The organism is Onishia taeanensis (assembly GCF_900100755.1).
Lineage (GTDB): Bacteria > Pseudomonadota > Gammaproteobacteria > Pseudomonadales > Halomonadaceae > Onishia > Onishia taeanensis.
The window spans coordinates 1-115,343 of the sequence record NZ_FNCI01000005.1 but is presented as its reverse complement, the minus strand read 5'-3'; the positions used below and the strand labels follow the sequence as shown (position 1 = coordinate 115,343).

The 115,343-nt window shown below is 61.7% G+C and carries 100 protein-coding genes and 3 pseudogenes (1 of these 103 running past the window's edge); 57 read left to right on the top strand and 46 right to left on the bottom strand.

From position 1 onward, the window contains the following. Positions 1-359 carry the start of an ADP-glyceromanno-heptose 6-epimerase gene (gene rfaD, locus BLR71_RS09100; protein WP_092525294.1) on the bottom strand. The gene continues 598 nt to the left of window position 1, outside the view, so only the first 359 of its 957 coding nucleotides appear in the window; it begins with the start codon at positions 357-359; its stop codon lies beyond the left edge, outside the window. A 116-nt stretch (positions 360-475) separates the two neighbouring features. Here rfaD and glyQ point away from each other — a divergent pair, with 116 nt between their 5' ends. From glyQ to gmhB, 3 genes and pseudogenes are all read left to right on the top strand, one after another. Further along, positions 476-1,423, top strand: a complete 948-nt coding sequence (gene glyQ / locus BLR71_RS09095; protein ID WP_092525292.1) for a glycine--tRNA ligase subunit alpha — start codon at positions 476-478, stop codon at positions 1,421-1,423. Between the two features lie 3 nt (positions 1,424-1,426). Next, complete coding sequence (gene glyS / locus BLR71_RS09090; protein WP_092525290.1) at positions 1,427-3,493, top strand: glycine--tRNA ligase subunit beta; 2,067 nt, start codon at positions 1,427-1,429, stop codon at positions 3,491-3,493. 203 nt (positions 3,494-3,696) lie between these two features. Beyond that, positions 3,697-4,239, top strand: a pseudogene (gene gmhB / locus BLR71_RS09085) (D-glycero-beta-D-manno-heptose 1,7-bisphosphate 7-phosphatase); the annotation flags it as partial. 310 nt (positions 4,240-4,549) lie between these two features. On the opposite strand, the gene gyrB reads toward gmhB, so the two are convergent. From gyrB to dnaA, 4 genes are all read right to left on the bottom strand, one after another. Then, a complete protein-coding gene (gene gyrB, locus BLR71_RS09080; protein ID WP_092525286.1) occupies positions 4,550-6,970 on the bottom strand; it encodes a DNA topoisomerase (ATP-hydrolyzing) subunit B in 2,421 nt (806 codons plus the stop codon). A 3-nt stretch (positions 6,971-6,973) separates the two neighbouring features. Beyond that, positions 6,974-8,083: a DNA replication/repair protein RecF gene (gene recF / locus BLR71_RS09075; protein ID WP_092525284.1), complete on the bottom strand. Its 1,110-nt coding sequence runs from the start codon at positions 8,081-8,083 to the stop codon at positions 6,974-6,976. Between the two features lie 64 nt (positions 8,084-8,147). Further along, positions 8,148-9,251, bottom strand: a complete 1,104-nt coding sequence (dnaN, locus tag BLR71_RS09070; RefSeq protein WP_092525282.1) for a DNA polymerase III subunit beta — start codon at positions 9,249-9,251, stop codon at positions 8,148-8,150. A gap of 61 nt (positions 9,252-9,312) precedes the next feature. Beyond that, positions 9,313-10,782, bottom strand: coding sequence for a chromosomal replication initiator protein DnaA (gene dnaA / locus BLR71_RS09065; protein ID WP_092525280.1), 1,470 nt, complete (start codon positions 10,780-10,782; stop codon positions 9,313-9,315). 568 nt (positions 10,783-11,350) lie between these two features. Between dnaA and rpmH the strand changes: the two genes are divergently transcribed. The 4 genes from rpmH to mnmE all read left to right on the top strand — a co-directional run bounded on the left by rpmH (position 11,351) and on the right by mnmE (position 15,162). Beyond that, complete coding sequence (rpmH, locus tag BLR71_RS09060; protein ID WP_092388829.1) at positions 11,351-11,485, top strand: 50S ribosomal protein L34; 135 nt, start codon at positions 11,351-11,353, stop codon at positions 11,483-11,485. 13 nt (positions 11,486-11,498) lie between these two features. After that, positions 11,499-11,876, top strand: a complete 378-nt coding sequence (gene rnpA, locus BLR71_RS09055) for a ribonuclease P protein component (protein ID WP_092525433.1) — start codon at positions 11,499-11,501, stop codon at positions 11,874-11,876. Positions 11,877-11,984: 108 nt separating this feature from the next. Continuing rightward, on the top strand, positions 11,985-13,688 hold the full coding sequence (gene yidC, locus BLR71_RS09050; RefSeq protein ID WP_092525278.1) for a membrane protein insertase YidC: 1,704 nt from the start codon (positions 11,985-11,987) through the stop codon (positions 13,686-13,688). Between the two features lie 100 nt (positions 13,689-13,788). Beyond that, positions 13,789-15,162, top strand: a complete 1,374-nt coding sequence (gene mnmE, locus BLR71_RS09045; RefSeq protein WP_092525276.1) for a tRNA uridine-5-carboxymethylaminomethyl(34) synthesis GTPase MnmE — start codon at positions 13,789-13,791, stop codon at positions 15,160-15,162. 149 nt (positions 15,163-15,311) lie between these two features. On the opposite strand, the gene BLR71_RS09040 is transcribed toward mnmE, so the two are convergent. From BLR71_RS09040 to rdgB, 4 genes are all read right to left on the bottom strand, one after another. Beyond that, positions 15,312-16,178, bottom strand: coding sequence for a 23S rRNA (adenine(2030)-N(6))-methyltransferase RlmJ (locus BLR71_RS09040; RefSeq protein WP_092525274.1), 867 nt, complete (start codon positions 16,176-16,178; stop codon positions 15,312-15,314). Between the two features lie 87 nt (positions 16,179-16,265). Then, positions 16,266-16,937, bottom strand: a complete 672-nt coding sequence (locus tag BLR71_RS09035; RefSeq protein ID WP_092525272.1) for a YiaD family glycine zipper/OmpA-like lipoprotein — start codon at positions 16,935-16,937, stop codon at positions 16,266-16,268. A gap of 41 nt (positions 16,938-16,978) precedes the next feature. Then, positions 16,979-18,145: a radical SAM family heme chaperone HemW gene (hemW, locus tag BLR71_RS09030; protein ID WP_092525270.1), complete on the bottom strand. Its 1,167-nt coding sequence runs from the start codon at positions 18,143-18,145 to the stop codon at positions 16,979-16,981. Further along, entirely contained in the window at positions 18,142-18,741 is a 600-nt protein-coding gene (gene rdgB, locus BLR71_RS09025; protein ID WP_092525268.1) for an RdgB/HAM1 family non-canonical purine NTP pyrophosphatase, read from the bottom strand. The genes hemW and rdgB overlap by 4 nt, the downstream gene beginning before the upstream one ends. 410 nt (positions 18,742-19,151) lie before the next feature. On the opposite strand from rdgB, the gene BLR71_RS09020 reads away from it, so the two are divergent. The 3 genes from BLR71_RS09020 to BLR71_RS09010 all read left to right on the top strand — a co-directional run bounded on the left by BLR71_RS09020 (position 19,152) and on the right by BLR71_RS09010 (position 22,608). Continuing rightward, positions 19,152-19,826: a LuxR C-terminal-related transcriptional regulator gene (locus BLR71_RS09020; RefSeq protein WP_092525266.1), complete on the top strand. Its 675-nt coding sequence runs from the start codon at positions 19,152-19,154 to the stop codon at positions 19,824-19,826. Positions 19,827-19,882: 56 nt separating this feature from the next. Beyond that, positions 19,883-21,319 (top strand): sigma-54 interaction domain-containing protein, encoded by a 1,437-nt coding sequence (locus BLR71_RS09015; protein ID WP_245696391.1) that lies wholly within the window; start codon positions 19,883-19,885, stop codon positions 21,317-21,319. Positions 21,320-21,531: 212 nt separating this feature from the next. Then, positions 21,532-22,608: a hypothetical protein gene (locus tag BLR71_RS09010; protein WP_092525264.1), complete on the top strand. Its 1,077-nt coding sequence runs from the start codon at positions 21,532-21,534 to the stop codon at positions 22,606-22,608. A gap of 89 nt (positions 22,609-22,697) precedes the next feature. Here BLR71_RS09010 and BLR71_RS09005 read toward each other — a convergent pair whose 3' ends face one another. From BLR71_RS09005 to BLR71_RS08960, 10 genes are all read right to left on the bottom strand, one after another. Further along, on the bottom strand, positions 22,698-23,351 hold the full coding sequence (locus BLR71_RS09005) for a hypothetical protein (protein ID WP_092525263.1): 654 nt from the start codon (positions 23,349-23,351) through the stop codon (positions 22,698-22,700). Positions 23,352-23,429: 78 nt separating this feature from the next. Next, on the bottom strand, positions 23,430-24,131 hold the full coding sequence (locus BLR71_RS09000; protein ID WP_245696390.1) for a C39 family peptidase: 702 nt from the start codon (positions 24,129-24,131) through the stop codon (positions 23,430-23,432). 46 nt (positions 24,132-24,177) lie between these two features. Then, on the bottom strand, positions 24,178-24,582 hold the full coding sequence (locus tag BLR71_RS08995) for a hypothetical protein (protein ID WP_092525260.1): 405 nt from the start codon (positions 24,580-24,582) through the stop codon (positions 24,178-24,180). Between the two features lie 126 nt (positions 24,583-24,708). Continuing rightward, positions 24,709-25,803, bottom strand: a complete 1,095-nt coding sequence (locus BLR71_RS08990) for a hypothetical protein (RefSeq protein WP_139172584.1) — start codon at positions 25,801-25,803, stop codon at positions 24,709-24,711. A 479-nt stretch (positions 25,804-26,282) separates the two neighbouring features. Next, complete coding sequence (locus BLR71_RS08985; protein ID WP_092525256.1) at positions 26,283-27,851, bottom strand: bifunctional aminoglycoside phosphotransferase/ATP-binding protein; 1,569 nt, start codon at positions 27,849-27,851, stop codon at positions 26,283-26,285. 12 nt (positions 27,852-27,863) lie between these two features. Beyond that, a complete protein-coding gene (hemL, locus tag BLR71_RS08980; protein WP_092525254.1) occupies positions 27,864-29,153 on the bottom strand; it encodes a glutamate-1-semialdehyde 2,1-aminomutase in 1,290 nt (429 codons plus the stop codon). Positions 29,154-29,234: 81 nt separating this feature from the next. Beyond that, entirely contained in the window at positions 29,235-29,897 is a 663-nt protein-coding gene (thiE, locus tag BLR71_RS08975) for a thiamine phosphate synthase (protein ID WP_092525252.1), read from the bottom strand. A 2-nt stretch (positions 29,898-29,899) separates the two neighbouring features. Continuing rightward, positions 29,900-30,751: a bifunctional hydroxymethylpyrimidine kinase/phosphomethylpyrimidine kinase gene (gene thiD, locus BLR71_RS08970; protein ID WP_092525250.1), complete on the bottom strand. Its 852-nt coding sequence runs from the start codon at positions 30,749-30,751 to the stop codon at positions 29,900-29,902. After that, entirely contained in the window at positions 30,751-31,182 is a 432-nt protein-coding gene (hemJ, locus tag BLR71_RS08965; protein ID WP_092525248.1) for a protoporphyrinogen oxidase HemJ, read from the bottom strand. The genes thiD and hemJ overlap by 1 nt, the downstream gene beginning before the upstream one ends. 52 nt (positions 31,183-31,234) lie before the next feature. Further along, positions 31,235-32,986, bottom strand: a complete 1,752-nt coding sequence (locus BLR71_RS08960) for a chloride channel protein (RefSeq protein WP_092525246.1) — start codon at positions 32,984-32,986, stop codon at positions 31,235-31,237. Positions 32,987-33,123: 137 nt separating this feature from the next. Between BLR71_RS08960 and argC the strand changes: the two genes are divergently transcribed. The 23 genes from argC (at position 33,124) to glmS (ending at position 56,686) form a co-directional block, all read left to right on the top strand. Beyond that, complete coding sequence (gene argC, locus BLR71_RS08955) at positions 33,124-34,158, top strand: N-acetyl-gamma-glutamyl-phosphate reductase (protein ID WP_092525244.1); 1,035 nt, start codon at positions 33,124-33,126, stop codon at positions 34,156-34,158. Between the two features lie 211 nt (positions 34,159-34,369). Continuing rightward, a complete protein-coding gene (erpA, locus tag BLR71_RS08950) occupies positions 34,370-34,732 on the top strand; it encodes an iron-sulfur cluster insertion protein ErpA (protein ID WP_092525242.1) in 363 nt (120 codons plus the stop codon). Positions 34,733-34,836: 104 nt separating this feature from the next. After that, positions 34,837-35,601, top strand: a complete 765-nt coding sequence (locus BLR71_RS08945) for a transporter substrate-binding domain-containing protein (RefSeq protein WP_092525240.1) — start codon at positions 34,837-34,839, stop codon at positions 35,599-35,601. 158 nt (positions 35,602-35,759) lie between these two features. Then, positions 35,760-36,431, top strand: coding sequence for an amino acid ABC transporter permease (locus BLR71_RS08940; protein WP_092525238.1), 672 nt, complete (start codon positions 35,760-35,762; stop codon positions 36,429-36,431). Positions 36,432-36,470: 39 nt separating this feature from the next. Then, the gene (locus BLR71_RS08935; protein ID WP_092525236.1) at positions 36,471-37,244 is read left to right on the top strand and encodes an amino acid ABC transporter ATP-binding protein; all 774 of its coding nucleotides are present in this window, start codon (positions 36,471-36,473) and stop codon (positions 37,242-37,244) included. A 615-nt stretch (positions 37,245-37,859) separates the two neighbouring features. Next, a complete protein-coding gene (mnmG, locus tag BLR71_RS08930) occupies positions 37,860-39,764 on the top strand; it encodes a tRNA uridine-5-carboxymethylaminomethyl(34) synthesis enzyme MnmG (protein ID WP_092525234.1) in 1,905 nt (634 codons plus the stop codon). Beyond that, positions 39,761-40,417, top strand: a complete 657-nt coding sequence (gene rsmG, locus BLR71_RS08925; RefSeq protein ID WP_092525232.1) for a 16S rRNA (guanine(527)-N(7))-methyltransferase RsmG — start codon at positions 39,761-39,763, stop codon at positions 40,415-40,417. The genes mnmG and rsmG overlap by 4 nt, the downstream gene beginning before the upstream one ends. 71 nt (positions 40,418-40,488) lie before the next feature. Then, positions 40,489-41,259 carry a ParA family protein gene (locus tag BLR71_RS08920; protein WP_092525429.1) on the top strand — a complete coding sequence of 257 codons (771 nt, stop codon included), beginning with the start codon at positions 40,489-40,491 and terminating at the stop codon, positions 41,257-41,259. A 128-nt stretch (positions 41,260-41,387) separates the two neighbouring features. After that, the gene (locus BLR71_RS08915) at positions 41,388-42,317 is read left to right on the top strand and encodes a ParB/RepB/Spo0J family partition protein (protein WP_092525230.1); all 930 of its coding nucleotides are present in this window, start codon (positions 41,388-41,390) and stop codon (positions 42,315-42,317) included. A 226-nt stretch (positions 42,318-42,543) separates the two neighbouring features. Continuing rightward, the gene (locus BLR71_RS08910) at positions 42,544-42,930 is read left to right on the top strand and encodes an ATP synthase subunit I (protein ID WP_092525228.1); all 387 of its coding nucleotides are present in this window, start codon (positions 42,544-42,546) and stop codon (positions 42,928-42,930) included. Between the two features lie 14 nt (positions 42,931-42,944). Next, positions 42,945-43,808 carry a F0F1 ATP synthase subunit A gene (atpB, locus tag BLR71_RS08905; RefSeq protein ID WP_092525226.1) on the top strand — a complete coding sequence of 288 codons (864 nt, stop codon included), beginning with the start codon at positions 42,945-42,947 and terminating at the stop codon, positions 43,806-43,808. Positions 43,809-43,873: 65 nt separating this feature from the next. Beyond that, a complete protein-coding gene (gene atpE, locus BLR71_RS08900) occupies positions 43,874-44,122 on the top strand; it encodes a F0F1 ATP synthase subunit C (RefSeq protein WP_013334203.1) in 249 nt (82 codons plus the stop codon). 64 nt (positions 44,123-44,186) lie between these two features. Then, positions 44,187-44,657 carry a F0F1 ATP synthase subunit B gene (locus tag BLR71_RS08895; protein ID WP_092525225.1) on the top strand — a complete coding sequence of 157 codons (471 nt, stop codon included), beginning with the start codon at positions 44,187-44,189 and terminating at the stop codon, positions 44,655-44,657. An 11-nt stretch (positions 44,658-44,668) separates the two neighbouring features. Next, positions 44,669-45,208, top strand: a complete 540-nt coding sequence (locus BLR71_RS08890) for a F0F1 ATP synthase subunit delta (RefSeq protein WP_092525223.1) — start codon at positions 44,669-44,671, stop codon at positions 45,206-45,208. A gap of 16 nt (positions 45,209-45,224) precedes the next feature. Continuing rightward, positions 45,225-46,769 carry a F0F1 ATP synthase subunit alpha gene (atpA, locus tag BLR71_RS08885; protein WP_092525222.1) on the top strand — a complete coding sequence of 515 codons (1,545 nt, stop codon included), beginning with the start codon at positions 45,225-45,227 and terminating at the stop codon, positions 46,767-46,769. 76 nt (positions 46,770-46,845) lie between these two features. Then, positions 46,846-47,730 carry a F0F1 ATP synthase subunit gamma gene (atpG, locus tag BLR71_RS08880; RefSeq protein ID WP_092525220.1) on the top strand — a complete coding sequence of 295 codons (885 nt, stop codon included), beginning with the start codon at positions 46,846-46,848 and terminating at the stop codon, positions 47,728-47,730. A gap of 81 nt (positions 47,731-47,811) precedes the next feature. Beyond that, a complete protein-coding gene (gene atpD, locus BLR71_RS08875) occupies positions 47,812-49,188 on the top strand; it encodes a F0F1 ATP synthase subunit beta (protein WP_092525218.1) in 1,377 nt (458 codons plus the stop codon). A gap of 39 nt (positions 49,189-49,227) precedes the next feature. Further along, positions 49,228-49,656 carry a F0F1 ATP synthase subunit epsilon gene (locus BLR71_RS08870; RefSeq protein ID WP_092525216.1) on the top strand — a complete coding sequence of 143 codons (429 nt, stop codon included), beginning with the start codon at positions 49,228-49,230 and terminating at the stop codon, positions 49,654-49,656. Positions 49,657-49,795: 139 nt separating this feature from the next. Beyond that, positions 49,796-51,169, top strand: a complete 1,374-nt coding sequence (gene mgtE / locus BLR71_RS08865; protein ID WP_092525215.1) for a magnesium transporter — start codon at positions 49,796-49,798, stop codon at positions 51,167-51,169. Positions 51,170-51,355: 186 nt separating this feature from the next. Next, positions 51,356-52,153 (top strand): undecaprenyl-diphosphate phosphatase, encoded by a 798-nt coding sequence (locus BLR71_RS08860; protein WP_092525213.1) that lies wholly within the window; start codon positions 51,356-51,358, stop codon positions 52,151-52,153. 10 nt (positions 52,154-52,163) lie between these two features. Continuing rightward, a complete protein-coding gene (locus BLR71_RS08855) occupies positions 52,164-53,345 on the top strand; it encodes an FAD:protein FMN transferase (RefSeq protein WP_092525212.1) in 1,182 nt (393 codons plus the stop codon). Next, positions 53,342-54,712 carry a bifunctional UDP-N-acetylglucosamine diphosphorylase/glucosamine-1-phosphate N-acetyltransferase GlmU gene (gene glmU, locus BLR71_RS08850; RefSeq protein ID WP_092525210.1) on the top strand — a complete coding sequence of 457 codons (1,371 nt, stop codon included), beginning with the start codon at positions 53,342-53,344 and terminating at the stop codon, positions 54,710-54,712. The genes BLR71_RS08855 and glmU overlap by 4 nt, the downstream gene beginning before the upstream one ends. 138 nt (positions 54,713-54,850) lie before the next feature. Then, a complete protein-coding gene (gene glmS / locus BLR71_RS08845) occupies positions 54,851-56,686 on the top strand; it encodes a glutamine--fructose-6-phosphate transaminase (isomerizing) (RefSeq protein ID WP_092525208.1) in 1,836 nt (611 codons plus the stop codon). 239 nt (positions 56,687-56,925) lie between these two features. Here the strand turns inward: glmS and BLR71_RS08840 are convergent, their stop codons facing one another. Together BLR71_RS08840 and zigA are read right to left on the bottom strand one after the other, a co-directional pair. Beyond that, complete coding sequence (locus BLR71_RS08840) at positions 56,926-57,120, bottom strand: hypothetical protein (RefSeq protein WP_092525206.1); 195 nt, start codon at positions 57,118-57,120, stop codon at positions 56,926-56,928. 3 nt (positions 57,121-57,123) lie between these two features. Then, positions 57,124-58,365: a zinc metallochaperone GTPase ZigA gene (gene zigA / locus BLR71_RS08835; protein WP_245696389.1), complete on the bottom strand. Its 1,242-nt coding sequence runs from the start codon at positions 58,363-58,365 to the stop codon at positions 57,124-57,126. A 133-nt stretch (positions 58,366-58,498) separates the two neighbouring features. Here zigA and BLR71_RS08830 point away from each other — a divergent pair, with 133 nt between their 5' ends. Next, a complete protein-coding gene (locus BLR71_RS08830) occupies positions 58,499-59,158 on the top strand; it encodes a DUF1826 domain-containing protein (RefSeq protein ID WP_092525425.1) in 660 nt (219 codons plus the stop codon). Between the two features lie 83 nt (positions 59,159-59,241). Here BLR71_RS08830 and BLR71_RS08825 read toward each other — a convergent pair whose 3' ends face one another. Then, positions 59,242-60,468, bottom strand: a complete 1,227-nt coding sequence (locus BLR71_RS08825) for an NADH:flavin oxidoreductase/NADH oxidase family protein (protein WP_092525204.1) — start codon at positions 60,466-60,468, stop codon at positions 59,242-59,244. Here BLR71_RS08825 and BLR71_RS18075 point away from each other — a divergent pair. After that, positions 60,365-61,492: pseudogene (locus tag BLR71_RS18075) on the top strand (LysR family transcriptional regulator). The gene BLR71_RS08825 and the pseudogene BLR71_RS18075 overlap by 104 nt on opposite strands. A 242-nt stretch (positions 61,493-61,734) precedes the next feature. Here BLR71_RS18075 and hglS read toward each other — a convergent pair. Then, positions 61,735-63,108, bottom strand: coding sequence for a 2-oxoadipate dioxygenase/decarboxylase HglS (gene hglS, locus BLR71_RS08815; protein ID WP_092525202.1), 1,374 nt, complete (start codon positions 63,106-63,108; stop codon positions 61,735-61,737). 120 nt (positions 63,109-63,228) lie between these two features. Beyond that, complete coding sequence (locus tag BLR71_RS08810) at positions 63,229-64,476, bottom strand: 2-aminoadipate transaminase (protein ID WP_092525200.1); 1,248 nt, start codon at positions 64,474-64,476, stop codon at positions 63,229-63,231. Positions 64,477-64,717: 241 nt separating this feature from the next. Between BLR71_RS08810 and BLR71_RS08805 the strand changes: the two genes are divergently transcribed. Then, on the top strand, positions 64,718-65,623 hold the full coding sequence (locus BLR71_RS08805; RefSeq protein ID WP_092525198.1) for a LysR family transcriptional regulator: 906 nt from the start codon (positions 64,718-64,720) through the stop codon (positions 65,621-65,623). 151 nt (positions 65,624-65,774) lie between these two features. Next, a complete protein-coding gene (locus BLR71_RS08800; protein ID WP_092525196.1) occupies positions 65,775-66,317 on the top strand; it encodes an HdeD family acid-resistance protein in 543 nt (180 codons plus the stop codon). Positions 66,318-66,403: 86 nt separating this feature from the next. On the opposite strand, the gene BLR71_RS08795 is transcribed toward BLR71_RS08800, so the two are convergent. After that, complete coding sequence (locus BLR71_RS08795; RefSeq protein WP_092525194.1) at positions 66,404-67,327, bottom strand: LysR family transcriptional regulator; 924 nt, start codon at positions 67,325-67,327, stop codon at positions 66,404-66,406. Positions 67,328-67,452: 125 nt separating this feature from the next. On the opposite strand from BLR71_RS08795, the gene amaB reads away from it, so the two are divergent. The 5 genes from amaB to BLR71_RS08770 all read left to right on the top strand — a co-directional run bounded on the left by amaB (position 67,453) and on the right by BLR71_RS08770 (position 74,795). Further along, positions 67,453-68,946, top strand: coding sequence for an L-piperidine-6-carboxylate dehydrogenase (gene amaB, locus BLR71_RS08790; RefSeq protein ID WP_092525192.1), 1,494 nt, complete (start codon positions 67,453-67,455; stop codon positions 68,944-68,946). Between the two features lie 126 nt (positions 68,947-69,072). Then, positions 69,073-70,353 carry an L-pipecolate oxidase gene (gene amaA / locus BLR71_RS08785; protein ID WP_092525190.1) on the top strand — a complete coding sequence of 427 codons (1,281 nt, stop codon included), beginning with the start codon at positions 69,073-69,075 and terminating at the stop codon, positions 70,351-70,353. Positions 70,354-70,503: 150 nt separating this feature from the next. Beyond that, entirely contained in the window at positions 70,504-72,033 is a 1,530-nt protein-coding gene (nhaC, locus tag BLR71_RS08780; protein WP_092525188.1) for a Na+/H+ antiporter NhaC, read from the top strand. A 248-nt stretch (positions 72,034-72,281) separates the two neighbouring features. Further along, positions 72,282-73,112 (top strand): DUF72 domain-containing protein, encoded by an 831-nt coding sequence (locus tag BLR71_RS08775; protein WP_092525186.1) that lies wholly within the window; start codon positions 72,282-72,284, stop codon positions 73,110-73,112. Between the two features lie 342 nt (positions 73,113-73,454). Then, complete coding sequence (locus BLR71_RS08770) at positions 73,455-74,795, top strand: sodium-dependent transporter (RefSeq protein WP_092525184.1); 1,341 nt, start codon at positions 73,455-73,457, stop codon at positions 74,793-74,795. A gap of 147 nt (positions 74,796-74,942) precedes the next feature. On the opposite strand, the gene BLR71_RS08765 is transcribed toward BLR71_RS08770, so the two are convergent. Further along, positions 74,943-75,143: a PA3496 family putative envelope integrity protein gene (locus tag BLR71_RS08765; RefSeq protein WP_092525182.1), complete on the bottom strand. Its 201-nt coding sequence runs from the start codon at positions 75,141-75,143 to the stop codon at positions 74,943-74,945. Positions 75,144-75,450: 307 nt separating this feature from the next. Between BLR71_RS08765 and hexR the strand changes: the two genes are divergently transcribed. The 3 genes from hexR (at position 75,451) to BLR71_RS08750 (ending at position 79,936) form a co-directional block, all read left to right on the top strand. Continuing rightward, positions 75,451-76,338: a transcriptional regulator HexR gene (gene hexR / locus BLR71_RS08760; RefSeq protein ID WP_092525180.1), complete on the top strand. Its 888-nt coding sequence runs from the start codon at positions 75,451-75,453 to the stop codon at positions 76,336-76,338. A gap of 131 nt (positions 76,339-76,469) precedes the next feature. Continuing rightward, on the top strand, positions 76,470-78,665 hold the full coding sequence (gene uvrD / locus BLR71_RS08755; protein WP_092525179.1) for a DNA helicase II: 2,196 nt from the start codon (positions 76,470-76,472) through the stop codon (positions 78,663-78,665). 170 nt (positions 78,666-78,835) lie between these two features. After that, complete coding sequence (locus BLR71_RS08750; RefSeq protein WP_092525177.1) at positions 78,836-79,936, top strand: TRAP transporter substrate-binding protein; 1,101 nt, start codon at positions 78,836-78,838, stop codon at positions 79,934-79,936. Between the two features lie 20 nt (positions 79,937-79,956). On the opposite strand, the gene BLR71_RS08745 is transcribed toward BLR71_RS08750, so the two are convergent. Then, positions 79,957-80,364 (bottom strand): acyl-CoA thioesterase, encoded by a 408-nt coding sequence (locus BLR71_RS08745; RefSeq protein ID WP_092525423.1) that lies wholly within the window; start codon positions 80,362-80,364, stop codon positions 79,957-79,959. Between the two features lie 295 nt (positions 80,365-80,659). Here BLR71_RS08745 and phoU point away from each other — a divergent pair, with 295 nt between their 5' ends. Further along, the gene (gene phoU / locus BLR71_RS08740) at positions 80,660-81,388 is read left to right on the top strand and encodes a phosphate signaling complex protein PhoU (RefSeq protein ID WP_092525176.1); all 729 of its coding nucleotides are present in this window, start codon (positions 80,660-80,662) and stop codon (positions 81,386-81,388) included. A gap of 119 nt (positions 81,389-81,507) precedes the next feature. Continuing rightward, positions 81,508-82,254, top strand: coding sequence for a sulfate transporter CysZ (gene cysZ, locus BLR71_RS08735; protein WP_092525174.1), 747 nt, complete (start codon positions 81,508-81,510; stop codon positions 82,252-82,254). A gap of 121 nt (positions 82,255-82,375) precedes the next feature. On the opposite strand, the gene phoR is transcribed toward cysZ, so the two are convergent. The 4 genes from phoR to BLR71_RS08715 all read right to left on the bottom strand — a co-directional run bounded on the left by phoR (position 82,376) and on the right by BLR71_RS08715 (position 86,163). Then, positions 82,376-83,680: a phosphate regulon sensor histidine kinase PhoR gene (phoR, locus tag BLR71_RS08730; protein WP_092525173.1), complete on the bottom strand. Its 1,305-nt coding sequence runs from the start codon at positions 83,678-83,680 to the stop codon at positions 82,376-82,378. A 7-nt stretch (positions 83,681-83,687) separates the two neighbouring features. Further along, a complete protein-coding gene (phoB, locus tag BLR71_RS08725; protein ID WP_092525171.1) occupies positions 83,688-84,377 on the bottom strand; it encodes a phosphate regulon transcriptional regulator PhoB in 690 nt (229 codons plus the stop codon). 184 nt (positions 84,378-84,561) lie between these two features. After that, entirely contained in the window at positions 84,562-85,458 is an 897-nt protein-coding gene (gene ubiA, locus BLR71_RS08720) for a 4-hydroxybenzoate octaprenyltransferase (RefSeq protein WP_422730767.1), read from the bottom strand. A gap of 135 nt (positions 85,459-85,593) precedes the next feature. Then, positions 85,594-86,163 (bottom strand): chorismate--pyruvate lyase family protein, encoded by a 570-nt coding sequence (locus tag BLR71_RS08715; RefSeq protein WP_422730766.1) that lies wholly within the window; start codon positions 86,161-86,163, stop codon positions 85,594-85,596. Positions 86,164-86,237: 74 nt separating this feature from the next. On the opposite strand from BLR71_RS08715, the gene BLR71_RS08710 reads away from it, so the two are divergent. The 4 genes and pseudogenes from BLR71_RS08710 to yccS all read left to right on the top strand — a co-directional run bounded on the left by BLR71_RS08710 (position 86,238) and on the right by yccS (position 90,825). Next, the gene (locus BLR71_RS08710) at positions 86,238-87,398 is read left to right on the top strand and encodes an FAD-dependent oxidoreductase (protein ID WP_092525170.1); all 1,161 of its coding nucleotides are present in this window, start codon (positions 86,238-86,240) and stop codon (positions 87,396-87,398) included. Positions 87,399-87,536: 138 nt separating this feature from the next. After that, a pseudogene (locus tag BLR71_RS08705) lies at positions 87,537-87,824 on the top strand (HU family DNA-binding protein); the annotation flags it as partial. Positions 87,825-87,913: 89 nt separating this feature from the next. Continuing rightward, complete coding sequence (locus BLR71_RS08700) at positions 87,914-88,270, top strand: hypothetical protein (protein ID WP_092525417.1); 357 nt, start codon at positions 87,914-87,916, stop codon at positions 88,268-88,270. 332 nt (positions 88,271-88,602) lie between these two features. Then, the gene (yccS, locus tag BLR71_RS08695; RefSeq protein ID WP_092525166.1) at positions 88,603-90,825 is read left to right on the top strand and encodes a YccS family putative transporter; all 2,223 of its coding nucleotides are present in this window, start codon (positions 88,603-88,605) and stop codon (positions 90,823-90,825) included. Between the two features lie 66 nt (positions 90,826-90,891). On the opposite strand, the gene recG is transcribed toward yccS, so the two are convergent. Continuing rightward, positions 90,892-92,973 carry an ATP-dependent DNA helicase RecG gene (gene recG / locus BLR71_RS08690; RefSeq protein ID WP_092525164.1) on the bottom strand — a complete coding sequence of 694 codons (2,082 nt, stop codon included), beginning with the start codon at positions 92,971-92,973 and terminating at the stop codon, positions 90,892-90,894. Further along, positions 92,970-93,890, bottom strand: coding sequence for a LysR substrate-binding domain-containing protein (locus tag BLR71_RS08685; protein WP_092525162.1), 921 nt, complete (start codon positions 93,888-93,890; stop codon positions 92,970-92,972). Before BLR71_RS08685 ends, recG begins: the two co-directional genes overlap by 4 nt. A 79-nt stretch (positions 93,891-93,969) precedes the next feature. On the opposite strand from BLR71_RS08685, the gene BLR71_RS08680 reads away from it, so the two are divergent. Further along, entirely contained in the window at positions 93,970-94,845 is an 876-nt protein-coding gene (locus BLR71_RS08680; protein ID WP_092525160.1) for an SDR family oxidoreductase, read from the top strand. 11 nt (positions 94,846-94,856) lie between these two features. On the opposite strand, the gene BLR71_RS08675 is transcribed toward BLR71_RS08680, so the two are convergent. The 9 genes from BLR71_RS08675 to BLR71_RS08635 all read right to left on the bottom strand — a co-directional run bounded on the left by BLR71_RS08675 (position 94,857) and on the right by BLR71_RS08635 (position 105,444). Further along, positions 94,857-95,399: an acyloxyacyl hydrolase gene (locus tag BLR71_RS08675; RefSeq protein WP_092525158.1), complete on the bottom strand. Its 543-nt coding sequence runs from the start codon at positions 95,397-95,399 to the stop codon at positions 94,857-94,859. A 275-nt stretch (positions 95,400-95,674) separates the two neighbouring features. Continuing rightward, complete coding sequence (locus BLR71_RS08670; RefSeq protein ID WP_092525156.1) at positions 95,675-96,064, bottom strand: RidA family protein; 390 nt, start codon at positions 96,062-96,064, stop codon at positions 95,675-95,677. 86 nt (positions 96,065-96,150) lie between these two features. After that, positions 96,151-98,292 (bottom strand): RelA/SpoT family protein, encoded by a 2,142-nt coding sequence (locus tag BLR71_RS08665; RefSeq protein WP_092525154.1) that lies wholly within the window; start codon positions 98,290-98,292, stop codon positions 96,151-96,153. A gap of 64 nt (positions 98,293-98,356) precedes the next feature. Then, positions 98,357-98,608 (bottom strand): DNA-directed RNA polymerase subunit omega, encoded by a 252-nt coding sequence (rpoZ, locus tag BLR71_RS08660; RefSeq protein ID WP_092525152.1) that lies wholly within the window; start codon positions 98,606-98,608, stop codon positions 98,357-98,359. An 82-nt stretch (positions 98,609-98,690) separates the two neighbouring features. Further along, on the bottom strand, positions 98,691-99,323 hold the full coding sequence (gmk, locus tag BLR71_RS08655; RefSeq protein ID WP_092525150.1) for a guanylate kinase: 633 nt from the start codon (positions 99,321-99,323) through the stop codon (positions 98,691-98,693). 79 nt (positions 99,324-99,402) lie between these two features. Continuing rightward, positions 99,403-100,362 carry a glutaminase B gene (gene glsB / locus BLR71_RS08650; RefSeq protein ID WP_340147962.1) on the bottom strand — a complete coding sequence of 320 codons (960 nt, stop codon included), beginning with the start codon at positions 100,360-100,362 and terminating at the stop codon, positions 99,403-99,405. A 102-nt stretch (positions 100,363-100,464) separates the two neighbouring features. After that, positions 100,465-101,931, bottom strand: a complete 1,467-nt coding sequence (locus tag BLR71_RS08645; RefSeq protein ID WP_092525148.1) for an alanine/glycine:cation symporter family protein — start codon at positions 101,929-101,931, stop codon at positions 100,465-100,467. Positions 101,932-102,259: 328 nt separating this feature from the next. Then, positions 102,260-103,693 (bottom strand): sigma-54-dependent transcriptional regulator, encoded by a 1,434-nt coding sequence (locus tag BLR71_RS08640; RefSeq protein WP_092525146.1) that lies wholly within the window; start codon positions 103,691-103,693, stop codon positions 102,260-102,262. After that, positions 103,690-105,444 carry a transporter substrate-binding domain-containing protein gene (locus BLR71_RS08635; protein ID WP_245696388.1) on the bottom strand — a complete coding sequence of 585 codons (1,755 nt, stop codon included), beginning with the start codon at positions 105,442-105,444 and terminating at the stop codon, positions 103,690-103,692. The genes BLR71_RS08640 and BLR71_RS08635 overlap by 4 nt, the downstream gene beginning before the upstream one ends. Before the next feature lie 241 nt (positions 105,445-105,685). Here BLR71_RS08635 and BLR71_RS08630 point away from each other — a divergent pair, with 241 nt between their 5' ends. Both BLR71_RS08630 and BLR71_RS08625 read left to right on the top strand, forming a co-directional pair. Beyond that, entirely contained in the window at positions 105,686-106,873 is a 1,188-nt protein-coding gene (locus tag BLR71_RS08630) for an MFS transporter (RefSeq protein ID WP_092525142.1), read from the top strand. 50 nt (positions 106,874-106,923) lie between these two features. After that, the gene (locus BLR71_RS08625; protein WP_092525140.1) at positions 106,924-108,129 is read left to right on the top strand and encodes an MFS transporter; all 1,206 of its coding nucleotides are present in this window, start codon (positions 106,924-106,926) and stop codon (positions 108,127-108,129) included. A gap of 126 nt (positions 108,130-108,255) precedes the next feature. Here BLR71_RS08625 and BLR71_RS08620 read toward each other — a convergent pair whose 3' ends face one another. Continuing rightward, positions 108,256-108,684 carry an organic hydroperoxide resistance protein gene (locus BLR71_RS08620; protein ID WP_092525138.1) on the bottom strand — a complete coding sequence of 143 codons (429 nt, stop codon included), beginning with the start codon at positions 108,682-108,684 and terminating at the stop codon, positions 108,256-108,258. Between the two features lie 80 nt (positions 108,685-108,764). Further along, complete coding sequence (locus tag BLR71_RS08615) at positions 108,765-109,220, bottom strand: MarR family winged helix-turn-helix transcriptional regulator (RefSeq protein ID WP_092525136.1); 456 nt, start codon at positions 109,218-109,220, stop codon at positions 108,765-108,767. Between the two features lie 623 nt (positions 109,221-109,843). Between BLR71_RS08615 and BLR71_RS18000 the strand changes: the two genes are divergently transcribed. Beyond that, complete coding sequence (locus BLR71_RS18000) at positions 109,844-111,097, top strand: methyl-accepting chemotaxis protein (protein ID WP_092525134.1); 1,254 nt, start codon at positions 109,844-109,846, stop codon at positions 111,095-111,097. Positions 111,098-111,393: 296 nt separating this feature from the next. Then, complete coding sequence (locus BLR71_RS08605; RefSeq protein ID WP_245696387.1) at positions 111,394-113,007, top strand: methyl-accepting chemotaxis protein; 1,614 nt, start codon at positions 111,394-111,396, stop codon at positions 113,005-113,007. A 210-nt stretch (positions 113,008-113,217) separates the two neighbouring features. On the opposite strand, the gene BLR71_RS08600 is transcribed toward BLR71_RS08605, so the two are convergent. After that, positions 113,218-114,078: a YicC/YloC family endoribonuclease gene (locus BLR71_RS08600; RefSeq protein WP_092525130.1), complete on the bottom strand. Its 861-nt coding sequence runs from the start codon at positions 114,076-114,078 to the stop codon at positions 113,218-113,220. 132 nt (positions 114,079-114,210) lie between these two features. Between BLR71_RS08600 and rph the strand changes: the two genes are divergently transcribed. After that, on the top strand, positions 114,211-114,948 hold the full coding sequence (gene rph, locus BLR71_RS08595) for a ribonuclease PH (protein ID WP_092525128.1): 738 nt from the start codon (positions 114,211-114,213) through the stop codon (positions 114,946-114,948). Between the two features lie 173 nt (positions 114,949-115,121). Here the strand turns inward: rph and BLR71_RS08590 are convergent. Beyond that, on the bottom strand, positions 115,122-115,343 hold a 222-nt coding region (locus tag BLR71_RS08590), incomplete at its 5' end, for a transposase (RefSeq protein WP_175491640.1).

Here is a 115,343-nt window from a genome sequence, read left to right as displayed (position 1 = left end):
GAGGCATACAGGAAGGGAATGCCCTTGGCCTGGCAGAAGTTGAGCAGCACCTTCGAGTACTCGAAGTTGTTTTCCATCATGAAGCGCCCATCCCACTCGGTAGTGTCTGAGCAGGCGCCCTCGTGAAAGATCGCTTCGATCTCGGGTAGCCCGGCGTCATCACCGCGCAGCGAGGCCTCGACGCGCATCAGGAAATCATCCTTGTCGAGATAATCTCCCAGGGTGCAGTCGGCCAGATTGACGAACTTGGTGCCGTCGGAAAGATCATCCACCACCAGCACGTCTTGGCGACCACGGGCATTCAATGCCTTGACCAGATTGGCGCCGATAAAGCCGGCACCGCCTGTGACTACGATCATGTCAATTCCCCATCATGTCCGGCACGTGGCTCAATCCGTCCACGCGCCTATATCCGATTAACCTCTGATTGTATACTTGGCAGTTCTTGAATTCATGGGCCAACGGTGCTTCACCAATGACACAGTCGACGCCAGACGTGAAAACCTTCCAGGGCCTGATCCTCGCCCTGCAGCAATATTGGGCCGAACAGGGCTGCGCCATCATGCAGCCGCTGGATATGGAAGTCGGTGCCGGTACCTTCCACCCCGCCACCTTCCTGCGCTCCATCGGTCCGGAAACCTGGAATGCTGCCTACGTTCAGCCTTCCCGCCGACCGACAGACGGCCGCTACGGCGAGAACCCCAACCGCCTGCAGCATTACTACCAGTTCCAGGTCGTCATGAAGCCGTCGCCGGCCGACTTCCAGAATCTCTATCTCGGCTCTCTCGAGCGTCTCGGCATCGACCCGCTGGTCCACGACATCCGCTTCGTCGAAGACAACTGGGAATCTCCGACCCTGGGCGCCTGGGGCCTGGGTTGGGAAATGTGGCTAAACGGCATGGAGGTGACCCAGTTCACCTACTTCCAACAGGCCGGCGGCATCGAATGCTATCCGGTGACCGGCGAGCTGACCTACGGCCTCGAGCGCATCGCCATGTACCTGCAGGACGTCGACAGCGTCTACGACCTCGTCTGGACTATCGCCCCGGATGGCACGACCGTCACCTATGGCGATGTCTACCTGCAGAACGAACGCGAGCAGTCGGCCTACAACTTCGAACATGCCGATGTGCCGACCCTGTTCGACGCTTTCGACTATCAAGAGCGCGAGTGCAGCAAGCTGCTCGAGGCGGGCCTGCCGCTGCCGGCCTATGAGATGGTGCTCAAGGCCTCCCATACCTTCAACCTGCTCGATGCCCGGCATGCCATCTCGGTCACCGAGCGTCAGCGCTTCATCCTGCGTGTCCGCACTATGGCCCGTGACGTGGCCCATGCCTATTACGAATCGCGCAAGGCCGCTGGCTTCCCGATGGCATCGGACGCCCTGAAACGCGAACTGCTAGCCGAACAAGGAGACGCCTGAGCCATGGCCACCGATACCTTTCTGATCGAACTCGGCGTCGAGGAACTGCCGCCGAGCGCCATCGACAGTCTCTCCGATGCACTGGCCAAGAGCCTGCGCCAAGGCCTCAGCGAGGCCGAAGTGCCCTTCGCCGAGGTACGTGCCTATGGCACCCCAAGACGTCTCGCCGTGCAGGTCGATGGCCTGGCGGACAAGCAGCCGAACCGCGAGATCGAACGCCGCGGCCCGGCACTGGCCGCCGCCTTCAAGGACGGCGTCGCCACCAAGGCCGCCGAAGGCTTCGCCCGCTCCTGCGGCGTCAGCGTCGATGACCTCATCCATCTCGAGACCTCCAAGGGCACCTGGCTCGGCTATCGCGAACAACAACAGGGGGAAGCCGTTAGCGCCCTGCTGCCGGCAATCATCGCCAAGGCCATCGACGGCCTGCCGGTACCCAAGAACATGCGTTGGGGCAGCTCGCGCATCGAGTTCTCGCGTCCGGTGCACTGGCTGGTGATGCTCTACGGTCGCGAGATCGTAGAGGCCAATATTCTGGGTCTAGAGGCCGGCCGTACCACCTACGGCCACCGCTTCCACGCCCCCGCGGCGATCACCTTGGCCCACGCCGATGATTACCTCGGCGCCCTGGAAGACGCCTATGTGCTCGCCGACCGCGACCGCCGCCGCGAGCGTATCCGTGAGCAGGTGCTGGCCGAGGCCGAGTGTCTGGATGCCGAGGCGGTGATCGATGAGGACTTGCTGATCGAAGTCAGCGGCCTGGTGGAATGGCCGGTGGCCCTGACCGGCAGCTTCGACGAGCGCTTCCTGGAAGTACCGCCGGAGTGCCTGATTTCGTCGATGAAGGCCAACCAGAAATACTTCCATCTACTGGATGCCGACGGCCGTCTCAAGCCACTGTTCATCACGATCGCCAATATCGAAAGCCGTGACCCTCAGCAGGTGATCGAAGGCAATGAGAAGGTGATCCGCCCCCGCTTGGCGGACGCCGCCTTCTTCTACGATATCGATCGCAAGATGCCACTAGCGGCACGCCGCGAGGGGCTCGGCAACGTCGTCTTCCAGCAGCAACTAGGCACCCTGGCCGACAAGGCCACGCGCAGCGTTCCGGTGGCGAGCTTCATCGCCGAACGGATCGGCGGCGATGCCGAGCATGCGCAGCGCGCCACCCAGCTCGCTAAGTGCGACCTGGTCACCGAGATGGTGCTGGAGTTCCCCGAGCTGCAGGGCATCATGGGCTGCTACTACGCCCGCCAAGACGGTGAAGCCGAGGAAGTCGCCCAGGCTCTCTACGAACAGTACCTGCCGCGTTTTGCCAGCGATGTGATCCCGCAGACCCGCACCGGCCAGGCGCTGGCACTGGCTGATCGCCTCGACACCCTGACCGGTATCTTCGGTATCGGCGCGCGCCCCACCGGTGCCAAGGATCCCTTCGCCCTGCGCCGTGCTGCCATCGGCGTGCTCAACATCCTGATCAAGGGTGAGCTGGACCTGGACCTGCGTGAGCTGCTCAAACTGGCCGCGGCCCAGCATTCTGGCCTGCCCAAGGCCGAAGGGCTCGTCGATGACGTATTCGACTACATGCGCGACCGTTTCCGCGCCTGGACCCAGGATGAAGGCATCGCCGTCGAGGTCTATCTCGCCGTGCGCGCGCGCCCGGTCACCAAGCCGCTGGACTTCGCGCGTCGCGTGCAGGCCGTGCATGCCTTCAGCCAGCGTGAGGAAGCCGCCGCCCTGGCGGCAGCCAACAAGCGAGTGGCCAATATCCTGGCCAAGCAGGAGCACGACGGCTCGACCCACGTCGACACCCAGCTGCTGGCGGAACCTGCGGAACATGCCCTGGCAGAAGCGTTGGAAGCGCGTCGCGTCGCCGTGACGCCGCTGCTGGCCGAGGCTCGCTACGCGGAGGCGCTAGATGCGCTATCCAGCCTGCGTGAGCCTGTTGACCGCTTCTTCGATGAGGTGATGGTGATGGCCGATGACGATGCTGTCCGTCGCAATCGTCTGGCGCTACTCGCCAACCTCCAAGGGTTGTTCCTGGGTGTGGCCGATATCGCTGAGCTGCAGCAGTAAAAACCTAGCGTTCCACGTGAAACAAAAAGGCCCGGCATCATTGCCGGGCCTATTTATTTCCTGCCATTTTCTTAGCTTCCGCTTTGCTCTTGTTTCACGTGGAACATTTTCGGCCATGCGCGGCGCATTCCTTCCTCCAGTTGTTCCATGTGAAACACCCACCTACACTAAACCTTTGAGCCTACTCACTGAGACACTCCATCATGCCCATTGCACCAAAACTTGTCATTCTCGATCGTGATGGCGTCATCAACCAAGATTCCGACCAGTACATAAAATCCCTCGACGAATGGGTGCCCTACCCCAGCGCCATCGACGCCATCGCCAGGCTAAGCCGCTCGGGCTGGACCGTCGCGGTCGCCACCAACCAATCAGGTATCGGCAGGGGCTATTTCGATGAAAGTGTCGTCAATGCCATTCACACCCGGCTGAATGCCTTGGTGGAAGATGCCGGCGGCAAGATCGAGCAAATCGTCTACTGCCCCCATGAACCCGCCGATAACTGTGAGTGCCGAAAGCCCAAGTCCGGCCTGCTCGAGACTATCCGCGATCGCCTTGGTCTCTCGGATCTGGCGCGCAGTTGGATGGTAGGCGATAGCCTGCGCGATCTACAGGCGGGAGAAGCCATTGGCTGTCGCAGCGTGCTGGTTCGTACGGGCAAGGGAAGCGATACCGAAGCCAAGGGAGACGGACTGCAGGATGCCAGGATCTTCGATGACCTAGCCGCCTTCGTGGACTGGTTGATCAATGAGACTCAGGCGCCTAAAGGTCTGGCGCCTAGTGGCGTTGCTGGCGACCTAAATGCCGCCATCAATGAAGACGCAAACCTGGCTGCAGAGCAGACACCGCCACAACACCCATCCGCCTCCTGAAGGGAGGCAAGCGCCAGGCGCTGAGAACATCCCCTCTTCCAGCACCAACGACACGAGGCCGGCAAATGCCGGCCTCGTGTCATTAAGGGGAAGCGTGTGCCGCGCCGTGTTCCACGTGAAACCTTGGACTTAAAAACAAGGTCCTGAGCAAGCGTGCCTATGCCCCACGGCGCTGAACAGGCGGTCAGACGTCCAGGTTGGCCACCAGGGCGAAGCGTTCGATAAAGTCACGACGCGGCTCCACCTCATCGCCCATCAGGGTATTGAACATCATGTCTGATGCCACCGCATCTTCGATAGTCACCCGCAGCATACGACGCGTCTCAGGGTTCATGGTGGTATCCCAAAGCTGATCGGGGTTCATCTCTCCAAGGCCCTTGTAGCGCTGGATAGAGAAGCCTCGCTGGGCCTCCTTCATCAGCCATTCCAGAGCCTCGTAGAAGGTCGTGATCGGCTGTTGGCGCTCGCCGCGGGATACGTAGGCACCCTCTTCGAGCAGACCATCCAGGGTGTCACCAAGACCGGTCATGGCCTGATAATCAACGCTGCGGAAGAAGTCCATTCCCCACACGTAGTCAGTCGACACACCATGAGCGGTCAGGGTCACCGCCGGCAGGAAGAGGCCACGTTCGGTATCTTCCTGGAGCTCGAAGGTATAGCGAGGACCGCCCTCGTAAGCAATCAGCGCATCCATCTCGCCCTGCAGCTCATCGATCCACCGCTGCATCCGGTCGCGATCCTTGAGGCTCTCCTCACCCGCCAGGCTCTCGGCATGCACGATCTTGCGCAGCACTTCACTGGGGTAGACCCGCGATAGGCGGTCGATGCGGTTCATGACATCTCGATACTGCTGCACGAGAGCTTCTAGCTGTTCCCCACCGATGCCTGGCGCATCGGCATTGACGTGCAGGCCGGCACCATCCAGCGCCGTCGTCGTCAGGTAGTTGACCAGCGCCTGCTCGTCCTTGAGGTAGCTCTCCTGCTTGCCGCGCTTGATCTTATAGAGCGGCGGCTGGGCGATAAAGACATGGCCCCGTTCGATCAGCTGCGACATCTGACGGAAGAAGAACGTCAGCAGCAGGGTGCGGATATGCGAGCCGTCAACGTCAGCATCGGTCATGATGATGATGGAGTGATAGCGCAGCTTGTCGGGATTGAACTCTTCGCGGCCGATGCCACAGCCCAGCGCAGTAATCAGCGTGCCGACCTCGGCCGAGGACAGCATCTTATCGAAGCGCGCTTTTTCGACGTTAAGGATCTTGCCCTTGAGCGGCAGGATCGCCTGAGTGCGACGGTCACGTCCCTGTTTGGCGCTGCCACCCGCCGAGTCACCCTCGACCAGATAGAGTTCTGAAAGGCTGGGATCCTTCTCTTGGCAGTCCGCCAGCTTGCCCGGCAGGCCGGCAATATCCAGCGCGCCCTTGCGACGCGTCATGTCGCGGGCCTTGCGGGCCGCTTCCCGAGCACGGGCCGCGTCGAGCATCTTGTTGACGATCGCCTTAGCCTCGTTGGGCCGCTCCACCAGATAGTCAGAGAACTGGCGGCCCATTTCCTGCTCGACGGCCGTCTTGACCTCTGAGGACACCAGCTTCTCCTTGGTCTGGGAGGAGAACTTGGGATCGGGCACCTTGACCGAAATAATCGCGGTCAGTCCCTCGCGGGCATCATCGCCGGACGTACTGACCTTGGCTTTCTTGAGCAGGCCCTCGGCTTCGATGTAGTTGTTGAGGCTGCGGGTCAGCGAGGCACGGAAGCCGGCCAAGTGAGTACCGCCATCGCGCTGGGGAATGTTGTTGGTATAGCAGAAGATATTCTCGGCGAAGGTGTCGTTCCACTGCATTGCCACCTCGACGCCAACGCCATCTTCCCGCTCTACGCTGAAGTGGAAGACCGGGTTAAGCACCGTCTTGTTGGTATTAAGGTGATCGACGAAGGCCTTCAGGCCGCCATCGTAGTGGAACAGCTCTTCCTTGCCGCTGCGCTCGTCCATCAGGCGGATCGCCACTCCGGAGTTCAGGAAGGACAGTTCGCGCAGTCGCTTGGCGAGAATATCGTAGTGAAATTCAATGTTGGCGAAGGTCTCCGGAGACGGCCGGAAGTGCACTCGCGAGCCGCTCTTCTCGGTCTTGCCGACAATCGACAGCGGTGAAGCCGGTACGCCGTGATGATAGATCTGCTCATGAACCTGGCCGGCACGCCAGATGGTCAGCTTCAACTCTTCGGAAAGTGCGTTGACCACCGACACCCCTACCCCGTGAAGGCCACCGGATACCTTGTAGGAGTTGTCGTCGAACTTACCGCCAGCGTGCAGCACGGTCATGATCACTTCCGCCGCCGACACGCCTTCTTCCTCGTGGATGTCGGTGGGAATGCCACGGCCGTTATCACTGACGGTGATCGATTCGTCCGGATGGATGACGACACGAATCTCGCTGCAGTGGCCAGCCAATGCTTCATCGATGGAGTTGTCTACCAGCTCGAACACCATGTGATGCAGGCCGGTGCCGTCATCGGTGTCACCGATATACATGCCAGGACGCTTGCGTACGGCATCCAGCCCCTTGAGTACCTTGATGCTCGATGAGTCGTAAGCCTGTTCGCTCATTGACTACTCCGTCGTGAAGTCTTTCAATCCGTATGCCGCCAGCCGGCCATGTTCCACGTGAAACATTGCTACTGGCGTTGTCGACTGCCATACCCCGGAGAGAACATCGGGGTCGACAGTAGTGATGAACACCTGGCAGTCCATGCACTCCAACCACCGGCAGAAAACACGGCGGTGTTCGGCATCGAGTTCGGCAGGCAGGTCATCGATCAGATAAATGCAGGTACGCCCGGTGGACATCTCCAGCAATCGTCCCTGTGCCAGCTTCAGCGCGCTTACCACCAATTTCTGCTGGCCCCGTGACAGTACTTCTACCGCCGGACGGCGCTGCACGCGAAGCTTCAAGTCCGCCCGCTGCGGGCCCTGCTGGGTAAACCCCATCTGGGCATCGCTTTCCCGGCCCTGCTGCAGGACCTGAGCCAGAGTCCGCTGCCGATCCCAGCCTCGCGAATAGCGAAGGCTCAAGTCAGGGAGCGGCAACAACTCGGCGAGCGTGTCCTCGAAGACGGGCAGGAAGGCGTCCATATAGGCATATCGCAAGCTGTCAATCCGCTCACTCCACTGCGCCAACTCGTGGTCCCAGACATCCAGTGAACGACTGTCCATTCTATCACGCCTAAGCAGCGCATTCCGATGTTTCAGCGCCCGCCGCACGCGGCGCCAGGCCTCGAGGAAATCGTGTTCCACGTGAAACACGCCCCAGTCGAGAAACTCGCGGCGGGACGAGGGAGAGCCCTCCAGCAAACGAAAGGCATCGGGATTGATCAGTTGCAGAGGAAGCGCCTCAACCAACTGAGAGACCCGCGGCACCCGCTCGCCGGCCATGCGCATTTCCAGCTCAGGCTGGTCACGGCGACGCCGGATACCTAAAGGAAGCGGAGGATCGCCCACCAATCGGCCGTGCAGGGTCATCGCTTGCTCGCCATGATCGATGGCGTGCTTGAGCTGCTGAGTGCGAAAGGAGCGCCCCATGCCGAGGATATGAATTCCCTCGAGGAGGCTGGTCTTGCCGCTGCCATTAGCCCCGACGATGACGTTGATCCCCGGCTGCGGGGCCATCTCCAGACTGGCCAGATTGCGGAGCCCCATGAAGGCGAGTCGATCGAGGGTCATGACATGCTTCCCGGGATGCCCGGTAAGGTACCGGGCATGGTCCGTGGTGCAGAGAAGGGAGAGATCAGAGGCGCATCGGCATGACGACGTACATGGCATCGCCGCCGCCCGGCTCTTCCATGAGGGCACTGCTGTTGGGATCAGCCAGCGTCATCTGGACGCGCTCTTCGTCGAGAACTCCAAGAACATCAATGAGATAGCCAACATTAAAGCCGATTTCCAGTGCCGGTCCGGAATACTCGATGGCCACGTTCTCTTCGGCTTCTTCCTGCTCGGGGTTATTGGCCATGACCCGCAGATTACCCTCTTCGAGGTGCAGCCGAACGCCGCGATACTTCTCGTTGGAGAGAATCGAGGTACGCGACAGTACCTGACGCAGCTCGGCACGGTCGGCGATGAACACCTTGTCACCGTTGCGCGGCACCACCCGCTCGTAGTCAGGGAATTTGCCGTCGACCAGCTTCGAGGTGAAGGTGAATTCACCGGTGTGAGCCCGCACATGCGTGGAGCCGAGCGTCAGGCTGACCGGCTCGTCGCTGTCGTCGAGCAGGCGTGACAGCTCGAGCACACCCTTGCGCGGCACGATCAGCTTCTGAGCGGGCTCGACGTCGATGTCGGCCGGACGCGAGCAGACCGCCAGACGGTGACCGTCGGTGGAGACGGTACGCACCAGGTTGGAACGCAGCTCGAGCAGCATACCGTTCAGGTAATAACGCACGTCCTGCTGCGCCATGGCGAAGGAGGTCGAGTCGATCAGGTGCTTGAGTGTCCCCCGCGGCAAGCTCAGCTCGACGCTGCCCTGGCCGTCTTCGATATTGGGGAATTCCGCCACCGGCAGGGTCGACAGGGTGAAGCGCGAGCGGCCGCTACGCAGCACGGCACGGCCGTCTTCCAGTACGAACTGAATCTCTGACTGCTCGGGCAGCGACTTGCAGATATCCATCAGCTTGCGCGCTGGCACCGTGGCCGAACCGGGCTCGTCGACCTGGGTCGGGGCCGTGCGGCCGATCAGCTCAACCTCGAGATCGGTGCCTGTCAGGGCTACCTGGGTATCCTGGACCTGGATCAGCACATTGGAGAGTACTGGCAGGGTCTGGCGACGCTCGACCACGCCGGCGACCAGCGCCAGGGGGCGCAGCAGGGCTTCGCGGGAGATGGAAAATTTCATGTGTGCTCCACTCTTGTCCTGAATTCGATGACGTGATGCGAAGGTAACCGGTCGGCGGCCGTCAGCTGGTCAGCAGGCGCAACAGGTTCTTGTAATCTTCGCGGATGTCCGCGTTCTCTTCCTGCAACGCCTGCACCTTGCGGCAGGCATGCAGCACCGTGGTGTGATCACGCCCGCCGAAGGCGTCGCCGATCTCCGGCAGGCTGTGGTTGGTGAGTTCCTTGGCCAACGCCATGGCCACCTGGCGCGGCCGCGCCACCGAACGCGAGCGGCGCTTGGAGAGCAGATCGGCCAGCTTGATCTTGTAGTACTCGGCGACGGTGCGCTGGATGTTGTCGACCCCCACCTGCTTGTCCTGCAGGGCCAGCAGGTCCTTTAGGGACTCGCGGATGAAATCCTGGGTGATCGTCTTGCCCATGAAATGGGAGTCGGCGATGACCTTCTTGAGGGCCCCTTCCAGCTCACGCACGTTGGAGCGAATCTTCTGGGCAATGAAGAAGGCGGCATCATGCGGCAGGTCGACCTTGGCCTGATCGGCCTTCTTCATCAGGATCGCCACCCGGGTCTCGAGCTCGGGCGGCTCGATGGCAACCGTCAGTCCCCAACCAAACCGCGACTTCAGTCGTTCCTCTACCCCACTGATTTCCTTGGGATAACGGTCAGACGTCAGGATCATCTGCTGGCCGCCTTCAAGCAACGCATTGAAGGTATGGAAGAACTCTTCCTGGGAACGCTCCTTGCCGGCGAAAAACTGGATATCGTCGATCAGCAGGGCATCCACGCTGCGGTAGAAGCGCTTGAAGTCGTTGATGGCATTGAGCTGCAGCGCCTTGACCATATCGGCGACGAAACGCTCGGAATGCAGATAGACCACCTTGGCGTTCTCGCTGCGGCCGGCCAACTGGTTGCCTACCGCGTGCATCAGGTGCGTCTTACCCAGACCCACGCCGCCATACAGAAACAGCGGATTGTAGGCGCCACCAGGATTCTCGGAGACCTGACGGGAGGCGGCACGGGCCAACTGGTTCGACTTACCCTCAACGAAGGTCTCGAAGGTGAAGTTGGGGTTGAGGCCGCTCTGGTGCTTGAGGCTACCCTCGACTTGAACCTGACGAGTACTGCCAGCAGGCCGCCGGGCGCCCTCGTCACGCATCTGATCGATCTCACGCTCATCAGCGTAATCCCCGCGCGGCGGCGTATGCACCGCCGGTGCGGCTTGTTCCGGGCGCGACCCGGCGGAAACCGGGTTGCCAAGCTCACGAGGCTGCGGCGCCGGCGCCGCACGTCGACTGCCCACGGTCAACGACACCTTAGGAGGCTTCGCCGGGGACAGTTCACGCATCAATTCACTGATGCGCTTGGCGTACTTGTCACTGACCCAGTCACGCACGAAGCGGTTGGGGGCCAACAGGCAAAGCTCGTTGGACTCCCCTTCCTCCGCCTGCAAAGGACGGATCCAGGTATTGAACTGCTGGGAGCTCAGTTCGTCCTGCAGGTAATCCAGACATTGTTGCCAAAGAGCGACAGACACGCGACCTCACCAACCGGTTGACGAAAGATCCGCATTGTAGCGTTCGAGGCTTGGGTTATCCACATGACGCGGCATCGATTTCTCCCTGTGGACAACATCTCAACTTCTCCCTGAAGAACCATTGCATGACGCTGAGGGAAACCTTGGGTTGTGGACAGCCGTTGATCTTGTCATCAGCCTGTCCCCCGGTTCTCCTCTCTGCATCGACCGTTTCCACACAGGCTTGTCTTCAGTATAAAAAACTGTAATAGATGACATATTTTGACTTATCCACATATATTGTCCCCACTATTAATAACAACATCAGTAAGAAGATCTAATAATAGTTATTAAAGCTGCTACGGCGTTTTGAGCACCTGGCTGTGCCTATCGGGTAGCAGGCCGCTCGATACCGCGACAGCGTCGATCAGGTAGAAAAGACCGCCAGAAGTCGACGGAAAAATTGCACCGAGACGGCGAATTCACTAGAATTCCCGGTCTTGAGCCGAATCTACCCGGGTTCCCCGTCGGAGCCAGGGCTTCGCCAATTAGACGTCATGTCCAATTAACCACGTGGGAATCAATAGTTATGAAACGCACCTTTCAGCCCAGCGTCCTCAAGCGCAAGCGTAACCATGGCTTCCGTGCACGCATGGCCACCAAGAATGGTCGCGCCGTCCTCGCACGTCGTCGTGCCAAGGGTCGCAAGCGTCTGAGCGCGTGATCTCGGATTGCACTTGCCCCATCAGGACTTTCCCCGGTCGCTGCGCCTGCTGAACGCCGGGGAATACCGTCACGTCTTCGATCATGCATCACTCAAGGTTCACGGTAAGGGGATGCTGGCTCTCGCCTGTCATAACCCGCTTGGCCACCCTCGAGTTGGCATGGTATTCAGCAAGAAGACCGTGCGACGAGCCGTCGATCGCAACCGTCTTAAGCGCCTAGTGCGTGAATCCATTCGTCACCAGCAGCATCGCCTACCTGCCGTGGACATCATCGTCCTGGCCCGGCGCGGCGTTCATGAGCTGGATAATGACACTCTGCATCGCCAGCTTCATGGCATGTGGCGGCGTCTGGAAAAAGACGTTCGCAAGCAGTCGACCTCGCTGTCCTGATCGGACACACCGGCGATCCTCGGAGCCTGCCCCTGGCAGGCTTTCGTGTGTATTAACGGGGCAACATCCGCACTGCAGAATGTTCATTTTCCATCGGGCAGGACCCTCATGGACGTAAAACGACTCCTACTGCTGATTCCTCTCGCCGTACTGGCCTATCTGCTGGTCGTACAGTGGAACCAGGACTACGGCCAGGTCACCGCTGAGACTCAGGCGCCCTCGGTTGCCACCAGTGGCCAGCCCACTGGTCAGAATACCTCCGAGGAGACATCTGGCCTTTCGGTACCCACGACTTCTTCGAACCCGCAAGGGTCATCGGATCTCACCGGCAGCATGCGTGATCCAGCGGCTTCCAACGACAACAGTCGTGCCCTGGTCGCCGTGACTACCGACGTGCTCGACGTTCGTATCGATCCGCAAGGCGGCGATATCGTCTATGCGGCCCTGCTCGATCACAAGTTGACCAACAATTCCGACCAGCCCTTCGTGTTGCTATCCGACAACGCGAACCGCAGCTTTGTCGCCAAATCGGGGCTTCAGCTCGAGGGGCACGATGGCCGGATCGGCTTCACGCCGAGCCAGACCGATTATCGCCTCAACGAGGGCGATGACAGCGTGACGGTAGAGCTCAACGCCACGGTCAACGGCGTCGATGTGATCAAGCGCCTGACCTTCAAGCGCGATGCCTACGCCGTCAAGGTCGACTACTTCCTCAGCAATGATCGTGGCGAGCCCGTCAGCGCGCGCTTCATCGGTCAGCTGGCCCGGGACAACAGTGCCGATCCGAGCACTGGCTCCGGCCTGGGCATGAAGTCCTACCTGGGCGCCGCCTATTCTTCGCCGGACAACCACTATCAGAAAGTGGATTTCGAGGAGATCCAGAACGGCAGCTTCAATAACCGTGACGTCGAAGGCGGCTGGGTTGCCATGATCCAGCACTACTTCACGACGGCCTGGGCACCCCAGCAGAACCAGCAGAACCTCTATTACGCCGCGACCGACTCTCGCGGGCGCAACGTCGCTGCCTTCGCCGGTCCGCTGCAGACACTGGCACCGGGCGGCGAAGCCGATCTCGGCGCCACCGTCTACATGGGGCCGAAGGTGCAGGAGCGCCTCGAAGCCGTGGCGCCGCACCTGGAGCTGACCGTGGACTTCGGCTGGCTGTGGTTCCTGGCCAACCCGCTGTTCTGGCTCCTCGACCACATACATGACCTGCTCGGCAACTGGGGCTGGTCGATCGTGGTGCTGACTCTAGTGGTCAAGCTGGCCCTGTTCCCGCTCTCGGCCAAGGCCTACAAGTCGATGGCCCGCATGCGCAAGCTGGGCCCCGAGATGCAGCGTCTCAAGGAACAGTTCGGCGATGATCGCCAGAAGATGTCCCAGGAGATGATGAAGTTCTACCAGAAGGAGAAGATCAATCCTCTGGGGGGCTGTCTGCCGATCGTGATTCAGATGCCGGTGTTCATCGCCCTGTACTGGATGCTGATGGAGTCCGTCGAGCTGCGCCACGCGCCCTTCATCTTCTGGATCAATGACCTGTCGGTGAAGGATCCCTACTTCATTCTGCCGATCCTGATGGGCGCGTCCATGTTCGTGCAGCAGTTGCTGAACCCGACCCCGCCGGACCCCACCCAGGCGAAGATCATGAAGATGCTGCCGGTGATCTTCACCTTCTTCTTCCTGTGGTTCCCGGCTGGCCTGGTGATCTACTGGATCGTCAACAACAGCGTCTCGATCCTTCAGCAGTGGTTCATCACGCGCAACATCGAGAACGACCCAAGCGTTGGCAAAGGCATGAAGACCAAGGACTGACCTTGGTCACCGCCACGCTCCCAGACCCCCGCTTCGGCGGGGGTCTGGCGTTTCTGCCCCCTTCACGGGACAATCCCGAGACCTTGTGATCGGAGTCACCATGGCCGCCAGTCGTCTCTATACCCAGGACACCATCGTCGCCCTCGCCACCCCTCCCGGACGCGGCGGGGTCGGCATTGTGCGCGTCTCAGGGCCGCTGTGTGCAGCAATCGCTGGGCACATGCTGGACGCCCTCCCCCAGCCGCGCCAGGCCCACTACGGGCCTTTCAGGGGCCAGGAGGGCATCATCGATGAAGGCATCGCCCTCTACTTCGAGGGCCCGCATTCCTTCACCGGTGAGGACGTGCTGGAACTGCAGGGGCATGGTGGTCCGGTGATCATGGATCTTCTGCTTGAATGCTGCGTGCAGCAGGGTGCGCGATTGGCTCGACCGGGTGAGTTCTCAGAACGCGCCTTCCTCAACGACAAGTTGGACCTGGCCCAGGCCGAGGCCATCGCCGACCTGATCGATGCCAGCTCGCGCAGTGCCGCCGAAAATGCCCTGCGCTCGCTACAGGGCGAGTTTTCGACCCGCGTCGATGCCCTGGTGCAGCGCTTGATCGAGCTGAGGATGTACGTCGAAGCGGCCATCGACTTCCCCGAAGAGGAAATCGACTTCCTGGCGGACGGCAAGGTCGCGGCGATGCTCAGGGCGGTCCAGTCGGAACTTGCCGAGGTGCGCATCAGCGCCGGTCAGGGCGCCCTGATGCGCGAAGGTATGAGTGTGGTGATCGCCGGACGACCCAATGCCGGCAAGTCGAGCCTGCTCAATGCCCTGACCGAGCAGGACACCGCCATCGTTACCGATATCGAGGGCACCACCCGGGACGTACTGCGCGAGCACATCCATATCGATGGCATGCCGCTGCACGTGATCGATACGGCGGGGCTTCGCGATACGCCGGACGCCGTCGAGCAGATCGGCGTCGCCCGCGCCTGGGCGGAGATCGAGAAGGCCGACCGGGTGCTGCTGATGGTCGATGCCAGCGTCAGTGAGGCCACCGACCCGATGGCCATCTGGCCGGAATTCGTCGCACGCCTCGCCGATCCTTCCCGTTTGACCCTGGTCCGAAACAAGGTGGATACCAGCCAGGAAGCCCCAGGACTCGATTTATCCACACCCACGCCGGTCGTGCGGCTTTCGGCAAAGACCGGAGAGGGTGTGGATAACTTGAAGGAGCACTTGAAGACGGTAATGGGCTTTTCGGCCACGACCGAGGGCCGCTTCTCGGCCCGCCGTCGCCACCTGGATGCCCTTGATCGCGCGATAGCGGCCCTGGAGAGCGGCGAGGCCCAATTAGCGGGCTATGGGGCGGGAGAACTGCTGGCCGAGGACCTTCGCGATGCGCAGCAGTCCTTAGGCGAGATCACCGGTGAATTCAGCGCCGATGACCTGCTTGGCGAGATATTCGGCAGTTTCTGTATCGGTAAATGACCGGAACCAACTGGCGAGCCCCGGGCGCGATCGGGTAGAACGACGGCACCGCAAACCGCTCTAACCACAAGCCCAGGGCTTCGCCATCGCCATTCTATAAGCCAATCACTTAAGCCATACACTACAAGCCATTCGAGAGAAGTGGACGCTTACTCACCAACCCACCAACCACTCTCATGGCGACCTTGAGGGGCCAGGCGTGCCCGGATCAACGACATCGTTTGATTCAGCATCTCGTCGAGGCCCCAGGGCGGGTTCATCACCAGCATGCCGCTGCCATACATGCCATGTGAGGCCGCCCCGGGATCCCGAAGGATGAACTCACTGCGCCACAGCTTGCGCAGCCCCGCTCGTTTGACCTCGTCGAGCAGGACATGGTGTCGCCCCGCCGGCAGCAGCGGATACCAGATCATCACGATCGCGTGACGGGCCTTGCGGCCGATCTCGCTCAGGGTCGCGGCCACCTCGGCATACTCTTCCTTGCGCTCGTAGCTGGGATCGATCAGCACGCATAGGCGAGGTGTCGCGACGGGTAGGCGCTTCTTGAGTCCTTCCAGTCCATCGCCATGAATGCGCCTGGCATTAGTGGGCAGCGCCTGCCCACTCAGGTGGTCGTGCTCCTTGGGGTGAAGCTCGAAAAGGCTGAGCTGGTCCTGCGGGCGCAGTGCCTGAGTCAGCCACCAGGGCGAGCCGGGATAGACCGTCAGTTGAGACTTGCCTTCGGGACGCGCCTCGCGCTGTGCTTGAACCAGCCTGTCGAGCCACTCACCAAGCAAGGGGTCGCTCTGCCCCAGGGCCTTTCGCTCTTCCCAGAGCGGCGCCACTCCCTGGCGGTACTCCTCGAGCTTTCGAGTCTCCTCGGCATCCAGGGGATAGCGTCCGCGGCCGGCGTGTGTGTCGAAATACGTAACAGGCGATTTCTTACGTAATAGATAATGCGTAACGGCAAAGAGCGTGAGATGTTTATGAACGTCGGCGAAATTGCCGGCATGGTAGGCATGCTGATAGGCAAGCATAGTCGAATCCATGAAAAAGACCCGCGGGCTTGCTTGCAAGCCCGCGGGTCAGAATGCCGCCTGCCAGAGCAGGCACAGGATGGCGTATTACTGCTGCTGAATCGGCGTCAGCGTGATCTCGACCCGACGGTTCTGGGCGCGGCCCTGCTCGGTATCGTTGCTGGCGATCGGCTGGTTTTCTCCATAGCCGGTCATCGACAGGCGCGTGCCGGCGACACCGGTCTGGGACAGGTAGTTACCCACCGCAGATGCACGCCGCTCGGATAGGCGTTGGTTGTAGTCGGCAGCGCCTGTGCTATCGGTGTGGCCGGCGATGTTGACGCGGGTCTCAGGGTACTGCTGAAGCACGTTGGAGACATCATTCAGGGCAGAGCGGGCTGCCGGGGTCAGGTCGCTGGAGTCGAAGGCGAAGGTGACGCTACTCGGCATATTGAGGATGATGTTGTCACCCTGGCGGTCCACCCCGATACCGGTGCCCTGCATGCTCTGACGTAGCTGCTCTTCCTGGCGATCCATATAGGCGCCGATACCGCCACCGGCTGCAGCACCCACTGCAGCACCGATCAGGGCACGGTCGCGGCTGCTGGAACCACCATCACCGCTGACCATGCCTGCCATGGCACCGACGGCAGCACCGATGGCGGCTCCGGTGCCCGTATTGCTGCGTTGGGTTTCACCGGTGTTGGGGTTGGTGGTCGAGCAGGCGGCCAGCGTCAGTGCGGCAGCCAGCGGCAGGGCTAGGCGAAAGTACTTGGTCATACGGTTCACACTCCTTGGGGTCACGAACTCGTCACCTTGGGTTAGTCGTCACTGACCATAGCCAAGAGATCATTGAGAAACAACAAGCCTTGGGCAGAGGCTCGCAGATGCGAGGGATCTTCCACAAGTAATCCTTTTTTGCGCGCTTCCTCAAGCGAGCCTTCCAGCCGCTCGAGTGAACGTCCGGTATGGCGTCCCCAGGTATCCATGGGGACGCCATCGACCAGGCGGAGCGCGTTCATGGCGAATTCGAGAACCAGGTCGTGTTCAGGGATACGCTGGTGGCCGGCGACAAAGCCGCGAGGATCATTCAGGCGACGCAAATAGGCCTCGGGCTGGCGGCTCTTCCAGCGACGTTCGATATCCAGCCCATCTTCGCCCGGCCGGCTCAGCTTGCCATGGGCACCGGCACCGATACCCAGATAGTCGCCAAAGGTCCAGTAATTCAGATTATGACGCGCTTCACGACCGGGGCGGCTGTAGGCCGAAATCTCATAGCGCTGAAAACCGGCCGCTTCGAGCCGCGCATGGCCCTTGTCTTGAATGTTCCAAAGCGTTTCTTCTTCGGGCAAGGCCGGCGGATGGGAATGGAACTCGGTATTGGGTTCCAGCGTCAGTTGATACCAGGACAGGTGTTCGGGGCCGAGCGCCAGTGCCTGCTGAAGGTCATCCTCCGCCAATACGGGGTCTTGCCCCGGAAGGCCATGCATCAGGTCCAGGTTGATATTGTCAAAGCCGGCATCCCGCGCCTGCTGGAAGGCACGCTTGGCATCGTTGCCACTGTGAATGCGGCCCAGCGCGGTCAGCTGCGATGACTGAAAGCTTTGAATGCCCAGAGAGAGCCGGTTGATTCCCGCTTCCCGGTAGCCTTCGAAGCGGTCGTGCTCGACGGTGCCTGGATTAGCTTCAAGCGTGATCTCGATGTCCTCGGCCAACGGCAACCTGAGACGAAGCTCGGCGATGAATCGACGATAAAAATCGGCCGACATCAGGCTAGGCGTGCCACCACCGATAAAGATGCTGACCAGTTGACGGCCTGCGGCCAAGGGCAAATCGGCATCCAGATCCGCCAGCAGCGCCTGCAGGTAAGCATCCTCGGGTAGATCGGCTCCGTAGCCCACACCGTGTGAGTTGAAATCGCAATAGGGACACTTGCGAACGCACCAGGGGACATGAACATAGAGCGCGAGAGGCGGTAGGGCACTCATGTAGCCAGTTGCTCCAACAATGCCTGCATGGCCTGTCCGCGGTGGCTAACACGGTTTTTCTCATCGCCATCCAGCTCGGCGGCTGACCGCCCAAGGGAGGGCAGCCAGAATAGCGGATCATAGCCGAATCCCCCCTCACCGCGTGGCGAGACAAGGATCTCGCCGTCCCAACTGCGTTGCACGATCAAGGGCACCGGATCCTCGGCATGGCGCAGGTAAACCAGCACACACCAATAGTGTGCCGTTCGTTGGCCATCGGGAACCTCGGACAAGGCCTCGAGCAGCTTGCGGTTGTTGGCGGCATCGCTCTTCGGCTCACCCGCATATCGAGCAGAATAGATACCGGGGGCACCATTCAAGGCATCGACTGCTAAGCCAGAATCATCGGCGAGGGCCGGCAAGCCGCTAACTCGGCACGCTTCGCGTGCCTTGAGCAGCGCATTCTCAACGAAGGTAAGCCCGGTTTCCTCTACCTCAGGCACCTCATACTCTGCCTGCGGATGCACGGCGTACCCCAGGGGCGCCAGAAGGCGATCAAACTCCTGCAGCTTGCCGCTATTTCCACTGGCCAGTACCAGTCGTTGCGTGGTCATCATCACTTTGGCTCCTGCGAGGGCAATGCCCCCATTTTACGCCTCTGGCTGCACCAGTGACATCCAGCGCCAAGGAGTCGGGATAGGAAAAGGCGATGATATCCCCCATCGAAAAGTACTACCCCAAAACCAACAACAATCCGTTACATTATGAAAATGCAATCAGCGTTACGCTCCAGGCGAGCCAGACTGCAGCCAATATAGACGTTTAAACAACTGATAATAAAGAAGATAGTTGGACAATAACACTGATAGGGCGTTGCCCTGCGAAGCGACAGCCGAAAGACATTTTTGTAACTAAACTTTACAAAAAGAACAGAACAGGCAACGCTTAGGCGAGAGATCAGCTATACATATGGGTCATGTGCGCCTTCATCCTACCGGATGAAGAAAATTTCGCCGGAGTAAAGGTCATGAATCATCCAGGCACTTCCATCCTGCTCGTCACGGACTGCAACCCTCAGTCGCAGCTTTTCATCAACTACATCCATGAGCAACTGGAGGAGACGGTCACAGCCCTTCCACCAGAGGCGCAGGCCATCCCAGAGGGCAGTACCAAGAATATCGTATTGCTGGACACCAACCATGTGACGGAAGAAGCCATTCAACAATGGCACAACCTGTCACTGGAGGATGAAACCGTGGTGCTGGCGGCTCTGAATCTTCGCGATGAAGACCACGCGGCCGACCTACTGGCTGCCTACCACCTTCAGGGCGTTTTTTACCGTAACGATAGCTTGCTACTGACCTGTAAGGGGATCAATCGGCTCATCGAAGGCGACCTTTGGATGTCGCGTAGCCTGATGGCTCGTCTCATCAACTTCTACCGGCAGCAGCAGCGCAATGCGTATCGCCCGGTATGTGGCCTGACACACCGAGAAATGGAAATCATCGGCCTGCTGAGTTCTGGTGCCTCCAATACCGATATCGCCGATAAACTCTTTGTGAGCGAACATACTGTCAAATCACACCTTTATAACATCTTCAAGAAAATTAAAGTCCATAACCGTATCCAAGCAATGAATTGGGCACGACAAAACCTGGCGACCAGCCCTGCTCCGTTAAAAAAAATTCTCAAAGGGGCTTGAAAAAGTAACCCAGGTAGATAGTTATTCCCTCGATCTTAAAGGTGAAGGTGAACCGAATGGAATCACCTGAATTTTTCATTTTCCCCGATGAATGTGCCACATACATCAAGGAAAAACTTGATATTCTCGAAGAAAAAGGCTGGGTTGGCATTTCATCAGCTGATCAGGAATTCAAGTCTCAGAGTACGAAAAATAAAATACCTGTCGGGCTCATGCCTATTTTTAACTCTGATGAGGATGTACTGACCGAGATTGAAGAGTCAATTAATTGTCACCCTGAGATGGTGTGGGTGGGGTGGTTGACATCATATTCACCTTCTTTACAGGGCAACCTTGCGCTCGAAACGTTCATATTACGCAACCTTCATATATTTCACGAGCAGCAAGATTCCATCGATGACATCGTTATTTCATTAGCTAGATGTAAAGCAGTAGCGGTATTGAGGAAAATGAATAGGACTCGATCCGCTCGCGAAGGCATAAAACACGGCAGCATGTTAAAAATGCTAGGTAACACGGCATCTATGCAAGGGCTCTATTGTAATATCAAAAAAGTCGCTGCAGTCGATGCTCCCGTGTTCATCAATGGCGAGTCCGGTACCGGTAAAGAGCTGACGGCAAGAAGCATTCACGAAATTTCATCACGTAGAAATGGCCCTTTCAATGCCGTGAATTGTGGTGCCTTGCCCACACATCTTATTCAATCCGAGCTTTTTGGTCATGAAAAAGGGGCCTTTACAGGGGCGGTAAAACGCAAGATTGGTCGCATCGAGGCGACGGAAGGGGGAACACTTTTCCTGGATGAGATAGGAGACCTTCCGCTCGAAATGCAGGTTAACCTACTAAGGTTTCTAGAGGATCATAAAATACAGCGCATTGGTGATACAGGTGAAATATCTGTCGACGTAAGAGTGTTAGCTGCAACACATGTCGACCTGAACAAAGCCATCGAGGAAGGAAAGTTCCGAGAGGACCTTTATCACCGATTAAACGTACTGACCATCTCGGTTCCGCCCCTGAGAGAGCGCAGGGAGGATATTAGCCTTATCTCAGATTATTTCTTCGATAAGTTTTCATGTGAGGCTAAAACGAGAGCTCGAGGCTTCAGCAAGGATAGCAGGTCCGTAATGCAGCAGTACCAATGGCCAGGCAATGTTAGGGAGCTCATCAATCGCGTGAGGCGCGCTACGGTGATGTGTGAGCACCGTTTGATCTCGCCGGAAGACTTGGGGTTAGAAAGGCGCAGTCATGATTGGCGTGAACCACTCACCCTGGAAAGAGCTCGTGAGATGGCCGAACGTGAAGTCATCAATGCCGCCTTGGTCAGGAACAAGCATAAAGTGCAAAAGGCAGCCAAAGAACTAGGAGTTTCCCGTGTAACGCTATACCGCTTGATGGAGAAGCACCACCTTTCTCGTCATGCTAGCGAAGAGACTCACCCTCAAAAAGCCACCTTTGAATCTGGCCCTGAGATAAAGCTGATTTCGCCATAGCGTTAGATAACTCATTATTTACACTATTTTTTTCTTCCTTGACGTAAATTCCTTGAGGCCGGCTATGGATGGGCTAAGCTTGGCTTGAGGTATGTAAGAAAATAAGCATACATCATTAGCGGGCGCATCATACCAACCGAGTATCCATCATGGTCATGGAAGCGGGCAGGGTGTTGCAGGGGTAAAAAGGGCTAGAAGGTGAGGGGACGGCGATGCATGAGATGACGAAACGGGTGATTTTTTTACCCAGTTTGTTAACGGTGATGGTGGCTGGGTCCGCATATGCTCAGACGTCTGACGACCAGAGCATGGAACAGGTTGGGCAACCACCTCCTGAGCAGGAGATCCAGCCTGAAATCCAGTCAATTCCCGATATAGGAGGGGTACTGACGCCCCGAGGTCGGTTCGTCCTGGAGCCTGAATTTCAGTACTCGCACTCCAGTGTCAACCGGCTGACATTCCGCGGTGTCGAAATCCTCAGTACCTTGCTGGTGGGGGCCTTGAATGCAGAGGATGTTGATCGCGATACCTGGACGACGTCGCTGACCGGTCGGTTGGGGGTGACCAACCGGCTGGAGCTCGAACTCAAGGTTCCCTATGTCTATCGCGAGGATACGGTTAATACGACCATCGCAGAAGTTAATCCCACCTTTGACCTGACGAACTCTCGCTCAGGCGATGGCTTGGGTGACATCGAAGTCGCGGCACACTATCAGCTCAACCGTAACCTCGACGGCGGTCCCTTCTACGTTGGTAACCTGCGCTACAAGTCAACAACGGGCAAGAGCCCCTTCGAGATAGATCGTACCGATGATGGTACCGAGCGCGAGCTGGCCACAGGCTCAGGCTTCCATTCAATCGAGCCCAGCCTGACTATCCTGTTTCCGTCAGATCCGGCCATTTACTTCGCTAACATCGGCTATCTTTTTAATATCAAGGATGACGTCAATGAAAGGATAGGAGACTTCGTTATTGGTGAAGTAGATCCCGGCGATGCCATTCGCTTAAGTTTCGGTATGGCCTACTCCATCAACCAGAAGTCTTCCTTCACGTTAGGCTACAAGAACGATTTTATTGGGAAAACTGACACAGAGTTCACTGACCCCGATACAGGCATCACGACCACACAAACAGCTGCATCGCTAAATGTCGGGTCCATGCTACTTGGATGGTCATATCAGCTTGATCCCGATGTCGCACTGAGCTTGAACCTTGAGTTCGGTGTCACGGAAGATGCCCCAGACACTACACTGACGCTACGTGCTCCTTTTGGCTTTGATGTATTCTGATGAACTAGCTTGTTAAGAGAAGATAGTTAAAATAAAAGGCCTTCAAAATGAAGGCCTTTTTTATAATCAACAACTTAATAAATGGAAAATCAGAAATTCCTGAACGAGCGCATGATGGCAGCCTGAGCCTGTGAAGATTGAAGCGCTTCAGCATTTCTTAACGTCACACTAACGTCAATACTCTGGGATATATTCTGTCCTGAGCCATTGCTGACGACGGCACTGATAATGGCATTGCGCGTGATGTTATGAAGTGCTGCGGTAAAACTTCCAGCATCCGAAAAGGCTACCCCGGAAAAATCCGAAAGCCCTGCCAGGTTGAATGTCTTCGGCGCAACCTCAGTAACGGACGTACCATTAGGACTGATGCGGGTGACATTGGGTGATAGGTTAGTGATTTCTTCCGAGACGACGTTAATACCGGCCTGGCTAAACGCCAATTGGGTCTGCATGCGAACCATGCCATCAATTTTAGTTTTCAAGGTGGCACCGAAATCCACATCAACACCGCCAATCGAAAAACCACCACGCAATTCTTCCATATCATCCAAGGGGATGGTGTCTGCATGGGCGTGCGTGTAGATATCTTCATCAAGCGGTGCCATCGCCGCTTCGCGCAGAAGCAAGCTATCTGCTTTTCCTGTGGCAGGGACCAACACAAGGCCTGCCAGTATCAATGCAGTCAGGGTGGTTCCATACATCTTGCTATAGCCCCCCTTCTTGATGCTCCTTGACGCTTCCATGGTTTGCCACTCCTGTAGTGATAAACCGCTGCTCAGTAGTATGGGACCCAGTTAAAAAGCCAATAAAGGCGTTGGTCGCTAGCGTCCCAGCTCATTGCGCCCCGGCAGAGGCAACATCGCCGAACCGATTGCCGAGCGCTGCATACCTTGCTTTAGAGGAGAATCCGGTCTTACCTGCCAATCACGATCGTTATTGAAATACTGCTGTGCCAGCAGCATATCTTCTCGAGCACCTAGCACGGTCCCTGTCCATAATGTTTCGAAATAATCTTTAGGAACCACCACGGTGCCAACGGCTGGATCGCCGACCAACACGTTACCGTTATCCATTCCCTTGATCACCACGAAATGCTTGTATCCCCCAGTGTTAATCAGGGTAATCGCAGGCAAACCAATCCCAATGAAGTCATCTAGCTTCACACGAAAACCATCAGAATTAAGACCCTGTGAGTCTAGGTACTGCTTCATATCGAGCATGGAAAAACCATAGGTGCGGATCTTTTCCGCATCCCCCAGCTTTATCATTGACTCGAAAACGGCGGCTTCGGAAGTCGGGCGCTCATAATGATAGGTCAACAGTGTCGCGACGGCAGCTGAGCCACAACTGAAGTCATACTGCTGACGCACCACATTCTCCCAACGTAGTTCATTAAGACTTTCAGCCTTGACTTGGAAAGAACCAAAGGGATTGGCAATCGTTACTTGTCCTGCCAAGGCAGGTTGAGCCACTAAACTCAAAAAGGCTGCTATCACTGATGACCGTACAAGCATCGACATCATACTTTCTCCCATTGAATATCATCGCTGCCAATCACTGGCGTAATCATCACTGGGGGTTGGCGATGTAAACACTGATGCCGACTGCACCACTCACGGCATTGGCATTGCCGGTTGTGATGTTGAATACACCCACGCCGCTGTAACTACTCAGGGAGCCTGGCTGGATATTGACATTACCGGTCACCACATCCCCGGAAACATTGAAAGTAGTCGTGTCTACCGAAGTATCAATGTTCTGGATACTCTGTACATTGGTAAGGTTAATGCCTTCCCGCCCTCTTGCTTGCTGCATTTCTTCCATATTCAGGCTATTGCTTTCATCGAAGCCGCTAGAGGAAGATGAAGGGTAGGCATCGGCATAACTCAATTGACTTATACCGGCAGCAGCAACAAGACCAACACCGATGAGAATTGCTTTGTACCGAGGCAAAGAAACACGAACTGCGCACATGGCCTGGCACTCCTTGCTGAGAAGACTCTGGATGAGCAACGGGCTGGCGGAGCATGCCCCGCCAGCCGTTAACCGTTACTGCTCAAGAAGCGTTCGTTCCGACGTCATGCCGGCCGAACCCACCTCTTAGTTGCCGATGCTGACGTTGCTGTGCGCTGCCACGTTGGTCCCGGCCAGCTGGGAGTTGTAGATCCCGGTCGAGACGTTCATGTTGGCGATACCGCCGAAGTTGCCGGCCGCAACGCTGACGCTGGCAGCACCAGTGCTCAGCAGAGCCGCTCCGCCGGCGCCACCGGCGCCACCAGCACCGCCGTTACCGGTAGCAGCCGTTGCCGCTCCACCAGTCCCGGTACCGCCACCGCCGCCACCGCCGTTGCCTGCCCCACCGCTGCCAGTAGAGGCAGTTGCAGCAGCGCCGTTACCGCCTGCGCCACCGGTACCTGTACCAGAACCCGTTCCGGCACCAGTGCCGTCGCCGGCAGTAGCGTTGCCTGCGGTTGCGCTGGATGATGAGGTGGAGCTTGCCGCTGTACTCTGGGTATTATCATCGTCCAGGTCGTCGTTGTAGTTCGAAGCTAGCCCGCCAGCCATGGAGCCGGACCCGGCGCCTGAACCAGCCTCACCCCCTGCGCCAAGACCCAGGCCCAGGCCAAGACCATTGGCATCGCCGCCATCATCGCCGTTGCCGCCGTTGGCATCGGCATAACCACTCTTGCCACCGTTGCCATCGCCACCCGAACCGCCAAGACCAAGGCCAACGCTAATGGCACCGGCATCTCCGCTAGAGGCGCCTGCGCCGCCAGCAGCCCCAGCACCACCGGTGACATTGATACGAGCCCCAGTCACGCTAGAGCTCATTTCCTGCAGCGAGACAACGCTGGTGGACGTGCTGGTGGACGTGTTGTAGGAGTCACTCATGGACCAGGCATCACCACCACGGCCGGTAGAGCCACCAGCGCCGCCAGTACCGGAACCCGCACCAGCACCAGCAGTGCCACCAGCGCCGGCATTCATGCCAGAAGTGGTGTTGTCATCGTCCAGGTCAATGCTGTTGTCAGCATCGCCGCCTGAGGAGCTGCCGCCCCATCCCATCCCGAAGCCGCTGCCCCCATTGGCGCTACCGCTGCTACCACCCACGGACATACTCGGGCCGGCATGTGCAACGGAAATCGCCATGACCAAGGCGAGCATTGATGTACCTGCGATTACATAATTCTTCATGGCCGTTTCTCCACTCTGGATATGATCCCTTGCTTCTCGCTGCGAACCATGACTCGTCAAAGAACCGGTAGCGGTCAGTGGCTGGCGACATTCATTCGCAGTCGATATTCACAGGGCATAATGCGTGCCAGATATTGTGAAACGGTTTGTAAATCACTGTAAGTATCAGGAAATAAAATAGCGCTAGGAGGGAGTGCTGCAATATGGCTTCACGAGGCGGTCATCGGATGGCTGTGAAAGTGTTTCGTTCTTGAAACAAACTTCTTGAAACCGCCTAGCGGTCGGTTAATTTTATTTTAAATTCAATAGATTAATGTCTTATCACCAATGATGCATTGATGATACAAAAAACCGCATCAGGCAGGCCAGACAGCGAAAAAACACAAGAGGAGAGAGAAAAATCTAGTGGAAACAATGGCATGAAGTACGTCGTATACTTTTGTAAACAAGCATACGACGTCTTCTTGGGAAGGATCGCTCTAGAGCTGATTCATATGCTGATGAATCAGCTCTGCCAGCGTTTCGCTGGCATTCTTGGCGGTGGTGTCTAGGTGGACCAGGTGGCGACGCTCTTCCTCACTGAAGGGCTCGAAGTGTTCAAGCTGTCGCTCGAGTACCGAGAGGCTTGCCTCGGATGGGTCGCCCCCCAACCGTGCCCGCTTCTCGATGCGTGACCTCAGGGTCGCCTCGTCGGCCTCGAAACTGATGATCATCACGGCCAGTCCTCGAGCCTCGGCCTGATCCGCCAGCAATGAACGCTGAGCTTGCTTCAGACAGGTCGCATCGATACACACCGATAGCCCCGCTTCGAACAGAATGCCGCTGATACGCGCGAGGTGCCGATAAGTCCGCTCGGTCGCGTCCTGGGTATAGATATCCACACCCTCTTGCCGGCTATCCGCCTGTGGAGCGAATCCATACAGGCGCTTGCGCTCGACATCGGAGCGCAGACGCACGCCGCCCAAACGCCTGACCATCTCGCCGGTGAAACGGCTCTTGCCGCTACCCGATACCCCCACGCCAATCAGCAAATAAGGGAAGCGGAACTCGCTGTAGCCCTCGGCCAGCGAAAGGTGGTGCTGATACTCAGACCATAGCGACGCCCGCTCATCATCGGCTAGACCGGGTTCGGCATAGCGCAGCATGGCCACCTTGGCGCGCACCAGGGCACGATAGATCTTGTAGTAGTCCAGTACCCGCACCAGCGCATAATCACCGGAGAGCTCCAGGTAACGATTCAGCGCATGGCGTGCCAACATCAGCTCGCCGCGAGCCTCCAGATCCATCAACAGGAAAGCCAAGTCACAGCCAACGTCGTTCCAGCGCAGGGCATCATTGAACTCGATACCATCGAACAACAGCGCCCGGCCCTGATGACGCACCGCATTGCCCAGATGGATATCCCCATGCGTCTCACGCACGAACCCCTCGCGATGGCGATCGGCAAACACCAGCGCCAACCGCGCTTCCATCTCGTTGACACGTTCCTGGAGCACCTTCAGCCGCGCGCCATCGTCATGACCGGGCAGCCGCTCACCGATCAGCTCGAATTCCCGAGCAATGATCTCGCGAGTCGAATCGGCACTGCCATGGGGGCTCGACGCCTCGACTCTTGCCGCCTGCTCGTGAAAATCCACCAGTTGATCGATCAGATCGTCGAGCAGCTCCACCGACAGCTCACCTTCGGCCTGCAGGCTGCTGAAAAGATGACGATTGCTGAACTGGCGCATCTTCACTGCGTACTCGAAAGGCGCACCGTCACCCTCTAGGCGAGGCGTCTCGGGCGAGCCGCAGATCGGCACCACATCCAGATACAAACTCGGCGCTAGGCGCCGGTTGAGGCGCACCTCCTGCTCACACAACGCTTGGCGTTTCTCGAGGCTCGAGAAATCCAAGAAGCTGCCGAAATCGACCGGCTTCTTGATCTTGTAGGCATAGTCGCCGGTCAGCAGGACCCATGAGATATGCGTCTCATGGACCTCGATATCGCCTACCGGATGGTCATAGCAGGCCGCTTGGCGCAGGGCCTGGATCAGGACATCGCTCACCGTGATGCCTCCTCAGGCTGCGTTCATGGCGGCAAAGGCGCGCTCGGCGCCATCCAGGGTCGCCTGAATGTCTTCCGGCGTGTGGGCATTGGACATGAAGCCGGCCTCATAGGCCGAGGGCGCCAGATAGATGCCCTCGTCGAGCATCAACGCGAAGAAGCGGCGGAATGCCTCGGCATCGCAAGCCGTGGCCTGGGCGAAATTATCGACCCGCGACTGGGCGGTGAAAAACAGCCCGAACATACCGCCGGCCCGCTGAGTGATCATTTCGATGCCGGCAGCATCGGCCCGTGCCTGCAGGCCGTCGCAGAGCGTCTCGACACGTTGGGACAAGGCGTCATGGAAGCCTGGCTCCTGAATCTTGGTCAGCAGGGCAATGCCCGCCGCCATCGCCAGCGGGTTACCGGCCAGCGTACCAGCCTGGTAGACCGGCCCCAGGGGCGATAGCTGCTCCATCACCTCTCGCTTGCCGCCGAAGGCACCCACCGGCATGCCACCACCGACGATCTTGCCCAGGCAGGTCAGATCGGGAGTCACCCCGAAATATGCCTGTGCGCCCCCCTTGGCTACCCGGAACCCCGTCATTACCTCGTCGAAGATCAGCAGGCTCGAATGCCGGTCGCAGACCTGGCGCAGCGTCTCGAGGAACCCCTCCTGCGGGGGAATGCAGTTCATGTTGCCGGCCACCGGCTCGACGATGATACAGGCCACTTCGTCGCCGATTTCCTCGAAGCAGGCTTCCACCGCATCGATATCGTTGAAGGGCAGCGTCACGGTGTGCTCGGCAAGCGACGCCGGCACGCCCGGTGAACTCGGCACGCCGTGGGTCAGAGCACCGGAACCGGCCTTGACCAGCAGCGAGTCGGAGTGACCATGGTAGTTGCCTTCAAACTTCACGATCTTGTCACGCCCGGTATAGCCCCGCGCCAGACGAATCGCCGACATGGTGGCCTCGGTGCCCGAGTTGGTCATGCGTACCATATCGATGGACGGCATGATCTCGCAGATCAGTTCTGCCATGCGGGTCTCGATGGCCGTCGGGGTACCGAAGGACAGCCCCATCTCGAGGCGATCACGCACCGCGCCTAGAACATCCGGGTCGGCATGCCCGGTGATCATCGGCCCCCAGGAGCCCACATAGTCGACATAGCGCTTGCCTTCGACGTCATGCAGATAGGCGCCCTGAGCACGCTCGATGAACACCGGCGGACGGTCCATGCCCTTGAAGGCACGAACCGGCGAGTTGACGCCGCCCGGAATATGGCGACAAGCCTGTACGAAGAGCTCTGCTGAGGTGGTCATGGAAGCCTCTCGGGTCAGCGAATATTGTGGATAAGTCTCTGGACACTGCGGATAACTATCGGTGAGTGCCCTGTGGATAAGCTATGAATCTAGCGCTGGCGCGGCCAAACGACGGTTAAGCTCACTGACACGCGACTCGGGATCTTCACCACCGAATATCGCGTCCACGGCGGCGACTAGATCAGCGCCAGCTTGCCGCACCGTGGCGATGTTATCGGCCGCGATGCCGCCAATCGCCACCCTCGGCAGGCCGAAACGCTTGGCCTCGCCGAGCAACGATAGCGATGCCGGCGACGCAGAAGGTTTGGTACGCGAAGCAAAGAAGCGTCCAAAGGCCAGATAAGACGCCCCCTCGGCCGCAGCCCGCTCGGCAAGCTCCAGCCGTCCATGGCAGGTGACACCGACGATCGTCATGGGGCCCAGGCGATAGCGAGCTTCGTCCACGTGGCCATCCTGCTGGCCGAGATGTACGCCGACTCTCTGGTGGCCGGCCGAGCGCAGGCGAGCGGCGAGCGCCACGTCATCGTTGATGATCAACGGAACATCAAAGGCCGCACAGCGTGCCGCCAGTTCGCTAGCCTGGCGCCAGCGCTTCTCGCCGTCGTCGGATTTGTCGCGGTATTGCAGCAGTGCCAGGCCACCGCGCAGTGCCGCATCGCAGGCACTGAAGAGGCGCTGATCATCCGACAGCAGGGCCTCATCGGTAATGGCATAAAGGCCGCGAGTCCATTCAGGCTCAATCATGGTCACTCCGAAGTGGTAATAGAACAAGGGTGACGCCACAGGCGGCGGGGCAGCGCCTGTCCACCGACCGGTTGCCAGCCATGTCGTAGCGTCTGCCAGGTATATTCCTGGGCCAGTTCGCAGGCTTGAATCAAGCTCTCGCCGGCCGCCAGGTAAGCGGCCAGGGACGCTGCCAGGGTGCAGCCGGAGCCGTGGAAGTTGCCGGCCAGGCGCGGCCATTGCCATTGGCGACCATTGTCCGGCGTATGCAGGGTGTGGACAACCTTGTCGGCGGCGCTTCCCGCCGCCGGCGAATCGGTGCCGGTCACCAGCACCGCCTGGCACCCTGCGGCCATCAGCGCGATGGCGCGATCGGTATCGTTCTGCCAGCAGGCATCGGTGAGTCGTTCAAGCTCGGCCCGGTTGGGGGTCAGGATATCCACAAGCGGTAGCAGCCGCTCATGAAAGGCATCGATCAGTTCAGCAGAGCTCAGCTCGCGCCCGCCGCCGGCACGCAGCACCGGGTCGACCACCACCGGCACGCCGGGATAGCGGCGCACGATATCGACCACCGCATCCAGGCTCTCGAGGTCCGCCACCAGTCCCACCTTGATCGCAGACACCGAAAACTCGCCGAGAGCCGCCGCCATGGCGCGCATGTCATCGCCGCGACAGGGCATGACGGCGCTGACATCGCGACTGTTCTGGACCGTCAACGCCGTCGGAATGGTCAGCGGCCAGACACCACAGGCGCCGATGGTCTCGGCATCCGCGGTGAGTCCAGCGCCGCCGCTGGGGTCGTGACCGGCCAATACCAACACCACCGGCAGTTGGCGAGTGGTCTGCAGTCCGTATTCGTGGTTGGCATCAGGCATCAAAATGGCTTGACCACCGCCAGGATCACCACAAGGATCAACACCACGACCGGCGCTTCATTGAACCAGCGGAAGAAGACGTGAGACTTCTGACAGGTGCCGGCAGCCAGTTTCTTCATATAGGCCAGGCACACGTGGTGATAGCCGATCAGCAGCACGACCAGCGTCAGCTTGGCGTGCATCCAGCCCTGGCTCATCAGCCCCGGTACCATCGCCAACATGCTCACCCCCAGCACGATCACGGCGATCATCGACGGCATCATGATGCCGCGATACAGCTTGCGTTCCATGGTGGTGAAGTAACCTATCGCCTGCTCATCCCCGGCATCCCGCGCCATGGCGTGATAGACGAACAGACGCGGCAGATAGAACAGCGCTGCAAACCAGGTCACCACGGCGATCAGGTGAAGGGCCTGAATCCATAAATACATAACCACTCCTCATGGGTCGTTGCTGGGTAGCGGCCCGCCGGGCCACGCCCCCTCACGGCGTGTAGCGATAGTAGTTCTCGATGCTCTCACGAGTGATGATACCGGAAATGCGCCGCTTGATCGGCCCTATCGAGGTTTCCACGTAGAGCGCATCGACGCCCGCTTCGTTGAGCCGATCCAACGCCTCGCTGAGGGTCGCCTCGAGGTGAATCGCCGCCATGTCCAGACGCTGGCCGGGCACTTCGAGCAGATCGATCTGCTCTTCAGTCGCCCAGGTCTCATCGTCGAGCAGCACCCTGGCCAGATCAGCGGCCTTGAGCGCCAGCGTCGGCTTGTCATCCCGGGAGCGCACGATGACCACCCAGGCCGGCTTGGCATGCAAGAGTGACTCGGCCTCATCGCGGCTCACCATCCGCTGGCTGCGGACCAGGCTACGTTCCATCACCGCCGGCACCGAGACCCGTGACAACGCCTGCGCCAGCGGCTGCTGCAACGGATGCAGACCATGTCGCGTCAGGCTGATGAAGAACCCCTCGCAGCGACACAAACGACGAGCGGTAAGGCCGGAGATCACCACCGCCAGCATGCCGGGCAGGATGATATTGGGGTTGTGGGTCAGCTCGAGCAGAGCCATCAGCGCCGCCAGTGGCGCCTGCAACACCGCACCCATCATCGCTGCCATGCCCAGCATGGCGAACAACGACGGATCCGCCGCTGCCGCCGGCCAAAGCCAGTGGCCAAGCAGGCCGCAAAGGCCTCCGGCCGCGGCACCGCACACCAGCACGGGGCCGATGATGCCGATGGGAATCCCACTGGCCACGGTGAGTGCAGTCAGGCCCAGCTTGGCCAGCGCCAGGGCGACCAGCACGCTCACCGCCACCTCGCCGTCCAACATCGATGCCAAGCTGTCGTAGCCGATGCCCTGGACCTCGGGGTACCACCAGGCCACCAGGCCGGTGGCGAGCCCCACCGCGGCCAAACGCGCCGCGACTGGCCAGGCCGCAAAGCCCGTCGTCAGCTTGGCCAGGCGAATGAAACCACCGGACAGCAGGCCGATAACCAGCGCGCTGACCAGAATCCAGGAAAGGTTGAACCAGGAATCCAGCGACACGCTCGAGCTCTGGAAGGCCGGCTCGGTGGAATAGACCAGTTGGGCGACGACCGCGCCCATGCTCGAGGCCAGTATCACCGGCATGAAGCCGGCGATGGTGTACTCCATCATCACCACTTCCATGGCGAAGATGACCCCGGCGACCGGCGTATTGAAGGAAGCAGAGATGCCCGCCGCCGTGCCGCAGGCGACCAGCACCCGCAGGCTGTTGTGGGGCAAACGTAGACGCTCGCCGATGCCACTGACCGCCGCCGCACCGAGATGGATCGCCGGCCCCTCACGGCCGGCGGAAAGCCCGCCGAGCACTGAGGCCACCCCAACCCACCACTGGTTGATCCAGTTGCGCAGCGGAAATCGCCCCTGATGATAGGTCAGACGCTCGATCACGTGACCGACGCCGAGCTTGCGCGCAGCCGGCGGCTGGCGCCATAGCCCTACGCCGATCAACGTCACGGCGACCAATGGAAGAAGCGCACGAAACCAAGGGGCCAGCCCCTCGAAGTCCTCCGAATCGGCCCCGGGCATAAAGGCCAGCGCCCCCAGGTCGAGCAGCAGTTGAAAGCCGACCATCAGGCTGCCGGTAACGAGCCCGGCGATCGTTCCCAGCACGCACAGCTGGGGAAGGGCATCGACGCTGGCCAGTTTGCGCCGGAAGGTCGCAAGACTTAGATCGGGGAGATGAGGGCGTGGCACGTTGGCGCGTCCTTGACCAAGGGGCCCTTGGCGGGGCCGGGATTCCACCTGTCATTGACTGACATGTGTATCATATCGGGACCATCTCTTCAGACTCGACCCCATCAGGGTCGACCCGGCACCTAAGGAGGGACATCGTGATCAAGGTGGGCATTGTCGGAGGCACCGGCTATACCGGCGTAGAACTGCTGCGGCTACTGGCCCAGCATCCTCAGGTCGAAGTCGCGGCCATTACCTCGCGTTCCGAAGCGGGCCTCGCCGTGGACGAGCTCTATCCCAATCTGCGCGGTCACTATCCGGGGCTGGCCTTCACCGCCCCGGACGCCGAACTGCTGGGCCGCTGTGATGCGGTATTCTTCGCCACCCCGCACGGCGTTGCTCATGCACTGGCCGGCGACCTACTCGAGCGCGGCACCCGCGTGATCGACCTATCCGCCGACTTCCGTCTGGAAGACGCCGAGGAATGGGCGCAGTGGTACGGTCAGCCCCACGGCGCCCCGGCGCTGCTCGAGGAGGCCGTCTACGGACTGCCCGAAGTCAATCGCGAGGCCATCCGCAAAGCACGCCTGATCGCGGTACCGGGCTGCTACCCGACCGCCGTGCAGCTAGGGCTGCTGCCACTGCTCGAGAGCGGCCTGATCGACATCGAGCATGTGATCGCCGACTGCAAGTCAGGCGTCACCGGCGCCGGAAGAGGCGCCAAGGTTGGCTCACTGCTGGCCGAGGCCAGCGAATCCATGAAGGCCTATGGCGCCAGCGGTCACCGCCACCTGCCCGAGATCCGCCAGGGCCTTGGTCGCGCGGCCAAGAAACCGGTAGGCCTGACCTTCGTGCCTCATCTGACACCGATGATTCGCGGCATCCACGCCACGCTCTTCGGGCGGCTGACGCAGGAACCGGGCGACCTGCAGGCGCTGTTTGAAGACCGCTTCAAGGACGAACCCGCTGTTGATGTCATGCCCGCCGGCAGTCATCCGGAGACCCGCAGCGTCAAAGGCAGCGACATTTGCCGGCTGGCCGTGCATCGTCCCGGCGGCGGCGACACCGTGGTGGTGCTCTCCGTGATCGACAACCTGGTCAAGGGCGCCTCCGGCCAGGCCATCCAGAACCTCAACCTGATGTTCGGCTTCGATGAGATGGCAGGCCTTAACGCCCCGGCGTTGATGCCCTGACGTCCCTCTTCGCCTATTCCCAAGGGTGCCGGAGCTAGGTCACAGCGAAGGTCCTCTGCCATGGATGGCAGAGGTAGCGCCCAGGGATGGGTTTACAGCGCCTTCGCAGGTGACCTGGCTACGGCTTAGCCCAGCAAAAGTTGACCCTTTTGCTGGGGATTGGGGATAATCACTGCATGAACCCCATTCCATCAACCGCGGGAGAATCTCCATGAGCGGTGCCGAATCTTTCGACCCCGGGTCCGTCAAGCCGATGCAGCTGTCCCCCAGCGCCCAACAGCGCCTGCGCGGGCTGATCGCCGAAGAGGGCAACGCCGCATTGAAGCTGCGTGTCTATGTCACCGGCGGTGGCTGCTCGGGCTTTCAGTACGGTTTCGATTTTGCCGATGATGCCAGCGAAGACGACACCCTGATCGCCTTTGACGACGTCGCCATGATCGTCGATCCGCTGTCCTATCAATACCTTGTCGGTTCCACGGTCGACTACGAAGAAGGCCTGGCTGGCGCACGCTTCGTGATTCAGAACCCCAACGCCACCAGCACCTGCGGCTGCGGCGCCTCCTTCATGGTGTAAAACACCGTCAAAATGGCGCTTTTTTCTTCAACTTGACGCTTCCCCGGGAACTCGCCATTGTTAAAGGCGTGTTCCGTAAACAAAATTTCCAAACGGGGAACCTCATGTCAACACTGCATAAAAAAGCCTCTCTGCTGTCCGCTCTTGCCCTCGGCCTTGGCATGTCCACCCTCGCCAGTGCTGCCGACCAGCCGACCCTCGATGTGGTCACCGACCCGAGTTTCGTCCCCTTCGAGATGATGGATACTGACTCCGGCCAGATGGTCGGTTTCGATATCGACATCATCAACGAAGTCGCCGATCGCGCCGGCTTCGATATCAACCTCAACACCATGGACTTCAACGGCATCATCCCGGCGATCCAGACCGGTAACGTGGATATCGCCATTGCCGGTATCACCATCACCAACGAGCGCAGCGAGATCGTCGACTTCTCCGACCCCTACTACGATAGCGGCCTGCGCATCATGGTCGCCGCCAACGACGACAGCATCAGCAACATCGACGACCTGGCCGGCAAGACCATCGGCACCAAGATCGGTTCGACCAGCTACGACTTCCTCACTGAAAACCTCGGTGACGAGGCCACCATCACGCCCTATCCGGGCAGCTCCGACATGTACATGGCACTGCTCGGCGGCAGCGTCGATGCCGTCTTCTATGACGCGCCCAACGTCGGCTACTTCTCCAAGACCCGCGGCGAAGGCCGTGCCAAGGTCGTGGGACCGCTCTACGAAGGCCAGCAGTACGGCATCGCCCTCGTCAAGGGCAGCGAGTGGGTCGAGCCCGTCAACGAGGCCCTCGCCGCCATGCGTGAAGACGGCACCTACGACGATATCCACGAAAAGTGGTTTGGTAGCGCCGAATAACGCGGCCAGCTGTCGCCGTGTCTGAAGCGTTTGCGAACGACTGGACATGGCTCAGTCGCAGGGGGTCGAGTCACTAGGCTCGGCCCCTTTGCGTAGCGCCCTTTACAACGCCTTCTTTACCCCCTCTATCTGATGAGCTTCTGGACGGGAGATCCCTCGTGGACGTCACCTTTCAATTCGACTGGCATGCCGCCATATCCTCGATTCCCTACTTGCTGACGGGGATTCCCTACACCCTGCTGATTTCATTCGGTGGTCTCGCCATCGGCTTTCTGATCGGCATCCTGTTTGGCCTGTTGCGCATCAGCCCGGTCGCCTGGCTGCGCATTCCCGCCATCGCCTATATCGAGATCTTCCGCGGCACGCCGGTGCTGGTGCAGGTGCTCTTCATCTTCTATGGCCTGCCGCAGATCATTGGCGGCCCGGTCAATGCGCTGGTGGCCGGTATCGCGGCCATTGCGGTCAACTCCGGTGCCTATATCTCGGAAATCGTGCGCGGTGGCGTGCAATCCATCGAACGCGGCCAGCGAGAAGCCAGCCTGTCGCTTGGCTTGTCGCGCACTCAGTCGTTCCGCTACGTGATCTGGCCCCAAGCCTTTCGCCGCATGATTCCCTCGCTTGGCAACCAGGGCATCATCAGCATCAAAGATACCTCGCTGTTCTCGGTGATCGGCGTCGGGGAGCTGGTCCGCCAGGGTCAGATCTATATCGCCACCACCTTCAGTGCCCTGGAGGTCTATCTCATGGTCGCCCTGATGTATCTCGCGATAACCCTGAGCCTCTCGCTGGCCCTGCGCCTGCTCGAGCGCAAGGGACTGGTAGGTCAATAACGCCGGTAAACGCACATCGATACAACGAGAGAAACGATCATGATAGATATCAAGAAAAAACCCGGCGCCGAACTGATCGTGCGCATGGAGAAGGTCAACAAGTTCTTCGGCAGCCTGCACGTGCTGCAGGACATCGATCTTTCAGTCACGCACGGCGAAGTAGTAGTGATCATCGGCGCCAGCGGCTCTGGCAAGTCCACCCTGATCCGCTGCATCAACGGCCTCGAGGAATTCCAGCACGGCCATATCGAAGTCGACGGCAACCAGCTGCTGCCAAATGGCAAGAGCAGCAAGTCGCTGCAGACCATCCGCACGGAAGTCGGCATGGTCTTCCAGCAGTTCAATCTCTTCCCGCATCTTAGCGTGCGCGACAACGTCACCCTGGCACCGATCAAGGTCCGCGGCACCAGCGAGTCCGATGCCATCGAGAACGCCGACAGGCTGCTCGAGCAGGTCAACATCGCCGACCAGGCCGATAAGCTGCCAGGTCAGCTCTCAGGCGGCCAACAGCAGCGCGTGGCGCTGGCCCGTGCCCTGGCCATGGAACCGCGGCTGATGCTCTTCGACGAGCCCACCTCGGCCCTGGACCCGGAGATGATAGGCGAGGTGCTGGATGCCATGCGCGAGCTCGCCAAGGCCGGCATGACGATGATGATCGTGACCCACGAGATGGGCTTTGCCCGGGAAGTGGCTGATCGCGTGATCTATATCCACAAGGGGCAGATCGTCGAGCAGGGCAAGCCGGAAGAGGTGTTCGACAACCCACAGAATGAACGCACCCAGAGCTTCCTTGGGCGCGTTCTCAAGCACTGACCCAAGAACTAACGCAAGAGGAGCAGCGCGCGGCTCATAGGCGATAAATCGCTCCGCTAGCGCTGCAAAAAACCTGATTTTGGCACTTCAAAGGGCCTGTCGACTTCTCGACAGGCCCTTTTTTTGGCTGTGGACAAGTTTTTTTCATAAAGGCCCCAAATCCTTCCACGAACACCGGCATCAGCGTCTTCGAGCATATCGGCCTGCCATGTTGACCACCAGGCTAACAACCCGGGCTAGGCTCGGTGGATAACCTTGGGTCATTTAGGTTTGTGGACAAGGCGCCCTTTCATCCACAGGCTCACGACAAGCTGTACGCACGCCCTCCGCCGTTTTTCACACGATCGGTCAACATTTCAGGCTATTGATAAAAATAGAGATATTCTGGTTTTCCACAGAAAGTGTCCACACCAGTAGTTACTACAACAACAGAACTTCTTTCTTATTTAATCTGTATTTTATATAGAACCCCGCTTTGAATCCTGGCTTCGGATCTGGGTGTGGAAAACCCCTGACGGTTACCCACAGGAGGTTTATACTGTGCCGCTGATTTCTCACCCCGTCGGTTGACGACGGTTATGGACACGGCGCCATCGGCGCCATTCGAGGTGCAACGTGGATTACCCCGACCGTTTTGACGTCATCGTCATCGGCGGAGGCCATGCGGGAACCGAAGCCGCCCTGGCCTCTGCTCGCATGGGTGCCAAGACCCTGCTGCTGACTCACAACATCGAGACCCTGGGCCAGATGTCCTGCAATCCGGCCATCGGCGGGATCGGCAAGAGCCATCTGGTCAAGGAGATCGATGCGCTAGGTGGCGCCATGGCGCTGGCCACCGACGTCGGCGGCATCCAATTTCGCCGGCTCAATGCCCGCAAGGGGCCTGCCGTGCGTGCCACTCGCGCCCAGGCCGACCGAGTCCGCTACAAAGCGGCGATTCGCGGCATGCTGGAAAGCCAGCCCAATCTGACGATTTTCCAGCAGGCAGCCGGCGACCTGATCGTCGATGGCGACACCGTGCGTGGCGCCGTCACCGAAACCGGCATTCGCTTTCTGGGCGAGAGCGTGGTGCTGTGCACCGGTACCTTCCTCGGTGGCGTGATCCATATCGGCCTCGACAAAAGCCGCGGCGGACGCGCCGGTGATGCGCCATCGAATGCCCTGGCGGAACGCCTGCGGGCGCTGCCCTTCAACGTCGCCCGACTGAAGACCGGCACACCGCCGCGCATCGATGCACGCACCGTCGATTTCACCCATCTCGAAGAGCAGCCCGGCGACAGCCCGGTGCCAGTGATGTCGTATCTGGGTAACCGGGAGATGCATCCCGACCAGGTCAGTTGTCACATCGCGCATACCAATGAGCGTACTCACGAGATCATCTTCGCTAACCTCGACCGATCGCCGATGTATTCCGGCACCATCGAGGGCGTTGGCCCGCGTTATTGCCCCTCCATCGAGGACAAGGTGCATCGCTTTGCCGACAAGGCGAGCCACCAGATATTCCTGGAGCCTGAGGGCCTGGATACCCACGAGCTCTATCCCAACGGGATTTCCACCTCGCTGCCCTTCGACGTGCAGCTCGAGGTAGTGCGCTCGATCAAGGGGCTGGAAAACGCCCACATCACGCGTCCCGGCTACGCCATCGAGTACGATTTCTTCGATCCCCGTGATCTGAAGCACACCCTGGAAACCAAGTTTATCCACAACCTGTACTTCGCCGGGCAGATCAACGGCACTACCGGTTACGAGGAAGCCGGTGCCCAGGGGCTGCTGGCAGGCCTCAATGCCGCACGCCGCGCGCACGGGCTCGAGGGCTGGTCGCCGCGTCGCGATCAAGCCTACCTCGGCGTACTGGTCGACGACCTGATCACCCTGGGGACCCAGGAGCCCTACCGCATGTTCACCTCGCGGGCCGAGTATCGCCTGCTGCTGCGTGAGGACAACGCGGACCTGCGCCTGACCGAGATCGGCCGGGAGCTGGGGCTTGTGGATGACGCCCGCTGGGAAGCCTTCAACACCAAGCGTGAGGCCATCGAGCAGGAGGCCGCGCGCCTCAAGGCTAGCTTCGTGCAGCCGGGCAGCGAGGCCGCCGCCACGCTCGAGGCCAAAATCGAGAAACCGTTGACCCGCGAGTACAGCCTCACCGAACTGCTGCGTCGCCCCGAACTCGAGTATGCCGACGTTGCCGGGCTTCCCGGCGTCGCCGGCGAGCCGGTCGCCGATCCGGCGGTGGCCGAGCAGGTGCAGATCCAGACCAAGTACCAGGGGTATATCGATCGTCAGCAGGAAGAAATCGACAAGCTCAAGCGTCACGAGGCGACGCCGTTGCCCGCCGATCTAGACTATCAGCGGGTCGAAGGGCTCTCCCATGAGATCCGCCAGAAGCTCGAGTCCGCACGCCCGGAGACCCTGGCGCATGCCGGGCGTATCTCCGGGGTGACCCCGGCGGCGGTGTCGATCCTGCTGATTCACCTGAAGAAGCGCCGCCTGCTCAACGACAGTCAGGCGGTGAGCGCATGAATCAGGCGCTCACCAACGCCGTTCCCGAGGCCGTGGCGGCCCGGCTGGATGCTGGGCTAGCGGCCCTCGATATTGCGCCCGATGAAGGCCAGCGCGAACGTCTGCTGGGCCTGCTGGCCTTGTTGCACAAGTGGAATCGCGCCTATAACCTCACCGCGGTACGCTCGCTCGATGATATGGTCACCAAACACCTGCTCGACAGCGCCTCGGTGCTTGACCATGTGCAGGGTCCGCGACTGCTCGATGTCGGTGCCGGCCCCGGGCTGCCGGGACTGGTACTGGCCATTCTCAAGCCGGAACTTGACGTCACGCTGCTCGACAGCAACGGCAAGAAGGTGCGTTTCCAGCGCCAAGCGGTGTTCGAACTGGGCCTGACCAACGTCACGCCCAGCCAGGCGAGGGTCGAGTCCTTCGACGCCGCGCCCTTCGATCAGGTGATTTCTCGAGCCTTCGCCAGTCTCGAGGACTTCATCGGTTTGACCGAGGCGCTGCTGGCAAAGGACGGTGAATGGTTGGCCATGAAGGGCAAGGCCAGCGACGAAGAGTTGGCCGCCCTGCCTGACGGCGTGACCCTCGTCGAGCGACGCGCCCTCGCCGTACCCGGTGAGGAAGGCGCGCGCCACCTGCTGACGCTGGCTCGCCATACCGACTGATACAGCGCTGCAATGCGACCACCAAGGCTGCCCCGGTTTTCAGGGAGCCGGACCCAGGAAGGATGCCGCTCGTGACCAAGATCATCGCCTTGACCAACCAGAAGGGCGGGGTGGGCAAGACCACCACGGCCGTCAATCTCGCCGCCAGCCTGGCGGCGCTCGACCGCCGCGTGCTGCTGGTCGACCTCGACCCTCAGGGCCATGCCACCATGGGCAGCGGCGTCGACAAGCATGAGCTCGACGGCAGCGTCCTGGACGTGCTGCTTGGCGATAAGCGCGCCTCCGAGGTGATCCTGGATTGCCCCATCGCCGGCTATGCGCTCTTGCCCGGTAACGGCGACCTGACCGCCGCGGAGGTAGCGCTGCTCGACCGTGAAGAGGGCCGCGAGCGCTGCCTTCAAGAGGCTATCCAGAGCGTGGCCAGCGAGTATGACGTGGTGCTGATCGACAGCCCGCCCTCGCTGAACATGCTCACCGTTAACGCCCTGACCGCCGCTCACGGCGTGCTGATTCCGCTGCAGTGCGAGTTCTATGCCCTCGAGGGGCTCTCGGCGCTGCTCGATACCGTCGAGCAGCTGCAGGCGAGCGTCAATCCGAGCCTCGAGGTGCTGGGCATCGTGCGCACCATGTTCGATGCGCGTAACAGCCTGACCCGCGATGTCAGCAAGCAGCTGATGGACTATTTCGGCGATGGCCTGCTCAAGACCACCATCCCCCGCAACGTGCGCGTCGCCGAGGCCCCGAGTCACGGTCTGCCGGTGACCAAATATGCCCGCTTCTCCCGCGGCAGCCAGGCCTATCGGGTGCTGGCCAAGGAGCTGATTCGTCGTCAGCTGATCTAGCCACCTGAACGAACAGCGCGGTAATGTCAGCGTGAGTGGCGCTAATGCATGGCCTGAGCCCGCGGCCGAACGGTCGATGCTGGCTGCACGGGGGACTCTAATGTTGGATCGATTTCGAGGATTGCCAGATGACGCGTAAGCGAGCCCTGGGACGAGGCCTGGATGCCCTGATCGGTGCCGGTTCCCGCCATCGTTCTCTTCAGCCCGATGAGAGTCTTGACGCTGCCGACGGCGAGGTCATGGTGCCGATCGATGCCGCAGAAGACCTCGCCCCGCAGGATCAGGAGCGACTCGAACGCCTGCCGCTCGGACAGTTGACCCGTGGCAAGTACCAGCCGCGCCGCGATATCCAGCCCGAGGCGCTTGAGGAACTGGCCGACTCGATCCGCTCCCAGGGGGTGATGCAGCCCATCGTGGTGCGCCCGATCGGTGACGACCGCTACGAGATCATCGCCGGTGAACGGCGCTGGCGTGCCGCCCAGCTGGCCGAGCTCGACGTCATCCCCGCGGTCATCCGCGAGGTCAGCGACCAGGTCGCCTTGGCCCTGGCGGTGATCGAGAACATCCAGCGCGAGAACCTCAACCCGGTCGAAGAGGCGATGGCCCTCAAGCGCCTACAGGACGAATTCGAGCTGACCCAGCAGCAGGTCGCCGATGCCGTGGGCAAGTCGCGGGCCCAGGTCGCCAACCTGATGCGGCTTCTGTCGCTGGACCCGGAAGTGCAGACCCTGCTCGAGCGCGGCGATCTGGACATGGGCCATGCCCGCGCCCTGCTGGCGCTCTCCGGGGCGGCGCAGCGCTCGGCGGCGCACGATGTGGTCGACAAGGACCTGACGGTGCGCGCCACCGAAGCCCTGGTGAAGCAGTTGCTCGAAGGCGCGCCGACCAAGCCCGACAGCCAGCCTCGCTCGACCGATGTGGTGCGCCTCGAGAATCAGCTCGGTGAGCTGCTGGGCGCCCCGGTGAAGATCCAGCACGGTCGCAGCGGCAAGGGACGCCTGACCATTCGCTACACCAGCCTCGACGAGCTGGATGGCATCCTTGGGCATATTCGCTAAGCTGATAACGCCTACATTCGTCTTAGCTTCTTTTAGCAAGCTAACGTGATTTGTCGACGTTTAGCGTGCTATTGGTCGTCTACTCAAGCAATATCGTACAAAATCGCGATAGCTTTGGTTGAAGCCGCCAAGGGCCTTCCCTATAATCGCGCCGGAGTTTGTCGTGAGTTAAGCGGCAGAAACGAACAGACGATAGCGTGAGACGACGCGAGGCAGGGAGTTTCCGGTGGCAGCCAAGCTCAAGCGACCACCCATCGCACGCCTGCTCGTGGCCCAGAGTCTCATGCTGGCCGTGGTTAGCGTCCTCGGGATGCTGGCCGCCGGGATGGGCGGTGGGGCATCGGCGCTGACCGGAAGCGCCGTGGCACTGTTGCCCAATGCCTATTTCGTCTGGCGCGCCTTTCGTTACCAGGGCGCGCGACATACTCAAGACATCGTCAAGGGCTTCTATCGAGCTGAAGCCGGCAAGTTTGGTTTGACGGTGGCATTGTTCACGCTGGTATTCGTGGCAGTGCCCCCCTCAAATCCCGCTTTCTTCTTTGGCGCTTACGTGGCGACGCTGTTGGTGCACTGGCTGGGTCCCTGGCTTTTGCGTCGACAGTCGCACACCTGAAATTGAGGCAGAGTATGGCAGGCAACAACCAGACTCCTACGGAGTACATTCAGCACCACCTGCAGAACCTGACCTTCGGGAATCACCCGGAAAACGGTTGGTCGATGGCGCATTCCGCTCAGGAAGCGTCCGACATGGGGTTCTGGGCAATTCACCTCGACACGCTTGGCTGGTCAATCGGCCTGGGGGTGCTGTTTCTGTGGCTGTTCCGCAAGGCCGGCAAGGCGGCGACCACCGGTGTCCCCTCGGGGCTGCAGAACTTCGTCGAGCTGATGGTCGAATTCGTCGACAACTCGGTGAAGGACACCTTCCACGGCAAGAGCCAGCTGATCGCCCCGCTGTCGCTGACCATCTTCTGCTGGGTCTTCCTGATGAACCTGATGGACCTAGTGCCGGTGGACATTCTGCCGATGCTCGCCCAGAAGATCGGGGTGATGTTTGGCGCTGACCCGGCCCACGTCTATTTCAAGGTCGTGCCGACCACCGACATCAACGCCACTCTGGGCATGTCGCTGTCTGTCTTTGGCCTCATCATCTTCTACACCATTCGCGAGAAGGGCATTACCGGCTTCATTGGTGAACTGACGCTGCATCCGTTCAATTCGCCCAACAAGCTGGTTCAGGCGCTGTTCGTGCCGGTCAACTTCTTGCTCGAGACCGTAACTCTGCTGGCCAAGCCGGTATCGCTCGGTCTGCGTCTGTTCGGCAACATGTATGCCGGTGAGCTGATCTTCATCCTGGTCGCCATGATCGGGCTTTGGCAGCTGCCGCTGCACTTCACCTGGGCGGTGTTCCACATCCTGGTCATCACCCTGCAGGCCTTCATCTTCATGATGCTGACCATCGTCTATCTGAGCATGGCGGTGGAGAAGCACTAAGCTTCATAACCGATAACCCTTAACCCCTTAACCCTTAACCACTTGACTGAAAACTGGAGAGAACCATGGAAGCACAAGTTCTGGGTATGACCGCTATCGCCGTGTCCCTGCTGATCGGCCTGGGTGCCCTCGGCACCGCTATCGGCTTCGGTATCCTCGGCGGTAAGTTCCTGGAAGGCGCCGCGCGTCAGCCGGAAATGATTCCGATGCTGCAGGTGAAGATGTTCATCGTCGCTGGCCTGCTGGACGCCGTGACCATGATCGGTGTGGGTATCGCGCTGTTCTTCACCTTCGCCAATCCGTTTGTCGGTTAAATCGCGACGGTCTCAAGACCCGTCGTGATCTTAACCCCAAACCTGTGACGCGAGAGGTGCCGGCGTGAATCTGAACCTTACCCTGATCGGCCAGGCCATTGCCTTTGCGGTCTTCGTCTGGTTCTGCATGAAGTATGTATGGCCACCGGTCATGCAAGCTCTGCAGGAGCGCCAGAAGAAGATCGCCGATGGCCTGGACGCTGCCAGCCGCGCGACACGCGACCTCGAGGTGGCCCAAGAAGAGGCCAACGAGACACTGCGTGAGAGCAAGGAACAGGCAGCAGAAATCCTGGACCAGGCCCACAAGCGGTCCAGCCAGATGATCGAGGAAGCACGTGAGCAGGCTCGCCAAGAAGGCGAGCGCATGATCACCTCTGCCAAGTCCGAGATCGAGCAGGAAGTGAACCGCGCGAAGGAAGAGCTGCGTGCACAGGTATCGCGCCTCGCCATTGCTGGCGCGGAGCGCATCCTGGAATCCTCCATCGACGAGAAGAAGCACAGCGAACTTGTCGACAAACTCGCCAAAGAGCTTTGAGGAGGTGACCCATGGCGGAAATGTCTACCGTCGCACGTCCTTACGCTAAAGCGGCCTTCGAATACGCGCTTGGCAAGAAGGCGCTCGACGACTGGTCCGGCATGCTGGCAACGCTTGCGCAGGTCGCCCAAGACGGCGATGTGCGTGAGCGAGTGCTGAGTAACCCTCAGCTGACCAGCACCCAGAAAGCGGACCTGCTCCTCGATCTTTGCGGCGACGCCGTGAATGACGAGGTCGGCAATTTCCTGCGCCAGGTCGGCTCCAAGGGACGCCTGGCCGCGCTGCCGGCAATTGCCGAGAAGTTTGAGCTGCTCAAGGCCCAGCAAGAAAAGCGCATGGACGTGAATATCGTCTCTGCCTTTGCGCTGGACGACGCACAGCAAGAAAAGCTCGCGAGTGCACTGGCCAAGCGTCTGAACCGCGAAATCTCCATTACCACTCAGGTGGATTCCACCCTCCTGGGAGGCGTCATCCTGCGCGCCGGCGACACCGTCATTGACGGGTCGGTGCGCGGTCGACTGAACCGCCTCCACGAGGCCCTTTCCGCCTGAGTCTGAGGGACATGGCATGCAGCAACTGAATCCTTCCGAGATCAGCGACATCATCAAACAGCGTATTGAAAAGCTGGATGTCGCATCCGAAGCCCGTAATGAGGGCACCATCGTCAGCGTGTCTGACGGTATCGTGAAGATCCACGGTCTGGCCGACGCAATGTTCGGCGAGATGATCGAATTCCCCGGCGGCATCTACGGCATGACGCTGAACCTCGAGCGGGATAGCGTCGGCGCGGTCGTGCTCGGCGACTATCAGCAGCTCGAAGAGGGCATGACCGCACAATGCACCGGTCGCGTCCTCGAGGTGCCGGTGGGCCCGGAACTGGTCGGCCGCGTGGTCGATGCGCTGGGTAACCCCATCGATGGCAAGGGCGACATCAACGCCAAGCTGACCGATGCGGTAGAAAAGGTCGCGCCGGGCGTTATCACCCGTCAGTCCGTTGACGAGCCGATCCAGACCGGTCTCAAGTCCATCGACGCCATGGTGCCGATCGGCCGCGGTCAGCGTGAGCTGATCATCGGCGACCGTCAGATTGGTAAGTCGGCGATCGCCATCGACGCGATCATCAACCAGAAAGGCAAGGGCATCACCTGCGTCTACGTGGCGATCGGTCAGAAGCAGTCGACCATTGCCAACGTGGTGCGCAAGCTCGAAGAGCACGGTGCCCTGGAGCACACCATCGTGGTAGCGGCCGGCGCAGCCGACCCGGCCCCGATGCAGTTCCTCGCCGCCTACTCCGGTTGCACCATGGGCGAGTACTTCCGCGACCGTGGCGAAGACGCCATGATCGTCTACGACGACCTGTCCAAGCAGGCCGTGGCCTACCGTCAGACCTCGCTGCTGCTGCGTCGTCCGCCGGGCCGTGAAGCCTTCCCGGGTGACGTCTTCTATCTCCACTCGCGTCTGCTGGAGCGCGCCGCGCGCGTCAACGCCGACTACGTGGAGAAGTTCACCAACGGTGAAGTCAAGGGCAAGACCGGCTCGCTGACCGCGCTGCCGATCATCGAGACCCAGGGCGGCGACGTCTCGGCATTCGTTCCGACCAACGTGATCTCCATCACCGACGGTCAGATCTTCCTCGAGACCAACCTGTTCAACTCGGGCATCCGCCCGGCGATCAACGCCGGTCTGTCGGTATCCCGTGTCGGCGGCTCGGCTCAGACCAAGATCGTCAAGAAGCTTGGCGGTAGCGTGCGTCTGGCCCTGGCTCAGTACCGTGAGCTGGCGGCGTTCTCGCAGTTCGCTTCCGACCTCGACGATGCGACCCGCAAGCAGCTCGAGCACGGTCAGCGCGTCACCGAGCTGATGAAGCAGAAACAGTACTCGCCGATGTCCGTGGCCGAGATGGCACTGTCCCTGTACGCCGCCAACGAAGGCTTCCTGGACGATGTCGACGTCAGCAAGGTGCTCGACTTCGAGCATGCTCTGCATGCTTACATGAAGGACGAACACAGCGATCTGCTCGACAAGATCAATGCCAGCGGCGACTACAACGACGAGATCAAGTCAGGCCTCAAGGCCGGTCTCGAGAAGTTCAAGGCCACTCAGAGCTGGTGATTTCCCGGCCCGGTCAGGGCGTGTCCCGGCCGGGCCACGGAGAGTTCTGAGGGCCACGAACGAAAGGTAGATCGCTATGGCAGCTGGAAAAGAGATACGCACCCAGATCGGGAGCATCAAGAATACGCAGAAGATCACCAGCGCCATGGAAATGGTGGCTGCATCGAAAATGCGTAAAGCCCAGGAGCGCATGTCGGCCAGTCAGCCGTATGCGCGCCAGATCCGCAATGTCGTTGGCCATATCGCCAACGCCAACCCCGAGTATCGCCATGACTACATGGTCGATCGCGAGGTCAAGCGGGTCGGTTTCATCGTGGTCTCCACCGACCGCGGCCTGTGCGGCGGCCTGAACGCTAACCTGTTCAAGGCCGTGCTCAAGGATGCCAAGGCGTGGCAGGACAAGGGCGTCGAGCTCGACTTCTGCGCGCTGGGCGCCAAGGCCAGCGGCTTCTTCCGCAAGTACGGTGGACGCCTGGTGTCGGCCACCAGTGGCATGGGCGAAGCCCCCGAGATCGAAGATCTGATCGGCAGCGTCAAGGTGATGCTGGAAGCCTACGATGCGGGCCAGCTCGACCGGCTCTACGTGGTGCACAACCAGTTCGTGAACACCATGACCCAGAAGCCGGCCGTGCGGCAGCTGCTGCCGCTGTCTCCCGACATGGGTGCTGACAACTCGCAAGACGAAGAACACAGCCGTCCCGCAAACTGGGACTACCTGTATGAGCCGGATGCCAAGGTGCTGCTGGACCGGCTGCTGGTGCGCTTCATCGAATCCCAGGTCTATCAGGGCGTGGTCGAGAACGTCGCCTGTGAACAGGCAGCGCGAATGATCGCGATGAAGAGTGCCACCGACAATGCCGGCGACCTGATCGACGAGCTTCAACTGGTGTACAACAAGGCCCGTCAGGCTGCGATTACCCAGGAAATCTCCGAGATCGTTGGCGGCGCGGCAGCCGTATAGCGCCACTGGGCCTGGCCGTCGCTCGGCGACTGGCCGCCCAGGCACACAGGTTTCATTTGCAGGTATCTAAGAGGAACCAAGATGAGCGGACGTATCGTACAGATCATCGGCGCGGTGATTGACGTAGAGTTTCCGCGGGACTCAGTTCCCAAGGTCTACGACGCGCTGAATGTCTCGCAGAGCGAGACCGTACTCGAGGTCCAGCAGCAGCTGGGCGACGGCGTGGTGCGCACCATCGCCATGGGCTCCACCGAAGGCCTCAAGCGTGGCACTGAGGTCGAGAACACCGGTGCTGCCATCTCCGTGCCGGTCGGCAAGGAGACCCTGGGCCGTATCATGAACGTGCTCGGCCAGCCGATCGACGAAGCAGGCGAGATCGGTGAGCAAGAGCGCATGCCGATCCACCGCAAGGCCCCGGGCTATGCGGATCAGGCCGCGACCAGCGAGCTGCTCGAGACCGGCATCAAGGTCATCGACCTGGTCTGCCCGTTCGCCAAGGGCGGTAAGGTCGGCCTGTTCGGCGGCGCCGGCGTCGGCAAGACCGTCAACATGATGGAGCTGATTCGCAACATCGCCACCGAGCACAGCGGTTACTCCGTGTTCGCCGGTGTTGGCGAGCGTACCCGTGAGGGTAACGACTTCTATCACGAGATGACCGAATCCAACGTTATCGACAAGGTATCGCTGGTCTACGGCCAGATGAACGAGCCGCCCGGGAACCGCCTGCGCGTGGCCCTGACCGGCCTGACCATCGCCGAGAAGTTCCGCGATGAAGGCCGTGACGTGCTGCTGTTCGTCGACAACATCTACCGTTACACCCTGGCCGGCACCGAGGTGTCTGCACTGCTGGGTCGTATGCCGTCAGCGGTAGGCTATCAGCCGACCCTGGCCGAGGAGATGGGTGTCCTGCAGGAGCGCATCACCTCCACCAAGGATGGCTCGATCACCTCCGTGCAGGCCGTCTACGTGCCCGCGGATGACTTGACCGACCCGTCACCGGCCACCACCTTCTCGCACCTGGATGCGACCGTGGTACTGGCGCGTTCGATCGCCGAGCTGGGTATCTATCCGGCCATCGATCCGCTCGACTCCACGTCTCGCCAGCTCGATCCGCTGGTGGTGGGCGACGAGCACTACGACACGGCCCGCCGCGTGCAGGGCGTGCTGCAGCGCTACAAGGAGCTCAAGGACATCATCGCGATCCTGGGCATGGACGAGCTGTCTGATGAAGACAAGCTGGCCGTGAACCGGGCGCGTAAGATCCAGCGCTTCCTGTCGCAGCCGTTCTTCGTGGCCGAGGTGTTTACCGGTTCTCCGGGTAAATACGTGTCCCTGAAGGAAACCATCCGTGGCTTCCAGGGCATCCTGAATGGCGATTACGACGAGCTGCCGGAGCAGGCCTTCTACATGGTTGGCACCATCGACGAAGCCGTCGAGAAAGCCAACTCCATGAAGTAAGGTCGTCCACCCTACGGGAGCCCCAGAGGGGACATAGCTATGGCGAAAAGCTTCAAGTGCGAGATCGTCAGCGCCGAGGCTTCGATCTTTTCCGGTGCCGTCGAGCAGGTGATTGCGGCAGGCGTGATGGGTGACCTGGGGATTCTCCCGGGTCACACCCCGCTGCTTTCCGAGCTGTCGCCGGGACCGGTGCGGGTCATTCACGACGGCGGTCAGGAGTATCATTACTACGTCACGGGTGGCTTCATCGAAGTCCAGCCCGAGGTGGTGACGATTCTGGCTGACACCGCCGTGCGCGCCGACGATCTGGATGAGGCGGCTGCCGAAGAGGCCCGCCAGCATGCACTGAAGGAACTCAACGACAGCAACGCCGACCTCGATTACTCGCGGGCTTCTTCAGAGCTCGCCGAGGCCGTTGCCCAGTTGCGTACCATTCAGCAATTGCGCAAGAAGGCCGGCAAGGGCTAAGTCTTACCCTTAGCCGTCCGCGACGCCCCTTGGACTCCGGTTCAAGGGGCGTTTTTGTGTCGGCACTGGCCGTCTTGTCACATGCGGTGAGGTATTTTAGGCAGCTATCCATAGACAGCATCGGAGTCAGGAGGATGCGATGGCAATGACAGATGGCCTGCAGGCTGACAAGGCGCTGCTTGAAACCGCCCTTGTGCAAAAGGATCAGACTGCTCTGGAGGCCTTGCTTGGCAAGCGACGCTCCGCGGATGTGGCCGAACTGCTCGAAACCTTCATCGACGATGACGATGACGAGGCAACGGCGCTTGCGCTGCTCGAGACGCTGTCGTTCGAGCGGGGCGGCAATGTCTTCAGCTACCTGCAGGATGAGACTCAGCAGCGGCTTGCCGACGGCATGGCCGACAAGTGGCTGGTCAAGCTGCTCGAGGAGATGGGGTCGGACGAGCGCGCCGACTTCTTCAACCTAGTTGGCGAGGATCGCCGCGAGGCCTTGCTGCGGCGCATGGCGCGCCACGAACGGGAGGAAGTCCTGCATCTGGCGAGTTATCAGGAAGGCACTGCCGGGGCGCTGATGACCGCTGACTATGTGGCCATTCCGGCTGGGCTGAGCGTGTCACAGGCAATGATGCGGGCCCGCCAGACGGCGCCGGATGCCGAGACCGTTTACCAGATTTATATTCTCGATGGCGATGGTCGACTCATCGGCACCCTGTCGCTGCGTCAGCTGATGGTGGCCCGTCCCGGTGCCGCGGTGGACGACCTGATGATTCGCGACGTTATCCACACCCGGGTGGACGCCGAGCAGGAAGACGTGGCCAAGCTGGTGGCCCGCTACGATCTGTTGGCCGTGCCGGTGGTGGATGACAGCGACCGTCTGGTGGGCATCGTTACCCATGATGACGCCCTGGACGTGGTCGAGGCCGAGGCCACTGAAGATATCCACAAGGGGATGTCGATCGGCCAGCTCGAGACCGGGGTCAGCCGAGTGCCGCTTTTGAAGCTGTATCGCAAGCGCATCGTTTGGCTGGTATTGCTGGTGTTCGGCAATCTTTTCTCGGGGGCGGGCATTGCCTTCTTCGAGGACACCATCGCCGCTCAGGTGGCGCTGGTCTTCTTCCTGCCGTTGCTGATCGGGAGTGGCGGCAACGCCGGCGCCCAGGCGGCCACCTTGACGGTACGTGGTATGGCCACCGGCGATGTCGGCGTACGCGACTGGGGCAAACTGATGGGCCGCGAGCTATTGGTGGCCGGCGCCCTAGGCCTGACCATGGCGCTGGCCGTGGCGCCGATTGGCGTGGTGCGCGGCGGCGAAGCGGTGGCCCTGGTGGTGGCGATCAGCATGATCACCATCGTGTTGTTTGGCAGCCTGCTCGGCATGTGTCTGCCTTTCCTGCTTGACCGCCTGGGCTGGGACCCGGCGACGGCGTCGGCGCCACTGGTGACCACGGTGATCGATGCCTGTGGGGTGGTGATCTACTTCAGCATCGCCAGTCATCTGCTGGGGCTTGGCTAGCCGTTTCAGATCAAGCGCTCGGTTGGATAGCCTTGCTAGGGCAAGAGGCGAGAACAAGCGGCGAAGGTCCAGGAGCGAGGGCGAGGACAAGACTCGGCCTGACGTGTATCCTCAAGCCCCACTTGGCGCGGACGCAGCAGGCAAGAGGCGTCTGGCGGGTTAACCCGATCAACGAAAGTGAATTTCATGGATTGGCTACAGGTCATCGTTCTGGCCCTGGTGCAGGGCATTTCCGAATTCTTGCCGGTCTCGAGTTCGGCCCATCTGGTGCTGGTGCCGGCCCTTACCGACTGGCCCGATCAGGGGCTGGCCTTCGATGTGGCGCTGCACGTCGGCAGCCTATCGGCGGTGGTGGTGTATTTCCGCCGCGATTTGCACAAGATGATGGCCAGCTGGTGTGGCTCGTTTACCCGACGTGGCCAGGATGAGAACTCGCGGCTCACCTGGTGGGTGATCCTGGCAACGATCCCGGTTGGCCTGGTGGGTCTTGCTTGTAAGGACCTGGTCGAGGCCAGTTTGCGCTCGGGCCTGGTGATCGGGGCGAGCCTGGCCTTCTTCGGACTGGTGCTGGGCTGGGCCGACCTTCGCCATCGCGGGGATCGCAACGAGTTCGATCTGACTTGGAAGGGGGCCCTGCTGATCGGCCTTGCCCAGGCGCTGGCGCTGATTCCGGGCACCTCGCGTTCGGGTATCACCATGACCGCGGCCCTGATGCTGGGCCTGAGTCGCGAGGCTTCGGCGCGATTTTCCTTCCTGCTGTCGATTCCCGTTATCGTGATGGCCGGCGGTCTCAAGACCTTCGACCTGCTTGAGTCACCCGTTGCCGTGGATTGGGCGGCACTGGCCGGTGGCACCCTGATGTCGGGAATCAGCGCTTATCTGTGCATTCATTATTTTCTGGCATTCATTCACCGTATCGGTATGCAGCCCTTCGTGATCTATCGCGTGGTTTTCGGGCTGTGGCTGGTGTGGTTCTTCTGGTAGGACAGCGATCATGACTCGACGCCTCCCCCTATTCGCGCTCTGCGCGCTGCTGCTCATGGTGTCGCTGAGCGGTTGTAGCGAGCCCCTCCGCGAGGCCCCGATTACCCTCAAGGGGCAGATTTTCGGCACTTACTATCAGGTGATTCTGGCCAAGCCGATGACCCGCGACCAGGTCGCCGATATCGAAGCCGGTATTCTCGATGAACTCGAGGCCGTCGATGCCTCGATGTCGACCTATCGTGAGGATTCGGAGCTCTCAAACTTCAATCGCTCTCCGCTCGGCGAGTGGCAGCCTCTCTCACCTGAGCTGATGCAGGTACTCGAGATCAGTCGGCAGGTCTCAAAAGCAAGCGATGGCGCCTTCGATATCACCGTGGGTGGCCTCGTGAATCTATGGAGCTTCGGTCCCGAAGCGCGCCCCGAGAAGGTACCGCCCGAGGATCAGCTTGAAGAACGTCTGGCCCAGATCGGCCCCGATAAGGTTGAATTGGATATAGAGGCCTGTCGGGCTCGGCGACTCAGCGATGTCTATGTGGATCTCTCGGCGGTGGCCAAGGGCTACGGCGTCGACCAGGTCGGCGACTATCTCGAGGCCCAGGGGGTCGACAACTTCCTGGTCGACATCGGCGGCGAACTGGTGCTGAGCGGCCATCGCGACGATAGCGGCGACCCTTGGCGGGTCGGGGTCGAGGTGCCGGACGAGCATCGCCAGGTGGCGCAGTACGTGCTGGCTCTGACCGACATGTCGGTGGCCACCTCGGGCGACTATCGCAACTACTTTGAAGAAGACGGCAAGCGCTATTCCCACACCATCGATCCGCGCACAGGACGCCCGGTCGAGCATGCGCTGGCGTCGGTGACGGTGCTGGGGGATACCACCGCCGACGCGGATGCCTGGGCGACCGCCCTTAGCGTGCTGGGCCCTCAGGCCTCCCTCGAGACGGCACGCCGCGAGGGACTGGCCGTGCTGACCCTCGAGCGCGACGGTGAGGGTTGGATCAGTCGGGTCAGCCCGGCCTTCGCCGAGCGAGTCGGCGATGCGGCGCTCGACAAGCTGGGGATTCCACGGCCGGATCAGGCGCCGGCGCAAGACGCTGACCAAACGCCGGTTGAAGACTCTTCCCAAATTTCGGTTGAAGACTCTGCCCAAGCACCGGTTGAAGATTCTGCCCAAGACAACGAGGAGACATGATGACACTCGACGTGGTGATTCTCGCCGCTGGCCAGGGAACGCGGATGCGCTCTCGTAAGCCCAAGGTTCTGCACACGCTGGCGGGCAAGCCGATGGTGCGTCATGTGATCGATACGGCGGCAGGCCTTGGCGCCGACAAGCTGCACGTGGTGATCGGCCACGGCAGTGATGACATGCGTCAGTCGCTTGGCGATGCCGGCGTGCATTTCGCCGTGCAGGAAGAACAGCTCGGCACTGGCCACGCTGTCGCCCAGACCCTCGATCAGCTCGGCCATGACAAGGTCTTGGTGCTCTACGGCGATGTGCCGCTGATTCGCCGTGAAACCCTCAGAGAACTGCTGGCTCGGGTCGATGAGGAGCATATGGGGCTGCTCAGCGTGACCCTGGAGGAACCCAAGGGCTATGGCCGCATTCTGCGTGACGCAGACGGCCAGGTGGTCGCCATCGTCGAGCACAAGGACGCCAGCGAAGCCGAGCGCGCGGTCAAGGAATGCAATACCGGCATCATGGCCATGACCGCGGCCCAGCTGAAACGCTGGCTGCCGCAGCTATCCGCCGACAACCAGCAGGGCGAGTATTATCTGACCGACGTGATCGCCATGGCCGCCGCCGAAGGGGTAGGGATCGTCACCGCTCAGCCGGCTACGCCGATCGAGGTCGAAGGCGTCAACAATCGTCAGCAGTTGGCGCGCCTGGAGCGGGCTTATCAGCATAGCGTTGCCGAACGCCTGATGACCGAGGGCGTTGCCCTGGCCGACCCGTCGCGGCTCGACGTGCGCGGGACCCTGACCTGCGGTCGTGACGTCGAGATCGACGTTGGCTGCGTCTTCGAGGGCGACGTCGAACTGGGCGAGGGCGTGCGCATCGGTCCCTACTGCGTGATCCGCGACAGTCATTTGGGTGCCGAGACGGTGGTCGAAGCCCATAGCGTGGTCGATCAGACGGTGGCCGCCGGCCACAACCAGATCGGCCCCTTCGCCCGGCTGCGCCCCGGCACTCAGCTTGCCGTCAAGGCCAAGGTCGGTAACTTCGTCGAGACCAAGAACGCCCGGGTCGGCGAAGGGAGCAAGATCAACCACCTGAGCTATGTCGGCGATGCCCGGCTTGGCGAGGGCGTGAACGTGGGTGCCGGCACCATCACCTGCAACTATGATGGCGTTAACAAGCACCGTACCGAGATCGGCGATGGCGCCTTCATCGGCTCCAATTCCGCCCTGGTCGCGCCGGTCAGCATCGGGGCGGGCGCTACTATCGGCGCCGGCTCGACCATCAGCAAGGATGTCGCTGACCACGCGCTTGCGGTGTCACGGGCGCGTCAGATCAGCAAGGCCGACTGGCCGCGGCCGACCAAGAGCGCCAAGGACTGAAGTAGCGTCAAAGACTGACGGCGCATCATACAGTGAATTTATCCGGCCCCGGGCACGAGACATTGAGACAGTGCCCGGGGCCGACTCGATGGCTCGACATGATGGTCCGGCTGTCGGCAAGCATGAGAGGAGAACGGCATGTGTGGAATCGTCGCAGCGGTCGCCGAGCGTAACGTACAGGGCATCCTGCTCGAAGGCCTGAAGCGCCTCGAGTATCGGGGCTATGACTCGGCCGGGATGGCCATACTAACGAACGAGGGGCGCCTCGAACGCCAGCGTGCCGCCGGCAAGGTGGCGGCCCTGGAAGCCTGTCTCGATGCCTCACCGCTGGTCGGTAGCGTGGGCATCGCCCATACCCGCTGGGCGACTCACGGCAAGCCCACCGAGCACAACGCCCATCCTCACCAGTCCGGCGACAGCCTGGCGGTCGTTCATAACGGCATCATCGAGAATTTCGAGATGCTCAAGACCGAGCTGGAAGGGCAGGGCTACGCCTTTACCTCGCAGACCGATACCGAGGTCATCGCTCACTTGGTCGGCCGCGAGTTTACCCTCGGCCAGGATCTGCTGGCATCGGTGCAGCGCGTGCTGGCGACGCTGGATGGCGCCTACGCGCTGGGGGTGGTTCACCGCGGCGAGCCCGATACCCTGATCGGCGCCCGCAAGGGCAGCCCGCTGGTGGTTGGCGTGGGCATCGAGGAGGCCTTCCTGGCCTCCGACCCGCTGGCGCTTCTGCAGGTCACCGACCGCTTCATCTATCTGCAGGAAGGTGACGTGGTGCGGCTGCGTCGCGGCGGCAGCATCGAGATCTTCGATGCTGCCGGGCAACTCGTCGAGCGGCCGATCCAGGTCTTCGAGCATGGCGACGGTGCCGCCAGCAAGGGCGAGTATCGCCACTTCATGCTCAAGGAAATCTACGAGCAGCCTCAGGTGATCGCGGCGACACTGGAAGGGCGTCTGGGTGAGCGCAGCGCCCTGATCGAGAGCTTCGGCAATGGCGCCGAGCAACTGCTGTCGAAGGTCAAGCAGGTGCATATCGTCGCCTGTGGCACCAGCTATCACGCGGGCCTGGTGGCGCGCTACTGGCTCGAGCAGTACGCCGGCATTCCCACCCAGGTCGAGGTAGCATCGGAATTTCGCTATCGCCGGGTGGTGGTGCCCGAGAACACCCTCTTCGTGACCCTGTCACAGTCAGGCGAGACCGCCGATACCCTGGCCGCGCTGCGCTTCGCCCGCGAGCTCGGCTACTTGGGAAGCCTGGCGATCTGCAACGTGCCCGGTAGCTCCCTGGTACGGGAATCCGATCTTACGCTGATGACCCAAGCCGGCCCCGAGATCGGTGTGGCCTCGACCAAGGCCTTCACGACCCAGCTTGTCGCCCTGATGCTGCTGACGCTAGGTCTTGGCAAGGTGAATGACATGGACGAGGCTCGCCAGGCCGAGATCGTCACGGCGCTGCGTGGCCTGCCCACTGTAATGGGCCGCGTGCTGGGGCTCGACGGCGATATAGAGGCGCTGTCCATGGCCTTCGCCGAGAAGCACCACGCGCTCTTTCTGGGCCGGGGCGCCCACTTCCCGATTGCCCTGGAAGGCGCGCTCAAGCTCAAGGAAATTTCCTATATCCACGCCGAGGCCTACCCTGCCGGTGAGCTCAAACACGGCCCGCTGGCGCTGGTCGATAGCGAAATGCCGGTGATCTCGGTGGCCCCCAACGACGCTCTGCTCGACAAGCTCAAGTCGAACCTGCAGGAAGTGCGTGCCCGGGGCGGCGAGCTCTATGTGTTCGCCGACGAGAGCGTGGGTCTAGAGAATGCCGAGGGCCTGCATGTGCTGCGCCTGCCCTACATCGACGAAGCCCTGGCGCCGATTCTTTACACCCTGCCGCTGCAGTTGCTGTCCTACCATGTCGCGGTGCTCAAGGGCACCGACGTCGATCAGCCGCGCAACCTGGCGAAGTCGGTCACCGTCGAATAGGCACTGGACCAACGGTCAGCAGTCGCAGTGTGTGTGGGAAGCACCAGCAACAAAGACTTGGCGTTGAGGCAATAACATGCCACCAGCGCCAAGTCTTTAACGTCATGGGGTTGTATCTAGTGATCAGGGGCTTTCCTTTGCGAAGCATTAATGAGCCAGCATGTTCTCTTTGATGTCTTTAGCGCTTAAGCCTGAAGGATGATAAGTCGGCAACATCTTCGAGCCATTCTTGACGATCATCACCCAGTAAAGATCAAAGTGCTGTGCATCAGTCTTGTAGATGGATCATCAAGGCTGACCCCTGCCGCTGCATATCCACTGACGGGTTGCCCTGCGATATTGAACGGCAGGGCAATTTGCTCCATGCCGACCCAGGAGAGCGCTCCGGTGATTTGACTCCGGCTATCGGCTATATCGGCGTGTTGTCGCTGCATGAATTAGCTCCAGGAAGGGAATGGATCAGGCAGCGTGAGCCATAATTCCCGGCCGGCAATCAGCTCCTCATTACTAAGCAGGCACGCGTCTAACGCTTCACGGATCCGTGCCTTATCGAGGTGTTGTCCAATGAACACCAGTTCCTGTCGCATGTCGCCGAATGGCTCCTGCCATTTATCCAGGATGGCGGCGCGAAAATCCGGGTCATCCGGCCAATTAGCCTCATCCACTGCCTTCCAGAACATGCCGGCAAAGCCATAATGGGCGATACCGCCTGCCTGGCTCCATTGGCCAGCAAAATGGGGCCTGCTGGCGAGCCAGAAGAACCCCTTTGAACGTAATAGGTCCTTACCTAACCAGTCACTATGTAGCAGGTCGAAGAATTTCTGCGGATGGAAAGGGCGCCGGGCATGATAGGCAAAACTCGAGATACCGTACTCTTCGGTTTCCGGCAGGTGCTCGCCGCGTAGTTCTTTTAACCAGCCGGGAGCTTGCTGAGCGCGCTCGAAATTAAAGCGTCCGGTTTCGAGTACTTTGTCCAGTGGCACCTGTCCATGTGTCATGGGCAGTATGTCGGCATCGGGATTCAGTGTTTGCAAAACGGCATGCAACTCATCCAGTTCACTTGCTGTGAGGAGATCCGTTTTGCTGATCAAGAGGACATCGCAAAATTCGATCTGATCGACTAGCAGGTCGGCAATATTGCGTTCGTCATCCTCTCCAAGGCTCTCGCCAGCCTCGGCAAGCGACTTCGCTTGCTGGTACTGGTGCAGGAAGTTGGCGCCATCCACCACGGTAACGAGGGTATCCAGGCTCGCCACTTGGGAGAGGCTTACGCCATCTTCATCGGCGAAGGTGAACGTCTCGGCGACCGGTAGTGGTTCGGATATCCCGGTGGACTCGATGACCAATGTATCGAAGCGTCCCTCATCGGCTAGCCGCCGAACTTCTATCAGCAGGTCCTCACGCAATGTGCAACAAATGCACCCATTGCTCATTTCGACGAGCCGTTCTTGTGCACGGTTCAACGCTACATCGTTGTCACCTGAGGATGCGCTATCCGAGGTGCCGCGTACCAAGGCGGCGTCGATGTTGACCTCGCTCATGTCGTTGACGATCACCGCCACACGACGCCCTTCGCGGTTGGCGAGGATATGGTTGAGCAGCGTTGTTTTACCGGCACCTAGAAATCCCGACAGGACGGTGACGGGTAGGGGGTTTTGCGCGGCTTCATCGATCGGCACTGGACTCTCCTTATGCTACATAAGCGTTGATCAATCGGTGCTGCTGTGAGGTAGTTGCTGCTTGGATGGCTGTAAAAGATACGTTATAACATAACTAATCTGCAACCCAACGCTGCTACGAGCTCGCTTTATGATGGCCACAACACCATGCCCACTGCCCTCTGACTACGATGAACCCTGCCGCCATGCGGAGGGCGCAGACGTTAGCGTCCTGCCGCGTATTTTCGACAGCGACATCAATATGGCCATCCTGCGCCGCAGGCTCCCACTCGATGTCGAGGCCGGTGCAAGGGCGCAGTGCCAAGCTGACAAGGCGCTGTCCGTATCCTGGCTCGGGCCTCCGGGGGATGGCCTGCGTGGCGAGCTAGAGCACCACCTTCATGACCTCCATACGAGTGCGCCGCTCATCGAGGATATCTTGACGCTTGCCGATGCCATGGCGTTTCTTTTCGACACCGCCAGTGTGGGATTGCGCCTGCGCTGCCTAGAAGCCGCCATGTGCCCGCGTTTCCACTGCGACAACTTGCCTGTCCGGCTCGTGACCACTTACTCGGGGCCCGGATCCGAATGGCTCCCCGAGCGGGCCGTCAATCGGCAAGGGTTGGGGGCGCCGAAACCGGGAAAACCCGACATCGTCACCTACCCTTCCGCGCTCCAGCAAGTGAATACCGGCGACATAGCCTTGCTCAAAGGCAGTGGCTGGGTCGGCAACGAGCAGCATCCCTTGGTACATCGCAGCCCGGAGCTCGCCGTGGGCCAGCGTCGCCTGCTACTGACCATTGACCCCGCCTAAGAGCAGGACGTGCATCTCATTGAGTGCTGATCAATCGATACAACACGGACCGGTGTTCAAGGGCACCGACGTGGTTAGCCATGTTATTGGGTGAAGTGGCGCCGCCAGGTCGCCGTGCGAGCCCGGTCGCGTGCCTCGTAATCGGCTAGCGCCTCCTCGAGGCTGCCATATGATTCGGTGTCTCGATCCTCGCCGAGCCGGGTGAGTCGCATGGTGTACCAGGCGGTGACGCCCCCCTCTGGTGCCGTCTCAAAGCGCGGAAAGGCGAGCTCAGCGCAGTGGCCCTGCCGCCACTGGTGGGGCAGATCAGGCACGAGCGCCAGGCCGCGGGCCAGACCGATGATATCGACGCTGCCTTCGGCGACGGCATCGCGGGCCTGTGACAGGGACTTGAAGCCGCCGGTCAGCATCAGCGGTAGTGTCGTTTTCTGGCGTGCCTGTCGGGCGAAGTCCAGGAAGTAGGGGCCGCTCGCCGCGCCGTCCGAGGCCAATCGCGCTCCAGGGAAGTAGGTGCCGCCGCTTATATCCAGCAGATCGACCGCTTCTTGGTCCAGCGCCTCGACCACCTCGAGAGCGTCGACCTGACTCAGACCGCCCTCCAACTGATCGGTGGCATTGAGTTTGACCGCGATAGGAAACTCGGGGCCCACGGCTTCTCTTACCGCCCGAATGACCTCGATCAGCAGGCGCTTGCGGTTGTCGATGGCGCCGCCATAGGCGTCTTCGCGCTGGTTGAACAGGGGCGACAGGAACTGGCTCAACAGGAAGCCGTGGGCTGCATGGATCTGCACGCCGCCGAAGCCGGCGTTCTTGCCAAGACGGGCCGTACGGGCGAATTCCTCGGGTAGGGCGCGAATCTCGGCAAGGCTCAGCGCCTCACAGTCGAGCCCAGGCAGGTCGAGGGCACTGGGGCCCTTGGGCACGCTGGTGGGCGGATAGGCCAGCGCCCCCGCATGGCCGAGCTGCAGCCACAGGCCGCTGCCGTGCTGGCTGCCACAGCGCGCCAGTCGCTGGAAACGCTCCCTATCCGACTGGGCATTCAGCACCAGGTTGCCGGGTTTTTCGGCGACATCGGTTCTGCCTTGTACCTCACCGATCAGGGAAAGGGCGACGCCGCCTTCGGCCCAGCGCTCGTAGAGCCGGCATTGGGCGGGCGTCGGGTGGCCGGTACCGTCGCCCAGAGAGTCCGACATCGCCGCCTTGGCTATGCGGTTCTTCAGTATCCTGCCGCAGGGGAGGGTCAGGGGGGTAAAAAGGACATCGGCATCGCTTGCGGGCGCCTTGCCGGCGCAGAAACTCGACTCGGTCATGTTGCACTCCTTGGACAGTTCAAATGCTGTCCTTATCGTGCCAGTCGCCGCGACCGTCGATAATCCGTTGCCGAGGCACAGGATCTGTGAGCATATGGAACAGATGAAACCGGATACCGAACTCGCTATCTTTCATGCGGTCGTCGAGGCCGGGAGCTTCTCGGGGGCCGCCCGCCAGCTGGGCATCACCCACTCGGCGGTCAGCAAACGCATTGCCCGCCTGGAGCAGCGCCTGGGAACAGACTTGCTGGTGCGGTCCACACGGCAGATGCGCCTGACCGAGGCCGGCGAGGCCTACGCCAGCGAAACCCGCGAGCTGCTGGCCAAGCTCAGGCAGGTGGAGCAGGAAATCACCGAGGGCACGGGAGCGCTCAGAGGCCGCATCCGGATCACCGCGCCGACGGCGCTGGGCAAGCAGCAACTGATGCCGCTGCTGCTGGCCTTCATGGATCGCTACCCGGCGGTGGAGATCGACCTGACGCTGACCGATGCGATCGTCGACCTAGTACACGAGGGCATGGACCTGGCGGTTCGCAGTGCCTCTCTGGACGATTCCGGGCTGATCGCCCGACGGCTTACCACCCATCCCCGCCTGATCTGCGCCGCGCCCGGCTATTTGGCGCGACACGGCTGGCCGGCGAGCCCTGACGGCCTGGTGCGCCATACCTGCCTGTTCTTGAACCTGTCGCGGGGTGTTTCCATGTGGGGGCTGCGGGAAAGCCCACGCGGTCAGCCCGGCTTCCTGTCCAATTCCCTGGAGACCCTGCATGCCGCCTGCCTGCATGGGCGGGGGATCGCCTGTTTGCCCCGCTAGGGGATCGCCTGTTTGCCCCGCTAGGGGATCGCCTGTTTGCCCCGCTATATGGTGGCCGAAGATCTTGCGGCCGGGCGGCTCCACCCCCTGCTGGATGCCTACCGCGACACCCAGGTCGGCACCGCCATTTCGATTCTACGCCCCGAGACGCTGCTGCTGCCGCGTCGGGTGCGCGCCCTGATCGACTACCTGGTGGAACACTTTCCCTAAGAGCTCAGTGTCTCTTCCAGCCAGTCCAGCAATGTCCGTGTGGCGTATCGTTCAGAGGATCTGTGGCGTGTGTACACGGCGATCGCCTGCGATGGGATTGTGTTGATCCTGATCGCAGGCGGGCTAGTGATGCGACGATCAGGACGCTGACTCGGTGAATCTGCATAGCCATAGAATGAGCGGTGGGATGGCCTTGCTGTGCCATCCCACCTCGTTTTCTCTCGCCTTTATCCCGCCCTTTCTCAGTCTGCCGTGGCGCGGTCCAGGCGCTTTAGCACCTTTTCCTTGGAGGCGGCCTCGCGCTCGGCGTAGAGGGCGAGCTCATCGGTGACGCTGGCGCCCAGGGCGGCTTCGAAGGCCTCGCGGTTGGCGTGGCCAGCATAGGCGTCGTTTTGTGCGCCGCCGAGATTCGACTGGAAGATGCCCGCCGCACTGACCGGCAGGAAGTCCTCATAGGTGATCGGCCGAGCCGTGACCAGCCCCTGGGCGATCAGCGCGTCCAGGTTCGTTTCATGGCCTGCATCGGCGGCGCGCCCGGCATCGGTGAGGCGGTACTCGAAGAAGGCCAGTTCCTCGCGGCGCAGGGTCGCCTCATCATCTGGGAATTCGGCGAATACCTCGGCCAGCGCCTGCTGGTGGGCTTCATTGGCAAGCCCTTGGGTTTTCTCCCGGGAGGCGCCAAGCAGGCGATCATAGAGCGCTCGACCCTTGCCAGTAAGCGCCACGCCGCGCTGTTCGATCTCGCCGAAGCGCGCGGTGTGGGTCCCCTGACGCTCGCCCTTGAAGTGAGTCGGCTCCTCCAGGGCCTTGAAGCTGGTCTGGCGTAGCAGAATCGGGCAGTGACGGCGGGGCGGCCCCTCGATGATGTCCTTGGCGTTCATGCCGGCGGCCGGCATGCGCTTCTGGACTTCATCGATATCCAGGGTGCGCGGTGTCAGGTGATTGATGTGCGGGCCACGGAAGCAGACCACATCGGCGATCAGCCGGTGCTCGGCGTGCAGCGCCTCGTAGGTGTCTAGGTCCACGGTGGCATTACGATGCCAGCGAAAGGTCTCCAGTGCCTCGGCCACGAAGCGGTCGGCCTGCTCGTCGCTGAGCCCGCCCTGAGATTCGCTGAGCGCGATCAACTCCCGGGCGCCGGCGGTGAAAATGTCGCGCTCGGCAAGGATCGCCGCGGCCCGTTCGCGAAGCGTGGGGCTCTCGATCAGCTCCAGGCGCAGCAGCGACGTGAAGACCCGGAAGGGGTTACGAGAAAGGCCGGCATCGTCGATAGGACGGAAGGCAGTGGAGTGCACCGGCACCCCGGCCTCGGAGAGATCGTAGTAACCGACCGGGTGCATGCCCATCACCGCGAACAGCCGGCGCAGCATGGCAAGCTCTTCTGCGGTGCCGACGCGAATGGCGCCATGGCGTTCGACCCCGAGACGATTCAGCTCGTCATGGGCGGCAAGCCGCTCGGCGAGTGCGCTGTCTCGTTCGAGGGTCTCGCGATTCACCTCTTCGACCAGTTTGAGCAGCGTCTCGTACTGGGGCACCTCGGCCTGGTACATGGCTGACATGGCCTTCGAAAAGCGGTCGCGAATGTCATCGGGAGAAACAAGGGAAGTAGTCGACATCTTCATGTCTCCGTGGATATATGTTGAACATCGTAAGCTAGGTCGATAAAGAGGGCCCGTTTCAGCCCCCTGTGAACCACAAATCAAGCTGTTGAGATCGAATGGCTTCTCGTCGAGCGGTCATGGGTTCAGTGTCTCCAGGGCGCGGGTGACACACGCCAGGCCCTCGTCTAGCACCTCGGGTTCGGTGGTCAGCGGTGCCAGCAGGCGCAGCACGTTACGCCGCCGCCCGCTAGGCATCAGCAGCACGCCCGCCTCGCGCCCGGCGGCCAGCAGCGCCGCGAGATGCTCGGCGCCCGTGGCGTTCTCGGTGTCTTCGAAGACGATGCCGCGCATGGCGCCAACCCCGGTCAGGGCGCCCACCATCGCAAAGCGCTCGCACCAGCCTTGATGGGCCTCGACGATCGCGGCCTCCTGGGCCTCGCCCCACTGGCGAAGTCGTGATTCGTCCATCAGATTCATGACCGTCTTGGCGGCAGTACAGGCCACGGCGTTGCCCGAATAGGTGCCACCTAGCCCGCCCTTGGGCAGGGCGTTCATCAGCGCCGGCTTGCCTACCACGGCGGCCAGCGGCAGGCCTGCCGCCATGCTCTTGCCCATCAGCAACAGGTCGGGCTCGATGCCCAGGTGGGAAAAGGCGAAGCGCTTGCCGGTGCGACCGAAGCCGGACTGGATCTCGTCGATGATCAGCACGATGCCGTGTTCATCGCACAGCGCCCGTAGTCGGGCGGCGAAGTCTTCGTCGAGCAGGCGGAAACCGCCTTCTCCCTGCACCGGCTCGACGATGATCGCTGCCACCTCGTCGCTGGGTATCTCCACCTCGAACAGTCGGGTCAGGGCCGCCAGGGCCTCTTCTGCCTTCACGCCGCCGTCGCGGCTGGGAAACGGCAGATGAAACACCGGTCCCGGCAGGGCACCGAGCCGTGCCTTGTAGGGCTTGACCTTGCCGTTGAGGTTGAGCGCCGCCAGGGTTCGCCCATGGAAGCCGTCGTCGAAGGCGATCACCGCCTGCCGGCCGGTGGCGGCACGCGCCACCTTGAGGGCATTCTCGGTGGCCTCGGCGCCACTATTGGTCAGCATGCAGGACAGTGAATAGTCGACCGGCACGAAGCGGTCCAGGGCCTCGACCACCTGCAGATAGCCGCGATGCGGCAGGGCGTTGAAGGCCGAGTGCATCAGCGTCTCGACCTGGGCCTTGACCGCCTCGACCACGGCCGGGTGGCCATGACCCAGATTGAGCACGCCGATGCCGCCGACGAAGTCGATATAGCGCCGGCCCTGTTCGTCCCAGACCTCGGCGTTGCGCCCGCGCTCGATGCAGAGGGGATGCACGATGCCCAGCGAGCCACTGACGTGGGGAAGATTCATGGACGTTTCCTGTGATTCATCAAGAGTCGGTATGCCGATGATGAAAGCAGGGCGCCGGTGAGGCTTCAAACGAAAAAAAACGTCTAACCTATTCCCTAAATTCATGTATTGGGTATTGAAGGCCGGATAAGTGGCGCAGTGAAGGGTAATGAGTGCCCGTTGGGAATGCTCTGCCACCTCTTTGGCGGGGCGCCAGGCGATGGAATTGGCTAGAATGACGGTTTTGCCCGAGAGCTGAGACATGACGGCACGCCACCTGCCCTCGACGACCACCATGCAGTGCTTTGAGACGGCGGCGCGGCACATGAGCTTCACCCGTGCCGCCGAAGAGCTGAGCCTGACCCAGAGCGCGGTCAGCAAGCAGGTTGCCCAGCTCGAGGACTATCTGCAGCACAAGCTGTTCCGGCGGGTGCGTCGTACGCTGGTGCTCACCCCGGAGGGCTCGCTGTACCTGACCGAGGTGCGCAAGATTCTCGCCCAGATCGAGATGTCGGCGAACGCCATCATGACCTACAGCGGTCATGGCGAGATGCTCAAGGTGGCGACCCTGCCGACTTTCGGCAGCCATTGGCTGAGTGCTCACCTGCCGGCGTTTTTCGGCGCTCATCCGCATATCCGCCTGAACATCACCGACCGGGTCCAGGCCTTTGACCTGGAGGAGCAGGACATCGACGTGGCCTTCTTCCATGGCCACGGCCGTTGGCCCAATCTGGAGTGCCACAAGCTGTTCGACGAGGACGTGGTGGCGGTGGGGGCGCCGGCCTATCTCGCTCGTACGCGGCTAGGGGCGGCCTCGGATCTGGCCGGATGTCACCTGCTGCACCTGTCTACCCGCCCGGATGCCTGGCACCGCTGGTTTGCCGACCAGGGTGTTGCCACCGCCCGCAGCTATCACGGAAGCCGCTTCGAGACCTTCCAGATGCTGATCCGCACGGTGATGGCAGAGGGCGGCCTCGCCCTGGTGCCGCGCTTTCTGGTCGAAGAGGAACTCGCCGCCGGCCGCCTTCGTCTGGCGTGGCCCCACACCCTGCACAGCCACGATGCCTACTATTTAGTCTATCCCGAACCGCTCGGCGAACTCGCCAAGGTCCGACACTTCGTCGCGCATGTGCTGGCCTGTGCCGAGGCCAGCCCGAAGGCGAGCTAGTGTTCGCGGGGCGGCGGCGTCCACCTGCGCCGGCGCTTTGAAATAGCGCATGATGAGCCGGCATGTCGAGCGATACCAGGCGTTTAGATCGGTTGGGGCCGGTGTCTCGGAGGCTGCTATGCTGGGGCCTCACTGACGAGGGAGCGAAGCGATGGATAATGGAGTGAGAAGTCTGCTGGGGCGCAGTTGGTGGATCCTGATGGCCTACGGGGTCATCGCCATTCTGTTCGGGGTGGTCGCCGTCTTTCAGCCGCTTACCGCGATTGCCGCCCTGACCTGGATCATGGGCATCATGGCGCTCGCCGAAGGCATCACCAGCTTGTTCACCTTGACGACCGCCCCCGGCGGCTTCGCTCGCGGCTGGCTCATGTTCTACGGGGGGATCTCGGTGCTGTTCGGGTTGATCGCCGTTCTCGACCCGCTCTCGGCGGCGAGCGCGCTGCTGATGCTGCTGGGTTTTTGGCTGGTCGTCGCCGGCATTCACCGCCTGTTGCTGGGGCTGCGGGTGCGCCGCCACGTGCCCGGCGAGGGCTGGACCGTGCTGAGTGGCGTGCTGGCGCTGGTGCTGGGCGTCATCTTCGTGGTCAGCCCACTCAGCGGTCTGGAGGTCACCGCCATCTGGATCGGCGTCATCGCGCTGCTATATGGGGTCGTTCAGATGATGGCGGCGCTGCGCTTGCGACGGTTGCTGTAGCCGCCGGTGGCTAACTTCGTCTGGCTTGGCGCCATCTACATGGCCCCGACGCCAACTATTTTGTTTATCCCTAACCGCTCGGCGAGTTAGCTCGCTGGGCGGGCGCCGTCCACCTGTGCCGGCGCTTCGAGATGTTCGAGAATCCAGTCGATGAAGCCGCGTACCTTAGCCACCTCGCCCTTGTGCTCGGGGTAGGCGAGGTAATAGGCATCGAGGCTGGTCAGCGAGAAGCGCCAGGGAATCACCAGTTGGCCGGTCGTCAGTTCTTCCTCGACCAGAAAGCGTGGCACTAGGGTCACGCCACAACCCGCCCGGGCGGCGCTCAGCGCCATGTAGAAGGTATCGAAGCGGGGGCCGTGATAGCTGTGCGTGGTATAGCAGCCCTGGGCCTCGAACCAGTCGTGCCAGGCTTCGGGCCGAGTGGCACTCTGCAAGAGCACCAGGTCAGTCAATGCCAGTGGGTCGTCGATGCCGCCTTCCGGGACCGCTGTCGGGGCGCATACCGGTACCACCTCTTCGTCGAGCAGCTTGATGCATTCCGCCTTTGGCCAGGCGCCGTGACCGAAGAAGAAGGCCACGTCGACCCGCTCCTCCTCGAAATCGAAGGGCTCCACGCGATTGGCGATGTTCAGGTAGACCCCAGGATGACGGAAGCGGTAACCGTTGAGTCGTGGAATCAGCCAGCGAGCGCCGAAGGTTGGCAAGGTGGTGACGTTGAGCACCTCGCTCTGACCCCCGTAGGACTGCATGTAGCGGGTGGACATCTCGACCTGCGCCAGGACCTTGCGCACCTCGGTCAGATACAGCGAGCCCTCTGGCGTGACCTGAAGACGCTTGCGCACGCGGCGAAACAACGGATGCTCCAGCACCGACTCGAGCTGGGCGACCTGCTTGCTGACCGCGCTCTGGGTCAGGCTCAGCTCCTCGGCGGCACGGGTGAAGCTGAGGTGCCGGGCCGAGGCCTCGAAACACTGCATGGCGGTGAGCGTGGGCAGGTGACGGCGACTCATGTCGTGCCTCATCAAGAGAAAAAGGAATGAACTTCGTATAAAACGTCGTTTGAGCTAGGTCAAGCGCGCTAGCAATACTGCACTCGTTCCCAACTCACAACTACACATGAACAGTCGGAGGAAGAATGATCGAGTCCATCATGCAGCGTCTTGGAGTGGCCGATGCTCTTTATCAGGGCGGCGACTACGCTGTGACGTCGCCCACCGACGGCCGCGAGCTCGGTCGAGTGACCATGGAAGACGGCGAGCAGGTCCTGTCGCGCATCGATCGCGCTCAGGCGGCTTTTGAAGCATGGCGCCAAGTGCCTGCGCCGCGCCGCGGCGAGCTGGTACGGCTGTTCGGCGAGCAACTGCGTCGCCACAAGGAAGACCTCGGCACCCTGGTGACCCTGGAGTGCGGCAAGATTTACCAGGAAGGCCTCGGCGAAGTGCAGGAGATGATCGACATCTGCGATCTCGCCGTCGGCCAGTCCCGCCAGCTCTACGGCCTGACCATCGCCTCCGAGCGCCCCGGCCACCACATGCGTGAGAGCTGGCATCCGCTGGGGCCGATCGGCCTGATCACTGCCTTCAACTTCCCGGTCGCACCCTGGGCCTGGAATGCCGCCCTGGCGCTGGTGTGCGGCAATAGCCTGCTGTGGAAACCCTCTGAGAAGACCCCGCTCTGCGCTCTGGCCTGTCAGGCGCTGCTCGAGCGCGCCATGGCCGAGTTCGGCGACGAGGCACCGGCCGATCTCAGTCAGGTGATCATTGGCGAGCGCGAAGCCGGTGAGGTGCTCACCGACGATCCCCGTGTGCCGCTGATCAGCGCCACCGGCAGCACCCGCATGGGCCGCGAGGTCGCGCCCCGCGTCGCCTCCCGCTTCGGCCGCAGTATCCTCGAGCTTGGCGGCAACAATGCCATGATCCTGGCGCCCAGCGCCGATCTGGACATGGCCGTCCGCGCCATCCTGTTCTCCGCGGTCGGCACCGCCGGTCAGCGCTGCACCACCCTGCGCCGTCTGATCGTCCACGAATCCGTGCGTGACGAGGTCGTCGAGCGGGTGAAGAAGGCCTATGCCGGCGTGACCATCGGCGATCCGATGGGTGGCAGCCTGGTTGGCCCGCTGATCGACGCCCAGGCCTTCGACCAGATGCAGTCGGTGCTCGGCAAGGCCCGCGAGCAGGGCTACCCGGTCTTCGGCGGTGAGCGTCAACTGGCCGACGAGTACCCGGACGGCTACTACGTCACCCCGGCCATCGTTGAGGTGGACCGCCAGGACGAGCTGGTCAAGCACGAGACCTTCGCTCCCATCCTCTACGTGATGAGCTACCGCGACTTCGACGAGGCGCTGGCCCTGCAGAACGACGTGCCCCAGGGGCTTTCTTCCTGCGTCTTCACTACCGACGTGCGTGAGGCCGAGACCTTCGTCTCCGATCTGGGCAGCGACTGCGGCATCGCCAACGTCAATATCGGGCCCAGCGGTGCCGAGATCGGAGGCGCCTTCGGCGGCGAGAAGGAAACCGGTGGCGGCCGTGAGTCCGGCTCCGATGTCTGGAAGAGCTATATGCGTCGCCAGACCAACACCGTGAACTACTCTCGCGAACTCCCCCTGGCCCAAGGCATCAAGTTCGATTGATCGGCTCTTCCGCCATCCTGCAACACCAGGGTGGCGGTCTTGGTTGCTTGATGATAGCAGGGGCTGAGATCGGTATCCGGGTCAGCCTTTCTCGCAAAGGCGTCCCTTGCCAGTAGAGGAGGTGTCATGAAAGAGCAGTGCCTGTGGCATGCCACATCGCCCGAGCCGGCGCCTCAGTTTGAAGCGCTCGAGGGCGAACGGATGGCCGATGTGGTGGTGGTCGGCGGCGGCATCACCGGGCTCAGTACTGCGCTGCATCTGGCAGAGTCGGGTGTTGATGTCAGCCTGGTCGAGGCGGGCGATATTCCCAGCGGTGGCTCGGGGCGCAATGTCGGCCTGGTCAATGCGGGGCTATGGATTCCCCCGGATGACATCCTCAAAGCCCTGGGGGAAAAGGATGGCGAGCGCGCCAATGCCATCCTCGGTGGAGCACCCAAGGAAGTCTTTGCGCTGATTGGCCGCCATGGCATTGAGTGTCACGCGACCCAGACCGGCACCTTGCATTTGGCCCATAACGGCAAAGGCGAGCAGGACCTGGCGCGCCGTGCCGAGCAGCTAGCACGACGCGGTGCACCGGTGGAACTGCTGGAAGACGAAGGCTGCTGGCAGAAAGTCGGCACGAAGCAGATTCGTTGCGCTCTGCTCGACCGGCGTGCAGGCACCATCAACCCAGCCGGCTACACCCGTGGTCTGGCCCGTGCGGCAAGCGCCGCCGGCGCTCGGCTCCATACCCATAGTCCGGCGCAGGGCGTGACCCGCGAGGGCGATGACTGGCGCGTCGCGACGCCCAGAGGCAGCGTACGGGCACCGCGGGTGGTGGTGGCCACCAATGCCTATACCGAGGATGACTGGAATCAGGTAAAGGAGCATTTCTTTCCTGGCCATTTCTTCCAGGTGGCGTCCAAGCCCCTGTCCGAAGAGGTCGCTGGCGATATCTTGCCCGAGCGGCAGGGGGCATGGGATACCCGCATGGTGCTGAGCAGCATGCGCCGGGACAGCGAGGGACGCCTGATCCTTGGCAGCCTGGGGAAAGGGGACGGTCGTCCACAGGCCTATGTGCGTTGCTGGGCGGATCGTATCCAACGCCACTACTTTCCCCAGTTAGGGGCGGTCGAGTGGGAGACCACTTGGACGGGCAAGATCGCCTTTACGCCCGATCATACCCTGCGCATCTTCGAGCCGGCCCCCGGTATTCTGGGGGTCTCGGGCTACAACGGGCGTGGCGTTACCACCGGCACGGTGGTGGGCAAGGGTTTTGCGCATTACCTGGTAACCGGCAAGGATGACCTTTTGCCGCTGCCGATCAGCTCGCCTGAGCCGATCAAGGTCAAGCCGTTATGGAGTTCTGGCTATGAAGGCGGCTTCACGCTCTATCACGCCGGGCAATGCCTGCGTGTATTGATTTAAATACCACCTTAATTCACGCCACTCCGAGGGCCGCTTCAAGTCCCTTAGAGCAACTGTTGTCGTCTGACGACGGCAAAAGTAAACAGCCAAGCTGTTGCCTGGGAGTACAAGACTAATAACGCAGCATCATCCTGAATGAGGGAAACGTTTATGGAAAATTCAACAAGAACAAGACACTACGAAAAGCCAGGGCTTTTCTTGGCGCTTACTCCGGTAGTGCTGACCCTGGTGGCCCTCGGCGTACAACTTTTCTATTTTGACGATTTCACGCCGCATATTCCTTTGGCCATTGGCCTGGCCATCACCTCCTTGGTGGGCATCAAGCTTGGCTTCAGATGGAAGCGAATCGAAGAAGGGATTTTCCACGTCATTCACGTGTCCCTGCCGTCGGTTTCTGTGCTGATTTGCGTGGGGATGATCATCGGCGTTTGGATCGCCAGCGGTACGGTACCGACGCTGATTTACTATGGCCTGACCTTGCTCTCGCCGGCCGTGTTCCTGGCCGCGGCCATGATACTCTGCTCGGTGGTCTCGCTGTCGCTGGGTACCTCCTGGGGAACGGTGGGTACCGTGGGTCTGGCGCTGATGGGCATCGGGGCTGGCTTCGACATTCCTGTCTACTGGACGGCGGGTGCGGTCGTCTCCGGGGCCTTCTTCGGTGACAAGGTCTCGCCGCTTTCCGATACCACCAACCTTGCCCCGGCCGTTACCGGCACCGATGTGTTCTCGCACATCAAGAACATGATGCCCACGACGGTGCCCTCGATGTTGATCGCTCTGGTGATCTATCTGGTGGCGGGACACACCATGATCGATGATCAGACCGCCTCCTTCGAGCGCATCAATGCTATCACCGACTCCCTTCAGGCCAACTTCGTCATCTCGCCGTGGCTGCTGCTGCCGGCATTGCTGGTGATCCTGCTGGCCGTCAAACGCATGCCGCCGATTCCGTCGCTGTTCGCCGGCGTACTGGCGGGGGGAGCGACCGCCATGATCGCTCAGGGCGCCGGCCTCCACGAGGTGGTCACCTATGCCAACTACGGCTACAGCATCGATACTGGCGTCAGCGCTATCGACAGCCTGCTCAATCGTGGCGGCATCCAGTCGATGATGTGGACCATTTCGCTGGTGCTGATCGCGCTGGGGTTCGGCGGCGCCTTGGAGAAGACCGGCTGCCTTGAATCCATCATCCGCTCGCTGATGAAGAAGGTGCACAGCTTCCGCGGCGTCCAGACGTCGGCGGTGCTGACCTCAGTCTCGACCAACCTGGTTGCCGGCGATCCGTACCTCTCCATTGCGCTGCCGGGCCGTATGTACGCGCCGACCTATCGTGGTCTCGGCTACTCGACCCTCAACCTGTCGAGGGCCATTGAGGAAGGGGGCACCCTGGTATCGCCGCTGGTGCCATGGAACGCCGGCGGGGCCTTCGTGATCAGCGCGCTGGGCTTGGGTATTGCCGATGGTAACGTCGAGAACCTGCTCTATATTCCGCTGGCCTTTGCCTGCTGGATGTCGCCGGTGATCGGGATTCTCTATGCGCAACTGGGGCTCTTCTCGCCCAAGGCAAGCGATGAGGAGCGTGAGCTGTGGGCCTCTCAGAATGAAGCCATAGCGACGACGGATGATCTTGGCGCGGCGGCCAAGGCCAGCGTGAACGCCAGTCCGCAGTCCTCGAGCTGACCTGCACGCATCACACAGCCTGATCTCGATGGATCGCTCCGCCCGGCATCGCCGGGCGGAGCGTTTTCGTTTCTGGCCGTGAGCCGCCGGCATGTCGTGGTCGCTCGCTCGGGCTGTTCGCCGGCAGTCGAGCAAGGGATAATCCCCTTCCCGTTATCCTCCCTGGCGTTAATGAGAGAGCAGCACCGGTGACCGATATTTGTTCCCCACCAGCCGCCAGTGCGTGCGGATTTCACCTGGGGCTCGCCATGTGGGCCAACGAGGACTGGCGCGGCGGGCTCTATCCGCCGCATGGCAGTCAGGGTGACCGCCTGCCGGACTATGCACGAGTGTTCTCTACGGTGGAAGGCAACACGACCTTCTATAGCGGCACGCCGCGCGCCGATACCGTGGCGGCCTGGGCACGTCAGGCGCCGGCGGGTTTCCGTTTCTGCTTCAAATTGCCCAGCGTCCTGACCCATGAGCGGCGCTTGCTAGGCGTCGATGGCGAGGTCGAGGAGTTTCTCGCGGCACTCTCTCCGCTGCACGATCGCCTAGGGCCGGTAATGATTCAGTTGCCACGGGACTTTGGGCTCGAAGAGTTGCCAAGGCTCGAGGCCTTGCTGGCGCGCTGGCCTGCCGGCATTCCCGCCAGCGTGGAGGTCCGTCACCCCGAGTTTTTCCACAAGGGGAATGCCGAGGCGGCACTCAACCGATTGTTGATAACTCATGGCGTGGATCGTGTGATGCTTGACGTTCGGCCCTTGTTTGCTACGCCAGCGGGGGATGACGCGCGGCTGGCCAGAGCACAGAGCGAAAAACCCAAACGCCCATTACACGTGATCTCAACGGCACAACAGCCGGTGGTACGCTTCATCGGTCACTTCGATTCGGCGATCAATGAGGCGCGTTTCACACCCTGGATCGATAGACTGTGCTTGTGGATAAAACAGGGGAAAACCCCTTTTCTCTTTGTGCATACCCCCGACAATCGACAGGCGCCGGCCCTGGCCAGAGCCTGCCATGAACGCCTCGCGGCTCGGCTTTCATTAACGCCTTTGGCCGCCTTTCCCGGCGAGCGCCAGACAAGCCTTTTCTAGCGGGTCTTGGCTGGGGTTGTGGCCCTGATCAAAGGGGAATTCACTCTGGCTATCCCGATCATGATCGGATAGTTTTATGGCCCTCATGCCGTTTACCATTCGATATTGTGGGGTTTTGCGTGAAACCCGCACGGATTCTCGCAGTATCACGGCATGAAAGTCGTGTCTTGTGCCCCGATCAGGGAGCGAGGCGCGGCGGCTAGCGGCGGTGATCCTGCCCGGATCCTGTCATGCCCTTGATTGGCATCTTGTGATCCATGATGCCGCGGACGTGGCAATAACAAGCACAAGCCGTCATCGCATCTGACCGATCGTTGGCGACACGCAACCTCAAGGTGAATCATGTCCAAACAATCCCATGCACATTGGTCATCAAAGCTGACCTTCATACTTGCGGCCACCGGTTCCGCGGTCGGCCTTGGTAATATCTGGAAATTCCCCTACATGGTAGGCGAAAGTGGCGGTGCCGCCTTCGTGCTGGTGTACCTGCTGTGTATCGCCCTGATCGGGTTACCCATTTTGACCGCCGAGTGGCTGATCGGGCGTCGTGGTCAGGAAAACCCGGTCAACTCGATGGCCGATGTGGCCAAAAGTGCGGGACGCAGCAAGGGCTGGGTGATGGTGGGGATCAGCGGTGTGTTGGGCGCCTTCCTGATCCTGTCCTTCTATAGCGTCATCGGCGGTTGGTCGCTGTCCTACACCCTGAGCTCGGTCACCGGTGGCTTCACCGGCCAAGATGCCGACGCCATTGGTGAACTCTTCTCTGGCATGCTCGGTAACCCAGGCCAGTTGCTGTTGTGGCACTCGGTCTTCATGCTGCTGGTGATCGGAATTGTGGCCCGCGGCGTGACCAAGGGCCTCGAGGGCGCCGCGCGCACCCTGATGCCGGCGCTTGGCGTGCTATTGGTGGTGCTGGTGGGCTACGGCATGACGACGGGCTACTTCGGTCAGGCGGCGAGCTACCTGTTCAACCCCGACTGGAGCAAGCTCACGGGAGAAGTGGTGCTGGCGGCATTGGGCCATGCGTTCTTCACCCTGTCGCTGGGCATGGGCATCATGATGGCCTACGGCTCCTACCTCGGTGAAGAGGTCAACCTGCTCAAGACCGCCCGTACCGTGGTGATCATGGATACCGTCATCGCGCTGGGCGCTGGCCTTGCGATCTTCCCGATCGTCTTCGCCAATGGCCTGGATCTGAACTCCGGGCCTGGTCTGATCTTCGTCACCCTGCCGCTCGCTTTCGGTAACATGACCGGCGGCATGCTGCTGGGCTTGGCGTTCTTCCTGCTGCTGACCTTCGCCGCCCTGACGTCGGCGATCTCGCTGCTGGAGCCGGTCGTGGAGTTCGTCGAGGAGCGCACCCCGCTGTCGCGGGTGGGGGCGACCGTGGTGGCGGGCGTGGCGACTTGGGCGCTGGGCATTGCCGCGCTGTTGTCGTTCAACGTCTGGAGCGATGTGCTGTTCTTCGGCCTGAATATCTTCGATCTGCTCGACAAGCTGACCAGCAAGTTCTTGCTGCCGCTGACGGGCCTTGGCGCCATCGTCTTTGTCGCTTGGGGGCTCGACAAGGAAGGCGTGCGCAAGGAGCTGGGAATGGATATCTACGACTTCAGCCTGTGGAACCTGATCACGCGCTATGTCGCGCCGATTGGCGTGTTGGCGGTGTTCGTTTCCAGCCTTTGAGGGTGAAGGCGCCATGGACCGGCAGCGAATACCGGTCCTGCCTCTGTCACAGGCCTAGTGATCGAGCGAGTGAAGAATCTCGCCTGTGACAGCCCTGCGAGCCCCGGTCCTGCCGGGGCTCGCGGCATTTGGCCGGGACGAATGACGCTACTGGATCAGGTCATCGTCGAGATCGGCGAGATCTTGCTCCAGCCGTTTGAATTCGTTATGCAACTCGATGCCCCGACGGGCTCTGAGGTTGCGTAAGGCAGCGGATTTCTGGCGCTGCTGATGTTCGGCGACTTCCATGCTCATGAAAATATCGAGGAGTTCGCTTTTGACGGAGGACACCTGTTCGACATTACGCATGATCGACTCTCCTGACGGGCGATGATGGCGCCAGCCGCCCGATGAGTGCTGTCCTGCGACTGGCACCGTCCTTTTACTATAACCCACTTGACAGAATGATGACGTTCAACGCTAAAGAAACGCGTAGCGCAGGAATGTCATCAGCCCCTCGTGCTGGGGCATACTGGAGTGAAGGGGAAATGCCTGTCGGCTATCGGTTCTTTACCCAGAGTCGCTTTTGCGACACGTACTATCCACACTGTTACCCACAGCCATACCCACAGGTATTATCACCTGACTTATCCACACCCCTGCCAAGGAGCTTTCCGTGAGCCGTGCCCTATTCGATGAATTGAGAAATCGCATGGAGCACTTTCGCCGCTCCGAGCAGAAGGTGGCGCGCTTCGTGCTGCGCAATCCAGACGAAGTGATCCACATGCGCATCGTCGACCTGGCCACCGAGGCCAAGGTCAGCGAGCCTACGGTGGTGCGTTTTTGCCGCGCGCTGGGCTGCAACGGCTTTCAGGACTTCAAGCTCAAGCTGGCGCAGATGCTGGCCTCTGGCAGCCAGTTTGCCCAGTTCTCGATGAACGACAGCGACAGCGTCGCCGAGTTTTCTCACAGCATTTTTGATTCCACCGTGGGCACCCTGTTGTCGGTGCGCGACCGGATGGACAACGAGGCGCTGAATGACGCCATCAATGCGCTGGCCATGGCCAACCGGGTCGAGTTCTATGGCTTTGGCGCTTCCGGTGCGGTGGCCGCCGATGCTCAGCACAAGTTCTTCCGCCTGCAGATATCCACAGCGGCCTATACCGACCCGCATATGCAGAACATGTCCGCCGCGACGCTCAAGAAGGGCGATGTGGTGGTAGCGATCTCCCAGACCGGGCGCACCCGGGCGCTGGTGGATAGCGTCAGGCGAGCCCGTGCGGTGGGGGCCACGGTGATCGGCCTGTGTCCCAGCCACTCGCCGCTGGCCGACGAGGTCAGCATGCCGCTGTATATCGATGTCCACGAGGACACCGAGATCTATACGCCGATGAGTTCGCGCATCGCCCATCTGGTGCTGATCGACGTGCTGGCGGTGGGGGTGGCCAAGACCCGAGGGCCCAAGCTCGCCGAGCAGCTCAAGGCGGTCAAGAAGAGCCTCAACCCGCTGCGCTTTCCCGAGCAAGAGGATGAGCCGGGCGAGAATGACGCCCCCCAAGACTAGCGGCGTGCCCGGGCGGTGTTGGCCTCATGTTGGCCTCCTGAGAAGCATGGCAGCTGCGCCGGCAGACGGCCCGCCCCAGGGCCTGATTATGCTAAGCTAGGCGTCCATTTTTCGACCCGAAGTGCCCCGCTATGGATGACGTCACGGCGATTCTCGATCACCTCAACGCGGCCCAGCGTGAGGCCGTCAGTGCCCCCCAGGGCAACATGCTGGTGCTGGCGGGTGCCGGCTCGGGCAAGACCCGGGTGCTGGTGCATCGAATCGCCTGGCTAATGCGCACCGAGGGCCTGTCGCCCTATGCGATTCTCGCCGTGACCTTCACCAACAAGGCGGCTCGGGAGATGCGCACCCGACTGGAAGCCCTGCTCGGTCAGTCGCTGCGCAATGTCTGGGTCGGCACCTTTCACTCCATCGCTCATCGCCTGCTGCGCACCCACTGGCAGGATGCGCGGCTGCCGCAACACTTCCAGATCCTCGACAGCGACGATCAGCTGCGCCTGGTCAAGCGTCTGCTCAAGGACCACAACATCGATGACGAGCGCTTCCCGCCGCGCCAGGTGCAGTACTTCATCTCCGGCTGCAAGGAAGAAGGCCTGCGCCCCCATCAGGTGCAGACCCATGGCGATGCCTATCTCGGCCAGATGGTCGAGCTCTACGAGCGCTATCAGCTGACCTGCGAGCGCGGCGGCCTGGTCGATTTCGGCGAACTGCTGCTGCGAAGCCTGGAGCTTCTGCGCGATAACCCGGCGCTGCTCGCCCACTACCGGGAGCGCTTCGCCCATGTGCTGGTCGATGAGTTCCAGGACACCAACACCCTGCAGTACGCCTGGCTCAAGCTGCTCACCGGCGAACAGGCCGGCATCACGGTAGTCGGCGACGACGACCAGTCGATCTATGGCTGGCGCGGCGCCCGGGTCGAAAACATCCGCCGCTTCGAAGAGGAGTTCAAGGACACCAAGACGGTGCGCCTGGAGCAGAATTATCGCTCGACCAGCGCCATCCTCGAGGCGGCCAACGCCCTGATCAGCCAGAACACCGGGCGCATGGGCAAGGAGCTGTGGACCGACGGCGACCGCGGCGAGCCGATTTCGCTCTATGCCGGCTTCAATGATCTGGACGAAGCGCGCTACATCGTCGATACCATCGCCTCACAGGTGAAGGAAGGCACCGCGCGGCGCGAGATCGCCATCCTGTATCGCTCCAACGCTCAGTCGCGGGTGCTCGAGGAGACCCTGATCCGCCAGGGCATGCCGTACCGCATTTACGGCGGCCAGCGTTTCTATGAGCGGCTGGAGATCAAGAATGCCCTGGCCTACCTGCGGCTGCTGCTGAACCGGGAAGACGATGCGTCGCTGGAGCGGGTGATCAACGTCCCGGCTCGGGGCATTGGCACTCGTACCGTGGAGATCCTTCGCGAACGGGCGCGAGTGACCAACGTTTCCCTTTGGCAGGCGCTGCACGATTGCCTCGCGGACGCCACCCTCAAGGGCCGCGCCGGCAATGCGGTGCGCGCCTTCGCGGAACTGATCGAACGCTTCGACAACGACACCGCCGGCATGGCGCTGCACGAGATTATCACCCACGTCACCCAGCAATCGGGACTGGTCGAGCATCACCGCAGCGAGAAGGGTGAGAAGGGGCAAGCGCGGGTCGAGAACCTCGACGAGCTGGTCAACGCCGCCCGTGCCTTTACCCAGGGCGATGCACTGAACGGCCAGGAGGTCGGCGAGGGCGCCGCTGCCATGGAGCCTTTCCTCGCCGAGGCGGCGCTCAATGCCGGCGACCACGAGGCCGATGACTTCGAAGACTGCGTGCAGTTGATGACCCTGCACTCGGCCAAGGGCCTCGAGTTTCCGGTGGTCTTCATCGCCGGCGTCGAGGAGGGCCTCTTCCCGCACAAGATGTCGATGGAAGAGCCTGGCCGCCTCGAAGAGGAGCGCCGGCTGTGTTACGTGGGCCTGACACGGGCGATGACCAAGCTCTACCTGACTCACGCCGAGCTGCGTCGCCTGCATGGCAAGGAAACCTTCCAGCGGCCGTCACGTTTTCTGCGCGAAATTCCGGCGGAGTATCTTGAGGAAGTGCGTCTGCGCGGCCAGATCTCGCGTCCGGTGACCGCCGGGCATGCCCCCTCCCAGTCGTCGGTTGATGGCGGCGACGACCTGCCTTCCCTGTCGCTTGGGCAGCGGGTCAGCCACCCGGTATTCGGCGAAGGGGTCATCCTCAACGCCGAGGGGCAAGGCGAGCGCGCCCGAGTGCAGGTCAGCTTCGAGGGCGAAGGCGACAAGTGGCTGGTGCTGGGGTTTGCCAAGCTGACGCCGCTCTAAGCGAACCATGACACCAGGCGGGCAAGGGCAGGCAGATGCCCGTTCAAGAAAAGTGCGCCATGCCGGGTAGACGAGCGTCGAGCTTGCCCGGCAATTCGGGCCTCAAGCATACTTTGGGGCGGACACCAGCAAACCATACCGATAATCCGCCAACCGGAGCCGACTTCTTCATGTCACGCCCCCTTCATCGTCGTCACTTCCTTACCGCCCTGGGCGCCGGTGCCGCCGGCATTGCCGCGGCGCCTTTCGTTTCCACTGCTCGCGCTGAAGAGACCATTACCTGGAAAATGGTCACCTCCTGGCCGAAGAACTTCCCCGCCCTGGGGACCGGCGCCAACGATTTCGCCAAGCGTATCGGTGAACTGTCCGGTGGGCGCATGCGCGTCGACGTCTATGGGGCCGGCGAGCTGGTTCCGGCATTGGAAGTGTTCGATGCGGTCTCGTCAGGCACCGCCCAGATGGGCCACTCGGCCTCTTACTACTGGCGGGGCAAGGTGCCGGCGGCGCAGATGTTCACCGCCGTGCCCTTCGGCATGACCACTCAGGAAACCAACTCCTGGCTGTACCAGGGAGAAGGGCAGGCACTCTGGGATGCGCTCTATGCCAAGTACAACCTCAAGCCCTTCGCCGTCGGCAACACCGGCACCCAGATGGCGGGCTGGTTCAAGCGCGAAATCAATTCGCTCGAGGACATGCAGGGCCTCAAGCTGCGCCTGCCGGGTCTTGCCGGCGAGGCCATGAACGGCATCGGCGTGACCACCCTCAATATGCCGGGGGGCGAGATATTTACCTCGATGCAGACCGGCGTATTGGACGCTGCGGACTGGGTGGGGCCCTACAACGATCTGGCCTTTGGCCTGCATCAGGTCGCCGACTACTACTACACCTCGGCCTGGAACGAACCCAGTGCGATTCTCGAGGGTACCGTCAACCTGGATGCCTGGCAGGCGCTGCCGGATGATCTCAAGGTGGTGGTCACGGAAGCCGCACGTTCCGCCAACCTGGCGATGATCGACGAATTCACGCTGCGTAATGCCGAGGCGTTGAAAACGCTGGTCGACGACCACGGCGTAAAACTGCGTCAATTCCCCGATGAGGTGATCGAGGCGCTCTATGCGTCATCGCAGGAAGTCCTGGCGAAACAGACCGAGGCCGACGAAGACTCCCGGAGGATCCTCGAGTCTTACCGCGACTTCCAGTCGCTGGTGCGGCCGTTCAGTGATGTCGGTGAGTTTGCCTATCTGAAAACGCGGGAGCTGGTCAGCGGCTGATCCACTGCCGCTGTCTTGGATCAACGGCCGTCGGGCACCGCGCGTATGCGGCCGTTGTCATCCATCGCCACCATCACGAAACGCGCCTCGGTCACCTTGTGAAGCTCATCGGGGTTGCGCTCGTGGGGCGGACGGCTCCACACCTCGACGTTGATCTTGATCGAACTGCGGCCGATTTCACGCAGTTCGGTGAAGATATTGACCACCGAGCCCTCGCGTACTGGGCACAGGAAGTCCATGGCCTCGATGGCCACCGTGGCGGTGCGGCCGTGGGCGATGCGACCCGCGGCCAGCTCGGCGGCCTGGTCCATGTGGCTGACCAGCCAGCCGCCGGGAATGTCGCCATAAAGATTGGTGTCCTGGCGGGTGGCGAGCAATTTTAGGGTCAATTGGCCCTGAGGTGCGGGAACGTCATCGATATCGGTCATGGCGGCGTTTCCAGTGGGCTTGTTGTTGTCAAAGGTGTAGTAAAATGCACGCAAGGATGGCCCACGCTGGGCGCGGCCGGCGCTGTCATCATAACCGCCGGCCCCTGGCGTCACCACCCAGGGGAGGGAGCCTGCCGTCATCGTATTGCAACCTGTTTGCGTCATGATACCAAGGCACGCTATGACACCCTGACGCATTCGCCAGTGGCAGGGCTTTCAGTACCGCGGTTCGCGCGGATCCGAGCATACGATATTGGGCGCAAGGAGATGCCGCGCGTCCTCAAGGAGTGTCACCATGGATATCACCAGCGATACCCACAGCCAGCATATTTCCCGCCAGTTCAACCATGAGCTCGAAGATCTCAAGAATCACCTGATGGCCATGGGCGGCCTGGTCGAGAAACAGGTTCAGGATGCTGTCATTGCCCTGATCGAGGGCGACTCGAGCCTAGCAAGACAGGTTTCCGATCAGGACCGGACCGTCAACGACATGCAGATCAAGATCGACGAGGAGTGCACACGCGTGCTGGCACGGCGCCAGCCGGCGGCCTCCGACCTGCGCCTGGTGATGGCGGTCACCCGTGCCGTGTCCGACCTCGAGCGCATTGGTGACGAGGCCACCAAGATTGCGCGCAACGCTCTGACGCTGAGTGAGTCGGACAACGGCAAGAAAGGCTTCGTCGAGGTGCGTCATATCAGCGAGCGCGTGCGCAACATGGTGCGTGATTCACTGACCAGCTTTGCCCGCTTCGACATCGACCTGGCGCTCAAGGTGGTCCATGAGGACGAGGCCGTCGACAGCGAGTACACCACCGCGATGCGCTCGCTGATGACCTTCATGATGGAAGATCCTCGCTCCATCACCTCGGTGCTGAGCGTGATGTGGGTACTGCGCGCCCTGGAACGCATCGGCGATCATGCCAACAACCTGGCCGAGTACGTCATCTACCTGGTCAAGGGCTTGGATATTCGCCATATCGATCCGGATGATCTTGACGAGGAAGCGCTCAAGCAGCGTAATTGATCAGGGCCGCTTCGGCGGCATCAAGTGCTTACATCGCCGCCGCTTTCAGCGGCGGCGTTGTTTTATCTATGATGTTTGAATCGAATGAACCCTAGCCCGAGACAAGGAGTGGCGAAAGAATGCTCAACGCCCTGACGGCGCTGATCCGAGGCACGCGGCTGGTCTTCAGCCCGGGCCTGAGACGCTATGTATTCGTGCCGATGCTGGTCAACCTGGTGGTCTATGTTGCCGGGCTCCAGTTCGTGCTGAGTCATTTTGGCGGCTGGCTGGATGGCTGGATGACGATGGTGCCGGGCTGGCTTGATTGGCTCGAATGGCTGATCTGGCCGCTGTTCGTGGTGACCCTGGTGCTGGTGGTGTTCTTCAGCTTCACCCTGGTCACGCACCTGATCGCCGCCCCCTTCTATGGTTTTCTGGCGGCCAAGGTCGAGGCGCAACAGACGGGCCGTCCTCCCCAGGACGAACGCGGACTGGTGCGCACCGGGGTCGATGCCCTGGGCCGCGAGCTGGTCAAGCTCGGCTATATCGTGCCGCGCATGGCGCTGTTGTTTGTGCTGAGCTGGGTGCCGGCGGTGAACCTGCTGGCGCCGCCGTTATGGTTGCTGTTCTCGGCCTGGGTGATGGCCATCACCTACCTTGACTACCCGATGGACAACAACGCCGTCAGTTTTGCCGATATGCGCCGCCGGCTGCGCCGTCGCTGGTGGCCGACCCTGACCTTCGGCGGCTGGGTCACGCTGCTGACCTGGATTCCATTGGCCAATCTCTTCCTGCTGCCCGGCGCCGTGGCGGGCTCAGTGCTGATGTGGGATCGCCACTATCGCGATCTTGACGCCTCAGGCGCGGCGGTCGCAACCCGTCGCTAAGCCCAAGGGCCAGACCTGCGGACTTCTTTGATGTGAGCTCTCGGTATCGTCTGGTCTGACGCCAAAAGCCCCGCTGGCGGGGCTTTTTTAGGTCTGGCGGCGTTTAGATCTGGCAGCCACATCAGGCGTGAGCCGCTTGATCCTCGACCATACGCTTGTGGGGGAATACGCAGCGAAACACGGCCCCTTGGTCGGGATAGGAGGAAATTTCCAGTCGGGCGTCGTGGCGCAGCAGTACGTGCTTGACGATGGCCAGGCCCAGGCCGGTGCCGCCGGTGGCCGTGCTGCGGCCCTTGTCGACCCGATAAAAACGCTCAGTGAGGCGAGGGATATGCACCGGGTCGATGCCTTCGCCGTCGTCTTCGATTTCCAGGGCAGCGCCCGCCGGATGATCGCGCCAACGCAGCACGATATGGCAGCCCTCGCCGCTGTAGCGCACGGCGTTGAAAGCCAGGTTGGAGATGGCGCTGCGCAGTTCCTTGGGGTCGCCGCGCAATGCCTGTTGCGACTGGATGTCGAGGCTGATCTGGTGGTGGCCGCCCGACAGTGACTCGGCGTCGTGCTGGATCGCTTCCAGCAGGGGCGGCACGGAGACATGCTCGTTGTGCGCATTGGGCTGGTCGATCTCCAGACGCGACAGCATCAGCAGATCATCGACCAGATTCTGCATGCGCTTGGCCTGGCCCTGCATCTGCGACAGGCTGCGGGCCAGGCGCGGCGGCATGAGCTCGGCGTGGTCGGCATAGGTCTCCAGGTAGCCGGTCAGCACCGTGAGCGGGGTGCGCAGCTCATGGGAAACGTTGGCCACGAAGTCGCGGCGCATCTGCTCCAGGCGATGCAGGCGGGTGATGTCACGGGCCATCAGCAGGCGCTCGTCGTCGCCATAGAGCGTCAGTTGGAACTGCAGGACACGCCGGTCGTCGATCGGCGAGGTCAGCGTCAGCGGCTCGCCGTAGGCGCGCTTGTCGAAGTACTCAACGAAGCGCGGGGCGCGGATCAGGTTGGTGATGTGCTGGCCACGGTCCTGATGCGTCTTCAACCCCAGCATGGTCTCGGCGGCGCTGTTCCACCATTCCAGATCGCCACGGCGGTCGAGCATCACCACGCTGTCGCTCATCGCCTCCGAGGAATCCTGAATGCGTTGCAGGGTGCTGCGCAGGCGCTGCTGGGTCTTGGCTTGTGCTTTCTGATGATGATGCAGGCGATCGAAGATCTCGCCCCAGATCCCGCTGGCCTCGGGTGGGTCACCGTGCCTCGAGTGGGTCAGCCAGTGATGCAGGGCGTGTAGCTGGCGCAGATGGAAAACTAGATAGATCCCGACTCCCAGAGCCAGACCCAGGCCGGGAGCATCGAAGACCAGCCCCGCCAGGGTCAGAACACCCGCCAGCCAGGCCAGCCGCCAGAATTCCAGGGACCAGAGTTTCATCTATCGCTCAGCCCTTGGCAGAGAAGCGGTAGCCCGTGCCGCGCACGGTCTGAATCAGGTGTTGATGTGCCTCGCCAAGAGCCTTGCGCAGGCGGCGGATGTGTACATCGACGGTGCGCTCCTCGACGTAGACATTGCCGCCCCAGACCTGGTCCAGCAGCTGACTGCGGGTATAGGCGCGCTCCGGGTGGGTCATGAAGAATTGCAGCAGACGATACTCGGTGGGGCCGATATCCAGCGGCGCACCGTGGGTGCTGACGCGATGGCTGGCCGGGTCGAGCATCAGGCCTTCGACCTCGACCGCCTGTTCGATGCCCTTGGGCGTGGCGCGGCGCAGCACCGCCTTGAGCCGGGCCACCAGCTCGCGGGGCGAGAAAGGCTTGGTGATGTAGTCATCCGCCCCGGCCTCGAGCCCCTGAATCTTGTTGTCTTCTTCGCCCTTAGCGGTCAGCAGGATGATCGGCAGTTCGGCGGTGGTTTCGTCACGCTTGAGGCGACGGGCCAGTTCGATACCGCTGATGCCCGGCATCATCCAGTCGAGTACCAGCAGGTCGGGCTGATGATCGACGACCATGGCATGCGCTGTCTGGGCGTTGTCGGCCTCGAGGACCTGATAGTCGGCCATCTCCAGGGCGATGGCGATCATCTCGCGGATAGAGGCTTCGTCATCGACGATCAGGACGGTCTTGGTGCTCATCTGGCTGGCCTCCTGGCCTCACAGGGACAATGACAAGATGATGACGATTCCACCACGCTAATATGACATTGCCATGACATGGGGCGTCCACCAAGGACTCATTCTAAGACCCTTTTCAAGGGCGCTGACGTGGGGCATGCGTCTGTCGCGCTCTTGCCGGTGTCGCTGTGGCTCGGCCCAGGGGTCAGGCTGCCGGCCATAGCGTCAGGGCCAGGCCGGCGAACAGCACCAGCCCCGCCCAGTGATTATTGAGGAAGGCCTGGAAGCAGCGATCCCGGTCGCGGCCGCGGATCAGCCTGAATTGATAAACGAAGATCGCGGCCATGGCGCCTAGCCCCAGCCAGAAAAAGCTGCCCAGGGCCAGGCGAGCACCGACCAGCCCCAGCAACCCAAGGGTCAAGAGCTGCAGCAGCACGATCATCAGGATATCGGCGCGCCCGAATAGCACCGCCGTCGACTTGATGCCGATCTTCAAGTCATCGTCGCGGTCGACCATGGCGTACTGCGTATCATAGGCGACCGTCCAGCACAGGTTGGCGGCGAATAACAGCCAGGCCTCCAGCGGTACGGCGCCGGTCACGGCCGAGAAGGCCATCGGAATGGCCATCGAGAAGGCCGCTCCCAGCACGACCTGGGGCAGGTGCGTATAGCGTTTCATGAACGGATAAACCGCCGCCAGGGCCACGGCGGCCACCGATAGCAGCACGGTGAGACCGTTGGTGAAGCACACCAGCACGAAGGAGGCGGCGATGAGGGTCGCGAACAGCGCCTTGGCCTCGCGCTCGGCAATGCGACCGGTGGCCAGCGGCCGAGACTTGGTGCGCTTGACGTGGCCATCCAGGTGACGGTCGGCGTAGTCGTTGACCACGCAGCCTGCGGCGCGCATCAGATAGACCCCGGCGATGAAGATCAGCAGCAGGTTGCGGCTAGGCAGGCCCTCGGCGGCCAGCCACAGTGCCCAGAGCGTCGGCCACATCAGTAGCCAGGTGCCGATGGGGCGATTGAGGCGCATCAGCGCCAGAAAGTCGGGCAGGCGGGCCAGGCCGCGGGGGCGCTCGACGTGATCCATCTCGATCTCCATGTTGTCTCTCAAGGCCCCGTTATGACGCCTATCGTTCGGGGCCAGGGCACTCTTGTATCGCGCCGGTCGATTCAACGCCAGGGCTCGTTTTGCGCCACGGCCAAGTGATGGGATTCGGGCGTGAAGAACGGCAGCTCAGCGCGGCGGCAGGCTCAGTTCAGCGGCCATGGTATCGAGGAAGAACTCCTGAACAAGCACCGCGAAGCGGCCGTGATGAAACATCGAGCGCCGCCCCCAGGGCCCGTGGCCGTCGTGGAAGCCTGCCGTGGCCTGGGTAACCTCAATCGGCCCGCGTTCCAGGTCCGGCTGACGGAACAGCCAGTGGCCCAAGGAGCGCTCGCCGAGGCGATCCAGGCGCTGGCCGTGGAGCTTGGCGAGCGGCACCACCGAGCGAGCGACCACCCAGGGCCGCTCGTCGATACACAGCGCCACCTCGCGCAGCCAGGCGCGCTCTCGGGGCTTGAGCCCCAGTGCCCGGGCTTCGTCGTTGCTGGGGCGGCCGATGCGCTGATCCAGCAGCCGCACCCGAAAGGGGCGACCGTCGGCGGCAGCGATCAGTCTCGCCGTCAGCGAGTCGCGGCTGGCGACCCAGGTCCACCAGGCGGGGCTCATCGCCGGCCGCGCCACGGCGGCGGGATACCAGCGGCGCCAGGGGGTGTTCAGCCAAGCGGTGTGTAGAGAGGGAGATGTCGGGCGATCGCGCACCGGGCGCCTCCAGGCCAATATCGGGGCGCATAGTGTACCATGCAGCGTTCACGTTATTGCTTGTCGGGAGCGCCATGACTGCACCCTTGACCATCCTCGGCACCGGCATGGCCGGTATTCAGTTGGCCCGCCAGGTGCGTGCCCGTGACGCCGCGCGGCCGATTACCCTGATCACGGCCGATAGCGGTGACGATTATTCCAAGCCGATGCTTTCCACCGGCTTCGCCAAGGGACTGCCTCCCGCTAGGCTTGTCAGCCGCGATGCGCTCTCGCTTGCCGAAGGCCTCGACGCCGTGGTCCGCACCCACACGCGGGTCACGGCGATCGACCCGCTGACGAAGTGCCTCGACATCGGCACCGAGACGCTGCCCTATGGCGAGCTGGTGCTGGCCACCGGCGCGGCACCGGCGGCGCCCTTCGCGATTCCGCCCGCGCTGGCTGAGCGTGTTTTCACCATCAATGACCTGGATGACTATCGCGCCTTCCACGCGGCACTCGAGGCATTCGAGCGTCCGGCTCGCGTGGCGATCATCGGCAGTGGCTTGGTCGGCTGTGAGTATGCCAATGACCTGGTAGCCGGCGGCCATGGGGTGACGCTGATTGCCCCGGAGCCTACGCCGCTGGCGCGGCTGCTGCCCGAGACGCTGGGCGCCGCTCTGCAGGATGCCTTCCGTGAGGCCGGCATCGCGCTGGAAACGGGCCGCACCCTGGCAGCGCTCGACGAGGGCGGCGAGCAGCTGGCGCTGACGCTCGACGATGGCCGGACGCTCGAGGCGGATCTGGTGCTGGTTGCCACCGGCCTTTCGCCGCGCACGGCGCTAGCCGAAGCCGCAGGCCTAGCCGTGGGCCCCGAGGGCGTGCATACCGATCGTTATCTGGCTACATCGCAGCCGGGCATCTATGCGTTGGGCGACGTGGCCTGCGTCGATGGCATCAACGCCATGTACGTCCAGCCCCTGCAGGCCGGTGCCAAGGCGTTGGCGGCGACGCTCACCGGCACCCCGACGCCGGTGTCCTACGGCCCCTGGCCGATACTGGTAAAGACACCGCTGCTGCCAGTGGTCGCGCTGCCACCGCGCCAAGTGCCGGCCCACTGGCGGATCGAGGGAGAAGGGCGCGATTGGAGCGCGCTGGCGGAAGACGAAAACGGACGTATGATTGGTTTTGCGTTGACAGGGGCCTGCGTGCGTCGGAAAGTCGAACTGGCACGAGTCGCCCCAGCATTGCTAATCTAGTTTGGCTGCTGCCGGCGTGACCACTTCGATCACCTCGGCATCATGGTCAACACCGGCTTGGATTCGAACCACCGCGACTCCACCAAGAACCGACCTCACAACGCACTGAGGCGGCGGATGCCGTCTTGAACCGCACACCAGGAGGGCTACATGCGCAAACCAGAACTTGCCTCGGCGATCGCCGAGCGTGCTGACCTATCCAAAGACAAGGCCAGCCAAGTACTCAACGTTATCCTCGATGAAATCACCGGCAGCGTCGCCAAGGGACAAGATGTCTCGCTGATCGGCTTCGGCTCTTTCACCGTTCGCGAGCGTGCCGCCCGCACTGGCAAGAACCCTCAGACCGGTCAGCCGTTGACCATTCCGGCCAGCAAGACCGTGGCGTTCAAGCCCGGCAAGGCGCTGAAAGACGCCGTCACCAAGTAAGGTTGGCGGTCATCTGCGCGTCCCGGTAGACGCGCTCCACCGGTCGCCGGTCGGCCGGTGGAATGAACTTCTTCCCCTGAGGCATGCCCATGACGCTTCGTTTGATGCTCTGGCTGCTGAGCGTAATGCTCAAGCGCGCCCGACGTCGCAAGCCACGCTTTCGTGAAGCCCTGTCCGAGCTGAAGCATCTGGACTGGGGGATCGGCACCGAGGATCTCTCGATTGCCCGCCATTATCGAATGAGTCCCGACGGCATCACCTCCGCGCCCGGCCTGCCGATAGATCTTGATCTGGAGCTGCGCTTCGAGGATGCGGCCACGGCCGTCAAGGTGTTGCGCAAGCCGACGCCCCGCGCCTTCCGAGAAGGGCTGATGGCCGGCAGGCTTCGCCTGGTCGGTGACAGCGGCGATCTCGCCAAACTGCAGCGCCTGTTCAAGCACCTGTAGCAACTCGCTGTTGCCAGTACCTCACTGCCAGTACCTCACTATAAGTACCCGTAGAGGGCCTCGGCAGCAGGTCTTGTCGGCTCCCGTCTCGATATCAAGCCCCGCTCCCTTCGCCGACTTTCTGCATGATGCAGGCCGCTAGTCGGTCGCGATCCCTAGGCGGCCCATTTAGGATGGTGAGCGGCGTGCACAGTGGTTCATCAGCCAGATGGAGTTATACTAAAGTCTAACTATTTTGCTGCTGGGCGTTATCGCCTCGCCGCCGGCAGATGACGCGGCCAAGCGCCTGCCGCTGATGCCGCCATCCTTGCCGCCTGTCAGGAGTTATTGAGATTTCCGCTTCGTTCTCTCATTCGCTGCGCCGACTGTGGACACTCGACAAATTCGCCTACAGCTTCCGTGTCTTCATCGCCTTGAGCGGTGCCATGGCGCTGAGCTGGTATCAGGACCATATGGCGCTGGCCATCCCGCTGTTTCTCGGCATCATCGCCAGCGCGCTGGCGGAGACCGACGATCACTGGGAGGGGCGTGTCAGGGCGCTGTTGGTCATCTTGCCCTGTTTTTTCGTCGCCTCGGCGGCGGTTGAGCTGCTCTTTCCCTGGCCCTGGTTGTTTGCCACCGGGCTGACACTGGCGACGTTCACCCTGATCATGCTGGGCGCTATCGAGCAGCGTTACGCGACGATCGCCACGGCGACGCTGATCCTATCGGTCTACTCGATGATCAATATCGAGCAGCACGGCGGGACTACCGAGGGCCACTTCTGGTACCAACCCATGCTGCTGGTCGGCGGCGCCGCTTGGTATGGCGTGATCTCGGTCGTTTGGTGCGCGCTGTTCTCGCGTCAGCCGGTCAAGCAGAGCATGGCGCAGCTATACCGGGAGCTGGGCGAATACCTGGTGATCAAGGCGACGCTGTTCGAGCCGGTCAGGGAGGTGGATGTCGAGAGCCGTCGTGTGGCCTTGGCACGGCAGAATGGGCGCGTGGTGATGGCCCTCAACCAGGCCAAGGAGATGATCTTCCGGCGCCTTGAAGGCCAGCGTGGCAGCCGTAAGCTCAACCGCTATCTGCGGCTTTATTTCATTGCTCAGGACATTCACGAGCGCGTCAGCGCCTCCCACTATCCCTACTCGGCGCTCGCCGAGACGTTTTTTCACTATGACGTGCTGTTTCGCTGCCAGCGGCTGCTCGACCAGCAGGGGCGGTCCTGCAAGCGCCTATCCAAGGCGCTGCTGCTGCGCCAACCCTTCGATCACGGTCCGAGTGAGCAGGCACTGGATGACCTGCGCGCGTCGATCGCCTACCTGCAGGACCTGGATCATCCCCAATGGGCGCCGCTGCTGCGCTCATTGCAGGCGCTCGGACGCAACCTGACGACCCTGGAGGAGCAGTTGGCCAGTGCTTACAACCCTGATGCCAGCGCCGACCAGAAAGACCCCAGCCTGTTCAATCGTTCCCCGCGTAGCGTCAAGGATGCCTGGGAGCGCATTCGCCTCAATCTGACGCCCGGTTCGCCGACCTTTCGTCACGCGCTTCGCCTATCGCTCGCGCTGCTGGCGGGCTATGGCGTGCTACACCTTATCCACCCCACGCAGGGCTACTGGATACTGTTGACCACCTTGTTCGTGTGTCGGCCCAATTTCGGCGCCACACGGCGCTTTCTCCGCCAGCGTATTCTGGGCACCACGATCGGGCTTCTCCTGGGCTGGGCATCGATCAGTCTCTTTCCCAGTGCCTTGGTGCAGTGCCTGCTATCGGTCGTTGCCGGTGTCGCTTTCTTTGCCAATCGCGAAAAGCACTATGTCATTGCCACGGTCGCGATCACCGTCATGGTGCTGACCAGCTTCAACCAGGTTGGCGATGGCTTCGATCTGATTATGCCGCGCCTTGTCGATACGCTGATCGGCGCCCTGATCTCGGGGCTGGCGGTCTTCTTTATCTTGCCCGACTGGCAGGGGCGGCGGCTCAACAAGGTGGCGTCGACGGCGCTATCGCGCAATAGCGACTATCTGCGCGAGATCATCCATCAATATGAGACCGGCAAGCAGGATGATCTCGCCTACCGTCTGGCGCGGCGCAACGCCCACAACGCGGATGCCGCGCTCTCCACGGTACTCGCCAACATGCTGCAGGAGCCGGGTCATTATCGTAAGAAGGATGCCGACGAGGGTTTTCGCTTTCTGGTCGTCTCGCATACCCTGCTGGGCTATCTGTCTGCGCTGGGCGCCCACCGCGGCACCCTGACGACGAGCGCGGGCGATGCGTCAATTTATGCAGCGGCGCGCCGCTTGGCCGATGGCTTCGAGGCGATTGCCGCCAATCTGATGTCGGGCCAGCAGAGCCCGGACTTCCAGGATGAACAACGCGCCCTGCAGACGCGCTTCGAGCAAGAGCCCACCATGGCGCAGGACGATGGCGATGATGCTCGCCGAGTGATCCAGACTCAGCTTTCGCATATCGCACGCCAGCTGGTGCCGATAAGCGAGGCGGCAGACCGAGTGCTTAACCACCCAGACGATGAGTCGGCGGATGCCTCCTACGCCGGTCAGGCCTGACTCGGCCCAGACTGACTCGGCCCAGACTGACTCGGCCCAGACTGGGTCGGCTGAGACTGATTCGGCTCAGACCTGGCCGTAGCGTCCGGCTTCTTCACCCAGCCAGCGTCGAATCAAGGGTGCGCTCGAGGCCGGGGATTCTTCGAGCAGGGCCTTGGCCAGTGGGCCGACCCGCTCGAGCAGGTCACGGTCGCGTTCCAGGTCGGCAATCTTCATTGCCGCAAGCCCCGTCTGGCGCGTTCCCAGCACCTCGCCGGGCCCGCGCAGCTCCAAATCCTTCTCGGCGATGCGAAAGCCGTCGGTGGTCTCGCGCATGACGCCCAGCCGCTCCCGTGAATGTGCCGACAGCGGCGGATGGTAGAGCAGCACGCAGAAGCTCTCGGTGGCACCGCGCCCGACCCGGCCGCGTAGCTGATGAAGCTGCGAGAGCCCCAGGCGCTCTGGATTCTCGATGATCATCAGGCTGGCGTTGGGCACGTCGACGCCGACCTCGATCACCGTGGTGGCGATCAGCAGGTCCAGCTCACCGTCCTTGAAGGCCGCCATCACCTCGGCCTTCTCGCCGGCCTTCATGCGACCGTGCACCAGGCCGATGGCGAGCCCCGGCAGTGCCTCGGTGAGGCTCTCGTGGGTGGCCTCGGCGGCCTGGCACTGCAGGGCCTCAGATTCCTCGATCAGGGTGCAGACCCAGTAGGCCTGGCGGCCCTCGGCGCAGGCCCGTTCGATACGCGCGACTACCTCGGGGCGGCGCTCGTCGGGCACCGCCACGGTCTGTACCGGGGTGCGCCCCGGCGGCAGCTCGTCGATCACCGAGACGTCCAGGTCGGCATAGGCGCTCATCGCCAGGGTGCGGGGAATCGGGGTGGCCGTCATCACCAACTGATGGGGCGTCAGGCCTGCGGCTTCACCTTTCTCGCGCAGTGCCAGGCGCTGGTGAACGCCGAAGCGGTGCTGCTCATCGATGATGGCAAGCCCCAGGCATTGGAAGTGTACGTCGGCCTGAAAGAGCGCATGGGTGCCCACCACCAGCTGTATGCGGCCGTCGGCCAGCGCCGCCTTGGTATCGAGCCGCGCCTTACCCTTGAGCTTGCCGGCGAGCCAGGCCACCTCGATGCCCAGCGGCTCGAACCAGTCCTTGAAGGTGCGGTAATGTTGTTCGGCGAGCAGCTCGGTGGGCGCCATCATGGCCACCTGGCAGCCACCGGCGATGGCGGTGAGTGCCGCCATCGCCGCCACCACCGTCTTGCCCGAGCCCACATCACCCTGTACCAAACGCAGCATCGGCACCGCGCGCTCGATATCCCGACCGATCTCGTCGAGTACCCGGCGCTGGGCGCCGGTCAGCGAGAACGGCAATTTCGAGACGAAGCGTGCCTGCAGGCTGCGGCCAGAGGGCAGCGGCGGGGCACCATCGGCTTGAATGCGCTGGCGCACCACCCGCAGGCTGAGCTGGTGGGCCAGCAGCTCCTCCAGTGCCAGACGACGCTGGGTCGGGTGTGTGCCCGCTTTTAGCTGCTCCAGATCAGCCTCGGGCGGCGGGTGGTGCAGGTAGTCGAGTGCCGCATGCAGCTCGGGCAGTTGGAAGCGCTCGCGCAGGCTGGTGGGTATCCAGTCCGGCAGCGCCGCCGGCGCCTCGTGCAGCAGGCGCATGGCTTGATCGATCAGTCCGCGCAGACGGGCCTGATTGAGACCCTCGGTGGTGGGGTAAAGCGGCGTCAGGTGCTCATCGACTACCGCCTCACCGGCCTTGATCAGGCGATATTCCGGGTGATAGATCTCGAGCCCGGTGGCGCCGGCCCGAGCCTCGCCGAAGGCGTGGACTCGGGTGCCGGGCTGGAACTGCTGCTGCTGCGCAGGGGAGAAATGAAAGAAGCGCAGACTCAAGATGCCGGAGCCATCGGTGAGGCGTACCAGCAGACTGCGCCGCCGCCCCTTGATCACGTCGCAGGCTGCGACCTCACCCTGCACCACCGCCTCGTGCCCGGCGCGCAGGGTGCCGATCGGCGTCACCCGGGTACGGTCCTGATAGCGCAGCGGCAGGTGGAACAGCAGGTCGGCGATGCTCGCGACGCCTAGCCGGCCAAGCTTGCCGGATAGCGCCTCGCCGACCCCCTTGAGGGCACTGACGTCCTGGGTCAGCTCGCTCATGAGGTCTCGAGCTGACGGGCCCGGCAGCGCCGGATGGCCTCGGTGAGGGTGTCGATGGCCTTGGGCCGTGGGAAGCTCGCCCGCCAGGCGATGGCCACGGTGCGCGAGGGCACGTCACTTGAGAAGGGCTTTGCTGTCAGCACCCCGGCTTCGTAGTGACCGGTGCCGATCGCCGAATGGGGCAGCACCGTAATGCCGAGCTTCGAGGCCACCATATGACGAATGGTCTCCAGCGAGCCGCCCTCGGCGGTCAGAGTATTGTTGGGGCTGTTGAGCTTGGCACTGATCGCCGGGCAGGCTTCGAGAATCTGATCGCGGAAACAGTGCCCCTCGCCGAGCAGCAGCAGGCGTTCCTGGAGCAGGTCTTCCTTGGCGATGCTGTCCCGCGAGGTCCAGGGGTGGTCGGCGGGCATCAGTACCTCGAATTCCTCATCGTAGATCGGCTTGGTTAGCACGTCGGTCTCGGTGAAGGGCAGCGCGACGATGATCGCATCGAGCTCGCCGCTTCTCAGCTTACGCCGCAGGTCGGCGGTGAAGCCTTCCTCGATGTACAGCGACATCTGCGGCGCGGTGCGGGTCAGCTCCGGAATCAGGTAGGGAAACAGATAGGGCCCGATGGTATAGATGGCGCCGATGCGCAGCGGGCTCGCCAACTGGTCCTTGCCGGCATTGGCCAGCTCGCGGATGACGCTTGACTGCTCGAGCACACGTTGCGCCTGTTCGATGATCTGCTCGCCCAGTGGCGTGACCTGCACCGTCGACTTGGAGCGCTCGAACAGCGCTACCCCGAGCTCCTCTTCGAGCTTCTTGACGGCCACTGACAGGGTCGGCTGGGAAACGAAGCAGCGCTCGGCGGCACGCCCAAAGTGGCGCTCTTGCGCCAAGGTTACGATGTAGCGGAGTTCTGTTAGAGTCATGGTGATGCCTGGCGGCGCACTCGCAGTAAATGAACAGGATGGTTCTGATAGCTACTTTTTATCAAGGGGCAGGGCAAAGGTGAAGAAGACGACACTGATTATTGGCTGTGGCGACATCGGCACGACCCTCGGCAAGCGTCTCACCGAGGCCGGTCACCGAGTGGTTGGGGTGCGCCGTACGGCCGCGACGCTCGAGGGCAGCGGCATCGAGCCGCTGAGTCTCGATATTCACAGCGAGGGCGCGGTCGCCCAACTGCCCGATGCCGATATCCTGATCTATGTGCTGAGCGCCGACCGCTTCGAGGAAGACGCCTACCGCGCCGCCTACCCGGCCGGCCTCAAGGCGGTGCTCGCCGAGTTCGCCGGCCGCGAGGCGCCGCCGCGTCATGTGTTCTTCGTCTCTTCCACTAGCGTTTATGCGCAGCGCGAGGGCGAGGAAGTCGATGAGGACAGCCCCATCGAGCCCAGCGGCTTCTCCGGCCAGTTAATGCAGGAGGCCGAAGAGGCGCTGCTGGCACATGAGTTGCCGGGAACCGTGGTGCGTTTCTCGGGCATCTATGGCCCCGGGCGCGACCGGCTGATCCGCCAGGCCGGCGAGGGGCGCATCGCCGCCGCCAATCCCCCCATGTATTCCAACCGTATCCATCGCGACGACTGTGCCGGCGTGCTCGATCATCTGATTCAGCGCGTGTTGGACGATGCGCCGGTGGAGCCGCTCTACCTGGCGAGCGACTGCGAGCCGGCGCCCTTGCACGAGGTGATGACCTGGCTTGCCACCAAACTCAAGGTTGAGTCGACCGAGGTCATCCAGTCGCCGCTGCGCCGCCGGGCCAGCAAACGCTGCAATAACGCCCGCCTGCTGGCCTCCGGCTATGTCTTCCGCTACCCAAGCTACCGTGAGGGCTATGCTCAGGTCCTGGAAGCCGGCGGCTTCCTACCCGAGGCCTCCCGCTAGCATCAAGGGCGTTACAGCCGCCAGCGATAGCCCAGTGATAGCACCTCGAGACCGTCGTTAGGCTGCTTGATGCTGGCATTCGAGTAGTGGGCGAGGGCCAGTTGAAGCGCGCCAGGCCCCCAGGGCCTGCCGATCGCCAAGCGGTCCTCGAATTGGCCGGCAGTGCCAAACTCGCTGTCGCGCAGGTGGGCCTCGAGGAAGATAGCCGCGCCGACGCCCCCCTCGATGAAGGTGCCGCCGGCAAAGGTGTAGCGCAGCGCAGGGGCCAGCACCAGCGCTGCATTCGATTTCTCGCTGTTGCGCCCGGGCAGTAGTAGCAAGCGCCCGGATAACTGCAGCGACCACGACTGCCACTCGCTGGACAGCCAAGGCAGGGGCGTGACGCTATGATGCAAGCCAAGCGTCAGCGTCGGGCTGTCCTCACTGCTGACACCAGCTTCCAGGCTGGGGTCCAGCGTCCCAGCCTGTGCCTCCAGCGTGCCCCACCCAAGCATAAGGGCAACCATCACTGCCCCTCGCCATTCTTTCACCATCCATTGTTTATTTGCTGGCATGCTTGTCCCTCCTGGAAACACGCTATTGAAGCGAGCCGTTACGGGCTCAATGAGTATTAGCCGATAATAGCATTAGTCGAGCCAGGCGCCGCGATGAGCGCCCTGTGGGGGCAGGGTGAAACAGGAGGGTATGAGGCAGTGTAGGGCCGGCTTGGGGCCGTCTCTCACTGGCAGTGAGGGCGTTTTAGTGCCAGATAAACAGGCTGACCGAGCGTTCCTCGCGCGTGGCGGCTTGGCTTGTGCGCGAGGAACGGCCGATGGCATTCGCCATTGGATCAGTCGCCGATCACCATGACGGCTTCGGCTTCAAACTGGCTGCCCTTGGGCAGGGCCTTGATGCCGACCGCGGCGCGGGCCGGGTAAGGGGTGACGAAGAACTCTTCCATCACCCGGTTCACGATGGCGAAATTGTCGAGATCGACCAGGTACAGGTTGATCTTGACGATGTCCTGCAGGGTGCCGGCGGCTTCTTCGCAAACCGCAGACAGGTTCTTGAAGACCTGGCGGGCCTGTGCCTCGAAGTCGTCGGAGACCAGCTCCATGGTGGCCGGGTCCAGCGGGATCTGGCCAGAGAGATAGACGGTATTGCCCGCCTTGATGGCCTGAGAGTAGGGGCCGATGGCGGCTGGTGCTTTCTCGGTGTTGATGACGGCTTTATTGCTCATGGCGATGCTCCTGTTGTGATTGTGGCGTGAAATAAAACGACGAATATCCCCGCCCGCGTGTATCGGGCGGGGGGAAAGCAAGAGTGTTAATTGCGTACGCGGGTGATCTTGTCGACGTGGGACAAGTTGCGGATCCGCTTCATAATGCTCGCCAGGTGGACGCGGTCATGGACCGACAGGGTCAGGTTGACGATCGACAGTCGGGCATCGCGCTCTTCGATGCCGATGCGTTCGATGTTGGCATCGGCGTCGGTCACCAGGCTCGCCAGCTCGGCGACCAGGCCGCGACGGCTTTCCATGTGGATACGCAGCGCCACCGGGAAGTCTTCCTGAATGTTGTCCGACCAGGAGAGGCTGAACAGCTTGTCTGGATCGCTCTTCAGCTCCACCAGATTGCGGCATTCGGTGCGGTGCACGACGATGCCCTTGCCGACCGACAGATGGCCGACCACCGGGTCACCGGGTAACGGATGACAGCAACGGGCAAAATTGATGACCATGCCATCGGCGCCGCTGATGACGATCGAGCCTTCAGCATTGCTGGAACCGTTGTCACCGCTATTTGCCGGTTGGTCCTCGGGTAGCTTGTTGGCGAGCCGGTAGGCGATGGCGTGGGCCATGCGGTTGCCAAGGCCAATCGACTCCAGCAGCTCATCGCTGCGATTGAGCGAGAGCTCCCTGAGCAGCGATGGCAGGGCGTCTTTGGGCAGTTCTTCGAGGCTGAGCTCGTAATCGGCAAGTGCCTTGTTGAGCAGGCGATGGCCGAGTTGGACGGACTCGGTGTGCTGCTGGTGCTTGAGCGCATGACGAATCGCCGAGCGTGCCTTGGCGGTCATCACGAACGACAGCCAGGCGGTGTTGGGCCGCGCCCCGGGCGCGGTGATGATCTCGAGCGTCTGGCCGCTTTCCAGCCGGCTCGACAGCGGCGCCAGGTGGCGGTCGATGCGACAGGCAATGCAGCTGTTGCCGATGTCGGTGTGCACGCTGTAGGCGAAGTCGATCACCGTAGCGCCCTGGGGCAGCTCCATGATGTCGCCCTTGGGCGTGAACACGTAGATATCGTCTGGGAAGAGGTCGTTCTTGACGTGCTCGATGAACTCCAGCGAGTTGCCCGCCTGGCGCTGCATCTCGAGCAGGCCGCGTACCCATTCCCGCGCCCTGGCATGGCTGCCGGCGGCAATCGGCCGCTCGGTCTGGCCGGCCTTGTAGAGCCAATGGGCGGCGATGCCGTTGTTGGCCATGGCCTCCATCTCGCGGGTGCGGATCTGCACCTCGATGGGCATGCCGCCGGTGCCGAACAGGGTGGTATGCAGGCTCTGATAGCCGTTGGCCTTGGGAATGGCGATGTAGTCCTTGAAGCGCCCGGGCACCGGCTTGTAGAGGTTGTGCACCGCACCGAGGATGCGATAGCAGGTATCGACATCGTCGGTGATGATGCGAAACCCAAATACGTCCATGATCTCAGCGAACGGCTTACGCTGGTCGCGCATCTTGCGATAGATCGACAGCAGGTGCTTCTGGCGCCCGACCACGGTGCCCGACAGACCGTCATCATCCAGGCATTTCTGCAGGCTCGACTGGACCTGGCGGATGGTGGTGCGACGGCTGCCGCGCGCCTTGCCCACCGCGCGCTTGATGCGCTCGGCGCGCATCGGGTGCAGGGCCTGGAAGGACAGATCCTCGAGCTCGACGCGAATGGTGTTGATGCCGAGGCGTCCGGCAATGCGAGCGTAGATTTCGAGGGTTTCGCGGGCGATGCGGCGCTTCTTGTCCGGGCGCAGGGCACCCAGGGTGCGCATGTTGTGCAGGCGGTCGGCGAGCTTGACGATGATCACCCGGATATCCCGGGACATCGCCAGTACCATCTTCTGGAAATTCTCAGCCTGGGCGACGGCCTTGTCTTCGAAGGTGATCTGCGTGAGCTTCGAGACGCCGTCGACCAGCTCCGCCACCGGTTCGCCGAACTGCTCGGCGAGGGATTTCTTGGCGACGCCGGTGTCCTCGATCACGTCATGCAGCATGGCCGCCATCAGCGCCTGATGGTCCATGTGCATGTTGGCGAGAATGTTGGCGACCGCCAGTGGATGCGTCACATAGGGCTCACCCGAACGGCGGCGTTGGCCGTCATGGGCCTGTTCGGCGTAGTAGAAGGCGCGCTTGACCTGGCGGATTTCCTCCGGGGGAAGATAGCCGCCTAGGCGGTCGGCCAGGTCATCGATGGTGAACATGCAGCACGCCTATATCCTGAACACAGAGCAAAAGTTGACGATATCAGAATTCAGCGCGGTTGCATCATTCCTCGCCCATTTCGGGCTCGCGACGGGGACGCACCGGCGCCTCGATCGGCTCGTTGAGGACGTTTTCGTCAATCTTCTCGGCGGCGATCTCACGCAGCGCCATGACGGTGGGCTTGTCATTTTCCCAGGGCAGCAGCGCATCGCGGGAGCCGCGGGCCAGCTGACGGGCACGCTGGGTGGAGATCATCACCAGCTTGAAACGGTTTTCGACGTGTTCCAGACAATCTTCGACGGTGACTCGCGCCATGATCAGGTACCTGAGTTCGAGGGATGGGAAAGATAAATCGTTCGAAGGCCCCGCCAACCGGCACGCTGCGGGACCGTGCAGTCTACTGTAGCCCTTCGTCCTGTGACAAGAGCGACGCCAGCAGCTTGCCCTGGCGCTCGCGTACCCGGGCAAGTCGGGTACGCTGGCCGCGCACCAGCGCTTCGAGATCGGCAAGGGCCGTGGCGAAGTCGTCGTTGATGACCACATGGGCATATTCGTCGAAGTGCGACATCTCGCTGATGGCGTCACGCATGCGGCGCTCGATGATCGCTTCGTCGTCGGTACCGCGGCCAGCCAGCCGGGCGCGCAGCGCGGCCCGAGAGGGCGGCAGGATGAACACCGACTCGGCCTCGGGCATCTGGGCGCGGACCTGACGGGCGCCTTGCCAGTCGATCTCCAGGATCACGTCCTCGCCGGCTGCCAGACGCGCTTCCACTGCCGGGCGAGAGGTGCCGTAGTAGTTATCGAAGACGCGAGCGTGCTCGAAGAATTCACCACGCTCGATCATCTCCTCGAAGCGCTTGCGGTCGACGAAGTGGTAGTTGACGCCGTCCACCTCGCCCGGGCGCTTCTCGCGCGTGGTGTGCGAGACCGAGACGCCGATGCCGTCCAGGTGCTCGAGCAGCGCCTTGACCAGGCTGGTCTTGCCGGCTCCCGAGGGAGCGGAAACGATATAGAGGGTGCCTTGGGGCATGAGCGAGGTCCCTGACGTTGACAGCTGAAGAGCGAGCAGCTCGGAAAGGCGCGAAGTATCGCATAGATTGGCCCTCGCTCTACAGCATCCCGGTTTGGCCACCCTGCCTCAGGTGGCGAGGGATCCCGGTCCCTTGGCCCATATCATCGGCGAGGAGTTCGAGGACGTACTGAGCGGCCACCGAGTTGCCGCGCTCATCCAGCGCCGGTGACCAGGTGCAGACCGAGAAGCAGCCCGGGACGATGGCGATGATTCCGCCGCCGACCCCACTCTTGGCCGGCAGGCCAGCCCGGTAGGCGAAGTCGCCCGCCGCGTCGTACATGCCGCAGGTGAACAGCAGCGAATTGATCCGCCGTGACAGGTCGGGCGCGATGAACTGCTCGCCCAGGGATCGGGCGTATCCCCCGGCGGCCAGGAAATTGAAAGTCCGGGCGAGGTCGACACAGCTCATGGACAGTGCACAGCAGGAGAAATAGGCCTGCAGGACGGCGTCCACGTCGTTGTCCAGATGGCCGAAGGCCTGCATCAGATAGGCCATGGCGGCGTTGCGGGCTCGATGCTGCCACTCGGAGGCCTGCACGCGTTCGTCGATGTGGATCGTCGGATTGGCGGACAGCCGGCGGGCGACGTCGCGAAGGTGTTTCGAAGGCGTGGCGAAGGCGCTGACCAGGCGGTCGGTCACTGCGATGGCACCGGCGTTGATGAAGGGGTTACGGGGCTTGCCGCCCTCCACCTCGAGCTGAGTCAGGGAATTGAAGGGCATGCCTGAGGGATTGCGGCCCACCCGCGTCCACAGGGCATCGCCGTGCACGCGCAAGGCCAGGGTCAGCAGCAGCGTCTTGGCGATGCTCTGAATCGAGAACGGCTCCTGTGCCTCGCCGGCGTGATAGATATTCCCGTCATTGGTGCAGATGGCGATGCCGAAGCGGTCGGCCCGCCGTTGCGCCAGCGCGGGAATATAGTTGGCGACGCGGCCGCTGCCCAGCCGGGTTCTGGCGCGTCGCTCCAGGCTTTCCACCCATTCCTGCATCGTTTCCATGAGAACTCTCTGGCTGGTCGTCGCGAAGGGAGCCAGGACGCGACGGCCCGGCGGCGGCAGATGCCGTGGCCGGGCCGATGACGTCCGGAAGGAGAAGCCTGGCTAGGGAGTGGTCGGCGATGCCGCCTGGGAGCGGCGCACCCGCTCACGATCCTCGGGTTCGATCTCCCAGGCTGTGGGGTCGACGTTGAGGTCGCTGAACTTGTCGGCCTCGAAGATCGGTTGCCCGACGCCGGCCTGGATCTGGTCGTCGAAGTCGCGCAAGATGCGCCGCCCCGGCTTGAAGAGCAGGATCAGCGCGATCAGGTTGGCCAGAGCCAGGAAGCCCATGGTGGTGTCGGCGAAGGCGAAGACGGTGCCCAGGTCAGTCATCGCCCCCCAGATGCACAGACCGATGATGGCGAGGCGAAAGGCGTTGAACAGGGTACGATTGCCGCGGCTGAAGAAGTCGAGGCTGTTCTCGCCCAGGTAGTAGTTGTAGAGGATGGTGCTGAAGCCGAACAGCAGCAGCGCAACGCTGACGAAGCTGCGGCCCCACTCCCCGACATGATCGGCCAGGGAGGCCTGAGTCAGGGCGATGCCGTCGATGCCGGCGCCGAGGGCCGGATCATAGGCCCCGCCGAGCAGGATGATGAAAGCGGTGGCGGAGCAGATGATCAGGGTATCGATGAACACCGAGAAGGCCTGCACGATGCCCTGGTTGACCGGGTGCGGCACGTAGGCGACGGCGGCGACGTTGGGTGCGCTGCCCAGCCCCGCCTCATTGGAGAACAGGCCGCGCTTGACGCCCATCAGGATCGCCGCGCCGATGCCGCCGCCGATGGCCGGCTCGAGGCCGAAGGCGCTCTTGACGATCAGCGCGATCACGTCCGGGATCTGGGTGATGTTCAGGCCCAGCACCACCAGCGCGATCAGCAGGTAGCCGCCCGCCATCACCGGAACCAGCACCTCGGTGACCCGAGCGATGCGCTTGACGCCACCGAACACGATCAGCCCCACCACCAGGGCTAGGCCGAGGCCGGTGATGTGAGCCGGGATGCCGAAGGCATCGTCGAAGGAGGTGGCCACGGCGTAGGACTGCAGGGCGGTGAAGGCGAAGCCGAAGGTGGCCAGCAGCAGCACCGAGTAGAGGCCGGCCAGCCAGGTCCAGCGGCGCCTGAGCCCGCGGGCGATGTAGCGGGCCGGGCCGCCGCGGTAGGTGCCGTCGGGCTCGGCGGTCTTGTAGGCCTGGGCTAGGGTGCACTCGAGGAAGCTGGTGGCCATGCCCATCAGGCCGACCACCCACATCCAGAACACCGCGCCCGGACCACCCAGGGTGATGGCCACGGCGACGCCGGCGATGTTGCCGCCGCCGACCCGCCCGGCCACCGACAGCAGCAACGCCTGGAAGGAACTCAGGTGGCCGTGTTGGTCCTTCTTGAAGGCCTGGCTGGCGCTGAGGATGCGGAACATGCGGCCGAAATAGCGGAACTGTACGCAGCGCGAGGCCAGGGTGAAGCCGACCCCGACGGCGATCAGCAGGGCGATCAGAACCTTGCCCCACAGCAGGTCGTTGATCAACGCGAGCATGCGGCACCTCCCTCGTGGATCGTCGACTCGGTAGGGGAGACGGTCGCGGCAGGGAAGGCCGCCTTTATGATGGTTGGCATCGTTGAACCTCTTATTCTTGGAGTGTCGCGGCTCTCGTCATGGAGCCACGCCATCAAGAGCAAGGGGCGTGCCAGGTCAGGGTTTTCTCTTTAAATGATTATTTTTTATGATTTTTTTGGGAGTGGTTGGCTTCGGTGACGAGGGTGAAGGGGTATAACCTCGAGACGATCCGGAGCGGCGACAACTTGTAAGTAACTGAAATAAAAGGCTCTGCGGCGCTATAACCTGGGTTATCCCGTCGCCGGGGTTATAGGGGTTCCGCGCCGGACTCGCGCAGTTTCTTCACCCGCTTGCTCAGGGCCGGCTGCGAGATGCCCAGCAGCTTGGAGGCGATCGACTGATTGCCCTCGGCCCGCTGCAGGGCCTCGCGGACCAGCAGGTCGGCGACCTCGTGCAGCGTCGGCAGCGGCTCGTCCGGGGCGAAGACGTGGCGTTCGATGGACGCCTCGGCCGACGGCTCGGAGCCGGCAAGGCCTGGATCGATGGCGCGCCTGAAGGCCGCCATGGACAGCGTTCGCGAGCGGTGGACGCTCATGGCGTCGTAGGCCATGGCGCGCAGCTCGCGGACGTTGCCGGGAAAGGCGTAGGTGCCCAGCAGCACCGGCAGCTCGGGCGGGTAGGTCGGGCGTGGCTTGCCGAGTTCGTCGGCGGCCTCGGCGAGGAAGTGGTCCAGCAGCAGCGGGATGTCGCCGCGGCGACGACGCAGCGGCGGGATCTGGACCTGATGAGTGCGCAGCCGGTAGTAGAGGTCCTTACGAAAGCCGCCTTCTCGCTGACAGGCCTCGAGGTCGTGATGGGTCGCCACCACGATGCGCGCCCGGGCCCGCTTGGGGCGATCGCTGCCCAGCGGATAGTACTCGCCGTCCTGGAGCAGGCGCAGCAGCTTCACCTGGGACGCCGGATTCAGGTCGCCGATCTCGTCGAGAAACAGGGTGCCGTCCGCGGCCTGTTCGACCATGCCGGCGCGGGGACGATCGGCCCCGGTGAAGGCGCCTCGCTCATGCCCGAACAGGGTGTCGGCGAAGACCCCCTCATCGAGCCCCGCCGCGTTGACGCAGACCAGCGGGCCGTGGCGGCCGCTCAGCGCATGGGCGGCGCGGGCGATCAGCTCCTTGCCGACCCCGCTCTCGCCGCCGATCAGCAGCGGCTGGCTGGAGGGCGCCACTGACTCGAGGTACTGGAAGACCGAGCGCATGCCTTTGTCGTCGGTGATGATGTCGGCGAAGGCCTCGGGGTGTTCCAGAGTGTCGTCGAGGAAGCGTTGACGCAGCGCCAGGTTTTCCTGGCGCAGCTCCTGCAGGCGGATGGCGCGTTTGATCCCCTCGATCAGCCGGCTCTGCTCGTCGGTCTTGACGAAATAGTCGAAGGCGCCTTGCTTGATGCAGTCGACGGCGGTCTCCACCTGGTTCAGGCCGCTAATCACGATCACCCCGACATCGGGATGCTCCTCGACGATGCGCCGCAGCAGTGCCTCACCCGACAGGTGGGGCATGGTCAGGTCCAGCGTCACCAGGCCGATGTTCTCTCGCGCCAGGATGTCCATCACCTGGCGGCTGTCCTGGCAGCAGTGGAGATGGTTGATACCGCCGCTGCGCTCCAGGGCGATGCTGAGGCTGCGCAGGTAGGAGGGTTCGTCATCGACCAGCAGCAGGCCGAAGCCGGGATAGAGGTTCATGCTCATCGATCATCCTGGTGGGAGGTGACATCGTCGGCGGCCGAGGCCACGGGCAGCGTCAGGGTAACGGTGGTGCCGCGGTCAGGCTGAGACGCGAAGTCCAGCTGGCCGTGGTGCTCGCGGACGATGCCGGCGGACACCGACAGCCCCAGACCGGTGCCGCCGCACTCGCGCCGGGTGGTGAAGAAGGGGTCGGTCAGCCGGGTAAGCGCCGCCGGGTCGATGCCGCGTCCCTCGTCGTGCACCTCCAGGATCACGGCCCGGTCGTCGGCCAGGTAGCGGGTCGTCAGGCGGATGCCCTGGTCGCGCCCCTCGAGAGCCTGGCAGGCGTTGAGCACCAGGTTGATGACCACCTGCTCGATGCGCTGGGCGTTGCCCCACACGGCAGGGAGATCGCCGGCGTAGTCTGTCTCGAAGCGGTCGGTGGCCTGGCGGATCGAGTTGTCGACCAGGCGCACCGCGGTTTTGACCACCTCGTCGAGGTCCAGGCGCTCGCCGAGCTCAGGGCTGCCTTGGCGAGCGAAATCCTTCAGATCGCCGACAATCCGCTTGATGCGCTGGGTACCCTCCAGCATCTCGTCGAGCATCGAGGGCACCTCGTCGCGCATGCGCGAGTACGGCAGGCCGCCGAACGGGAAGTCGCCGTGGTCGCGATAGTGGGCCTCGAGAATGGAACGGGCATCGGCGTGGGCGTCGCGGAGCACCGGCAGGTTCAGTAGCAGCAGGCCGCTGGGGTTATTGATCTCGTGGGCGACGCCGGAGACCAGCACGCCCAGCGAGGACATCTTGTCGGCCTGGATCAGCTGCTGCTGCTGGCGGCGTAGCTCCTCGGTGCGGCTCGCTACCTCGCGCTTGAGCAGGCGGTTCCAGACCACGATGCCGCCGAGGATCAGCAGCAGCAGCCCCGAGGCGAGTGCGCCAATCAGTCCGAGCCGTTTCCAGGGCAGGCCCTGCCCCTGCTCCAGGGGCCCCAGCCACTTGTCGTAGATGGCCTGATGGCGGCCGGTGTTCTTGAGGATCGCCAGGCCCTCGCTGAACTGGGCCAGCACGTCGGCGTTGCCCTCCTTGACGGCATAGCCGTAGCGCAGCGAGAACGGGTGGGCGACCGGCACCAGGTTAGTCAGCCCCAGCTCGCGGCTGAGGTACAGCGCCGGCAGGTTGGCCACTAGGGCATAGTCATGCTGGCCAGCGGCAAGGGCGCGCAGGGCGTCGGCATGGGTGTCGGTGGTGAACAGCTTGGCCCCCAGATCCCGCTCGATCAGCATGTCCTGCATGATATCGCCGCGTTGGACGATGACCTCCTGGCCGCGAAGATCCTCCAGGCGCTCCACGGGTGGGGTGCCGCGGCGAGCGAAGATGGATTGGTGGACAATGGCATGGGGTGGGGCGAAGTCGAAGGTGGCGTCGCGGGCCTCGGAATACGACATGCCCTCCAGGACGTCGATCTCGCCGCTCTCCAGCTTGTTGCGCATCTCGCTCCAGGGGCCCAGTTCGATGCGCACCTCGATGCCCATCACCTCGGCGATGGCTCGGGTCAGCTCGACGTCATAGCCCGCGGGACGGCCGTCTTCGTCGAGGAACTCGTAGGGGGGATGGTAGTGGTCGCCGCCGACCACGATGACCCGGTCGTCGCCGGCGGAGGGCGGCGCGGCTCGGCCGATGGCCGGCAGCGCGACCAGGCAGGCCACTAACAGCAGGAGCAACCACCGACGTGCGGCGATGATGCGGATGGGTCGAAGTGTGTCGGTCGGCGTCACGGGCATCACCGGAGTCTACGTGATTTGTTGGCTCAACTCGCGGTTCTACTTTGCTGGTGCCGGCGGCAATGCCGCCGGGAGTGCCAGGGGCATCAAAAACCCTTCGATGCGCCGGGGCGCCCCTATGATCCGTCGCACAATCAAAGACCGATTATCGCATACCGTGCCGGCCTCTGGGATAATAGCCTGCTAATTTCGCGCCGCCTGACGGTTGCGTCACCACTGTCTCAGGGAGCGTGATATGACAACGGACTCGACTCGTCCATCTTCGAACCCCCGCCTGGCCGAGAAGGCCCTGGCGCTTGGGGGCTTTGCCATCGGCACCACCGAATTCGTGATCATGGGCCTGATGCAGCGTATCGCCACCGATTACGGCATCGCGGTCCAGGACGTGGGCCTGGCGATCAGTGCCTATGCCCTTGGGGTAGTGGTCGGTGCGCCCTTGATCTCGGCGATCGGCGCACGCATTCCTCGTCGCCGGCTGCTGATCGGTCTGATGGTGATGTTTGCCGCCAGTAATCTACTGACCCTGCTGGCGCCTTCCTTCTATGGATTCGTTGCCCTGCGCTTCTTTGCCGGCCTACCCCATGGCGTCTACCTGGGCGTGGCGGCGCTGGTGGCCGCCAATGTCGCCGAACCCCACGAGCGGGGCCGCGCCGTCGGCCGGGTGCTGGTAGGGCTGACCCTGGCGATCCTCGCCGGGGCGCCGCTGGCGACCTGGGTTGGCGGCCTGTTGGGTTGGAAGGCTGCCTTCGTGATGGTGGGCGCGCTGGGGCTTGCCACGGCACTGCTGGTGAGGCTATGGGTGCCGGTGCAGCCGGCGAATGATGGGGCGTCGCTGCGCTCGGAGCTCTCGGCCATCACCAAGCCGCGCGTGCTCTATACCCTGGCCGTCGCCTGTGTCGGCTTCGCCGGCATGTTCAGCGTGTTCAGCTATGCGATGCCGACCCTGACTCATCAGGCGGGCATGCCCGAGGCGCTGGGGCCACTAGTACTGGCGACCTTCGGGGTGGGCTCGGTAATCGGCAACCTCGTCGGTGGCCGGCTGGCCGATGCCAACCAACGCCTGGCGATCGGCGGGGCCCTGGTCTGGGCGGCACTCTGCCAGCTGGGCTTTTTCCTGGCGGCCGATCAGATCTGGAGCGGCATGCTGTTCGTGGGCCTGGTGGGTACCTGCGGTGCCCTGGTACCGCCTCTGCAGACGCGTCTGATGGATGTCGCCGGCGAGGCGCAGACCATGGCCGCGACCCTCAATCACGCGGCCTTCAACATCGCCAATGGCCTCGGAGCCTGGCTGGGCGGCTTGGCGGTCACGGTTGGACTCGGCTGGTCGGCCACTGGGCTGGTGGGGATGGTCATGGCGCTGGGCGGTCTAATGATCTTCCTTGTTGCCTTGGCGCGTGAGCGTGCCACCCAGATGCCTGCCTGATGTCGCGCCAGCCTGGTCTGGCGCGAACCCGAAGATGACAAGGAGAGACCATGACGACTGCCGGTAACCGACGCCATCAGGCATCGGCGCTGCCCTTTCTGGGTGTGGCGCTAGCGTTTCTGATCACCATGCTGGGTACCACCCTACCCACGCCTTTGTACCCGGTTTACCAGTCGCGCTTCGATTTCTCGCAGCTGACCATCACGGTGATCTTCGCCGTCTATGCGCTGGGTGTGATGGGGGCGCTGGTAGCGACCGGGCGCTGGTCGGATCAGCTCGGGCGTCGCCCAATGCTGGGCGCCGGTCTGGCGGCGGCGGCCATCAGTGATTTGATCTTCCTGTCCAGCGATGGCCTTTCAAGCCTATTGGTCGGCCGCTTCATCTCGGGAGTGTCGGCCGGCATCTTCACGGCGACGGCCACCGTTGCGGTAATGGAACTAGCCCCAGCCGCTTGGCCTAAGCGGGCGGCCTTCCTGGCGACGGCCGTCAACATGGGCGGCCTGGGGTTGGGGCCAATCCTTGCCGGCCTATTGGTGGAATACCTGCCCTGGCCGCTACGCCTGGCCTACGGGGTGCACCTTCTGCTGGCCGTTTTGGCGGCGCTGGCGGTGCTCAAGGCGCCGGAGACCGTGACCCGTCCGGCGCAACCGAAGCTCACGCTACAGCGGCTACAGGTGCCAGAGGAGGTCCGCGATATCTTCCTGCCTGCGGCGATCGCCGGCTTCGCTGGTTTCGCCCTGCTGGGGTTCTTCACCGCCACGGCGCCGGCCTTCATGATCGGTGTGCTTGGCTATGACAATCTTGCGCTTAGCGGGCTGGCTGCGGGCTCGGTGTTCTTCGCCTCGACCATTGGCCAGCTTTTACAGGAACGCTTGTCGTCCTCCTGGCGGCTACCCCTGGGCTGCGCTGGGGTGATTATCGGCGCCTCGCTGGTAGGCATTGGCATAGGGCGCGCCTCGCTTGCGTTCTTTCTGTTCGGCGCTCTGGTGGCGGGTATTGGCCAGGGCATGGCCTTTCGCGCGGGTCTGGGGGCCGTTGTACAGGCAAGTCCCGTTGATCAGCGCGGTGGGGTAGCCGCCACCTTCTTCATCGTGGCCTATATCGCCCTCTCAATCCCGGTCGTGGGCATCGGGCTTGCGGCCCGCGCCTTTGGCCTCGCCCCCGCCGGCATGGCGTTTGCCGGTGGTGTCGCTCTGCTGGCGGGCACCTCGCTAGTAAGCCTTGTGTGGATGAGGCACCGCAAGGCACAAGTCTAACTCCCGCCACTTCCCCCATACCTCCCTTCTTATCAACCAACAACGCCGGGCGCTTGGCCCGGCGTTGTTGTTGTGTGGCGTCGTATTTCACTGCCTATAGGCTGCCCACCCTGACGGGCGCCACGATCAGACCTCGACGTTAAGAGTCACATCGATATTGCCGCGGGTGGCATTGGAGTAGGGGCAGACCTGGTGGGCTGCGTCGACCAACTCTTGGGCTGCAGCCTGATCCATGCCCGGCAGCGAGACGTTGAGAGTGACTTCAATGCCGAAGCCAGCGTCAATCTGACCGATGCCGACCTGGCCGATCACCTGAGTCGCCTCGGGAAGCTTCACCTTCTGCTGACTGGCGACATGCTTCATGGCGCCGATAAAGCAGGCCGAGTAACCGGCGGCGAACAGCTGTTCCGGGTTGGTGCCGTTACCGCCGGCGCCACCGAGCTCTTTGGGGGTGCTCAGAGACACGGACAGGGCGCCATCGGATGTCTTTGAGGTGCCGTCACGGCCGCCTGTGGTGGTGGCTTCGGCGCGATAGAGAACCTTTTCAATCGACATGGAGAGTCTCCCGTATTGAGTTTTTGCAGTAAACGATAAATTGCTATTTAATAGTGCACTATCTAGACGGATAAAAAAACTTAGCCGTTGGCGTCGAGCTTCTTGCGCAGGGCATTGAGCTCATCGCGCAGCTGTCCCAGCTCTTGGGGTTCGCAGTGGGTGGCGCAGATAGCGGCTTTCGGCACGCTGCGGGCACGCTCTTTAAGTGCTTCACCTTCCGAGCTGAGGCTGATATCTACCCGGCGCTCGTCTTCATTCGAGCGCTGGCGCTTGACCAGGCCGTGCGCTTCGAGCCGCTTGAGCAATGGCGTCAAGGTTGCCGAGTCGAGACCCAAGTACTCGCCGATCTTAGACACCGACAGCTGGCCGTGCTGCCAGAGCACTAGCATGACCAAGTACTGAGGATAGGTCAGGCCAAGCTCGTTGAGCAGACGACGGTAAAGCTTATTCATCGCCAACTGGGTCGAATACAGCGCAAAACAAAGCTGGTTGTCGAGTGTCAGTAGGCTGTCGTCATCGGCGGCGTGATCAGTCATGTACAAGCTCAATTTTGGTTGTGTGCGATTGTTTAGCAAGCGATAACTTCAGATATGCCTTGAAGCGCTGCTGGTTCGCTGTGGCTGTAAGGGAAGGGTAACAGAAAAGCAGATGTCAGCATTGTATAACAAAGTACCGGCGTAGAATCGGCGAGCTACAGCGGACTCTAGTCGATACTGGCGCAGGTAGGGATGCCCAGCGGTAGCCAAGGAGCAAAACCGGCGGGATGAGTGGCACATAAGGCCTCGATTATTACCGGCATTGCCACGCCAAGCACTCCTGTCAAATGCTAAAGCCAATAGCCGTTCGGGAAAGCTGCCTGCTTGCCATTTTTCGTGCCGTGAATGAGCCACGCAACACCGCATCACAGCTAGGCCGACAGGGAAGCGCTACCGGGCCGATATCGCTGTGCCGAAAAGTCGCCATCGCGACGGAAGGTAAGCATCTCTACCAGGTCAGGGGCACGACATTTTCGATACGTGATCGGCGTGATATGGGTCTTTGAGATTAGGCCAGGCGCTTGCAGAAACGCTCAGCGGTTCTCAATGGATATTCAATAAATATGTCAGAGAAAAATATAAATTGACTAAAAGTCAATTCTAACGCCGGGAGTTACAGCGCCATGATAGGACGCAAATTAGATAACAAGCTTACGAAAGCCCTCAAGTCCAACACAGCCTGCATCATCTTCGATGTTAAGGGTAATGTTATGGATGCCAGCGATAGTTTTCTTGAGTGTGTCAAGTATGATTTGGAAGAAATAAAAGGGAATCATCATCGTATTTTCTGCACTCCAGAAACGCTAAGTTCTTCTGATTATGCGTTTTTCTGGCATGAGCTGGCTCGTGGACACAGTCAAAGCGGTACGTTTCAGCGCATCAATGCTAAAGGCGAGGATGTTTGGCTAGAAGCCACCTATCTGCCCGTCGAGGGAGGGAATGGTCGAGTCGCTTATGTGATCAAGATCGCCAGTGATGTGACCGCAAAGCACGAAAATGCGGTCGATCAAAATGCCATATTAAGTGCGCTGGATGCATCCATGGCCGTGATCGAATTCACGCCTGAAGGTCATGTGATTAGTGCCAATAGGAATTTCCTCGATGCGGTAGGACACAGCTTTTCTGCCGTCAGAGGTCAGCATCATGAAATGTTCTGTACGCCAGAGTTCTATCAGGAAAATCCTGACTTCTGGTATGAGCTAGCCCACAATAATTTGAAACAGGGTAAGTTCAAGAGAATTGCCGCTGATGGCAAGATCGTCTGGCTAGAGGCGACCTACAACCCGGTGGTCGATGAGAGTGGAAATGTCTTCAAAGTCGTCAAGTTTGCCACCGATATTACCAAGGACGTTGAAAAAGAACAGGCCGCACGTCGCGCCGTAGAGTCCGCGCGAACCACGTCGCTGCAGACGGAAACGATAGCCAAAGATGGCCTTAGTCAACTTGAGGAAGCTGTCAGAACCGCCAAACATGTGGCCGTCGAAGTGGAGGGGGCTCAAGGCATCATCAATGCCCTCAATCAGCAGGTCTATACGATCAACGACATCACCAATACCATCTCACGTATCGCACAACAGACAAACCTGTTGGCACTCAATGCCTCGGTTGAAGCCGCCAGGGCGGGAGAGCATGGGCGCGGTTTTTCAGTTGTCGCCAAGGAAGTCAAAGAGCTTTCCCAGGGATCCACAGAGGCTGCCAAAAAGATTTCTGACGTACTGGGGGAGAATAACGAGCTGATCCGGCAGGCGAGTGAAAGGATGAACGAAGTCGTCGATCAAAGTTCTAGCAACCGTGAGCGGGTTGCGCAGACTCAGTCGGTGATCAGCGAGATACTCTCCGGCGCCGAACGGGTCTCGCGTGCGATCGATAGTTTGTAGCTATTGTGTATTGGGTTTTACAGCTCGGAGGTGTAAGACATCGTCTCGTGTCCTTGTAAGAGATTGACCACTTTTTTTCCGCTAAACAGTAAACTTTCCAGTAAGCATGCCGATATTCACTCCAACTGATGATCACAATTGCGATAGCTTCCTGTGCTTGTTTTAGGCACCCCGGCTGGCGCGATTTCTCCCCCTCCCCGAGGCGTCGCGCTAAGGGTTTAACAAGGCCTAATTCTATGAATATTCTTAGGAAAAGCGTCAAATTACGATTGGCTGTGAGTTTGGGTGCCTGCATCATGATGTTGATTGCTGTCGGCACCATAGGGCTTTACAACCTCAGCAAAACGAACGATGCCGTCACTGATACCTATGAAGGCAACGTCGTCACGCTGCTGGATTTGACTAAGATCAACCAAGCGCTGCTCAGCACTCGGGTGAAGATAACGGCAGAGCAACGGGACAGGAACCCGGCGACCGCTGTGACGACCAAACAAGAAATCGCTGAAAACGATGCCATCATCGACGAGGCTTGGGGCGATTACTTCCCACAGCGTGTGTCCGATGAGATCGAGCGCGACCTAGCCGGAGAATTTATGAGTTCTCTGGCGGAACTGCGGGCCGGTATCGATGAGATCAATGCGGAGATGATCGACAATGATTTCGACGCCGCACGTGAGATTGCCACGACCACGCTTCGTGCTGACTACCCAAAAGTGCTAACGGCGATTCAAGGGTTGATCGACCGTAATAGCACGCAAGCCTCTGCTGCTAATCAGCAAACGTCAGAGGATTATGCCTGGACGCGTAATTTCATTATCGGGTTAATAGTGTTCTCGGTAATAGCTAGTGTTCTATTAGCTATTTGGTTGATTCGAGGCATTATGACGCCGCTGGGCAAGGCGCGAGAGCTTGCCAACGCCATGGCGCAAGGCCAACTGGATCATGACATCAATATCACCTGTCGCGATGAGTTTGGCGACATGCTCAGAGCCTTGAAGATGATGGAAACAAAGTTCTCTCAGGTCGTGATGTCCGTTCGTCATAACGCCGAATCGGTGAACGTGGCCGCTGAGGAAATTGCCCATGGCACCGAAGACCTGAGCAGCCGCACGCAGCAACAGGCCTCTAGCATCCAAGAAACAGCCGCCTCCATGGATGAAATCACCTCCACGGTGCGGCAGAACGCAGACAATGCGTCCGAAGCCGACAAGCTCGTCCATGATGTTAGCCGACAAGCCAACACCGGCGGTGAAATTGCCGGGAAAGCGGTCCAAGCGATGGAGGGTATCAACGCATCGAGCCGCAAGATTGCCGGTATCGTGGGCTTGATCGATGAAATCGCTTTCCAGACCAATCTGCTGGCACTCAATGCCTCGGTGGAAGCGGCACGTGCAGGCGAGCAGGGCCGTGGCTTTGCGGTGGTAGCCAACGAGGTGCGTAACCTGGCTGGGCGCAGTGCCAACGCCGCCAAAGAGATCAAGCAGTTGGTCGAGGACAGTATCAACCAGGTGGATAATGGTTCTAACCTGGTCAACCAGGCGGGCAAAGCGTTGGAGGATATCGTTGGCGGTGTTCAGCGTGTCACGGTGCTGATGAGTGAAATCGCCACCGCTAGCCACGAGCAGTCCCAGGGGATCGACCAGGTCAATACGGCGATCTCGCAAATGGATAGCGTGACCCAGCAAAATGCGAGTCTGGTGGAAGAATCCAGCGCGGCTGGCCGCTCTCTGCAGGTTCAAGCCGCGGCGCTACTGAAAGAGGTGTCGTTCTTCAAGGGAACGGCCACCGATCAACCGCAGGCCGCATTACCTAATACGGCGCGGCGCAACACTAGTCAGCCACAGGTTGCTCAACGGCCCAAGGTGCAAAAAAAGCAAGAACAGCAAGAAGAAGAGTGGGCGTCTTTCTAGTCGGCTGACTGGCTAAGAAAAAGCCCCTGAAAAACAGTCCAAAGAAAGACCGCCAAGAAGCGCCCCTGATGGGGCGCTTTTGCTTTGTGGACACTAGGTGCTGGGTAGCGGTAGCAAGAGCGATAGCGTGAATATGCCTCGACGCCGCCCAAAACGTTTTGGGCCCGGGGCGTTACGGCGTGCCGTCATGGCCAGTTGGGGTGGCGAGAATCACTCGATATTCTGAATCTGTTCGCGCATTTGTTCGATCAGCACCTTGAGCTCCACGGCGCTGCGGGTCGTCTCGGCGACCACCGACTTGGAGGACAGGGTGTTGGCCTCGCGATTGAGCTCCTGCATCAGGAAGTCCAGGCGCCGACCCACCGGGCCCCTAAGAGTAAGCTGCCGCTCGACTTCGTCGACATGCGTTGCCAGGCGGTCGAGTTCTTCGTCGACGTCGGCCTTTTGGGCCATCAGGGTCAGTTCGGCCTCCAGTCGCTGCGGTTCGAGTTCGGCCCGTACCGTTTCCAGTCGCGCAAGCAACTGGTCCCGCTGGCGATTGAGGATCTCGGGCAGTTGCCCCTTCACCTCGCTGACCTGCTCGCGAACGGCGGTCAGGCGGCTTCTGATGAGCATGGCGAGCTCGGTGCCTTCTCTGGCGCGCGCCTCGAGCAGGGCGTCCAGCGCCTCTTTGAACAACGCCTTAGCGCTATCTGCCACCTCGTCGATATCCGGGCCGCTGGATTCCAGGACACCGGGATGATCGAGCAGCGCAAGAGCATCGGGCATGGCAGCCTCGGGCACTGCGCGGCGCAGCTCGCCCAAGGCCTCGGCCAGGCCGGCCAGGCGCTCGGCGTTGATGCTCAGCGTCTCGCCTTTGCTTGGCACGAAGCGCAGGGTGCATTCGACCTTGCCGCGATTAAGTCGCTGGCGTAGGGCGTCGCGGTAGCCGGGCTCCAAGCTGCGCAGGGGTTCGGGCAGGCGGAAATGCAGGTCGAGATAGCGCTGATTGACCGAGCGCAACTCGAGCTCGAGGCTGCCCCAGTCGGCTTCCCGGCTGGCCCGCGCGAAGGCGGTCATGCTGTGCACCATGTCGACTCCTGGCGATATAGCTGGGTTGTTATAAGGCGGAGTGTAACCGATTCCCGCGGGCGAGCGTGTAGAATGGCGGCCAGCTGTCGGCGCTTGCCGGCCTTTGTTCTGTTTCCCGCAATGAGAGATGTCATGTCCACCACACCCCTGCGCCCCAGCGGCCGCCAGCCCGATCAGCCCCGTGATATTCGTCTGACTCGCGACTACACGCGCCACGCCGAAGGCTCGGTGCTCGTCGAGTTCGGCGATACCAAGGTGCTGTGCAACGCAAGCGTCGAAGCCGGCGTGCCACGCTGGCTGCGTGGCAAGAACCAGGGCTGGGTGACCGCCGAGTACGGCATGCTGCCGCGGGCCACCCATTCCCGCAGTGGCCGTGAGGCGACGCGCGGCAAGCAGGGCGGCCGTACGCTGGAAATTCAGCGCCTGATCGGCCGCTCACTGCGCGCGGCGGTGGATCTCAAGCAGCTTGGCGAGTTCACCATCACCGTCGACTGCGACGTGATCCAGGCCGATGGCGGCACCCGAACTGCTTCTATCACCGGCGGCTGCGTGGCGCTGGTCGATGCCATTCGCTACCTGCAGCGTGAGAAGAAGCTCAAGAAAGACCCGTTCAAGCAGCTGGTTAGCTCGGTCTCGGTGGGGCTCTTCAAGGGCACGCCGGTGGTCGACCTCGATTACCCGGAAGATAGCCGCGCCGATACCGACATGAACGTGGTGATGACCGAGCAGGGTGGGCTGATCGAGGTGCAGGGCACCGCCGAGGCGGGCGCCTTCTCGCGCGCCGAGCTCAACGCCATGCTCGACCTGGCGGAAGGCGCTGGCGACACGCTCTTCGATCATCAGCGCGAGGCGCTGGGCATCCGCAACTAGCGGTGTCGGTCAGGGCGTGATGGCTCCATCACGCAAGACGCCGGCTCGAGGAGGCTGTGTGATAACCCGTCACCAGCCTCGGGGCGGCGCTCCAGAAGACTGCCTCGGCTTTGCCGGGGCAGTCTTCATTTCAGTGCCAGTTTTGGAAATGGCGACAGAGGGCGAGGCCGGACTCAACAGAGCCTGGCCAACGCCCCCTTCACCCCAAGGATATTGATCACCCGCATCAGGTTATAACAGAGCACACCCAGGCTATATTCACTGGCGGCGGAAGCGAGCCCCCAGCAGGTCAGCCGCCCCTTGTTGAGCAGGCGCTTCAAGGTAGCGAAGGTGGGCTCGACGGTTGCCATGCGCCGAACCATGCGTTCAGGCGTGGCCTGCCACTGCGCCTGCTC

Excerpts from the sequence above, each read along its gene's own strand:
- rpmH (WP_092388829.1), top strand. The coding sequence starts at position 11,351 with ATGAAACGCACCTTTCAGCCCAGCGTCCTCAAGCGCAAGCGTAACCAT.
- cysZ (WP_092525174.1), top strand. The coding sequence starts at position 81,508 with ATGCTCAACGCCCTGACGGCGCTGATCCGAGGCACGCGGCTGGTCTTC.
- mnmE (WP_092525276.1), top strand. The coding sequence starts at position 13,789 with ATGGCCGCCAGTCGTCTCTATACCCAGGACACCATCGTCGCCCTCGCC.
- BLR71_RS08830 (WP_092525425.1), top strand. The coding sequence starts at position 58,499 with ATGGCCACAACACCATGCCCACTGCCCTCTGACTACGATGAACCCTGC.
- thiE (WP_092525252.1), bottom strand. The coding sequence starts at position 29,897 with ATGATTGAGCCTGAATGGACTCGCGGCCTTTATGCCATTACCGATGAG.
- BLR71_RS08665 (WP_092525154.1), bottom strand. The coding sequence starts at position 98,292 with ATGTTCACCATCGATGACCTGGCCGACCGCCTAGGCGGCTATCTTCCC.
- BLR71_RS09035 (WP_092525272.1), bottom strand. The coding sequence starts at position 16,937 with ATGACCAAGTACTTTCGCCTAGCCCTGCCGCTGGCTGCCGCACTGACG.
- phoU (WP_092525176.1), top strand. The coding sequence starts at position 80,660 with ATGGATATCACCAGCGATACCCACAGCCAGCATATTTCCCGCCAGTTC.
- BLR71_RS08795 (WP_092525194.1), bottom strand. The coding sequence starts at position 67,327 with ATGAGTCGCCGTCACCTGCCCACGCTCACCGCCATGCAGTGTTTCGAG.
- atpA (WP_092525222.1), top strand. The coding sequence starts at position 45,225 with ATGCAGCAACTGAATCCTTCCGAGATCAGCGACATCATCAAACAGCGT.
- BLR71_RS08670 (WP_092525156.1), bottom strand. The coding sequence starts at position 96,064 with ATGAGCAATAAAGCCGTCATCAACACCGAGAAAGCACCAGCCGCCATC.
- erpA (WP_092525242.1), top strand. The coding sequence starts at position 34,370 with ATGAGCGGTGCCGAATCTTTCGACCCCGGGTCCGTCAAGCCGATGCAG.
- yidC (WP_092525278.1), top strand. The coding sequence starts at position 11,985 with ATGGACGTAAAACGACTCCTACTGCTGATTCCTCTCGCCGTACTGGCC.
- amaB (WP_092525192.1), top strand. The coding sequence starts at position 67,453 with ATGATCGAGTCCATCATGCAGCGTCTTGGAGTGGCCGATGCTCTTTAT.
- glmS (WP_092525208.1), top strand. The coding sequence starts at position 54,851 with ATGTGTGGAATCGTCGCAGCGGTCGCCGAGCGTAACGTACAGGGCATC.
- BLR71_RS08860 (WP_092525213.1), top strand. The coding sequence starts at position 51,356 with ATGGATTGGCTACAGGTCATCGTTCTGGCCCTGGTGCAGGGCATTTCC.
- BLR71_RS08840 (WP_092525206.1), bottom strand. The coding sequence starts at position 57,120 with ATGCAGCGACAACACGCCGATATAGCCGATAGCCGGAGTCAAATCACC.
- glsB (WP_340147962.1), bottom strand. The coding sequence starts at position 100,362 with ATGGAAACGATGCAGGAATGGGTGGAAAGCCTGGAGCGACGCGCCAGA.
- atpB (WP_092525226.1), top strand. The coding sequence starts at position 42,945 with ATGGCAGGCAACAACCAGACTCCTACGGAGTACATTCAGCACCACCTG.
- phoB (WP_092525171.1), bottom strand. The coding sequence starts at position 84,377 with ATGAGCACCAAGACCGTCCTGATCGTCGATGACGAAGCCTCTATCCGC.
- BLR71_RS08890 (WP_092525223.1), top strand. The coding sequence starts at position 44,669 with ATGGCGGAAATGTCTACCGTCGCACGTCCTTACGCTAAAGCGGCCTTC.
- BLR71_RS08775 (WP_092525186.1), top strand. The coding sequence starts at position 72,282 with ATGTGGGCCAACGAGGACTGGCGCGGCGGGCTCTATCCGCCGCATGGC.
- BLR71_RS08675 (WP_092525158.1), bottom strand. The coding sequence starts at position 95,399 with ATGCCAGCAAATAAACAATGGATGGTGAAAGAATGGCGAGGGGCAGTG.
- thiD (WP_092525250.1), bottom strand. The coding sequence starts at position 30,751 with ATGCCTGATGCCAACCACGAATACGGACTGCAGACCACTCGCCAACTG.
- BLR71_RS09005 (WP_092525263.1), bottom strand. The coding sequence starts at position 23,351 with ATGGAAGCGTCAAGGAGCATCAAGAAGGGGGGCTATAGCAAGATGTAT.
- BLR71_RS08605 (WP_245696387.1), top strand. The coding sequence starts at position 111,394 with ATGATGTTGATTGCTGTCGGCACCATAGGGCTTTACAACCTCAGCAAA.
- BLR71_RS08870 (WP_092525216.1), top strand. The coding sequence starts at position 49,228 with ATGGCGAAAAGCTTCAAGTGCGAGATCGTCAGCGCCGAGGCTTCGATC.
- hemJ (WP_092525248.1), bottom strand. The coding sequence starts at position 31,182 with ATGTATTTATGGATTCAGGCCCTTCACCTGATCGCCGTGGTGACCTGG.
- BLR71_RS08990 (WP_139172584.1), bottom strand. The coding sequence starts at position 25,803 with ATGAAGAATTATGTAATCGCAGGTACATCAATGCTCGCCTTGGTCATG.
- BLR71_RS18000 (WP_092525134.1), top strand. The coding sequence starts at position 109,844 with ATGATAGGACGCAAATTAGATAACAAGCTTACGAAAGCCCTCAAGTCC.
- rph (WP_092525128.1), top strand. The coding sequence starts at position 114,211 with ATGTCCACCACACCCCTGCGCCCCAGCGGCCGCCAGCCCGATCAGCCC.
- BLR71_RS09020 (WP_092525266.1), top strand. The coding sequence starts at position 19,152 with ATGAATCATCCAGGCACTTCCATCCTGCTCGTCACGGACTGCAACCCT.
- BLR71_RS08615 (WP_092525136.1), bottom strand. The coding sequence starts at position 109,220 with ATGACTGATCACGCCGCCGATGACGACAGCCTACTGACACTCGACAAC.
- hemL (WP_092525254.1), bottom strand. The coding sequence starts at position 29,153 with ATGACCACCTCAGCAGAGCTCTTCGTACAGGCTTGTCGCCATATTCCG.
- BLR71_RS08765 (WP_092525182.1), bottom strand. The coding sequence starts at position 75,143 with ATGCGTAATGTCGAACAGGTGTCCTCCGTCAAAAGCGAACTCCTCGAT.
- BLR71_RS08645 (WP_092525148.1), bottom strand. The coding sequence starts at position 101,931 with ATGCTCGCGTTGATCAACGACCTGCTGTGGGGCAAGGTTCTGATCGCC.
- BLR71_RS09015 (WP_245696391.1), top strand. The coding sequence starts at position 19,883 with ATGGAATCACCTGAATTTTTCATTTTCCCCGATGAATGTGCCACATAC.
- glmU (WP_092525210.1), top strand. The coding sequence starts at position 53,342 with ATGATGACACTCGACGTGGTGATTCTCGCCGCTGGCCAGGGAACGCGG.
- glyS (WP_092525290.1), top strand. The coding sequence starts at position 1,427 with ATGGCCACCGATACCTTTCTGATCGAACTCGGCGTCGAGGAACTGCCG.
- BLR71_RS08630 (WP_092525142.1), top strand. The coding sequence starts at position 105,686 with ATGACAACGGACTCGACTCGTCCATCTTCGAACCCCCGCCTGGCCGAG.
- nhaC (WP_092525188.1), top strand. The coding sequence starts at position 70,504 with ATGGAAAATTCAACAAGAACAAGACACTACGAAAAGCCAGGGCTTTTC.
- hglS (WP_092525202.1), bottom strand. The coding sequence starts at position 63,108 with ATGTCGACTACTTCCCTTGTTTCTCCCGATGACATTCGCGACCGCTTT.
- gyrB (WP_092525286.1), bottom strand. The coding sequence starts at position 6,970 with ATGAGCGAACAGGCTTACGACTCATCGAGCATCAAGGTACTCAAGGGG.
- BLR71_RS08935 (WP_092525236.1), top strand. The coding sequence starts at position 36,471 with ATGATAGATATCAAGAAAAAACCCGGCGCCGAACTGATCGTGCGCATG.
- BLR71_RS08995 (WP_092525260.1), bottom strand. The coding sequence starts at position 24,582 with ATGTGCGCAGTTCGTGTTTCTTTGCCTCGGTACAAAGCAATTCTCATC.
- BLR71_RS08700 (WP_092525417.1), top strand. The coding sequence starts at position 87,914 with ATGACGCTTCGTTTGATGCTCTGGCTGCTGAGCGTAATGCTCAAGCGC.
- uvrD (WP_092525179.1), top strand. The coding sequence starts at position 76,470 with ATGGATGACGTCACGGCGATTCTCGATCACCTCAACGCGGCCCAGCGT.
- BLR71_RS08770 (WP_092525184.1), top strand. The coding sequence starts at position 73,455 with ATGTCCAAACAATCCCATGCACATTGGTCATCAAAGCTGACCTTCATA.
- BLR71_RS08685 (WP_092525162.1), bottom strand. The coding sequence starts at position 93,890 with ATGACTCTAACAGAACTCCGCTACATCGTAACCTTGGCGCAAGAGCGC.
- BLR71_RS08710 (WP_092525170.1), top strand. The coding sequence starts at position 86,238 with ATGACTGCACCCTTGACCATCCTCGGCACCGGCATGGCCGGTATTCAG.
- phoR (WP_092525173.1), bottom strand. The coding sequence starts at position 83,680 with ATGAAACTCTGGTCCCTGGAATTCTGGCGGCTGGCCTGGCTGGCGGGT.
- BLR71_RS08915 (WP_092525230.1), top strand. The coding sequence starts at position 41,388 with ATGACGCGTAAGCGAGCCCTGGGACGAGGCCTGGATGCCCTGATCGGT.
- mgtE (WP_092525215.1), top strand. The coding sequence starts at position 49,796 with ATGGCAATGACAGATGGCCTGCAGGCTGACAAGGCGCTGCTTGAAACC.
- BLR71_RS08855 (WP_092525212.1), top strand. The coding sequence starts at position 52,164 with ATGACTCGACGCCTCCCCCTATTCGCGCTCTGCGCGCTGCTGCTCATG.
- recG (WP_092525164.1), bottom strand. The coding sequence starts at position 92,973 with ATGAGCGAGCTGACCCAGGACGTCAGTGCCCTCAAGGGGGTCGGCGAG.
- BLR71_RS08825 (WP_092525204.1), bottom strand. The coding sequence starts at position 60,468 with ATGACCGAGTCGAGTTTCTGCGCCGGCAAGGCGCCCGCAAGCGATGCC.
- gmk (WP_092525150.1), bottom strand. The coding sequence starts at position 99,323 with ATGCCCCAAGGCACCCTCTATATCGTTTCCGCTCCCTCGGGAGCCGGC.
- hemW (WP_092525270.1), bottom strand. The coding sequence starts at position 18,145 with ATGAGTGCCCTACCGCCTCTCGCGCTCTATGTTCATGTCCCCTGGTGC.
- glyQ (WP_092525292.1), top strand. The coding sequence starts at position 476 with ATGACACAGTCGACGCCAGACGTGAAAACCTTCCAGGGCCTGATCCTC.
- BLR71_RS08800 (WP_092525196.1), top strand. The coding sequence starts at position 65,775 with ATGGATAATGGAGTGAGAAGTCTGCTGGGGCGCAGTTGGTGGATCCTG.
- BLR71_RS08620 (WP_092525138.1), bottom strand. The coding sequence starts at position 108,684 with ATGTCGATTGAAAAGGTTCTCTATCGCGCCGAAGCCACCACCACAGGC.
- recF (WP_092525284.1), bottom strand. The coding sequence starts at position 8,083 with ATGACCCTCGATCGACTCGCCTTCATGGGGCTCCGCAATCTGGCCAGT.
- atpG (WP_092525220.1), top strand. The coding sequence starts at position 46,846 with ATGGCAGCTGGAAAAGAGATACGCACCCAGATCGGGAGCATCAAGAAT.
- BLR71_RS09000 (WP_245696390.1), bottom strand. The coding sequence starts at position 24,131 with ATGATGTCGATGCTTGTACGGTCATCAGTGATAGCAGCCTTTTTGAGT.
- rdgB (WP_092525268.1), bottom strand. The coding sequence starts at position 18,741 with ATGATGACCACGCAACGACTGGTACTGGCCAGTGGAAATAGCGGCAAG.
- BLR71_RS08750 (WP_092525177.1), top strand. The coding sequence starts at position 78,836 with ATGTCACGCCCCCTTCATCGTCGTCACTTCCTTACCGCCCTGGGCGCC.
- BLR71_RS08640 (WP_092525146.1), bottom strand. The coding sequence starts at position 103,693 with ATGAGCATGAACCTCTATCCCGGCTTCGGCCTGCTGCTGGTCGATGAC.
- dnaN (WP_092525282.1), bottom strand. The coding sequence starts at position 9,251 with ATGAAATTTTCCATCTCCCGCGAAGCCCTGCTGCGCCCCCTGGCGCTG.
- rpoZ (WP_092525152.1), bottom strand. The coding sequence starts at position 98,608 with ATGGCGCGAGTCACCGTCGAAGATTGTCTGGAACACGTCGAAAACCGT.
- atpE (WP_013334203.1), top strand. The coding sequence starts at position 43,874 with ATGGAAGCACAAGTTCTGGGTATGACCGCTATCGCCGTGTCCCTGCTG.
- atpD (WP_092525218.1), top strand. The coding sequence starts at position 47,812 with ATGAGCGGACGTATCGTACAGATCATCGGCGCGGTGATTGACGTAGAG.
- BLR71_RS09040 (WP_092525274.1), bottom strand. The coding sequence starts at position 16,178 with ATGCTTGCCTATCAGCATGCCTACCATGCCGGCAATTTCGCCGACGTT.
- amaA (WP_092525190.1), top strand. The coding sequence starts at position 69,073 with ATGAAAGAGCAGTGCCTGTGGCATGCCACATCGCCCGAGCCGGCGCCT.
- BLR71_RS08600 (WP_092525130.1), bottom strand. The coding sequence starts at position 114,078 with ATGGTGCACAGCATGACCGCCTTCGCGCGGGCCAGCCGGGAAGCCGAC.
- rsmG (WP_092525232.1), top strand. The coding sequence starts at position 39,761 with ATGAATCAGGCGCTCACCAACGCCGTTCCCGAGGCCGTGGCGGCCCGG.
- BLR71_RS08805 (WP_092525198.1), top strand. The coding sequence starts at position 64,718 with ATGACGGCACGCCACCTGCCCTCGACGACCACCATGCAGTGCTTTGAG.
- BLR71_RS08945 (WP_092525240.1), top strand. The coding sequence starts at position 34,837 with ATGTCAACACTGCATAAAAAAGCCTCTCTGCTGTCCGCTCTTGCCCTC.
- BLR71_RS08625 (WP_092525140.1), top strand. The coding sequence starts at position 106,924 with ATGACGACTGCCGGTAACCGACGCCATCAGGCATCGGCGCTGCCCTTT.
- BLR71_RS08745 (WP_092525423.1), bottom strand. The coding sequence starts at position 80,364 with ATGACCGATATCGATGACGTTCCCGCACCTCAGGGCCAATTGACCCTA.
- BLR71_RS09010 (WP_092525264.1), top strand. The coding sequence starts at position 21,532 with ATGCATGAGATGACGAAACGGGTGATTTTTTTACCCAGTTTGTTAACG.
- ubiA (WP_422730767.1), bottom strand. The coding sequence starts at position 85,458 with ATGGAGATCGAGATGGATCACGTCGAGCGCCCCCGCGGCCTGGCCCGC.
- BLR71_RS08810 (WP_092525200.1), bottom strand. The coding sequence starts at position 64,476 with ATGAATCTTCCCCACGTCAGTGGCTCGCTGGGCATCGTGCATCCCCTC.